At 60.0% G+C, this 113617-nt stretch carries 115 protein-coding genes, 1 other RNA gene and 2 pseudogenes (2 of these 118 cut by a window edge); 47 read left to right on the top strand and 71 right to left on the bottom strand.

Annotation, left to right across the window (positions count from 1 at the left end; genetic code table 11):
• Together M3A44_02620 and M3A44_02615 are read left to right on the top strand one after the other, a co-directional pair.
• Positions 1-109, top strand: the final stretch of a protein-coding gene (locus tag M3A44_02620; protein MEQ6340556.1) for a chemotaxis response regulator protein-glutamate methylesterase. The gene continues 953 nt to the left of window position 1, outside the view; 109 of the gene's 1062 nt are visible here — the last part of the coding sequence; its start codon lies beyond the left edge, outside the window; it ends in the stop codon at positions 107-109.
• Positions 106-1170 (top strand): diguanylate cyclase, encoded by a 1065-nt coding sequence (locus M3A44_02615; GenBank protein ID MEQ6340555.1) that lies wholly within the window; start codon positions 106-108, stop codon positions 1168-1170. The genes M3A44_02620 and M3A44_02615 overlap by 4 nt, the downstream gene beginning before the upstream one ends.
• A 10-nt stretch (positions 1171-1180) precedes the next feature.
• Here the strand turns inward: M3A44_02615 and M3A44_02610 are convergent, their stop codons facing one another.
• A complete protein-coding gene (locus M3A44_02610) occupies positions 1181-1528 on the bottom strand; it encodes a hypothetical protein (GenBank protein MEQ6340554.1) in 348 nt (115 codons plus the stop codon).
• A gap of 44 nt (positions 1529-1572) precedes the next feature.
• Between M3A44_02610 and M3A44_02605 the strand changes: the two genes are divergently transcribed.
• Both M3A44_02605 and M3A44_02600 read left to right on the top strand, forming a co-directional pair.
• Positions 1573-1749 (top strand): DUF2924 domain-containing protein, encoded by a 177-nt coding sequence (locus tag M3A44_02605; GenBank protein MEQ6340553.1) that lies wholly within the window; start codon positions 1573-1575, stop codon positions 1747-1749.
• Positions 1746-1886 (top strand): annotated as a pseudogene (locus M3A44_02600) (recombinase family protein). The gene M3A44_02605 and the pseudogene M3A44_02600 overlap by 4 nt, the downstream one beginning before the upstream one ends.
• Before the next feature lie 263 nt (positions 1887-2149).
• On the opposite strand, the gene M3A44_02595 reads toward M3A44_02600, so the two are convergent.
• The 3 genes and pseudogenes from M3A44_02595 to M3A44_02585 all read right to left on the bottom strand — a co-directional run bounded on the left by M3A44_02595 (position 2150) and on the right by M3A44_02585 (position 4667).
• Positions 2150-3199, bottom strand: a complete 1050-nt coding sequence (locus M3A44_02595) for a DUF977 family protein (protein MEQ6340552.1) — start codon at positions 3197-3199, stop codon at positions 2150-2152.
• Positions 3172-3471: a hypothetical protein gene (locus tag M3A44_02590; protein MEQ6340551.1), complete on the bottom strand. Its 300-nt coding sequence runs from the start codon at positions 3469-3471 to the stop codon at positions 3172-3174. The genes M3A44_02595 and M3A44_02590 overlap by 28 nt, the downstream gene beginning before the upstream one ends.
• A 312-nt stretch (positions 3472-3783) precedes the next feature.
• Positions 3784-4667: pseudogene (locus M3A44_02585) on the bottom strand (integrase arm-type DNA-binding domain-containing protein).
• A 480-nt stretch (positions 4668-5147) separates the two neighbouring features.
• On the opposite strand from M3A44_02585, the gene M3A44_02580 reads away from it, so the two are divergent.
• From M3A44_02580 to M3A44_02545, 8 genes are all read left to right on the top strand, one after another.
• Entirely contained in the window at positions 5148-6050 is a 903-nt protein-coding gene (locus tag M3A44_02580; GenBank protein ID MEQ6340550.1) for a WYL domain-containing protein, read from the top strand.
• A gap of 15 nt (positions 6051-6065) precedes the next feature.
• A complete protein-coding gene (locus M3A44_02575; GenBank protein MEQ6340549.1) occupies positions 6066-7817 on the top strand; it encodes a DUF262 domain-containing HNH endonuclease family protein in 1752 nt (583 codons plus the stop codon).
• 4 nt (positions 7818-7821) lie between these two features.
• Positions 7822-9387, top strand: a complete 1566-nt coding sequence (locus M3A44_02570) for a type I restriction-modification system subunit M (GenBank protein MEQ6340548.1) — start codon at positions 7822-7824, stop codon at positions 9385-9387.
• Complete coding sequence (locus M3A44_02565; protein MEQ6340547.1) at positions 9384-10730, top strand: restriction endonuclease subunit S; 1347 nt, start codon at positions 9384-9386, stop codon at positions 10728-10730. The genes M3A44_02570 and M3A44_02565 overlap by 4 nt, the downstream gene beginning before the upstream one ends.
• The gene (locus M3A44_02560; GenBank protein MEQ6340546.1) at positions 10727-12487 is read left to right on the top strand and encodes an SIR2 family protein; all 1761 of its coding nucleotides are present in this window, start codon (positions 10727-10729) and stop codon (positions 12485-12487) included. Before M3A44_02565 ends, M3A44_02560 begins: the two co-directional genes overlap by 4 nt.
• Positions 12488-12506: 19 nt before the next feature.
• Positions 12507-13253, top strand: coding sequence for an abortive infection family protein (locus M3A44_02555; protein ID MEQ6340545.1), 747 nt, complete (start codon positions 12507-12509; stop codon positions 13251-13253).
• The gene (locus M3A44_02550; GenBank protein MEQ6340544.1) at positions 13253-16396 is read left to right on the top strand and encodes a type I restriction endonuclease subunit R; all 3144 of its coding nucleotides are present in this window, start codon (positions 13253-13255) and stop codon (positions 16394-16396) included. Before M3A44_02555 ends, M3A44_02550 begins: the two co-directional genes overlap by 1 nt.
• A 96-nt stretch (positions 16397-16492) precedes the next feature.
• Complete coding sequence (locus tag M3A44_02545) at positions 16493-17383, top strand: GIY-YIG nuclease family protein (GenBank protein ID MEQ6340543.1); 891 nt, start codon at positions 16493-16495, stop codon at positions 17381-17383.
• Between the two features lie 8 nt (positions 17384-17391).
• On the opposite strand, the gene M3A44_02540 is transcribed toward M3A44_02545, so the two are convergent.
• From M3A44_02540 to M3A44_02410, 27 genes are all read right to left on the bottom strand, one after another.
• Positions 17392-17850 carry a lysozyme gene (locus tag M3A44_02540; GenBank protein MEQ6340542.1) on the bottom strand — a complete coding sequence of 153 codons (459 nt, stop codon included), beginning with the start codon at positions 17848-17850 and terminating at the stop codon, positions 17392-17394.
• Positions 17847-18323, bottom strand: coding sequence for a hypothetical protein (locus M3A44_02535; GenBank protein ID MEQ6340541.1), 477 nt, complete (start codon positions 18321-18323; stop codon positions 17847-17849). The genes M3A44_02540 and M3A44_02535 overlap by 4 nt, the downstream gene beginning before the upstream one ends.
• Positions 18320-18610 (bottom strand): DUF6127 family protein, encoded by a 291-nt coding sequence (locus tag M3A44_02530; protein MEQ6340540.1) that lies wholly within the window; start codon positions 18608-18610, stop codon positions 18320-18322. The genes M3A44_02535 and M3A44_02530 overlap by 4 nt, the downstream gene beginning before the upstream one ends.
• Before the next feature lie 76 nt (positions 18611-18686).
• A complete protein-coding gene (locus M3A44_02525; protein MEQ6340539.1) occupies positions 18687-18908 on the bottom strand; it encodes a hypothetical protein in 222 nt (73 codons plus the stop codon).
• Positions 18901-20916 (bottom strand): hypothetical protein, encoded by a 2016-nt coding sequence (locus M3A44_02520; protein MEQ6340538.1) that lies wholly within the window; start codon positions 20914-20916, stop codon positions 18901-18903. The genes M3A44_02525 and M3A44_02520 overlap by 8 nt, the downstream gene beginning before the upstream one ends.
• A 3-nt stretch (positions 20917-20919) precedes the next feature.
• Positions 20920-21315: a hypothetical protein gene (locus M3A44_02515; protein MEQ6340537.1), complete on the bottom strand. Its 396-nt coding sequence runs from the start codon at positions 21313-21315 to the stop codon at positions 20920-20922.
• Positions 21312-22397 (bottom strand): hypothetical protein, encoded by a 1086-nt coding sequence (locus M3A44_02510; GenBank protein MEQ6340536.1) that lies wholly within the window; start codon positions 22395-22397, stop codon positions 21312-21314. The genes M3A44_02515 and M3A44_02510 overlap by 4 nt, the downstream gene beginning before the upstream one ends.
• 3 nt (positions 22398-22400) lie before the next feature.
• Complete coding sequence (locus M3A44_02505) at positions 22401-23666, bottom strand: hypothetical protein (protein MEQ6340535.1); 1266 nt, start codon at positions 23664-23666, stop codon at positions 22401-22403.
• A 50-nt stretch (positions 23667-23716) separates the two neighbouring features.
• A complete protein-coding gene (locus tag M3A44_02500) occupies positions 23717-27280 on the bottom strand; it encodes a hypothetical protein (protein ID MEQ6340534.1) in 3564 nt (1187 codons plus the stop codon).
• A gap of 1 nt (position 27281) precedes the next feature.
• Positions 27282-27689 (bottom strand): hypothetical protein, encoded by a 408-nt coding sequence (locus tag M3A44_02495; GenBank protein MEQ6340533.1) that lies wholly within the window; start codon positions 27687-27689, stop codon positions 27282-27284.
• A gap of 10 nt (positions 27690-27699) precedes the next feature.
• The gene (locus M3A44_02490) at positions 27700-31743 is read right to left on the bottom strand and encodes a tape measure protein (GenBank protein ID MEQ6340532.1); all 4044 of its coding nucleotides are present in this window, start codon (positions 31741-31743) and stop codon (positions 27700-27702) included.
• Between the two features lie 17 nt (positions 31744-31760).
• Positions 31761-32405, bottom strand: coding sequence for a DUF6441 family protein (locus M3A44_02485; GenBank protein ID MEQ6340531.1), 645 nt, complete (start codon positions 32403-32405; stop codon positions 31761-31763).
• Between the two features lie 5 nt (positions 32406-32410).
• On the bottom strand, positions 32411-32593 hold the full coding sequence (locus M3A44_02480; GenBank protein MEQ6340530.1) for a hypothetical protein: 183 nt from the start codon (positions 32591-32593) through the stop codon (positions 32411-32413).
• A 17-nt stretch (positions 32594-32610) separates the two neighbouring features.
• Entirely contained in the window at positions 32611-33012 is a 402-nt protein-coding gene (locus M3A44_02475) for a hypothetical protein (protein MEQ6340529.1), read from the bottom strand.
• Positions 33013-33024: 12 nt separating this feature from the next.
• Complete coding sequence (locus M3A44_02470; GenBank protein MEQ6340528.1) at positions 33025-33777, bottom strand: hypothetical protein; 753 nt, start codon at positions 33775-33777, stop codon at positions 33025-33027.
• On the bottom strand, positions 33774-33977 hold the full coding sequence (locus M3A44_02465) for a hypothetical protein (GenBank protein ID MEQ6340527.1): 204 nt from the start codon (positions 33975-33977) through the stop codon (positions 33774-33776). The genes M3A44_02470 and M3A44_02465 overlap by 4 nt, the downstream gene beginning before the upstream one ends.
• Positions 33974-34420 carry a hypothetical protein gene (locus M3A44_02460; protein MEQ6340526.1) on the bottom strand — a complete coding sequence of 149 codons (447 nt, stop codon included), beginning with the start codon at positions 34418-34420 and terminating at the stop codon, positions 33974-33976. The genes M3A44_02465 and M3A44_02460 overlap by 4 nt, the downstream gene beginning before the upstream one ends.
• Before the next feature lie 15 nt (positions 34421-34435).
• Positions 34436-34738 (bottom strand): hypothetical protein, encoded by a 303-nt coding sequence (locus tag M3A44_02455; GenBank protein ID MEQ6340525.1) that lies wholly within the window; start codon positions 34736-34738, stop codon positions 34436-34438.
• 13 nt (positions 34739-34751) lie between these two features.
• Positions 34752-35756, bottom strand: coding sequence for a major capsid protein (locus M3A44_02450; protein MEQ6340524.1), 1005 nt, complete (start codon positions 35754-35756; stop codon positions 34752-34754).
• A 24-nt stretch (positions 35757-35780) separates the two neighbouring features.
• Entirely contained in the window at positions 35781-36161 is a 381-nt protein-coding gene (locus M3A44_02445; protein ID MEQ6340523.1) for a head decoration protein, read from the bottom strand.
• A gap of 3 nt (positions 36162-36164) precedes the next feature.
• Positions 36165-37463, bottom strand: a complete 1299-nt coding sequence (locus tag M3A44_02440; GenBank protein MEQ6340522.1) for a S49 family peptidase — start codon at positions 37461-37463, stop codon at positions 36165-36167.
• 1 nt (position 37464) lies between these two features.
• A complete protein-coding gene (locus tag M3A44_02435; GenBank protein MEQ6340521.1) occupies positions 37465-38955 on the bottom strand; it encodes a phage portal protein in 1491 nt (496 codons plus the stop codon).
• Positions 38955-39176 (bottom strand): hypothetical protein, encoded by a 222-nt coding sequence (locus M3A44_02430; protein ID MEQ6340520.1) that lies wholly within the window; start codon positions 39174-39176, stop codon positions 38955-38957. The genes M3A44_02435 and M3A44_02430 overlap by 1 nt, the downstream gene beginning before the upstream one ends.
• Positions 39176-39568 (bottom strand): hypothetical protein, encoded by a 393-nt coding sequence (locus M3A44_02425; GenBank protein ID MEQ6340519.1) that lies wholly within the window; start codon positions 39566-39568, stop codon positions 39176-39178. The genes M3A44_02430 and M3A44_02425 overlap by 1 nt, the downstream gene beginning before the upstream one ends.
• The gene (locus tag M3A44_02420; GenBank protein ID MEQ6340518.1) at positions 39568-40059 is read right to left on the bottom strand and encodes a hypothetical protein; all 492 of its coding nucleotides are present in this window, start codon (positions 40057-40059) and stop codon (positions 39568-39570) included. The genes M3A44_02425 and M3A44_02420 overlap by 1 nt, the downstream gene beginning before the upstream one ends.
• Positions 40060-40076: 17 nt before the next feature.
• On the bottom strand, positions 40077-42041 hold the full coding sequence (locus tag M3A44_02415; protein ID MEQ6340517.1) for a phage terminase large subunit family protein: 1965 nt from the start codon (positions 42039-42041) through the stop codon (positions 40077-40079).
• Between the two features lie 2 nt (positions 42042-42043).
• Entirely contained in the window at positions 42044-42571 is a 528-nt protein-coding gene (locus tag M3A44_02410; protein MEQ6340516.1) for an elements of external origin, read from the bottom strand.
• 117 nt (positions 42572-42688) lie between these two features.
• Here M3A44_02410 and M3A44_02405 point away from each other — a divergent pair, with 117 nt between their 5' ends.
• From M3A44_02405 to M3A44_02390, 4 genes are all read left to right on the top strand, one after another.
• A complete protein-coding gene (locus tag M3A44_02405) occupies positions 42689-42886 on the top strand; it encodes a hypothetical protein (GenBank protein ID MEQ6340515.1) in 198 nt (65 codons plus the stop codon).
• Between the two features lie 98 nt (positions 42887-42984).
• The gene (locus M3A44_02400) at positions 42985-43509 is read left to right on the top strand and encodes a DUF3489 domain-containing protein (protein ID MEQ6340514.1); all 525 of its coding nucleotides are present in this window, start codon (positions 42985-42987) and stop codon (positions 43507-43509) included.
• Positions 43510-43538: 29 nt separating this feature from the next.
• A complete protein-coding gene (locus M3A44_02395) occupies positions 43539-43898 on the top strand; it encodes a hypothetical protein (GenBank protein MEQ6340513.1) in 360 nt (119 codons plus the stop codon).
• 98 nt (positions 43899-43996) lie between these two features.
• Complete coding sequence (locus M3A44_02390; GenBank protein MEQ6340512.1) at positions 43997-44365, top strand: hypothetical protein; 369 nt, start codon at positions 43997-43999, stop codon at positions 44363-44365.
• On the opposite strand, the gene M3A44_02385 is transcribed toward M3A44_02390, so the two are convergent.
• From M3A44_02385 to M3A44_02300, 18 genes are all read right to left on the bottom strand, one after another.
• Positions 44329-45600 (bottom strand): site-specific DNA-methyltransferase, encoded by a 1272-nt coding sequence (locus M3A44_02385; GenBank protein ID MEQ6340511.1) that lies wholly within the window; start codon positions 45598-45600, stop codon positions 44329-44331. The two genes, M3A44_02390 and M3A44_02385, sit on opposite strands and share 37 nt — an antisense overlap.
• Positions 45597-47006, bottom strand: a complete 1410-nt coding sequence (locus M3A44_02380; protein MEQ6340510.1) for a site-specific DNA-methyltransferase — start codon at positions 47004-47006, stop codon at positions 45597-45599. The genes M3A44_02385 and M3A44_02380 overlap by 4 nt, the downstream gene beginning before the upstream one ends.
• A gap of 329 nt (positions 47007-47335) precedes the next feature.
• Complete coding sequence (locus M3A44_02375; protein ID MEQ6340509.1) at positions 47336-47746, bottom strand: DUF6362 family protein; 411 nt, start codon at positions 47744-47746, stop codon at positions 47336-47338.
• Positions 47739-47948: a hypothetical protein gene (locus M3A44_02370; protein MEQ6340508.1), complete on the bottom strand. Its 210-nt coding sequence runs from the start codon at positions 47946-47948 to the stop codon at positions 47739-47741. Before M3A44_02370 ends, M3A44_02375 begins: the two co-directional genes overlap by 8 nt.
• Position 47949: 1 nt before the next feature.
• Entirely contained in the window at positions 47950-48414 is a 465-nt protein-coding gene (locus M3A44_02365; protein MEQ6340507.1) for a hypothetical protein, read from the bottom strand.
• Positions 48415-48542: 128 nt separating this feature from the next.
• Positions 48543-50834 carry a phage/plasmid primase, P4 family gene (locus M3A44_02360; protein ID MEQ6340506.1) on the bottom strand — a complete coding sequence of 764 codons (2292 nt, stop codon included), beginning with the start codon at positions 50832-50834 and terminating at the stop codon, positions 48543-48545.
• The gene (locus M3A44_02355; protein MEQ6340505.1) at positions 50831-51085 is read right to left on the bottom strand and encodes a hypothetical protein; all 255 of its coding nucleotides are present in this window, start codon (positions 51083-51085) and stop codon (positions 50831-50833) included. Before M3A44_02355 ends, M3A44_02360 begins: the two co-directional genes overlap by 4 nt.
• Entirely contained in the window at positions 51082-51819 is a 738-nt protein-coding gene (locus M3A44_02350; protein ID MEQ6340504.1) for a PD-(D/E)XK nuclease family protein, read from the bottom strand. Before M3A44_02350 ends, M3A44_02355 begins: the two co-directional genes overlap by 4 nt.
• Entirely contained in the window at positions 51816-52316 is a 501-nt protein-coding gene (locus M3A44_02345) for a DUF6511 domain-containing protein (GenBank protein ID MEQ6340503.1), read from the bottom strand. Before M3A44_02345 ends, M3A44_02350 begins: the two co-directional genes overlap by 4 nt.
• Positions 52313-53167, bottom strand: a complete 855-nt coding sequence (locus M3A44_02340; protein MEQ6340502.1) for a P63C domain-containing protein — start codon at positions 53165-53167, stop codon at positions 52313-52315. The genes M3A44_02345 and M3A44_02340 overlap by 4 nt, the downstream gene beginning before the upstream one ends.
• Before the next feature lie 10 nt (positions 53168-53177).
• Positions 53178-53804 carry a hypothetical protein gene (locus M3A44_02335; GenBank protein MEQ6340501.1) on the bottom strand — a complete coding sequence of 209 codons (627 nt, stop codon included), beginning with the start codon at positions 53802-53804 and terminating at the stop codon, positions 53178-53180.
• Positions 53805-53809: 5 nt separating this feature from the next.
• Positions 53810-54658 carry an ATP-binding protein gene (locus M3A44_02330; GenBank protein ID MEQ6340500.1) on the bottom strand — a complete coding sequence of 283 codons (849 nt, stop codon included), beginning with the start codon at positions 54656-54658 and terminating at the stop codon, positions 53810-53812.
• Positions 54655-55137: a hypothetical protein gene (locus M3A44_02325; GenBank protein MEQ6340499.1), complete on the bottom strand. Its 483-nt coding sequence runs from the start codon at positions 55135-55137 to the stop codon at positions 54655-54657. Before M3A44_02325 ends, M3A44_02330 begins: the two co-directional genes overlap by 4 nt.
• A gap of 11 nt (positions 55138-55148) precedes the next feature.
• On the bottom strand, positions 55149-55412 hold the full coding sequence (locus M3A44_02320) for a DNA-binding protein (protein MEQ6340498.1): 264 nt from the start codon (positions 55410-55412) through the stop codon (positions 55149-55151).
• A gap of 85 nt (positions 55413-55497) precedes the next feature.
• Positions 55498-56430, bottom strand: a complete 933-nt coding sequence (locus M3A44_02315; protein ID MEQ6340497.1) for a hypothetical protein — start codon at positions 56428-56430, stop codon at positions 55498-55500.
• Between the two features lie 13 nt (positions 56431-56443).
• Positions 56444-57880 (bottom strand): hypothetical protein, encoded by a 1437-nt coding sequence (locus M3A44_02310; GenBank protein ID MEQ6340496.1) that lies wholly within the window; start codon positions 57878-57880, stop codon positions 56444-56446.
• Positions 57881-57982: 102 nt separating this feature from the next.
• On the bottom strand, positions 57983-58819 hold the full coding sequence (locus M3A44_02305) for a hypothetical protein (protein ID MEQ6340495.1): 837 nt from the start codon (positions 58817-58819) through the stop codon (positions 57983-57985).
• Positions 58820-59098: a helix-turn-helix domain-containing protein gene (locus tag M3A44_02300; GenBank protein ID MEQ6340494.1), complete on the bottom strand. Its 279-nt coding sequence runs from the start codon at positions 59096-59098 to the stop codon at positions 58820-58822. It lies immediately after the preceding gene.
• Between the two features lie 228 nt (positions 59099-59326).
• Here M3A44_02300 and M3A44_02295 point away from each other — a divergent pair, with 228 nt between their 5' ends.
• The 5 genes from M3A44_02295 to M3A44_02275 are packed head-to-tail and all read left to right on the top strand — an operon-like array spanning position 59327 to position 62196.
• Positions 59327-59518 (top strand): hypothetical protein, encoded by a 192-nt coding sequence (locus tag M3A44_02295; protein MEQ6340493.1) that lies wholly within the window; start codon positions 59327-59329, stop codon positions 59516-59518.
• Positions 59518-59970 (top strand): DUF2924 domain-containing protein, encoded by a 453-nt coding sequence (locus M3A44_02290; protein MEQ6340492.1) that lies wholly within the window; start codon positions 59518-59520, stop codon positions 59968-59970. The genes M3A44_02295 and M3A44_02290 overlap by 1 nt, the downstream gene beginning before the upstream one ends.
• Positions 59967-61355: a recombinase family protein gene (locus M3A44_02285; protein ID MEQ6340491.1), complete on the top strand. Its 1389-nt coding sequence runs from the start codon at positions 59967-59969 to the stop codon at positions 61353-61355. Before M3A44_02290 ends, M3A44_02285 begins: the two co-directional genes overlap by 4 nt.
• On the top strand, positions 61355-61726 hold the full coding sequence (locus tag M3A44_02280; GenBank protein MEQ6340490.1) for a site-specific recombinase resolvase: 372 nt from the start codon (positions 61355-61357) through the stop codon (positions 61724-61726). Before M3A44_02285 ends, M3A44_02280 begins: the two co-directional genes overlap by 1 nt.
• Complete coding sequence (locus M3A44_02275; GenBank protein ID MEQ6340489.1) at positions 61723-62196, top strand: hypothetical protein; 474 nt, start codon at positions 61723-61725, stop codon at positions 62194-62196. Before M3A44_02280 ends, M3A44_02275 begins: the two co-directional genes overlap by 4 nt.
• 166 nt (positions 62197-62362) lie before the next feature.
• Here the strand turns inward: M3A44_02275 and M3A44_02270 are convergent, their stop codons facing one another.
• The 7 genes from M3A44_02270 to M3A44_02240 form a co-directional block, all read right to left on the bottom strand.
• The gene (locus M3A44_02270; GenBank protein ID MEQ6340488.1) at positions 62363-64096 is read right to left on the bottom strand and encodes a Kef family K(+) transporter; all 1734 of its coding nucleotides are present in this window, start codon (positions 64094-64096) and stop codon (positions 62363-62365) included.
• Between the two features lie 14 nt (positions 64097-64110).
• Positions 64111-64524, bottom strand: coding sequence for a helix-turn-helix domain-containing protein (locus M3A44_02265; GenBank protein MEQ6340487.1), 414 nt, complete (start codon positions 64522-64524; stop codon positions 64111-64113).
• Between the two features lie 843 nt (positions 64525-65367).
• Positions 65368-65736: a transfer-messenger RNA gene (ssrA, locus tag M3A44_02260) on the bottom strand.
• Positions 65737-65821: 85 nt separating this feature from the next.
• Positions 65822-66307, bottom strand: coding sequence for an SsrA-binding protein SmpB (gene smpB, locus M3A44_02255; GenBank protein ID MEQ6340486.1), 486 nt, complete (start codon positions 66305-66307; stop codon positions 65822-65824).
• Between the two features lie 48 nt (positions 66308-66355).
• Positions 66356-67363 (bottom strand): NAD-dependent epimerase, encoded by a 1008-nt coding sequence (locus M3A44_02250; GenBank protein ID MEQ6340485.1) that lies wholly within the window; start codon positions 67361-67363, stop codon positions 66356-66358.
• Positions 67364-67410: 47 nt separating this feature from the next.
• Positions 67411-68688 carry a Vi polysaccharide biosynthesis UDP-N-acetylglucosamine C-6 dehydrogenase TviB gene (gene tviB, locus M3A44_02245; protein MEQ6340484.1) on the bottom strand — a complete coding sequence of 426 codons (1278 nt, stop codon included), beginning with the start codon at positions 68686-68688 and terminating at the stop codon, positions 67411-67413.
• A gap of 71 nt (positions 68689-68759) precedes the next feature.
• Complete coding sequence (locus M3A44_02240; GenBank protein MEQ6340483.1) at positions 68760-70097, bottom strand: UDP-glucose/GDP-mannose dehydrogenase family protein; 1338 nt, start codon at positions 70095-70097, stop codon at positions 68760-68762.
• A gap of 444 nt (positions 70098-70541) precedes the next feature.
• On the opposite strand from M3A44_02240, the gene M3A44_02235 reads away from it, so the two are divergent.
• From M3A44_02235 to M3A44_02185, 11 genes are all read left to right on the top strand, one after another.
• Complete coding sequence (locus M3A44_02235; GenBank protein MEQ6340482.1) at positions 70542-71912, top strand: TIGR03013 family PEP-CTERM/XrtA system glycosyltransferase; 1371 nt, start codon at positions 70542-70544, stop codon at positions 71910-71912.
• A 172-nt stretch (positions 71913-72084) separates the two neighbouring features.
• Positions 72085-74220, top strand: a complete 2136-nt coding sequence (gene prsK, locus M3A44_02230) for a PEP-CTERM system histidine kinase PrsK (protein MEQ6340481.1) — start codon at positions 72085-72087, stop codon at positions 74218-74220.
• 1 nt (position 74221) lies between these two features.
• Positions 74222-75598 carry a PEP-CTERM-box response regulator transcription factor gene (gene prsR, locus M3A44_02225; GenBank protein ID MEQ6340480.1) on the top strand — a complete coding sequence of 459 codons (1377 nt, stop codon included), beginning with the start codon at positions 74222-74224 and terminating at the stop codon, positions 75596-75598.
• Between the two features lie 85 nt (positions 75599-75683).
• Complete coding sequence (gene prsT / locus M3A44_02220) at positions 75684-78479, top strand: PEP-CTERM system TPR-repeat protein PrsT (GenBank protein MEQ6340479.1); 2796 nt, start codon at positions 75684-75686, stop codon at positions 78477-78479.
• 72 nt (positions 78480-78551) lie between these two features.
• On the top strand, positions 78552-79109 hold the full coding sequence (locus tag M3A44_02215) for a Uma2 family endonuclease (GenBank protein MEQ6340478.1): 558 nt from the start codon (positions 78552-78554) through the stop codon (positions 79107-79109).
• A gap of 110 nt (positions 79110-79219) precedes the next feature.
• Positions 79220-82033, top strand: coding sequence for a PEP-CTERM system TPR-repeat protein PrsT (gene prsT / locus M3A44_02210; GenBank protein ID MEQ6340477.1), 2814 nt, complete (start codon positions 79220-79222; stop codon positions 82031-82033).
• A gap of 9 nt (positions 82034-82042) precedes the next feature.
• A complete protein-coding gene (locus tag M3A44_02205) occupies positions 82043-83263 on the top strand; it encodes a hypothetical protein (protein MEQ6340476.1) in 1221 nt (406 codons plus the stop codon).
• Between the two features lie 46 nt (positions 83264-83309).
• A complete protein-coding gene (locus tag M3A44_02200) occupies positions 83310-83942 on the top strand; it encodes a hypothetical protein (protein MEQ6340475.1) in 633 nt (210 codons plus the stop codon).
• A 306-nt stretch (positions 83943-84248) separates the two neighbouring features.
• The gene (locus M3A44_02195) at positions 84249-84566 is read left to right on the top strand and encodes an IS66 family insertion sequence element accessory protein TnpB (protein ID MEQ6340474.1); all 318 of its coding nucleotides are present in this window, start codon (positions 84249-84251) and stop codon (positions 84564-84566) included.
• On the top strand, positions 84563-84904 hold the full coding sequence (gene tnpB / locus M3A44_02190) for an IS66 family insertion sequence element accessory protein TnpB (GenBank protein MEQ6340473.1): 342 nt from the start codon (positions 84563-84565) through the stop codon (positions 84902-84904). The genes M3A44_02195 and tnpB (M3A44_02190) overlap by 4 nt, the downstream gene beginning before the upstream one ends.
• A 151-nt stretch (positions 84905-85055) precedes the next feature.
• Positions 85056-86564 carry an IS66 family transposase gene (locus M3A44_02185; protein MEQ6340472.1) on the top strand — a complete coding sequence of 503 codons (1509 nt, stop codon included), beginning with the start codon at positions 85056-85058 and terminating at the stop codon, positions 86562-86564.
• 141 nt (positions 86565-86705) lie between these two features.
• Here M3A44_02185 and M3A44_02180 read toward each other — a convergent pair whose 3' ends face one another.
• The 3 genes from M3A44_02180 to M3A44_02170 form a co-directional block, all read right to left on the bottom strand.
• Positions 86706-87728 carry a PEP-CTERM sorting domain-containing protein gene (locus M3A44_02180; GenBank protein ID MEQ6340471.1) on the bottom strand — a complete coding sequence of 341 codons (1023 nt, stop codon included), beginning with the start codon at positions 87726-87728 and terminating at the stop codon, positions 86706-86708.
• A 562-nt stretch (positions 87729-88290) separates the two neighbouring features.
• Entirely contained in the window at positions 88291-88947 is a 657-nt protein-coding gene (locus M3A44_02175) for an acyltransferase (GenBank protein MEQ6340470.1), read from the bottom strand.
• Between the two features lie 147 nt (positions 88948-89094).
• Entirely contained in the window at positions 89095-90306 is a 1212-nt protein-coding gene (locus M3A44_02170) for a glycosyltransferase (protein ID MEQ6340469.1), read from the bottom strand.
• Between the two features lie 458 nt (positions 90307-90764).
• On the opposite strand from M3A44_02170, the gene M3A44_02165 reads away from it, so the two are divergent.
• Together M3A44_02165 and M3A44_02160 are read left to right on the top strand one after the other, a co-directional pair.
• Complete coding sequence (locus tag M3A44_02165; protein ID MEQ6340468.1) at positions 90765-91988, top strand: FtsX-like permease family protein; 1224 nt, start codon at positions 90765-90767, stop codon at positions 91986-91988.
• Between the two features lie 16 nt (positions 91989-92004).
• The gene (locus M3A44_02160; GenBank protein MEQ6340467.1) at positions 92005-93216 is read left to right on the top strand and encodes an ABC transporter permease; all 1212 of its coding nucleotides are present in this window, start codon (positions 92005-92007) and stop codon (positions 93214-93216) included.
• A 9-nt stretch (positions 93217-93225) separates the two neighbouring features.
• Here M3A44_02160 and M3A44_02155 read toward each other — a convergent pair whose 3' ends face one another.
• Positions 93226-93981, bottom strand: coding sequence for an outer membrane lipoprotein-sorting protein (locus M3A44_02155; GenBank protein MEQ6340466.1), 756 nt, complete (start codon positions 93979-93981; stop codon positions 93226-93228).
• 239 nt (positions 93982-94220) lie between these two features.
• Between M3A44_02155 and M3A44_02150 the strand changes: the two genes are divergently transcribed.
• The 3 genes from M3A44_02150 to M3A44_02140 all read left to right on the top strand — a co-directional run bounded on the left by M3A44_02150 (position 94221) and on the right by M3A44_02140 (position 97019).
• A complete protein-coding gene (locus M3A44_02150; protein ID MEQ6340465.1) occupies positions 94221-94433 on the top strand; it encodes an FHA domain-containing protein in 213 nt (70 codons plus the stop codon).
• A complete protein-coding gene (locus M3A44_02145) occupies positions 94423-95115 on the top strand; it encodes an ABC transporter ATP-binding protein (GenBank protein MEQ6340464.1) in 693 nt (230 codons plus the stop codon). The genes M3A44_02150 and M3A44_02145 overlap by 11 nt, the downstream gene beginning before the upstream one ends.
• A gap of 71 nt (positions 95116-95186) precedes the next feature.
• Complete coding sequence (locus M3A44_02140) at positions 95187-97019, top strand: outer membrane lipoprotein-sorting protein (protein ID MEQ6340463.1); 1833 nt, start codon at positions 95187-95189, stop codon at positions 97017-97019.
• A 554-nt stretch (positions 97020-97573) separates the two neighbouring features.
• On the opposite strand, the gene M3A44_02135 is transcribed toward M3A44_02140, so the two are convergent.
• Complete coding sequence (locus tag M3A44_02135) at positions 97574-97918, bottom strand: dockerin type I domain-containing protein (protein MEQ6340462.1); 345 nt, start codon at positions 97916-97918, stop codon at positions 97574-97576.
• 90 nt (positions 97919-98008) lie between these two features.
• Between M3A44_02135 and M3A44_02130 the strand changes: the two genes are divergently transcribed.
• The 3 genes from M3A44_02130 (at position 98009) to M3A44_02120 (ending at position 100244) form a co-directional block, all read left to right on the top strand.
• Positions 98009-98311, top strand: coding sequence for an IS66 family insertion sequence element accessory protein TnpB (locus M3A44_02130; GenBank protein ID MEQ6340461.1), 303 nt, complete (start codon positions 98009-98011; stop codon positions 98309-98311).
• On the top strand, positions 98278-98649 hold the full coding sequence (tnpB, locus tag M3A44_02125) for an IS66 family insertion sequence element accessory protein TnpB (protein MEQ6340460.1): 372 nt from the start codon (positions 98278-98280) through the stop codon (positions 98647-98649). Before M3A44_02130 ends, tnpB (M3A44_02125) begins: the two co-directional genes overlap by 34 nt.
• Positions 98650-98729: 80 nt before the next feature.
• Positions 98730-100244: an IS66 family transposase gene (locus tag M3A44_02120; GenBank protein MEQ6340459.1), complete on the top strand. Its 1515-nt coding sequence runs from the start codon at positions 98730-98732 to the stop codon at positions 100242-100244.
• On the opposite strand, the gene M3A44_02115 is transcribed toward M3A44_02120, so the two are convergent.
• A complete protein-coding gene (locus M3A44_02115) occupies positions 100236-101582 on the bottom strand; it encodes a hypothetical protein (GenBank protein ID MEQ6340458.1) in 1347 nt (448 codons plus the stop codon). The genes M3A44_02120 and M3A44_02115 overlap by 9 nt on opposite strands.
• Positions 101583-101912: 330 nt before the next feature.
• Between M3A44_02115 and M3A44_02110 the strand changes: the two genes are divergently transcribed.
• From M3A44_02110 to M3A44_02095, 4 genes are read left to right on the top strand one after another with little or no spacing between them, the layout of a single operon-like run.
• Positions 101913-103235 (top strand): 4Fe-4S binding protein, encoded by a 1323-nt coding sequence (locus M3A44_02110; protein MEQ6340457.1) that lies wholly within the window; start codon positions 101913-101915, stop codon positions 103233-103235.
• 1 nt (position 103236) lies between these two features.
• On the top strand, positions 103237-103650 hold the full coding sequence (locus tag M3A44_02105; GenBank protein MEQ6340456.1) for a hypothetical protein: 414 nt from the start codon (positions 103237-103239) through the stop codon (positions 103648-103650).
• A 45-nt stretch (positions 103651-103695) separates the two neighbouring features.
• On the top strand, positions 103696-103974 hold the full coding sequence (locus M3A44_02100) for a hypothetical protein (GenBank protein ID MEQ6340455.1): 279 nt from the start codon (positions 103696-103698) through the stop codon (positions 103972-103974).
• Complete coding sequence (locus M3A44_02095; GenBank protein ID MEQ6340454.1) at positions 103971-104342, top strand: hypothetical protein; 372 nt, start codon at positions 103971-103973, stop codon at positions 104340-104342. The genes M3A44_02100 and M3A44_02095 overlap by 4 nt, the downstream gene beginning before the upstream one ends.
• A 100-nt stretch (positions 104343-104442) precedes the next feature.
• On the opposite strand, the gene M3A44_02090 is transcribed toward M3A44_02095, so the two are convergent.
• The 7 genes from M3A44_02090 to M3A44_02060 form a co-directional block, all read right to left on the bottom strand.
• Positions 104443-104580 (bottom strand): hypothetical protein, encoded by a 138-nt coding sequence (locus tag M3A44_02090; GenBank protein MEQ6340453.1) that lies wholly within the window; start codon positions 104578-104580, stop codon positions 104443-104445.
• Between the two features lie 121 nt (positions 104581-104701).
• A complete protein-coding gene (locus M3A44_02085) occupies positions 104702-105223 on the bottom strand; it encodes a hypothetical protein (protein ID MEQ6340452.1) in 522 nt (173 codons plus the stop codon).
• Positions 105220-105759, bottom strand: coding sequence for a cbb3-type cytochrome c oxidase subunit I (locus tag M3A44_02080; GenBank protein MEQ6340451.1), 540 nt, complete (start codon positions 105757-105759; stop codon positions 105220-105222). The genes M3A44_02085 and M3A44_02080 overlap by 4 nt, the downstream gene beginning before the upstream one ends.
• A gap of 144 nt (positions 105760-105903) precedes the next feature.
• Positions 105904-107574 carry a gamma-glutamyltransferase gene (gene ggt / locus M3A44_02075; GenBank protein ID MEQ6340450.1) on the bottom strand — a complete coding sequence of 557 codons (1671 nt, stop codon included), beginning with the start codon at positions 107572-107574 and terminating at the stop codon, positions 105904-105906.
• A gap of 24 nt (positions 107575-107598) precedes the next feature.
• Positions 107599-107853 carry a YfhL family 4Fe-4S dicluster ferredoxin gene (locus M3A44_02070; GenBank protein MEQ6340449.1) on the bottom strand — a complete coding sequence of 85 codons (255 nt, stop codon included), beginning with the start codon at positions 107851-107853 and terminating at the stop codon, positions 107599-107601.
• Between the two features lie 58 nt (positions 107854-107911).
• Positions 107912-108391, bottom strand: coding sequence for a pantetheine-phosphate adenylyltransferase (gene coaD, locus M3A44_02065; GenBank protein MEQ6340448.1), 480 nt, complete (start codon positions 108389-108391; stop codon positions 107912-107914).
• Between the two features lie 118 nt (positions 108392-108509).
• Positions 108510-109784: a DUF4010 domain-containing protein gene (locus tag M3A44_02060; GenBank protein ID MEQ6340447.1), complete on the bottom strand. Its 1275-nt coding sequence runs from the start codon at positions 109782-109784 to the stop codon at positions 108510-108512.
• Between the two features lie 117 nt (positions 109785-109901).
• Here M3A44_02060 and surE point away from each other — a divergent pair, with 117 nt between their 5' ends.
• The 3 genes from surE (at position 109902) to M3A44_02045 (ending at position 112289) form a co-directional block, all read left to right on the top strand.
• Entirely contained in the window at positions 109902-110657 is a 756-nt protein-coding gene (gene surE / locus M3A44_02055; protein MEQ6340446.1) for a 5'/3'-nucleotidase SurE, read from the top strand.
• Positions 110654-111328, top strand: a complete 675-nt coding sequence (locus tag M3A44_02050) for a protein-L-isoaspartate(D-aspartate) O-methyltransferase (protein MEQ6340445.1) — start codon at positions 110654-110656, stop codon at positions 111326-111328. Before surE ends, M3A44_02050 begins: the two co-directional genes overlap by 4 nt.
• 133 nt (positions 111329-111461) lie before the next feature.
• The gene (locus M3A44_02045) at positions 111462-112289 is read left to right on the top strand and encodes a peptidoglycan DD-metalloendopeptidase family protein (GenBank protein MEQ6340444.1); all 828 of its coding nucleotides are present in this window, start codon (positions 111462-111464) and stop codon (positions 112287-112289) included.
• 22 nt (positions 112290-112311) lie between these two features.
• Here M3A44_02045 and M3A44_02040 read toward each other — a convergent pair whose 3' ends face one another.
• Positions 112312-113037, bottom strand: coding sequence for a sel1 repeat family protein (locus tag M3A44_02040; GenBank protein MEQ6340443.1), 726 nt, complete (start codon positions 113035-113037; stop codon positions 112312-112314).
• A 9-nt stretch (positions 113038-113046) separates the two neighbouring features.
• Positions 113047-113617, bottom strand: partial view of a signal recognition particle protein gene (gene ffh, locus M3A44_02035; GenBank protein ID MEQ6340442.1) — the 3' end only. Its footprint extends 776 nt past the window's final position; 571 of the gene's 1347 nt are visible here — the last part of the coding sequence; its start codon lies beyond the right edge, outside the window — the gene reads right to left on this strand; its stop codon occupies positions 113047-113049.

The raw sequence follows: 113617 nt of genomic DNA, 5'->3' as shown, positions 1-113617 counted from the left end.
TCTGAATGCGGCAGTGGAGGTGATGTCTATCGAGCTTATCGCGCCTGCGCTTATTAAGCGTTTTCCAACATCTGCCGATACAAGGAAGAGAGGTGTATCGTCATTATGAATGAGACACATTACAAAGCAGTGGATAACATATCGACCGAATCAGCAGTGTTTGCTCGGGTATTGTTGATTGATGATCAAGCTATTGTGGGTGAGGCGCTACGGCGCATGGTGGAAAGCGAGCCGGATATCGCGTGGCATTATTGTGCGGATCCGACAAGGGCGATGAGCGCAGCCATTGAATTTCAGCCTACCGTCATCCTGCAGGATCTGGTAATGCCGGAAATTGATGGGCTGGTGCTGCTGCGGTTTTTTCGCGCCAATCCGGTAACCAAGACTACACCGATCATTGTCTTGTCGAGCAAAGAGGACCCCAAGACCAAGAGCGAGGCGTTCAAATTGGGGGCGACCGATTATTTGGTCAAATTTCCTGATCAGATTGAAGTGATAGCCAGGATTCGCGCACACACTCGCACCTATCTTGCCCAGCAGCAGCGCGACGAAGCTTACCGTGCGTTACGCAGTATGCAAATTGAGCTGGAAATGAAAAATGCCGAATTGCAGCGTCTCTCCAGCCTGGATGGCCTAACAGGCATCGGTAACCGGCGCCGTTTCGACGAATATCTTGAGCAGGAATGGCTGCGTGCCGCACGGGATGGCAATATCCTGTCTCTGATATTGATTGATATCGATCACTTCAAGGCCTACAACGATAATTACGGTCACCAGGGCGGTGACGAGTGTCTGCGCAAAGTGGCGCAGACACTTGATGCAACGCTAAAACGCGCCGGTGATGTGGTGGCGCGTTATGGGGGGGAGGAGTTTGCGGTAGTGCTACCCGATACCGATGCCGGTGGTGCGGCTTTGATTGCCGAGAAACTGCGTGCCAGCGTGGATGCGTTGGGCTTTGCTCATGCGCATTCCAAAACGACGGATCACGTTACCATCAGTTTGGGGGTGGCGGGCATCGTACCCAGAGATGGCGGAAACCCCGCAGACTTGGTGAAAATAGCTGACGAGGCACTTTATGAGGCGAAAGAGTCGGGCCGCAACAGATTCCGCATCGCCGCAGCCCCGGTTCCTGGCCCGGTGGAGCAGGCGTCGGCCAGTCAAGTGGCATAGTCCGGCTGTGTCATAAAGTGCTGAAGGGCGCATGGTTTTGCCTTGCGCTACATCCCCTGATCACTTTGTGACACAGTAGGAATAGCGGCCTGTCGGGATTAGATCGAACGCTTCTTCCAATGCACCCCCGTTTTTCGATGCGCTGCACCGTAGCCAGTAATTCGGGGGCGGTCACGTCGGCAATTGGTCGCCCGCTAATCCACGGGAAAATACCGCGCTCCAAACGCCGAATAATGCGGTTGCCGTGATGCTCTACCCAATTGGGGGCATTTTTCGCGTACCATTCCCACACCACCACTTCAAAGCTGTTCGCCGCTCGATCCTGTTTTGCTGCTTTTTGTGCCTTGCGGTTCACCATTCCCGTAACTTGCGGGCAGCGTCGCGCCGCCCTCTGGTGAATTCATGGGGCAGACGCACCGCGTGGTGGCCATGTCCGATGGGCAATTTGAATACAACGGCAAACCCTACAACAGCCTCACGCGAATCGCTAACGAAATCTCCGGTTCACGCTGGTCAGGCCCGGCGTTCTTCGGGCTACGCGATTCGCTGAAGAAGGATCGCAAGGAGGGACGTGCATGAGTGCCGATCCCGCCAGGAAGCGCCAACGCTGCGCCGTCTATACCCGTAAATCGACCGAGGAGGGGCTGGATCAGGACTACAACTCCATTGACGCCCAGCGCGATGCGGGGCATGCCTATATCGCCAGCCAGCGCGCCTGCGAAGCGGATTCAATCGAAACGGCCACCCAGACAGCCGTTCGGCTGCGGACAATCAAGCGGTTTTTCCTCTGGTTTGGTCGCCGGAAAGACTGTTCAACCTCATATGCTTTCCGGTGCGTATTCAGTTCCGAATACGGAATCGAACCCTAGTCCGAAACCAAGATCAGCGCAGGTTATACCAGACGCCTCGGCCGCTACCATGCTGGTTCAGCGTGCCACGTTCGACCAGTGCGCGGAAATGCTGCAGTCCGAAACCAAGATCAGCGCAGGTTATACCAGACGCCTCGGCCGCTACCATGCTGGTTCAGCGTGCCACGTTCGACCAGTGCGCGGAAATGCTGCTTGAGCGTGTTGCGACTGGCCCCGGTCAGCTTGATGGCCTCACCGATGGTGACGCGGCCATGCTCGCGTGCGAATTCGATAATCTGTAGCGATAGCTTGGGCATGGATGCCAACACGAGTTTTTCACGTTCGACCTTTTTCTCCAGACGCTGCACCTGCTCGGCCAGGGAGCGCAGAAAGAACATCAGCCATGGTTGCCAATTCGGTGCATCGGTGCGGATCGTGCCCTGCGTCTGCCGCAAGGCCAGGTAGTATGCTTCCTTGCTCTGTTCGATCACGCTCTCCAATGAGCTATACGGCACATAGGCGTATCCCGCCTGCATGAGCAGCAGCGTCGTCAGTACGCGACTCAGCCGACCATTGCCGTCCTGGAATGGATGGATTTCCAGAAACACCACGATGCACAGTGCGATAACCAGTAACGGATGCAGGCGGGCCGCTTCTCGTTCCTCGTTCACCCAAGCCACCAGTTCCGTCATCAGGCGGGGCGTGTCGAAAGGCGGCGCCGTCTGGAACACGATGCCAATCTGCGCGCCGTTCTCGTCGAAAGCGGCGACGCTGTTCGAGTTCGTTTTGTAGTTGCCGCGATGCCAGGTGTCTTTTTCACTATAGCGCAGCAGGATCTGATGCAACTGCTTGATGTGGTTCTCGGTGAACGGGATGTCCTGCCAGGAGCTGAACACCAAATCCATCAGATCGGCGTAGCTGGCCACCTCCTGTTCGTCGCGAGTGGCGAAGGACTTGATCTCGAGGTTCGACAGCAGTTGCTCCACTTCCCGGTCGGACAGCTTGCTGCCCTCGATGCGGGTGGAGGAGCCGATGCTCTCGATGGTGGCCACCCACCGCAGGGCCAACAGCCGGTCAGGCGCGAGCGTGCCCAAGGCGCGCCAGGCGCCTTTGAACTCGTCGATCCCGGCGATCAGGCTCAGGATCTCCGGGGTTATCTGGAGCGTGTCAGATCGGAGCATAAACCAATAATACACCCATTTACACCCATTATCGAGACATGCTCATTGCCGCGCTTGTCCTTGGTGGTGGCCACTTGATCCAGCGGGCCGTAGCTCATGTCTACCGTGCGGCCCAGGGCGTCCTGTTCGCGGGTGACGTTGAACTGGTCGTTGTTGAAGGTGGGGGTGATGGAGACAGCACCGGTGTTGATGGCTTTGGCGGGGTTAAAGACCACGTTGCCGTCGACGTAGCCGCCGGCGTAAGCCAGGGTGGTGGTCAGCAGTATTCCCAATATAATGGCTAACCGGCAGCGGTTGAACATAACGAACTTGATGTTGGCAGTGGTCAGGCAAGTTTAGCTTTCTAATGTGACAGGAACGTTGTCATATGTGCATGTCAGGCTTCGCCCTTTCAGCTGGCGGAGGCGGTCATGGCGTTGATGTTTTTGTGGGGAGTAGTGGTTCGGATCAAAGCATGGTTTGCGGGGATGCTTCGGCGCAGGCACGGCGGCCGGAGGCGCAGAGAGGTAGCGCCTGTGTTTTGCCGGGCACAGCATAAGCCGGCTTGGGTGACCCGCGAGATCATCCGCTTAAAAGCCTTAATGCCCGCTGCCGGTCAAGGCGTGAAGCTCGCGCAGGATCATCACCGCTTGAGTAGCCAGCGGGACAATGTGCGCCGTGCCGGTCTTGGTGACGGTGTACCCGCCATTCCGCCGCCTCAAGGTCAATGTCTGCCCATTGCGCTGTGCGAAGCTCACCGGGCCGGACAAACACCAAGGGCGCAAGACGCAGCGCACACGCAACAGTGAAGGTGCCTTGATAGCCGTCGAGTGTTCGCAGTAATTCCGCCGCCTGCTTCGGTTCTGTGGTAGCCGCGAAGTGTTCGCCCTTCGCCGGGGGCAGTGCGCCGCGCAAGTCGCCGGATGGGTCGCGTATTGCCCGCCCGGTAGCCACGGCGTAGCGGAATACCTGCCCGCAGTTGCCCAGCGCCCGGTGTGCGGTTTCCAGTGCGCCACGGTCTTCAATGCGGCGCACCACGGCCAGCAATTGGGGTGCGGTCACGTCGGCAATTGGGGTGCCACCCATCCACGGGAAAATATCGCGCTCCAAGCGTCTGATAATGCGGTCGCCGTGATGCTCTACCCAATTGGGGGCGTGCTTCGCGTACCACTCCCGCGCCACCACTTCAAAGCTGTTCGCTGCCCGTTCCACTTTTGTCGCCTTCACGGCTTTGCGGTTTTCGCCGGGGTCTATGCCGTCGGCCAGTAACTTGCGGGCAGCGTCGCGCCGTCCTCTGGCATCCTTCAGGCTCACGTCGGGGTAAGTGCCCAGGGACAACAGCTTTTCCTTGTTGTCGAAGCGGTATTTCAGCCGCCACCACTTACCCCCGGCAGGGGTAACAAGCAGGGAATAAGCCGCGCCCGTCAAACAGCTTGGCAGGCTTCGCACCGGGCTTGGCATTGCGTATTGCGGTATCAGTTAGGGGCATTGGGGGTAACTCCTTTTTGAATTGTGGAGTTATCCCTAAGAGTTACCCCCACCTAAAGCCGGATGCTATTGGACAGTGTTACCCCGAAATGGACAGTAAGGCAATAAAAAACCCGCACTTAGGCGGGTTAGGTGGATGTTGCTGGATGTGTTTGGATGGGTAAATGGTGGAGCTGAGGCGACGCCACGCGGCCTATCACGGCTGCAATGGATTCCCTTGAGCACCAATCAAGGAAGATTGTAGGCTGATCCCGCCAAAAGCTGCAAATCCCATCTCGTGTAACGCGAGACTTGCGGACGCCGGTTCAATTCCCAAACACGGAATCGAACTCGACTCCCGAGGCGTAGCTACGTTCGTGTTGTTGCAGTCCAAGTTGTGGCGCATAATGTCATCAGTTTGATGATATGAACCGCCTAGCAATGGACAAACATAAAACCAATCACAGCCTTTCGGTCGTCCGTCTTGGATGAGGAGCCATCGGTGACTCAACCCCAGCGCGTCGAGAGCTTGAGCCACGCCCAGCGCGAGCGGTTGGCCTACATCGACTTCCGGCTCTACTTTTTCGGCGAAATCGGTCGGCCAGACCTGATCGACCGTTTCGGCGTGGCTCCGGCCGGGGCGACGCGCGACTTGGCGCTGTACCGGGAAGTTGCGCCGCAGAACATCACCTTTGACGGTAGCAACAAGGTCTACCGCATCGGGCAGGCGTTCTCCCCGCTGTTCGATCACGCATCGCAGCGCGTGCTGTCAGCGCTGGCTCTCGGCTTCGGCGATGGCGTGAACGGCGCAACGCAACCGCTGCTGCCGTGCGAATCTCCGACCGCCCTGAGCAACCCCAGGATGGATGTGTTGGCTCCGATCTGCCGGGCCATTTACGCCAAGCGGCCAGTCGCCATCCGCTACCACTCGATGAGCAGTGGTGAGTCCGAACGGGTCATCGTCCCGTTCGCACTTGTCGACACCGGCCTACGCTGGCACGTCCGTGCCTTTGATCGCAAGAGCGGCGAGTTCCGCGATTTCGTCGTCACGCGCATCGAAGCCCCGACCCTGCTCGACGAGGAGCCACAGACCAACGAACGGCCGGACAACGACATCCAGTGGACGCGCATCGTCGAGCTGGACTTCGTGCCGCATCCGCGCCTTGAGCGCCCCGAAATCATCAAGATGGACTACGGGATGCAGGATGGCGCGATCCGGATGCGCGTGCGCGCGGCGGTCGCGGGCTACATGCTGCTGCGCTGGAGCGTGGACTGCTCGCCTGACCATCGCCTCAAAGAGGAACAGTACCGCCTATGGCTCAGCGATCCGCTGGCGCTTTATGGCGTTGAGAACGCCAAGCTGGCTCCGGGCTACCAAGCCCCGAGCAGCCCCAAGAAACGATAGGGAAGAACAAACGCAATGGCCAAGACACTTGAAGCTCACGACAAGCTGATCCGGGAGATCTTCGAAGGCAGCTACCAGTTCGAGATTCCGGACTACCAGCGCCCCTACGCCTGGACAATCGAACAGGCCACGGAGCTGTTCGATGATCTGTACTCGGCGATGCAGGACGCGCGTATCTCGGGGGCCAGCAGCCAATACTTCCTGGGCAGCATCGTTCTGATCAAGAACGACCGGGACCCGAAGTCATCGGTGGTCGACGGCCAGCAACGCCTGTCTACGCTCACGATGCTGTTCGCCGTGTTGCGCACCGTGATGCCGGATGCGGCAGACGACATCACCGACTTCCTCTACAAAAAAGGCAAGGTCAGTCTTGGCGAGAAAAACGAGTATCGCCTGACCGCCCGCGAGGAAGATGCTGACTTCTTCCGCACCAATATCCAGGAACCGGGTGGCATCGCACAGTTAGTCGCCAGTACGGACAAGCTGAAAGACAGCCGTCTGCGTTACCGTGAAAACGCCACGCTGCTGCTCGAAAAGGCCAAGGCGCTTCCGCCTGCCGAACTGATTGCTCTGTGGAAATTCCTCGCCAACGACTGCTCGCTGGTTGTCATCTCCACGCCCGACCTCGAAGCCGCGTACCGCATCTTCTCCGTGCTCAACAACCGGGGGCTCGACCTCGCGCCTATCGACATCATCAAGGCGCAGGTGCTGGGCCTGATCCGCACCACGGCAGGCGACGTCAAGAGCCGCGCCTACGCCAAGGAATGGAGCCGGATCGAAAACTCGCTGGGCCGCGAAGCCTTCGGTGACCTGTTTGGTCACATCCGCAGCATCTACGCCAAGAAGAAGCAGAAGTACATCCTGGTCAAGGAGTTCCAGGAGCACGTCACCGAGTACAAGACCCCTATCGACCTCGTAGACAAGGTCATCAAACCCTACGCCGAGGTGTGGGACTTCGTGCGAGATGCCGACTTCGAGGCCACTGAACACGCCGAGACTATCAACGAACACCTGTCTTGGCTCAACCGCGTGGACTTCAAGGACTGGGTGCCACCAGCGCTGGTCTACTTCAAGCGCTTCCGGCAGCAACCAAAACTACTTGCAGAATTTTTCCAGTCGCTGGAACGCCTGACCTATTTCCTGCTGGTCACCAAGGTGGGCATCAACGAGCGCATCGAAACCTACGCCGCGCTTACCAAGGAAATCGAGCCGGAGACCTTCAAGGGGGATCTGGCCGCGCTCACCACGCTGGCACTGACAGACGCGCAAAAGCGCAAGTTCGTCGCGGCACTCGATGGCGACGTGTACGACGATCTGCCCAAGGCCCGGATGGCGCTGGTCTTACGCCTTGAGTCCTTGGTGCGCGCCCCCGGCGTACAGCTTCAAGATGCCGTGTCTCTAGAGCACGTTCTGCCGCAAACCCCGCCCGACGGTTCGGACTGGATCAAGTGGTTCCCGGATGAAGACGAGCGCGATGGCTGGACGCACCGTTTGGCCAATCTGGTTCCGCTAGATAGGAACAAGAACTCGTCTGCCAGCAACTACGACTTTGCCAAGAAGAAGGATGTGTACTTCAAGGGCAAGGGCACTGCGTCCCCCTTCATCCTGACGCAAGAGGTCCGGGCGGAAGCCACGTGGACGCCGGCAATGTTGGATGACCGGCAGAGGCGCCTCTTGGGTGTCCTTGAGAAGCACTGGGAACTATCCACCACCGAATCTAAGACTACCAATCAACACGCGGTCAATGTACCAACCACGCAGGGATAAGAACATGGCAACCAACGACACAAACAAGAACGGCGGCAACCTCGGCTTCGAGGCCGAGATGTTCAAGGCCGCCGACAAGCTGCGCGGCAATATGGAGCCGTCCGACTACAAACACGTCGCGCTCGGGCTAATTTTCTTGAAGTACATCTCGGATGCCTTCGAGGCGCGGCACAAGGCACTGCTGGCCGAAGACCCGCAGGCCGCCGAGGACAAAGACGAGTACCTCGCGGACAACGTGTTCTGGGTGCCCAAGGATGCACGCTGGTCGCACCTGCAGGCGAACGCCAAGCTGCCGACCATTGGCACGCTGATCGATGACGCGATGCGCGCCATCGAAAAGGACAACGAGTCGCTCAAGGGCGTGCTGCCCAAAGACTACGCCCGGCCTGCCCTCAACAAGGTGATGCTCGGCGAGCTGATCGACTTGATCTCTGGCATCGCGCTCAATGAAGAAGGCCACGCATCGCGCGACATCCTTGGCCGCGTCTACGAGTATTTTCTTGGCCAGTTCGCCGGGGCCGAGGGCAAGCGCGGTGGTGAGTTCTACACGCCGCGCTCAGTTGTGCGGGTGCTGGTGGAAATGCTGGAACCCTACCAAGGCCGCATCTATGACCCGTGCTGCGGCTCAGGCGGGATGTTTGTTCAGTCCGAAAAGTTTGTTCAGGAGCACGGCGGACGCATCGGCGACATCGCCATCTACGGCCAGGAATCGAACTACGTGACTTGGCGGCTGGCCAAGATGAACCTCGCGGTGCGCGGCATCGACTCTGACATCAGATGGAACAACGAGGGCAGCTTTCACAAGGACGAACTGCGCGACCTCAAGGCAGACTACATCCTCGCCAATCCACCGTTCAACATCTCCGACTGGGGTGGCGACCGTCTGCGGGAGGACGTGCGCTGGAAATTCGGCGCTCCACCGGTTGGCAACGCCAACTACGCGTGGTTGCAGCACATTTACCATCACCTCGCGCCCTACGGCACAGCGGGCGTAGTGCTGGCCAACGGATCGATGAGCTCCAACCAGTCCGGCGAGGGCGAGATCCGTAAGGCGATGATCGAAGCCGACGCAGTGGATTGCATGGTGGCCCTGCCCGGACAACTCTTTTACTCGACGCAGATCCCCGCCTGCCTGTGGTTCCTGGCTCGCAACAAGAACCCCGGCAAGGGTCTGCGCGACCGGCGTGGGCAAGTGCTGTTCATCGACGCCCGCAAGCTCGGCGTTTTGGTAGATCGCACCAGACGCGAACTGACGGACGAGGAAGTCCAAAAGATCGCCGATACCTACCACGCTTGGCGCGGGGAGGATGCTGCAGGCGAGTACGCCGACGTATCAGGATTCTGCAAATCCGCCTCGCTTGAAGACCTACGCAAGCATGACTACGTCCTTGCGCCGGGACGGTATGTCGGAACAGGCGGCGTCGAAAAGGATGACGAATCCTTCGAAGAACGGATGACACGACTTACGGCCGAACTCGGGGAACAGCTAGCCGATTCTGCTGTTCTCCAGACCACGATGCGAACGCAATTGAAACTCATTGGGTTCCCAATTCCGGAGAGTGACCAATGAAGCTTTCCGACCTGATTGATTTCAATCCAAAGCGCCCTCTTGAGAAGGGTGTCGTGGCTTCCTTTATCGAGATGGCAGATCTACCTGAGGGAGAAAGAGACGTTTCAGGAATCGGCAAGCGCGTTTTCAATGGTGGTGGTAGTAAATTCAGAAATGGGGACACCCTGTTCGCTCGAATTACCCCCTGCCTCGAAAACGGAAAAACCGCGAAGGTAAGCGGACTACCCGAAAACGCTGTTGGCCATGGATCGACTGAATTCATCGTCATGTCCGCGAAAGAACCAGACATCGATCAGGATTTTGTCTATTACGTGGCGCGGCACCCCGAGTTTCGAGCTTATGCCCAGACACGAATGGAAGGCACATCTGGGCGGCAGCGGGTTTCTTGGCAGGCCATCGCGGATTACGTCATTCCCGAGTTTTCAAGCTCTGAGCGAAAAGGCATTGGAAGCATTTTGTCTTCGATAGATGACCTTATCGCCACGAACCGTCGGACAAACGAAACAATGGAGAGGATGGCTCTGGCTCTTTTTAAAGCGTGGTTTGTGGACTTTGAGCCGGTGCGCGCCAAGGTGGAAGGTCGCTGGTTGCAAGGCGAATCGCTTCCCGGTATGCCAACTCACTTGTACGAATTCTTCCCCGACCAGCTCGTGGAAACTGAGTTTGGTGAGATTCCATTGGGATGGGGTTACGTCCCATTCGGCACATTACTCGACAGCACAATCGGTGGAGATTGGGGGAAAGATACCCCAGACGAAGACCACTCCAGAGCAGTATCCATCATCCGAGGAACCGATTTCCCCGCCGTCGCCTCAGGTGGTATCGGAAAAGTACCAACTCGGTTCACAACCGCAAAAAAACTCGCATCCCGTCAATTGCAGGCTGGCGATATCGTTGTGGAAATTTCCGGCGGCAGCCCTACACAGCCAACAGGTCGTTCTATATTTGTTTCCGAGGCGACCCTAAAACGATTTAGCAGTGCTCTTGTCTGCGCAAGTTTTTGTAGGCGCTTCCGCCCCAAGAGCGCAGAGCTAGGCCTGCTAGCTTTCATGCACCTGCAGAATCTTTATGCCTCGGGCGGAACTTGGGAGTATCAAAATCAAAGCACTGGTATTGCAAATTTTCAGACCACGCACTTCCTTGAATCTGAAATGGTTGCTATGCCACCAGAGAAATTACTTAGTGCTTTCACGGCGCAAGCTCAGTCATTGCTCGAAAACACGTCGAGAAATGAGAGCCTAGCGTTGGCACGGCTCCGCGACACCCTGCTGCCAAAGCTCATTTCAGGCGAGCTGCGCGTAGCGGATGCAGAGCGGCTTATTGGGGAGGTGGAGAAGGCATGATCGATCCGCTGCACTCCCTTGCTTTCTCCGTCCAGGCGAATCCTGGCGTCTATGCCGTATTGGTTGGCTCGGGCGTGTCGCGCTCCGCTCAGATTCCCACAGGTTGGGAAATCACTCTCGATTTCGTGCGCAAACTGGCCGAGGTAGCGGGCGAAACCTGCAGTACCGATCCTGCTCATTGGTATCGCGAGCGTTACGGCAAAGAGCCCGACTATTCTGATTTGCTGGATGCACTGGCCAAGACTCCAGCCGAGCGCCAGCAGTTGCTCCGTGCCTATCTGGAACCTTCCGAAGTGGAACGTGCCGATGGCCTCAAGGCACCCACCGCCGCGCACAGGGCCATTGCCAGCCTTGCCGCCAAGGGATACATCCGCATCATCATCACCACAAATTTCGACCGTCTGATGGAGACGGCCCTGGCGGATGTTGGTGTGGTGCCGACCGTTCTCAGTTCGCCGGATCAGGTGCACGGTGCGATGCCCTTGATCCACACCCGCTGCTGCGTATTCAAAGTGCATGGCGATTACCTGGACACCCGCATCCGCAACACGCCCGCCGAACTGGAGAACTACCCCAAGGAATTTGACGTTCTGTTGGATCGCATCCTCGACGAGTTTGGACTGATCGTCTGCGGCTGGTCGGCTGAATGGGATACCGCTTTGCGTGCCACTGTCGAGCGATCAGTGTCCCGCCGCTTCTCTCACTTCTGGGCCGTGCGCGGTGAGCCGGGGAACGCCGCCAAGCGACTGATTGAGCACCGACAAGGGCAGAAATTACCGATTGCAGATGCGGACAGCTTCTTTTCGGAGCTCGGACGTCTGGTTGAGGCGCTAGAACAGTTCTCGCGACCACATCCTCTCTCTACCGATGCCGCGGTTGCCAGCCTCAAGGGCTACCTCGCCGAACCCAAGCACCGCATCCGTCTAGCTGATCTGGTCGGCGGTGAGGTAGACCGGGTGCTCGACGCCACTGCGACCCCTGCATTCGCTCTGCAAGGCGGGCCAGCACCGGATACGAATACTTTTACAGCACGGGTGCGCGCGTATGAGGCTGCGTGCGAGACGCTGATAGCGATGGCCGCCGTGGGCGGCTACTGGGTGGAGGATTGGCATTGCGCCACGTGGCAGACAGCACTAACAAGGTTGGCTACACGGCGGGGAGAGGCTGGCTTCAACCTTTGGGTTGAATCGCAGCGCTATCCAGCCACCTTGCTGCTCTACACCCTGGGACTTGGTGCGGTCGAGGCTGGCGAACGGGGATTGCTGTTCATGGGGAAACTATTCGGCACCACAGTCCACCGGGAACATAAGGAGGATAAGACCGCTGTCGAACTCTTGCCCGCGTTTAGCCTGTTCGAGCGGGGCAATGAGCCTGCGAAGCTTCTCGAGGGAATGGATCGTCGGCATGCGCCGCTCAATGACTGGCTCCATGCGCTGCTGCAACCTCGATTCCGAAGCCTGATCCCATCAGAGGCCAGATTCTCGTATGGCTTCGACCGGTTGGAAGTTCTGATGGCACTGAGCTTTGCGCATCACGCCAAACGAGCTGAAGGATGGCCATATTGGGTACCGCCAGGGTGCTATGGCTATCGGAGGGATAGCCTGGAACGCATCCTCAAGGAGATGCAGTCCTCAATCGAAAATCTCGGAGATAACTCGCCCTACGTCAGAAGCGGCCTCTTTGGCCATTCGGCCGAGCAGTGCATCACGGGGATCAATGCATTTGCAGCCTGGGTGCGGGAGCTGCGATGGTTCTGAAAACCGCTAGAGGCAACGTATGACCCTCGACTGGTGCCCAGGCATCCGTGAGGCCTGCGGGCATTGGCGTGACGCGCCGATGTTGCAGCAAACCTTCGAGGCGATGGAGCGCAATCTGGAGCAGAACAACGATGCGTGCATCGACTGCGCCAAGACCGTCGTCGAGGTGGTCTGTCGCGTTGTGGTGGAGAGTTTCCACACCCAGCAAGCCCCGCTCAAGCCCACGCAGGAAACGCCCTCGCTGTCTGACTGGCTGACGGCAGCCATTCGCGCGCTCAAACTGGGCGATGTCCGTGATGACCGGTTCAAGAAGCTGGTGTCCAGCCACCACAAGTTGGCCGACGCCCTGAACGATCTGCGCAACAAGGCGGGCCCCGCCAGCCACGGCAAAGACCCGTATCTGGCGCGGTTGGCAGAGCACCACCGCCGCAGCGCGGTTCTGGCCGCAGACGCCATCGTGGCATTTCTGCATCAGGCCTATCTGGATGCGCTGCTCGACCCGATCAGTTCCCGGGAACCTTGGGAGCGATTCGCGGAAGACAACGCGCTGATCGACGCGCACGTGGGGCTGGCGGTGGACGCCGAGGATGGCGACTCGCCGACCTTACGGTTCCTGCTGCCGGGCGGTGATGAGCTGCCCATCAATATCGAAGTCAGCCGTTTGCTTTACCAACTGGATCGAGACGCCTATGTGGAGGCGCTGAACGCTTCGCGCGGAGCACCTGCACCGTTGGTAGGTCAAAGCGGAGAACAAGGAGAAGAATGATGGCGTTTTTGTCGGAGGCCGCCGTTGAGCTGGCTCTACTGGAGCAATTGCGGGGGCTGGGATACAGCATCGAGCACGAGGAAAACATTGGCCCCGATGGCCACCGCCCCGAGCGCGAAAGTCATGACGAAGTGATATTGAAAAAGCGCTTCGAGAATGCCGTGGCGTTGCTCAACCCCGGACTGCCGCTAGAGGCACGTCAGGATGCAATTCGGAAGGTGATGCAGCATGAACTGCCGTCGCTACTCGAAGAGAACCGCCGTATTCACAGGCTGATCACAGAGGGTGTCGATGTCGAGTACTACGCCGACGATGGCACCCTGACTGCGGGTAAGGTTTCGCTGATCAACTTCGAGCAGCCTGATCAGAACGACTGGTTGGCTGTGAGCCAGTTCGTGGTGATTGCTGGGCAGCACAACCGGCGGCCCGACGTAGTCGTCTTCGTGAACGGCTTGCCACTTGGTGTGATCGAGTTGAAGGCACCGGGAAGCGGTAACGCAACATTGGTCGGGGCATTCAACCAGCTACAGACCTACAAGAAGCAGATTCCGGCCCTGTTCAACCTCAATGCGCTGCTGGTGACATCGGACGGGATCACCGCCCGAGTCGGCTCACTTACCGCCGACCTTGAGCGATTCATGCCGTGGCGCACGACTGACGGCAAGGACGTTGCACCGAGGGGAGCGCCCGAACTATCTACATTGATTGAGGGCGTTTTCCATCAGCGCCGTCTGCTCGACCTGCTTTGCTACTTCACGGTGTTTGGCGAGACAGGGTCAGGACTGGCAAAGATCATCGCTGGCTACCACCAGTTCCATGCAGTGCAGCACGCCGTCAACAGCACAGTGACGGCATCGGCCCCTGGCGGAAACCAGCGTGTAGGTGTGATCTGGCACACACAGGGTTCCGGTAAAAGCCTGCTGATGGCGTTCTATGCTGGGCAGTTGGTCAAGCACCCGGCTATGGCCAACCCAACACTGGTGGTGCTGACAGACCGGAACGATCTTGACGATCAACTGTTCGCGACCTTTTCGATGTGCCGCGATTTGATTCGCCAGACACCGGTACAGGCAGACAGCCGCGAGGACTTGCAGAAGCACTTGGCACGTGCATCCGGCGGTGTGATTTTCACCACCCTGCAGAAATTTGGCGAGACCAGCCAAGCGCTGACTGATCGCCGCAACGTGATCGTGATCGCGGATGAGGCCCACCGCAGCCAATACGGCTTCAGAGCCAAGGTGGACGCGAAGACCGGCGAAATTTCTTATGGCTTCGCCAAGCACATGCGCGACGCCCTGCCCAATGCATCGTTCATTGGCTTTACAGGCACGCCCATCGAAGCCGATGACGTGAACACCCCGGCCGTTTTCGGCAACTACATCGACGTGTATGACATCAGTCGTGCCGTCGAAGACGGTGCAACCGTGCCGATCTACTACGAGTCACGGCTGGCGCGCATTGAGTTGGACGAGGACGAGAAGCCCAAGATTGATGCTGAGGTAAACGAACTCACTGAGGACGACCCGGAAGTCGAGCAGGAGCGTTTCAAGAAAAAGTGGTCAACCGTTGAAGCCTTGGTGGGCAGCGACAAGCGACTGGCATTGGTGGCGAAGGACATGGTCACCCACTTTGAGGATCGCGTGGTGGCCCTGGATGGGAAGGCGATGGTGGTTTGTATGAGCCGTCGCATCTGCGTGAAGCTGTACGACGAAATCGTGAAGCTGCGCCCGGACTGGCATAGCGCTGATGACAACGCGGGCGCAGTCAAAATCGTGATGACGGGCGCGGCAAGTGATCCGCAGGAGTGGCAACAGCATATCGGCAACAAGGCCCGGCGTGATCTGCTGGCCAAGCGCGCCCGAGATCCAAAGGACCCTCTGAGGCTCGTGATCGTGCGGGATATGTGGTTGACCGGCTTTGACGCACCGTGCATGCACACGATGTACGTGGACAAGCCGATGCAAGGCCACGGTCTGATGCAGGCGATTGCCCGAGTGAATCGGGTGTTCCGCGACAAGCCTGCAGGGTTGATCGTGGACTACATCGGCATCGCGCAGAACCTCAAGTCAGCGCTGCAGCAATATTCTAAGAACGACCAGGAGAACACCGGCGTCGATGAAGCGCAAGCGGTCGCGGTGATGATGGAAAAGTACGAGGTGGTGCGGGACATGTACCACGGCTTCGACTACACGTCGGCAATGTCCGGGACACCGCAGCAGCGCTTGGCAATGATGGCCGGGGCCATCGAGTGGATTCTCGATCTACAGCAGAAATTGGCAGAGAAGGAAAAAACAGCGGAAGGTAAGAAGAACGCACATCGCCGCTATCAGGATGCGGTTTTGTCTCTGTCCAAGGCGTTCTCACTTGCGTCGGCATCGGACGAGGCCCGCGAGATCCGAGAGGAAGTCGGTTTCTTCCAGGCGATCCGAGCGGCGCTGGTCAAGACCAGCACGGGTTCTGGTGTAACCCAGCAAGAGCGCGAATTGGCAATCCAGCAAATCGTCAGCCGTGCGGTGGTCTCGACCGAGATTGTGGACATCCTTGCTGCCGCAGGCATTAAGAGCCCGGACATCTCCATCCTGTCCGATGAATTCCTGGCTGAAGTCCAGCAGATGGAGCGCAAGAACCTCGCACTGGAGGCCTTGCGCAAACTGATCAACGACGGCATTCGCTCACGTAGCAAGTCCAACGTCGTGCAGACCAAGGCCTTCTCAGAACGGCTTGAGGATGCGGTAGCGCGTTACCACGCCAATGCGATCACGACTGCTGAGGTGCTTCAGGAGCTGATCGAGCTTGCCAAAGACATCCGGGCCGCGCGACAGCGTGGCGAAGAGCAAGGCTTGTCCGAGGATGAAATCGCCTTCTACGACGCGCTGGCCGAGAACGAGAGCGCGATTCAGATGATGGGTGACGACAAATTGAAACTCATTGCCCACGAGTTGTTGGTGAGCTTGCGTGAAAACGTCTCGGTCGACTGGGCTCACCGCGATTCAGCTCGTGCGCGGATGCGGGTGCTGGTCAAACGCATTCTGCGCAAGTACGGCTATCCGCCTGACTTACAGGACGCGGCTGTACAGACCGTTTTGCAGCAGGCAGAGGCGTTGTCGTCAAGTTGGACTGTCTCACGCGGAGGGACTGCTTGAAATGACTGATCGAGAAATTCACCTTAGAAGATGCAGCTGGTCGCCACATTTTCCGGGAGCTATCCAGCATATGTCGCCAGCGGTGGAGAGCAACTAATGCAGCCGTTTTCAATCACCCTCTTCGCGACCACCGGCGATCCGGAAGGCATACGCCATCTCGACAAGTCGAACTGGTCAGGCTACGGCGTCGTCTTTAACAGGGAGCTCTTTCACTTGTTGAAGCAGGAACCGGGCTTCTCCCAGGCCGGTATCTACATCCTTGTGGGCAATGCCGCCGAAGAGACGATCTACATCGGCGAGGCTGATCCAGTCGGCGACCGCTTGAAGAATCACGTCTCGAACAAGGAGGGATGGGTTTGGGGCGTCTACTTCTTCGACCGCAACCACAAGATCGGCAAGACGGAAGTTCAGTACCTGGAGTCGGCATTGGTTGCTCTGGCCAAGAAACACGACAGGGCCATTCTTCTGAACAAGAATAACCCGACTGCTCCGACGATGGCCCCCGCAGCAAAGGCCACGGCCCAGGCATTCCTTGCTGACATGTTGTTGATCCTGCCGATGCTTGGAATCAACGCTTTCACGCCGACCAAGCAGGACGACCCGAGCGATCAGGTACAGCCCGTCGGTTCTGAGAACGACAAGTTCGACACCATCGTTGTCCCGGCACGTGAGGAAGGGTTCAAGCAACGCTTTCTGAATGAACACTGCTGGTTTGCCGTGCGTATAAATGCGAAGCACATCTCGAAACTGAAGTTCATCGCGGCCTATCAGGTCGCCCCCGTTGCCGCCATCACCCACATCGCCGAGATCGACGCCATCGTTCCGTACAACGATACGGGCAAGTACATGATCAAGTTCAAAGGGGCGGCAACGGCAATTGTTCCGATCCCGCGCCCGGAGAGTAGCGAGGTCAATATGCAGTCGTCGCGCTACGCGCTTCGAGACAAGTTGCTGGCTGCGAAGAACCTGGATCAAGTTTGGGTATGAGTCGTGTGTCAGGCCGACAGGATGCGCGCTTCGATCTCACGGCGCGCGACTAATCCTGGGAGTACCTTGCCGCCGCCATAGACCCAGCGGCGCAATTCCTGCCCTGCAGCGGGCCAGTCCCGCTGGTTGATCCTTCTCCGCAACGTCGACGTCTGCAGCCGCCCCGCGCCAAGGTTGAAGGTGAAGTCCACGATGGCCGAGAGTCGCCCCTCAGGCTCTGTGGCCAACACCGGGCAGTAGCGCAGCGTCGCGGCGAGCGCCGTTTGTAGGTCGTGTGCCAGATAGACCTCGGCTTCCGCTTCAGTGATGGGCGGGTGCTTCGGCTCGCACAGACGGCCGTAGCCAATCGTCCAATAGCCCGCCGGACAGATGTACGGATGTGCGCGTCCAGGATCGGCCTTCGGTACGCGGTGGAACCCTTCGAAGCGCTTGGCCAGCTCGATAGCCGTTTTTGGCACCCTGGTCACGAGCGCACCCGGTCGAACACGCGTCCCAGGAACCAGAAATTCAACACCCCGGCCCACAGCGCCTGATCGGCTTCCGTCCATGCGTGCAGGATGGCCGTGCCCCAGCCAGCGCCAGCGGTCACAGCGGCCGCGAACGCTGCCGTCTTGGCTGCGCAGTACAACGCCATGAACCAGTAGGTGATGACGGGCCGAACGCTGATCGACAACGCGTCTGCCCAGCGCACACCGGTCTTCTCCCCTTGGGTGCGAACCGCCTCGCGCAGCGCATCGACGGCACCGACGTTCCAGGCGGCCTCGGCACTCGCGCCGATTTCGGCCATCCGCTGCGCGCCGCGAATTTTCTCGAACTCCAGCGCCTTGTCCTGCATCGCCAGCTCGTGGCCGCGTTCGCCCTTGCGATCCAGCCACTTGAGGATTTCGGGCGCGAGACGGAAGGCCCCGCCGAGGAGACCACCGAGTAATGTCTCGATCATTGGGGGGCTCCCATCAGCTTGAGCTTGATGACTGCGCCTGCTACCAACGCCAGCAGAAAGCCGGTGGTGATCACCTTGACCACCGTTTGCCACGCGGTGTGCTTCGCCGTGTTGAAGGCTTCCAGCAGGCCCCGCAGCTCGCGGATGTCGCTGGCAGCGTCTTCGCCATCGAGGCCCACGTCAGCCAGCGCGTGGCGAGCGCCGCGTTCGGCGACGCGCTCCAGCAGTTCTTCGAATTCGTCCTTGGGCATGGTCACCATGCCCTCTGTCACAGTCGGTGCGTTCATTTGCGTGCTCCAGAAATGCGAAACCCGCCCGATGCGTGAGCATCAGGGCGGGTCTCAGGGTTGAATCAGTTCGGTTTCAGATCTCGATGATTTCCAGCGTCAGGCTGGGGGCGATACCTTCGATGGCGTCGTCGCGGACGAACACCTTCTGGCCAAGGGCCGCAGAGCCCCGCGCCTTGATTCGGCCACCACCGGGCAATGCGACAGTGACCACGCCAGAGCCGACGTCGATCACGGTGCCCGCCTGCAGCGGCGGGTCGGGAATCAGTTGGCGAAACTGCTCGTAGAGGTTATGCATAGGCCTGCACTCCCAGCGTCTGCCAGACCTCGGGCAACCCGGCTTCCACTTGGATCGCGCGGACGATGCCCAGCCGGGTGACGCTGCCGTCCTGGTACTCCACGAACGCACCGGGCTCGATAATCCCGGTCTCGGCGAGCACCGGCAGGCGCAGGCTGACCTCAAGCTGGTGACCCGTGTCGGCCAGCACGGCTACGCCACGCTGCCGCGCGGCGGCGGCCTCGGTGATCAGCGGGTCGACGACCATCGGTGCCAGCACTTCTCCGGCAGTCCCGGCTCGGGTCACCTGCCCGAGCACGCCTACGTCCTGCCCGGAAACGAACACGCGGTTGTACGCAGGCTTTTCCAACCAGCGCAGCGACTCGCGGGTGACAGCATCGACGGGCAACACGAAGTCGGGCGTGACCGTGCTCCATTCCCACGGGGCGACCGGGTAGCGATGACGCACACGAATGGTCTGCGCTGATGGGTGCGGGATCAGGTATCCACCGGCAGCGCCAGCAATGGCGGTCAATGCGTCGATCCACGATCCCTGTTGCGCGAACGCACCGGCGGGGACGTTCCAGTCCGTCAGGCCCCAATCGACCGTCCAGCCCAGCGGGATGCCGTTGACCGCGAGCACGTCGTCCATCAACTGCCGAGCAGTGCGACCCTCGGTATTCGAAAACGTCATCACCGGCGCGTAAGGCGCGGCCAGAACGGCGTTGCACCCCCGGCCGGAAATGCGAATGCTGGCGTCACCGAAGATGCGCTCGCGGCTGATGCTCTCGGCCAGCACGCGAAACGGGGTGCCGTTGACGCTGGCCATGAGTTCGACGGGCCCGGACGCGCTGCCCGCGACCAGCGCTTCGGCTTTCGCAGGCAGCACCGCATCGAAGCCCCACGCCCAGGACGATGCATCGAGCGACAGCGAGAGGTTGAACACCGGCACCGGCGCGCCATCGGACACGCGGTACAGGGTCACGTTGTTGATCACGAAATAGATCCTCCGAACAGGAATGACCACCGGCTCACCATCCGGAGGTGGTGGGGTGACGTGGCTTTCACAAAGGAACAGCAGATGCCCATCGGTCGCGGCCAGCGCGGCAAACAGCAGGTGCGGACTGGGCGTGTAGCAAGGCTGCGGAACGGGCGGCTCGGGCACCACCCACCGGCTGATGCCCGGTGGCGGCGGCACCGCCTCCTGATACCTGCCGCGCCAGCCCTTTAGTTGCGGCCGTGCGGTCTGAAAATCGCTCCCCTGGCCGCGTACCACCAACACAGCGCTTTGCCACCGGGACAACCTCCCCGCGCGCTTGGTGCGGTCACCGTCCTGATGCCGGAACCGCGTGGCATCCCGTATCGGGCCTGCGTTCTGGAACAGACCTTGTCGGGTCGCCGCAAAACGCGTGGCGTCCTGGTGCGCGAACCACGTCGAATCCTGCAGCCGGGTCGCATCCTGGTGGCGAGCGCCTCGTTGCTCGGGCGCTGCCGCCAGCACCGGCGGCAACCTGTGCTCGATGCCTTGAGGAACACCCAAGGTGCGTCGCCAGAACGTGTCCCAGCCTGCGGGTGTCGCGGCAGCGTCCTGCTGGCCCTGCGTGGCACCGTCCTCGATTTGTCTCGCCAATTGCCAAGGGTGAGCGGTATGGCCCACCGTCGGTCGCTGCGTGCGCGAGAAGTACCTGACCTCGCCGGAGAACACGACACCGGGAAGGCTTGCGCCCGCCACGTCCAAGGGCACGCTTGGGCGCAGCAGTAACGTGCTGACAGTCAAGGCAGGTAGCTCGGCCAGCAATTCGGCCCGCGCTGGCGGGATGAACTTGATCGCCACGACCGGCAACGGCAGGCTGGCCAGCACCACGACGTCGTCGCGCGGCGCGATGTAGTTGGCCCCGAACACCAAGTTGGCGTCGGTGGCAGCCGGTTGGTCAAACAGCAGATCGACCAGCGGAGGCCCGACCACCACGCTGGCGGTGGGCGCAGGCAACGCGGCCACCAGGGTCACCTCGTTGAGAACGGCAGGCACGACCTACCCCAGGATCGCAGACACCATCCGGGCATCGCCACCCAGATAGAGATTGGTGCTGGCCAGCTTCACGTCACCGCTGCCATCGGTGCCGCTGCAGTCCAGATCCAGGGCCGTGACCTCGTTGCCGTTGACCAGCCGCGCCCAAGTGGCGATGCCGGTCGCCGTGATCAGCCCGTCTTCTTGCTGCGTCAGCGTCAAGAGTCCACCTGCAATCGTGCCTGCGGGTTTGGTCAGCCTGATCTCGACCAGCATCGCGCTGGTCGGCGTCGTGGCCGGGTTGGCGGGTCGTATCCCGCCGTAGATGCGCAGACGCGCCGGATTGCTACCGGCATCCAGGAATGCCAGGGTGCCCGCCAGTCGCGCCTCGTTGTGTTCGACAGTGATGGCAACGGTCACGGCATCATCTCCGGATGAAGGTTGTCCGCGATCACGGCGCGGTACATCTGCTTGTGGTCGTAGCTGACCACGGTGTATCTCTGGGCCGGGTCGATCAGATCGAACCGGTACGCGCCCGTGGCATCGCTCCAGGTTTCTGCCACCAGGACGCGGGTGTTCTCGCTGACCAGTTGCACTCGCCGCACCAGGGGCTGGTCGGGCTGCCCCTTCTCCTTGACGGTTCCGGCGATCACGCCGTGGCCACTGAAGTGGATGTCCTTGCGGCCATTCGGAATCGCGTGGAAGTGCCAGTCGTAGCCACCACCCCGGTTCCACAGCTCAGAGTTGGGGCTGTTCAAGCGCATCAGGTCGCAGTCGGCGTTGACGGCGATGTTGGCGGCAGGATCAGGCAGCACCGAAGTCGATCCACCGGCCAGCGGCAGCAGGTCATCGGCGGCGTTCACGCCCACGGTTGCCGGAAACGCGGGCAGACCTGACGGCGTGTCACCCGCAATCGCGTGGACGCGCGCCGTGGCCCCATACAGGAACACGCCCGGGATCAGCTTGCCCCGGTAGGCAGCATCCCCGACCTGGAATATCAGCACCCCACCGGCCTTGAACTGGATCAGACGAGCCCACGGAACGCCGTTGGCGTCGAAGGCTCCGACGATGACCTCGCATCGCAGGGTCATCCGCTGGCCGACGTTGAAGGTCGGGGCCACGTCTATAACGCCCGCGACCGGCTTCGCTCCATCGTTGACGCCGCCCGTCACTGCCGCGCCGTCGCCGAAACCACTGTTCCAGCGTGTCACGCTCCAGGCACCGTCAATATGTGCGAACCGGTAGCCCTCGGAACCGTTGCCGGTGGTCATCCACAGGCCGATGTGCTTGCGGGCGCTCGGGTCGGTCAGAAACTCAACATCCGCCTCGAACCAGAAGTCGCCGTGGGCGGTTTCGTTGAAGCGCAGGATGGACTGGCTATTGGGGGCCGAGATATCGATGGACTGCTGCACGTTGTTGTGTGCCGCGGCCATTCCGCCGAGGACTGCGGTGTAGCCGGTCGCAGGAGCCGTGGCGAAAGACTCGCTCAGCGGGTAGCTCATGGCTTACCTCCACGGGCCAGTGATGTCGAACGCGATCTGTGCGCCTTCCGTCTCCGAGCTGTACTGCGTCCTGACCAGCAGGAAGCGCTTGCCAGCCTGACCGACCACGTTGTCCACGATGGTCTGATCGCTGTAGGGCCGGTCTTGGGGCATCCACAGCATCCCGGGCAGGATGCCGCGCATATGGCCGTCCTCCTGCCGCACGTAGGTGGGCAACAGCCACAAGCTGTAGTCGGCTCCATTCGGGAACGGCATCGGGCCCCGACCGCAAATCTGCTGGCCGTTGTTGGTGTTCAGCGACGTGAGTCCGAACCGGACGGGATTGCCGAGTTGGGTGTGATTGCGCAGCAGCACCTTCCCGGTGAAGTCCAGGGACGAAACCAGCCCGTAGCCGCTGAACTGCCCTGGATAGCTCCAGTAGTTGCTCATCCCCGAGTAGTTGTCGTCGGCGGCCAGCACCGTCGCATAGTTGTCACCGGGTTTGAAGCTGATCAGATCGCCGAAGCAATAGCTGTTGCGGCCATACCAGCCGTAGCCCGCTGCATTGGTGCAGAACAGGAAGAACAGACGGTCGTCACCGATCAACACCCAGTTGCGACCTCCGCCGCCGCTGTCGCCGTTGCTTTCGTACTGGGGGCCACGTGCGTGGAACCATTTGTACCAACCCCACTGGCTAGCGGTGACCTGTTTCCAGTTCTGCGTCGGGTTGTTCGGGTCATACGGAGCCTGTGCGCCAACGATGGTGTCGATGTCGGACAGGTCTTCCACGATCCCGACGTTGGCCCACTTCGCCCACCCCGTCGTGTAGTTGGGCGTCTTGAGGCTGTTGTCGATCAGCAGGATGTTCTGCGGCGACTGTGGGTTTTTGCTGCGATAGGCGGCCTTGCTCGTCCCCGCGAACAGCTTCTCCCACCCAAGTGGAGCCACTTTGGCGCTCAGGTTAGTGGTCGTCGTCGCGGGCGACACCGGCGCTCCGGTCACCGCATAGGTGAAGGCGGTCGTGGTCGTCGACAGCACACGGAATGAACCGTTGTACTCAGGCTGCTCGGCTCCAGCGATCTCGACCACCTGAAAAGGCCGATAGGCGTGGCCGGTGGAAATGGTGGCTGTGGCGATGCCATCGGCGAAGGTCAGCGTGTCGATGGCCTTCAACGCGAAGCCGTTGACGAGGCAGGCATCAAGCATCGTCACCAGATCGCCCCAATTGTTGGCGATCTGCGGTGCGCCGGTCATGCCGCTGTTGAAGTATTTGACGGTCAGGTCGGTCATTTCATGGGTTCCTGCAAAAAGTCGGGTTCAAAGGGTGTCCACCCACGCCGTCAAGGCGTGTCAACATCCCCGCGAATCAGCAACGTGAAGTTGTCGTCGGGCACGGATTCCGGCCCCTGCTGGACGGTGCGCACCACCCAGACCGGGAACTGCGCGCCGATGGTGTTGAAGCGCAGCACGTTGCCGGTGGCCCAGCCATTGCCCCAGCCGAGCGCGGGCAGATGGAAGTACGGCACGCCGGTCGCCGGGTTGTTGGGCGCGCAATCCGCACTGGTGTTGCCCGTGGCGATCACGCCGACGTTCTCGCCGATGACTTCGAACGAGGTGCTGTTGGTCAGGCGCACGATCCAACGCTCGGTCAGTGCCCCCCGGTTCGTGACGCGGATCGGGTACTGCGTGTTGTTGAAGGTCGCTGTTGCAGAACTGCCCGACAAGGCATCCGACCACGTACCGTTCCAGGTCGACTGGTCGAACACCAGATTCACGCGGGCAAACAGGTCTCCGGCCACCAGGGCGCTGGAGACGTGACTCCCCAGCGGATATTCGTGTGTCAGGGCGCGCGTGAAACTGATCTCGCCACTGATCTGCACATCCCGTACCACGGCCATGTCCTCGATGCGGTGCTCGATGGTCACGGGCTGGCTGTAGCCCGACACGTTGATGAAGGTGACGGTGCCCGCTTCCAGATCGGTGGAGTACCCGGTGTTGATCACCGCTCCGTCGTGGCCGACGACGCGCACGCGCGACAGGCGCACCCGAGCGCAGTTGATGGTCTGGCCGTTGCTGACCGAGGTCGTGATCTTGCCGGTGTGGCCCACCACGGCGAAGCCGCCCGGGCGAAAGATCGGCACCCGCCCATCGCTGGGCAGGCGCACCGGATCGATGCCAAGCAGATCAGCGTCCAGCGGCAGATAGCTGTAGGCCACCGCGCTGTAGCGCACGCTGGATGCAGCCACCGGCTCGGGCCGGAAGATCTTGCCGTCCGTGCCCACCCGGTCGGCGGCGTACCAAGGCTGGCTCTCGTTCCCAGCCGCCGTGACCATCGTTCCGAAGCGCACGCGCACCAGACCGGTTTCGTAGTCGACGCTGCCGCTGATGCCGGTTGCCTCGATCTTGCCGTCAATCCCGGCCGTCACGCTTTGCGTGCCACCAACCGCGCGGGCGTACTGGATCGACAGCGACCCCGGACGCAGCGGTGCTGCGCCGGTGCGGAACACAAACTCGCTGGAGATGTTCTCGCCGACCGTGGTCACGCAACTGGCGCGTTGAATCGCGTTGTTCGTGCCCGCCGTCCAGGACGTCAGCGCTACGTCCCCTGACAAGTAGTTGATCGTGCCGCGCGTGACCCAGCCGCTGGTCGTGAATTCGCGCAACGTGCCCTGGCCGTTGTCGCCCCACGGCTGCGCTCCACTGATGGATAGAAGCACCGTGCCCGTCACCACCTGGGCATTCACACCCGGCACCAACTTGAAGGCCGGGAGGAACTGGAAGGTCTCGGACTGGTTGCTGGTCGAGCCCGCGCTGTTGTAGCGCAGCTTGACGTAGCCGGACTCGTCGTTGGGGTACAGCGATGGCGCATCAACGTAGGAGATGCCACCGTAGTTCAACCGCCACCGACCCGTGCCGTTGATGGCGACTGCCGTGTAGACCGGGCGCGGGATACGGATCGAGACATCCGGATTGAATGTCACCTGACCGGTTGCGTAGTTGACGGTGCCAATAGAGATCCCGTTCAGCACTACGCCGCCGTTCCCGTCATCTCGGGCGATCTGGGTGGGGTCGCGCCAGATCGAAACGGCGATGCCCATCTCCTGCAATTGAGCGAAGGTGTACGCGCCGAGAACCGCCTCGTCGGTGAACGTGTTCCACTCGACTTCGAGCGAGCCCGGTTCGATGGCTCCGAGGGTCGCGGTGACTGGCAGCGTCCCCGCGCCATTGCGGGAGGGGTGAGCGAACGAGTCCTCCTGCTTCGGGCCTGCGACGTAGCTCACAGTGAGTTGCGTGCCCACCGCTGGCAGCACATTGGGCGCGAAGTCCACGCGGTTCTGCGCCACGCTCAGACTGCCCGTGGCGGCACCCGACAGCACGCCCGACGTGGCCGCCGTTGCCGTCTTGGTGCCGCCGTACTCCCAGGACACGGTGAGCGACCCGGGTTGCACCGCCGTCCCTGCAGGTGGGTTCAATGCCAGGCTCTGGGCGGCCTTCAGGGTGGTGGATGGCTGCTGCGTCTCCTGCGTCGGCACATTCCAGGTCAGCACGAGCGAACTGCCTACGTCGGGCAACGCACCCAGCGTGACCACGAAGGCTCCGGTATTCCTGTTGAAGGTGCCCGCGCCGTAGCTGGCGTCCAGGCCCTTGAGCGAGCCGTTGCCACTGTCGGAAAGCACATACCAGCGCCCTTGGGCCATGTAGCTGATGGACAGCGTTCCGGGCTGCGGCACCGGGTTGACCGTGCCCACGTAGGACTGGCTGCGCGACTCGGGCGTGACCGGGATCTCCGAGCTTTGCGGAGCACGCAGAATCTGCGCGGCGGGCGTGTAGGTGATGGCCTTCGCGTTCGACATCGTCCCCGAGTTCAGGGTCAGGATGCCGTTGGCGTAGTCGATGGTTCCGACCGTCCCGCTGGCGGTCTTGAGCAGGCCTGCGTCGTCAAATATCGTGATGCCGTCCGTGCCGATGGTCAGTGACCCCGGCAAGCAACCGCCCGGCAGATTGAATTTGATGCTGGTCGTCCAAGCGTGGCTGGCCGTGTAGCTCACCGCGACGGCCCCTGGTACTGGCAGTCCTGCTGCCGCATACGGCGGCACGAAGGAAATGGGCGTCTCGGTCTGCGCGCTCGGCACCAACTGCGTGTAGATCGAGGTGCCCTTAATCGTGAAGTCGCCGACGGCGGCGGCCTGCGTCAGCGGTACTACCCCGACGTAGGTTCCGGCGTCCGCCACGACCGTGTCGCGCGTCTTGGTGCTATTCGCGGCGCGAGTGAACGTGCGACTTGCGGGCGAGCCGGTGAAGTCGTAGCGCAGGGCGTCGCTGATGTCGACCGTGACGATGCTGGCCTTGTAGTCCTTGTCGCCGTCGTAAGTGAAGGTGCGCTCGACAACGGACACCGAGGTGGCGCGGATGTACTGCTCTTTCTGAGTGCCCAGCCCCTCGTTCTCGATCAAGACCAAGGTCTGGCCGACATTGGGAACGGTGTCGGTGGTGCGCTGGAAAAGCTGAATCACCCGCTGACCGGCGATGTGGTTCTCGAACAGGTAGCCAGCCCACTCCGGGCCCTTGTTGAGGTAGGCCTCGATGCGGACTTGCGCCTGCTCGCGGGTGTCGAAGGTCTTCTCGGTGCTGAACAGCGTGACGCTGACGCGCGCATCCTGCGGCGGCTCTGCCACGATCACGTTGGCACCGAAGTAGGTGTCGGTGTCGTCGGTCTGCACCGACACGAAGGACTTGCGCAGGTTGACCCGACCCCCGGCGCGATCCAGCTCGGAGATGTCAGGAAAGATGGCGTTCGAGACGCCATCGGCAATGGTGTTGCCCGTGGGCGCGCCACCGCCCTCGGGCACATCCGCCATCACGGCGGACTTCAGCAGTTTCACGTCGCCGGATTGGATCGGCATTTCAAATCTCCAGGAATCGAAGGGTCATGCGATAGAAGTCAGTAGCGGCACGGGCCGGGATGCCCAGCACGGGCTCAGCTTCGATGGCCGTTTCCGCGTGGCGGAATGCCACGGTGAACGAGCGGCCATCGGCGAAGGTCAGGCCGAATCGGCCGGTAGCGCTGCCGACTGGAAGCGCGGCCCAGGCCCGCAGTTGCTCGACCGTGGCCCGCGTCACCCAAGCCATGTCGGGTGCGCCCACCAGCGTGATGGGGCGACCGGCTTGCCGGGTGGCAGACTGGATCAGCAAGGCTCCGGTGATGAGGTAAGACGTGGTCGCCACAGCTGGCGACCACGCGTGCTCGTCGCTCCACAGCAAGTCATCGGGCAATGGCAAAGCCACCCCGGTTTCGAGGTTCGTCAGTTGCATAGGGAAACCTTCAGGCAGTGCGGGCGCGAGCAGCGTCCAGCAGTTGCAGCAGACGAGACTCGTCTCGTGCGTCGACGGTGGCGTTGACCTTCTGCTGTCCCGAGGACAGTTCCACGCGTACCGTGCGGCTGGGTCCAGCATCGGTGGCCAACACCGGACGGGCCAGCCGCGACCCGCTGGGTTGCACCAGCCCGCCCGTGGCAAAGCCCTGAACGCCCGCAAGCGCACGCCCGGCCAGGGCTTGCGCCGGGGCCGACAGGTTGTTGATCGCTTCGAAAAAGCCAGCCCCGTAGCGGGACACGGCATCCTTGTTCACGACGAACTCGCCCGGCGTGAGCATCGCCGGGACGGTATCGGACTTGGCCATGCCGCCGCGCCGGTAGAACTCGCCCTGGTTCTGCTCCATGTAGTCGATCAGCTCGCGATCCAGGTCTTTGCCCCAGAGCAGTGGTTGGGCCATCGCCTGCCGCCACGTCTGCTTGATGCGCTCCAGGTTCTGGCGCTCGTTGCCGGTGAGCGTTTTACGACTGATGAAGTCTTCCAGCGCGCGCCGATCCTGCTGGGCCTGCTTGCCGTAGCTCTCCATCGTCTTGCTGCGCATATCCAGACTGACCGAGGCACCGTAGTTCCACTGGAGCCAATTGGTGTACTCGTTCATCCCCTGCAGGCCGAGGTCGATCATCTTCATAGCCTCGACTGCCTCCCGGTTCTTTTTCGGGACTATCGGCTTGCCATCGGGATCGGTGCCTTGAGATCGACCGTTGCCAAAGCCCTGCACGCGACCACCGACAGCGAATCGGGCGACACCGTTGGCCAGCCGTGAGAGCGCACCGCCGCCGTACTTCTGCACCGCCGCCTTGCGAATCACGAAGGCCCCAGCTTCCAAGGTGCGCGGCACGGTGTCGTGGTGGCCAGAGCCGGGAACCGATCCACCGCTCATTCGGGGAAAGGCCGGGGCAACAGCGCCGCCGTCAGCGAAGCGGCGCACGCCAGCGCCCACCAAACCGCCAGTCGCGTTTGCCTCTACCTTGCGCACATAGATCGTGTGCGTGCTCGAGGTGTTGGCCCCGTTGAGACTCATGATTTCCGAGCGGGCTGCGTCGGCATTGGTGCTGACCTGATGCCGGGACTCGGTCTGGATGCGGTCTAGCGCCTTGATCATCCCTTCGACGTTGGTGATCGCGGCCTGCGCCTTCTCGGTCGCCACCTTCAGTTCGAACTGCGAGTTCTGGTCGGCGTAGGTCTTGAGCTTGTCCAGCGCCTCCTTGGCCTTGGACACGTCGGCATCGACCGGGAGTGTCTTGCCCTCTTTCAGCAGTTGCTCGTACTGCTGCAGCTTTTTCTCGGCCTCCTGCAAGTCGGCCTGAATTTTGAGCAGGTACTCTTTTTCTGCCAGGGCCTTGTCCAGATCGGCGATGGCTTTGTCGAAGCGGGTCGTATCGGCGTCCAGCGTGACCTTCAGACCGTCTTTCAACTTGTCCGTGATCTGGTCGATCTGGTTTTCGGTCTGCGTGAGGGTCTGCTGGATTTGGTCGCGCGCTGTCAATGCTGACTGTGCGGCCGTCTGGTGCGCCTTGGCTTCGGCATCCAGGGTCTTGTTGAGGATTTCCTCTGACTCGCGGATGCGCTGGATGGCCTGATTGACACCATCCTTGCCTTGCGCAATCTGGGTGTCCGCATCCTTGGTCTTCTGGGCCAGTTCGGCGCGCAACGCGTCTGCTTGGCGCATCAGGGCTTCGGCTTGCGCGTATTCCTGCTTGCGATAGGCATCGCGTGACTGCGATTCGAGCTGGGTGACCTGCGAAACCGCCTGTTCGGACTGCTTGCGGGCATCTTCGCCGCGCTTGGCCTCGCTGGTTTGCGAGCTGGCCACCTGCGAGGCCAGATCCATCGCTTTCTGGGCGAGTTGCCGAGCCTGCTCGAACTCGCCATTGGCCAGCGCCTCGCGCGCCTTCCCCTGGTACTCGGCGATCTGACGCTTGCGGTCTTCTGTCGCCTCGAAGTCGGTCATGCCCTGGCGACGGATGTCGCGGACACGTTCCTCCGTCGTCATTGAGAGCTGGCGCTTCTCCTCCTCGATGCGCTTGATCTCAGTCAGATGCCGGTTGGCCTCAGCGTTGAGCGCATCAATGTGCTGCCGGTACTCGGCCAGCGCCTGCGTCATCGTCTGGCGCTTGGTGGCCAGGATGTCGTTTTCGACCCGCTGGACGTTGGCGCGGCGCTCTTCTTCCGTCTGACCCTGGCGGCGGGCCGACTCGATCCGCGCCTTGGACTCATCGTCAATGAGCTTCAGCGTGTCTGTCGTGGACTGCCGCCGCAACGTGGTCTGCTGCGTGAGGGCTTCCGTCAGCAACTGCGTCGACTTGGTGATCAGCGCCGCTTCGGACTGCTTGGATGTCTCCAGCGCCGACTGTTCCTGATGGTAGCGCGCCTTGACCGCTTCGATCTGGCGCAGCAGGTTGGCCTCGACGATGGACGTCAGGCCCTTGTAGGCCTCGGCCATTTTGGCGGTGGCGTCGTTGACCGTCTGATTGGCCTTGCCGACGGCCTGCTCGACCTCACCGAGGCGGGATTTCAGCTTCTCCAGGGCACTGTGGACGGCCTCGACGCCGCGCCCGACCGCCTCCTGCGTGCCCTGACGCACGGCTTCGAGCCGCTTGGCGATTTCCTCCGCAGCCGTCGCGGCGGTATTCATCGCGCCCTTGGCAGCATCCGCCCCCTTGGTCGCGTCGGCGTACATCTGCGCGAAGATCTGGTTCATCTCCGCGAGACGGGCCTCGTGGCGCTGGGTCGCCTCGGCAATCGTGTCCGAGGTGAAGATGGCGGCGAATGCCTCCCAGCGGTAGCGCAACTGCTCGACCGCCTTGACCAGCATCTCGACCATGAAGATGCCCGCCTTGCGGACGATCTCGAACTTCTCCGACAGCCACGTGCCGATCTCCCAGCCGACCAGGAAGGCACCCAGCACGGCGAATGCCGTCTTGAGCAAGCCGACGCTGGCCACGGCGGCCGACACCGACAGGTTGGCCGTCGTCCACGCCGCAGCGGTGGCACTGGCGGCCGTGACGGCCGCCGCACCGGCGGTCTGCCACGCGGTGATGAGCGCCGGGATCAGGCGGTAGATCAGCACCGCGAGCCCAACTTCGGCGATCCGCTTGAGCCATTGCATCACCGTATCGAGGTTGCTGGCCAGGAAGGTCAGCGCCTCGGCCAGCTTCTTGGTCAGGCCCGTCGATTCATCGACCCGGTTGATCCACTGCCCGAAGGCATTGCGCAGGCGCTCGAAGGCCTGGCTCACGGTCTGCGGCAGTTGGGCGTACTCGCTGGCCAGCTTGTCCTTCTGGCTCATCAGCGCGTTGACCACCACATCAGCAGTCAGGCGGCCTTCCTCAGCCAGCTTACGCAACCGCCCGATGGGCACGTTCAAACCATCGGCCAGGGCCTGCGCCAGACGGGGGCTGTTTTCGACGACGGAGTTGAATTCCTCGCCCCGCAGCACACCGGAGGCGAGCGCCTGCCCGAATTGCAGCAGGGACGACTGCGCCTCAGAGGCCGATGCGCCCGACAGGCGCAGTGCCTGCGAAATGCTCTCGGTGATCGTGAGCGCGTCCTTCTGCTCGCCACCCAGCATCCGAACAGCCTGCTGGAGCTTGCCGTACAGCGTGGCCGTTTCCTGAATCGGCACACCGATGCGCTGGGCGATGTCGAACAGGGCCGATTGCGCGGTCGTGAATTCACGCTGTCCCGCCGTCGCCAACTTCAGGCGCGCGGACATCATGTTCCAGGCATCGGCGATCTGGACGATCTCCTGCACCTTTCCTGCCGCCCAGCTGATCGATAGGAAGGCCAGCAATTGCGTCTTGGCCGTCGCCACCTGATCGCCGAAGGCCGACATCCCGGCCTTGACCTCGGCCATTCCGGCGGCAGCCTTGGCTCCGGCGGTCTTGGCGGTGGTCGACAGCTCACCGAGACTGCGCTCGGCCGACGTGATGGCGCGTTTGAGCCCCTCGTCGGCCCCTTCGAGCGCGACGAGGATGGAAATTCGCTTGGCCATAAGTTTTTCTCAGCCCTTCAATCCACCGTGCTGATCTGCTTCTCGACCGCCGCCGCCAGACGCGGGATGCGACCAGCGACCAGCCTCTCGACGTCGATACGCTTCTTAAGCACGACCTTGGGCACCAGGACGGCAATCGGGATGTCCGCGCCGCGCTTGAGGCGCTTGATGCCCTCTGCCTTGCGGTAGCGGCGCTTGAAGCCCGCCAGTGGCCGGTCGTGCTCTTTGATGTTTTCGGCCATCAGGACGATGTTTCCCTTCGCGTTCTTGATGAAATAGGCATTGCCGCCGCGCATCAGCTCGGCCACCTGCGCCTTGAAGCGCTTGCGGCCCACCCGACCATTCAGTGGAATCAACATCCGCCCGGCAATCTGGCCGCCGGTCTCGTGCATCCCCGACCACGGAATGCGCGAGCCCACGTAGAGTGCAGGCAGTCGGCTCGGGTTTTTGTCCAGCACCTTGGCGGTAAAGCCCTTGAGAAAGGACTTCTTGACGACGGCCATCTGGCTTGCGACGTGACTGCGCACGTCCTGCTTGAGTTCGACCGCTTCGCTGGCAATCGCCCGCGACACCGCTTTCTTGACCTTGTTGCGGAACTCGCCGCCCCACCGGCGCAACTGCGCCTGGGCTGCGGCGCTATCGATCTGGACGGAAATGCGCATGGTCGTCAGGCACGGTCGGCGGCCTTGTCGGTGAGTCGGTCGAGGGTTTGGTCAAGGTGACGGGCGTCGCCGCGCGTGCCGATGGCAATCACTGACAGCAGCCGTGCATCGCGGGCCGCATCGGTGCGCGCCGTCGCTGCGACGAAGCCGAGCACCTGCGCCAACGTGTAGTCGAGGATGTCGGGCAAGCGGTGCCCGTGCTCGATCAGGTGCTGGACGGCATCGAACCAGCCGCCGCTTTCACGATGGGCGGCAGCTTCACTTGGCCGAACAGCCCGTCGAGCTTCGGGATCACCGTCCGGGTAAAAAAATCAGCGTTCACCTCGATCACCTTGGCCGCTAGCAGGATTGCCTCGTCGGCAGCCAGCTCATCGACCCACGCCCGAGGCTTGCCGACGGCAATGGCGATGGCCGACAGCAGGTCGTCGCCGCGCTCGCCGAACAACGCCAGCCAGTCGATGTTGGAGGCAGTGAGCTGCTGCATCACCGGCGAGATCGCTCGCAGAAAACCGGGCATCTGCCCGACCTTCAGCGGTTTGATGGCCAGCGGCTCACCGTCGATCACCAGTTCGACCGCCTGCGGAATCAGGGTGTCCAAGTCACTCATGGCTCACTCCGATCAGAGTTGCACGATGCGGCCGAACTGGCCCAACACCGCGTCGAAGGGCTTGGTGGTGTCGGCCAGCAACGAGCCTTCCAGCTCGAACTTGTTGTACTCGTCCGAGATGAAAGAGATTTCCTTCAGCGGATCGAAGGCCACGCGGTAGAGCTCGACCAGCACCTTGGCATTGCCCTGGGCCGTGTTGATGCCTTCGAGCCGCAGGAAACGCTCCGGCAGTGCCTGCGTGAAGATGCCGATCTCGGTGGCCACACCGTAGGCGTAACTGGCCTTGAACGGCGCAGTGAAGCCGGTGGTATCCAGAAACTGGAGGGCCCCGAAGTCGGGATCAGCCGTGTAGTTCGTGCCCAAGGCCAGGGTCGCGGGCGTGCCAGCCGAATCCGTCACGACCAAGGACGACACCTTCGGGTGGGCCAGGAAGTAGCGGTCGCCCGCAATCGGGGTGGCACCGCCCACAGGTTCGGCCGTGACCGTGCCCGGCGTGCCGACGACGTGGTTGCCGTAGAGGGCCAGCGCCAGGTTCTCCTTGGTGAATTCCTCGATGGTGAGGTTCACGGTGGCGGACTTCTGCTTGACCATCCGGTGATCCAGCGAGCGCTGGCCGGTTTGGCTTTCGTAGTGCTCCAGCACATCGGTCTTGAGGGAGAGCTTCAGCTCGGCGACGTTGCCGGGCGAGCGCACTTCGATGGGAAGGCCGTCGATGTCGCGCTTGCCGAGGAATACGCGGCCTTGAAAACTGGCATAGGTGCTCATTGCTTGGGTTCCTTGCGTTGGAGGGGTTTGGGTTCGGGAATGGGTTCAGCGGTTGGGGCGGTCGGCTCCGGGGTGGCGATACCGTGCGCGATCAGCCAGTCGGCGAAAGTCGCATCGATCTCGACCCGTTCACCGACGCCATACGCCTTGCCCGCGTGGGTGTGCGGGCGCGTCAAAACGAGGTGGGTCATAGGTGTCATCCAAGGGTTGAAAGGTCATTGGCCAGCGTCCGGTACGTGATGCGATAGCGCGCAGGGAGCGCCACGGCCACCGCATCGGCGTCCTCGACTTCCCACTCGCATTCCTGCTCCCGGATGCCGAGCGCCAAGCCACCGAGATTCCCGTCCGCCATCAAGGCGGCGTGGACGGCGGTAAGCAGGCGGTCGGCCTCGGTTTCGGGAGACGCGGGTGGAACGGCCCGAGCCAGAGCCACGACGCGAACGGTCAGTTCGCGTGTGACGCGGTCGTTGGCGCGCTCGGTGATGGACTCCGACTCGGGAAACACCGCGAGCGCCGGGCAAAGTTCGCGGCTGATGGCCACCGTGGGCGACCGGTGCAGCGTGGCCCCGAGCCCTTCGACTGCAGGACGGGCAGCCGCCATCACCGCCAGCAGAATCCGCTCGCGGATCGAGTTGTCAGCCATTGGCGAATCTCCCGTTCAGAGCCGGGTGAGCTTGGCGCGGATTTCGGAGCCGTCGCCCACAGCCCGGATGTCTCGCACCTGGAAGGTCGTTCCACCGATCTCGACCACCTCGCGCGCAGCGAGCCCCACGAGCGCGGTGGCCGGGTAGGTCATCACGTACTCGGTGCTCAGGGTCAGTCCGTCGAGTACGGTGTCGTCAGGGGCCGCGAAGCCGACCTGATGGGTCTGCAGCGCGGTGCCGTCTGTGGGTTGCCAGCGGCATTCCCGCAAGAATCCGACGTTGGCGGCGGCCTCGTAGATCGCATCAACGACATTCATCGCTGCAACCCCATCAACCTACCGTGAGCTTGACCAGCACGCCCGGGCGGTGGCACATCGGCAGCGGGTTGGCCTGCGTGTGCAAATCGGTGCCGCGATCGAACTTGCGCGGCTCCTGCTTGGCGTAGAGGACCTGACCCAGCGTGTTGGCGGTCTCGTTGAAGTCGGCCGGCGCGAAGTAGGTGCTGAAGGTGTCCACGGTTCCGAGCGGAAACGCATGGGCCTCGCCTGCCGCGATGAAACGACGGGTCGTGCCGTTGGCGTCCGTCGCCTGGCCACGGTATTCCTCGAACGTGACGCCGCCGAAGGTGAAGCCTGCGCGCATGTCGTTGATCAACACCGCGCCCTGCTGCCAGTAGGTGAACGCCTCCTTGACCTTCGGGTGGTCGGTCAGTGCGTCGTAGAACTCCGGCGAGCACAGGCAATGAATGCCTGTCATGAACTCACCCTTGAGGTTGTCCTCCAGGTGGCGCAGGACGTCGGCGCACTTCTTCTTGACGTTCGCGTTGGCATTGGCCAGATCGAAGCTGACCGCCGCCGGGGTGATGTCGAACTCGTCGTAGAGGTCGTAGATCACCGAGCCGTCGGCGTCCAAGATCACGCCCTTCAAGGCACCCATGCGAAGGTGCTCCAGGGTGATGGCGTGCTTGTTGCGCATGGTCTCGAGGTGGCGTGCCATCACACCCGCGACGGACTCCATCTCGGTTTCAGATCCGAACGACCGGATGCCCTGGACTTCCTCGGGCAGTACCACGTCGTCATGCGGGATGTGCGGAATCACGAAAGAGCGGACCTTGCGCTTGCCTCGGGTGCCGACAGTGCCCGGGGCACCGGGCGGCAGCGTGGGCAGGAGATTGAGTACGCCGTTCTGCTCTTCAACGATCACTTGGCGCGTACGCACCGGCTTGACCGGAAAGAGGTTCAGCGCCTCCATTCGACCGTAGCGGTTGGGAATGATGTTGATGGCGGAGGTCAAAGCCGCCATCGAAAAGGCCGGAGTGTTGAACGGGTTGTTCATGGGTGATTTCCTTGTGTAGATCGATCAGGCGGACTGGCGGATGAGAATGCCGCGCGCTTCGAGTGCGGCGGTTGCAGCCGCCTTTTGCTCGGCAGTGATGCCAGTCGGCCAAACGACGGCATGGGTGGCGACCACGGCGTGACGCGCGAGCAGCAAGGCGTCATCGCGCTCGATCAGGGTGGCGTTGCACGCACCCAGCAAGATGCCTGCGGGAAGATCCGCACCGTCGGTCGCGTTGGGATCAAAGCGCTTGACCTTGCCAGTCGCCGTGACGCGGCCCACCACGGCGCCAAGCTCCAGGTTTTGACCGGACTCCACGGTGACCTGGTCACGCGAATAGTTGAGGCTGTCCTCTTCGTACTTGATGAGGTCGCCGAGATTGAGGGGTTCGTTCAGAGCGGGCATGGATCAGTCCTTTCCAGTGAGTTTCTTGACGGCTTTCATGAGGGGGTTCTGCTCGGGCGATGCAGCCTTTGCAGCAGCGTCCGGGTGGATCACGGAGGAGATCTCCGGGCTCTCGGCGCGCGATGCCAACAGCGATCGGCGCACTTGGGCTTCGCTTGCACCTTCAGCGAGGAACGCTGCTGTACGCTGCGGCTGACCTGCCAGTTGGCAGAGCTCGGCGATAGCCACTGCATCTGCGCGAGCCGTCTTGGTTGCGGCATTGACGGCTTCCTCGAGTGCAGTACCATGGTCTTTCGCGACCTCCGGCACTGCGGGAGTGGCAGCGGGCGAGTCCGTGGAAACCGGGGTTGCCGGATCAGTGCTGGTGCCAGGGTCTTCTGCGTTCATGTGAACTTCCTTTCTGTGGGGCTTGGAGGTTGGAGTTGCGGAAATGGACGAACTCTGGGTCGCCGCATTCCGCACACGACGAGCCGAAACGGAACTGGCAAGAAAAGTGGTGAAATCACTCACGGCAGCGTCAAAGCCGCCCGTGACATCTGCCAGGCCCGCCGCCACCGCATCGGGGCCGAAGTACAGGCCGGCCTGGGTCGACCGCACGAAGCGCGACTCCAGTCCCCGCATCGCAGCGACGTGGTCGACAAAGATTCCGTAGAGACGGTCCACCTCGGCTTGAAGGCGTGCGGAGGCTTCCTTGTCGAGTGGCTGGTGCGGCGAGAAGTCGTTCTTCTGATCACCCGCGGTGATCGCCGTGTAGCGGTAGCCCGCCTGCGCATCCCGAGCGGACTGGTCGACGTGCATGGCGATGACACCGATCGAACCCATGCCGCCGGTCTGTGTGACGTAGACGCGAGATGCTGCGCACGCGATGGCATAGGCCGCCGAATACGCGGAGTCGGAGGCGATCGCCCAGACAGGCTTCACGGCATCGGCTGCGCGGACTCGATGAGCGAGTTCGAACACACCGCCTGCCTCGCCGCCAGGTGAATCGACGTCGAGCAAAATGCCCGACACGGCGGGATCAGCGACTGCCGCATTGAGCATCGAACCCAGCTCGGAGTACGACGCCAGACCAGACGCCGCATCCAGGCCAAGCACGCGGCGCACCAGCGTTCCGTAGACCGGGATCACGGCGATCCCAGTGGGCGCGCTTGACTGATTGCGGGTGACCGGGGTCGGTAGCGCCGACTGGGGTTCGGGCCAGTGAATGCGCTCGCCCAGCACCGACAGGATGATGTCCAGTTTCGAGCGCGCAACGAGGAGCGGCGTCCCGTACAAACGGGACGCCAAGTGAGGCAACTGCATGTCAGTTTCCTTGGGGAGGTGGGTCGGAGGGAACCGCTGCTGCCGGAGTCGGCAGTTCATGACGCGGGTCCGAGTCAAAGACGAGTCCAAGCCCGTCCGCTCTCGCGTTGTCTGCTGCAATCTCCCGGTCGACGTCCTCGGCGTCGTACCCATTGGCAGAGATGGCCTCGGATCGGGACATCAGACCGGAGCGAATCGCGGCCTTCATCGCATCGGCTTCCTTCAGCGGATCGACCCACTGCCAGCCCTGGGGAATCCACTTGACGGCTTGGTAGGTCCGGCGCTTGGCCACGCCACCACGGGCAAAGCCAGGCAACGAGAGCGCGCCTTCCAGAACGGCCTGGGTCATCCACGCTTGCCAGATCGGGCGGCACAACTGATGAACGATGACGCCGTGCTGCAAGGATTCGACCCGACGCCGAAACTCAAGCAGTCCAGCCCGGATCGAGGAATAGTTGACCTGGGTGAGATCACCAGTGAGTTGTTCGTAAGTCACGCCCATGGCCGCCGCCACAGCGCGGAATTGCATACGCAAGAACTCGGAGTAGGACCCACCAACATCGGCAGGCTGGGAGAACTTGATGTCCTCGCCCGGCTCCAGGATCTGCATGGTTCCGGGCTCAAGGCCCGCGAGTGCCACGCCGGTAGCGTCGGCCAAGCCTTCTCCGAGCAGACTGTCTTCAGGCGCGAGGCGCGTCACGAAACCGGCGAACATGGCAGCGGTCTTCTTGCGAACCAGTTCAGCGTCGTCGTACTGATCGAGCTCGTTGAGCTTGACCAACGCCCGTGCTAGCCAGGGCTCGCCCCTGATCTGACCCGGGCGCATCGGACGAAAAAGATGCATGACCTCGGAAGCGTCCACGCGCACCGTGGCCAGTCCACCATCGCCGGACATCGGCGCCAGCATTCCGTCCTCCGGATGCGAACGGTAAAGGTGATACGCCACGCGCCGGCCCAATCGGTCGAACTCGATACCAGCACGAATGACGTTGCCGTTGTCCGCCGTGATGTTCAGGGTGACGGGCAAATGCTCTGCCTCCAGCACCTGGATCTGCAAAGCCACCGGCAGACCGTCTTCGAGTCGGCGGTAGCGCAATCGCACGATGGCTTCACCGCCTTCGAGCATCGCGCGGCATGCCAATGCCTGCAGACCGTAGAAGTCCGTGAGCCCGGCCGCATCTGCCTCCAACGCCCAGTCACGCCACAAGGTTTGGATTGCTTCACGCTGTTCAGCAGCCTTCACCATCGACTGCGGCTTGATCCCAGTCCCGATGGCGTTGGCCACATACGATTCCAGGGCGGCGTTGGCCCAGGCGTTGCGGCGTACCAAGTCACGGCTCTTGGCACGCAACTCGGACTGGGTATGGAGCAGCGCACCAACCGCGCCCGGGTTTCCCACCATCCAGGCCAGAGATCGACGGCCACCGCCGATGCCGTCATACGTAGGACTGGCGCCGAACAGCTTGCGGCGGATGTTTTGAAATAGGCGCATCAGAATCCCTTGCCTGTGGTGAGCCGGACCTGTCGCGCTGTGGGGGGAATGAGTCCAGTAGCGGCGGCCTGTTCCAAAATTCCGCGCTTGACCTCGCGAATTGCAGCCTTCAGTTCATCGACCGAGCGGTACTCGACGGTCTTGTCGCTGAAGCTGACGCGGTGTTCGCCCTTGGCGAGCGCGGTCTCCAATGCCTGGAGTTGGGCTTCTGTGTAGGCCATTAGCGGTACACCACGAGGTTGATTTCAGAGGAGTCGTCAAATGAGGCCGCAGCCGTCGCACAGGAGATGTCGACGTACTGCGCGGTCTTGAGGTCGGAGCTGGCACGCACAAGGGCCACACGCTGCTGGCCGGTGTTGGTGCTGCTGCGAGCGAGTGCCGTCCAGCAGTAATTCGCATCCGGCATCGCTACCGCGAAATGCACGCGGTACCGGCCCGCCGCCGTGCGCACCACGCTGGCGACGTTGTGCGCGCTGGCGATCACGACCTGACCGCCCACGTAGCCGAAGCTGACCCACACCCGGGCAATGCCGGGATGCGTGGCGTCGATCTTGGTTTTGACCTCGAAGCCGATGCGCGCCGCCAAAGCGGCAATGCTGGAAGCGAGGCTCATCAGGCCAGCGCGCCGTCAAAGATCACGACGAAATCGGTGTCGGTGTTGCCGACATCGCTGACCGCGACCGCCCCGATGTTGGTGCGGGCCTGCAGCTGCTCGGCGACCGTCAAGGTCTGCGCCGCGTCGAAGCGGACACGGAGATTGACCGCAGCCAGAATCGCATCCAGACCGCTGGTGCCGTTCTGCAGCGCCTGCTGGATTTCCACCAGGGTGTCGTAGGCGGCGTCTGCACCACCCAGAATATCGGCCTTGAGCGCGTCCAGCAGCGACACGATCTTGTTCGACGAGTAGGTGCTGGTGGTGGCGATCTGGTTGTCGTCGATGGCCATCGCGGACAAAACCGCCGCCTTGAGCTCGTTGATGGCGGCGACCAGACTCGACTTGTCGTTGGTGGACAGGCTGGCCAGACTGCCTGCCGTCGCACGGACGTCGTTGAACTCCTGAGCAACCCGGATGACCAGGCTCTCGATACGGGTGGCAAGACTCATGAAAACTCCTCTGAAAATCAGGACAACCAGCGGCTTTTGATGACGCGCCGCCGTGGTGGGGTTGCAGAAACAGAGAGGCCACCTCGTTGGGTGGCCTCGTCTGGGTCGAATGCTTGAATCGGCGGTGGCTCATCCGGTGGCCGCTCCATCCCGAGTTGGCGCTCCAGTTCGCGCCAGTGGCGTTCCTCGAAACGATCAAGGCCCGCCGCCGATGCGGCAGCCCGGGCGTACACGTAGCAATCGAGCGCTTCATTGCGCTCGCGCATCTTTTGCCACTCGCGCACCGGGAAGCCGTTGCGGTCACGGCGGGTAATCAACTGCTCGGCGCAGAGCTGCTGGATGAACTCTGCGTCGATCTTGGGCAGATGGACGAACCCCGTCGGGTAGAGGATGGTCACGCCGTCCTCGCTGACGTCCGCGCCCTTGCGCAGGTTGTTGTAGAACTCCAGCTTGGCGATGCCAACCGCCACCGTGAAAACCTTGATGCCCCGGCGCAGCTTCTTGCCGCCCTGCGAAACATCGATGGCCGTCGGCGTGCCGATCAGGGCCGCGCCGCGCGGCACCCCCTTGACCGGCATCACGCGCGGGTCGCGGCAGGCACGCACGAAGGCGTAGGCCTCCTGCGTCGCAAAGCCGGTGTCCAGGGCGAAACGGGCCAGCGGCATCACCGCGCCCGAGGCGTGTGTCCAGTTTTCGGCAAGCAACTCGGCGAGTCGCTTCCACACGGCGTCTCGGGCGGTGTCGCCCATCAGCACGCGGTGTTCGACCAGCCAGGACTCCTTGCCGCGCCCGAAGGCCCAGATGGACGCCTCGATGCGATCCTTCTGCACGTCGGCAGCGCCCACCAGGAGCAATCCGCCCGGTGGCACCGTACCGATCCGGTAGTCCTCGCGGCGTTCGACCAGCCTTTGCCAGTCGGGTGCTTCGCCTTCCTCGACCCAGGTTTCACCCAGTTCGGTGTTCTTGAAGGTCTTGATGGCAGCCGCCGAACCCGATTCCTTGTTGACAGAGCTTTCCCACGCTGCGGCAATGTCGCGCCAACCGCGCCAGCCAACCGGGCTGTAAAGCGACGACAGGTGAAACCCCGCTGTCTTGCCCGTGCCGTCGCTGATCATCGCGCGCCACTCACCGTGCTCCAGCATCCAGGTCTTGTGGTGCTCGGCAATTGGCTCATCGCAGGACTCGCAGATGTAGGACGCCGTGTCCGGTTGTCCCTTCTCCCAGCGCAACTGTTCGAAGCGCAGCCACTGGCGATGCGAGCAATGCGGGCACGGCACGAAGTAGCGGCGCTGATCACTGGCTTCGTACTCGCGTTCGATGGCGCTCGCCCCCGAGATCGTCGGCGTCGACACGATGAAGATCTTGCGCCGGGCGAAAGTTCGCGTGCGCGCCTCGGCCAGCGAGATCGCATCACCTTCACCCTCGACGTCCAATGGATAGCCGTCTACCTCGTCGAGGAACAAATACCGAACCGGCATCGAGCGCAGTCCGACCGCGCTGTTTGCACCGGTCATCACCAGGACGCCACCCCGGAACTCCTTGGCCAGAATGGTGTTGCCCGAGTCGCGTGACCGTGCTGGCGAGATCAACTCGCTCAGTGCCGCCGACTCCTCGATCAACGGATCGATCCGCTGCTTGGAATTGCGCTTGGCCATATCCACCGTCGGCCATACCGCCATCATCGGCCCCGGCGCGTGGTGGATCACATAGCCAATCCAGTTCGAGCCCATTTCAGTCGCACCGAGCTGTGCGGCCTTCATGAACACCACGCGCTCGACCGGCGAGGTAGGCGACAGGCAGTCCATGATGGCCTTCAGGTACGGCGTGCGGCTGGTGCGCCAGCGACCGGGCTCGGCCGAGGCCTTGCTGGACAGCATCCTGTGCCGATCCGACCATTCGGACACCGAGAGCAGAGGATCAGGTGTGAGCCCTTCACGCCACGCGCGCTCGATTTCGGCAGCGCCTTCGTATTCAACATCCAGCATCAGTCCACCCGGGGCCGCAGTTCGCCCAGTTCCTGCAGGTGCTCACGTACCGCCGCCTCCAGGGCGACGTGCATCGTGTGCGGATCAATATTGAGCTTGGCCGCCATCTGCGCCGAGATGCGCGCGGGCCAGTTCAGCCACGCATCGCGCTCGGAGCGCGCCAGCTTGAAAACATGGGCGATGGCCTGCGGCCGATCCACCAACTCGCCCTTCAGTCGGGCCAGACGCACCTTGTTGGTCTGCGCCTTGACCACCTCGTTGACCGTCCGCGCCTGAAGCAGCGACGCACCACCAGCAGGTAGAGCTGCAGGCCCGTCGCCGCCACCCTCTGGCACGACGACCTTTGCGACCTTGGCCCGCGTACCGGACTTCGGCACATCGGAGTTGCGAGCCCACTCGCGATCAGCACGGTCGGCATCAATGGTGCCGTCAGCCTCCGGCGTGATCCGACCTGCGCGAATTGCCTTGTGAACAGCGGTGTCAGTCACACCACGGTGACGGGCGTAAGCGCGAATCGAAATGCCCATTTTGAGAACCGGTTACCCCTTCAATCATTTTTTCGACATCCACTCGAAATCAGCTTGGCTTCTCTCTGGAACAGCGCGTTCATACGGACGTCATCAACACCATCAAAGGAAGCAGCAATGAGCAAGTTCGAACAACTCCTGACCCAGATCGCACAAAACAAGCTGGGGATCGAAACCCTGGAAACCCGCAAGTCAGACAGCCTCGACTTCCACGACGTGGCGGTCTGGTGCCTGCGCGACGCCCTGGAGGCCGCGTTCAACGCAGGCGTCGAACAAGGCCGCAAGGCGGCGAAGTCGGACAAGGCCAACAGCTGATCAAGAACCTTCGAAGCCAAGCAGAAAACGCTTGGCTTCACTCCCGAACAGCGCGTTCATCACGTCACCCCATCAACCCCTTGCACAAGGAGAAGCAAATGACCACCACCCAACTGACCCCGGCCCAGCACGCGATCCTGGCTTACGCCCTCGAACACACCGACGGCAAGATCGACTGGTTCCCCGACAACATCAAAGGCGGCGCACGCAAGAAGGTGCTCGACGGCCTGTTCAACCGCGCGCTGATCACCTCCGACGGCACCCACTGGTTCGTCGCCGCCGAGGGCTACGACGCGATGGGGCGCGCCCGGCCAACGCCTGCGCCAGTGGCCGCAGACCCTGAACTCGACGCAGCCGTGACGGCAGCCGAGGCCGCGTGGGCGCAAGAAAAGGCGGCCGCCAAACCTCGCACCCGCGAGAACAGCAAGCAGGCCAGTGTGATCCAGATGCTGCAGCGCCCCGAAGGGGCAACGGTGCAGCAGATCTGCGAGACCACCGGCTGGCAGGCGCACACGGTGCGCGGCACCTTTGCCGGTGCCTTCAAGAAGAAGCTCGGGCTGACCATCGTCTCGGACAAGGCCCAGGGCAGCGAGAGGGTCTACCGGATCGCCGCAGAAGCCTGATCGCAACGCCAACACCCAGGAGAACATTCATGAGCACCATGACCATCACCATCGAACGCACCCCGCGCACCCTGCAGTTTGGCGACACCACCTTCCAGGTCGAGGAGTTGAGCGTCCGATTGCCGTTTGCCCGCAAGCCTGCCGACTTGGACGAAGTTGGCGGCCAGGGTCAGACCAAGGTCTATGTCACCGAGACCAAGGAACTGACCGTCGACGAGTTCGATGCCTTTGCCCGCAGCCTGTTGGTATCGCGCGACTGGCTGCGCGGCAAAGGTGGCGGCACCGGCGACGGCTATCTTTGCGTCGAGGTCACCGCACCGGGTCGCCCCTACCTTTACGTGAATCCAGAGGGCGGCGACTACGCCCGGTACGTGGCCCGTCTCGGGTAATCGAAATTGATTGAGAAAGAGGCCAAGAACAGCTTGGCTTCTCAATCGAACAGCGCGTTACTACGGGTGTCGCAACGATCAACCCCAAGGAGCCAGAGATGAACATCAACCAGCAAATGCCCGCCACCCAGAACGATGCCTGGGGCTTTTGGGGCACGATGAACGAACACGCCAGCACCGCGTGGCCCCTGGCGATGACCGCCATCTCCGACGCTACCGGTCAGCCCCTCGAATCAGTCCGGTTCTTCCTCGACAGCCGCCACGGACGCCACTTTGCCGACGAGGTACAAAACGGGCTGTACCGGGGTCAGCCCCTTGCAGATGCCATCAACGCCGCCACCCGGCAGTGGATGGGCTGGACGATTGGCCGCCAGACCAGCAAGGAATATGGCATCCCGCGCGGTTTGCCCTACCTGACGGGCTTTGTGATTCACTGCGAGATCGCCGAGGAGTCGCTCGCCGCCTGATCATCGAACAGCGCGCCATCCGAATCGCGGGTGGCTTGCTTGCCAGTCCATTCCTGCCAGCGGCGCACGATCACGTCCACATACTTAGGGTCGAGTTCGATCAGCCGTGCCAGCCGCCCTGACTTTTCGGCGGCGATCAGCGTCGTGCCGGAGCCCCCGAACGGGTCGAGCACCGCGTTGCCCGGTCGGCTCGAATTGCGGATCGCGCGCTCGACCAACTCCACCGGCTTCATCGTCGGATGCAGGTCGTTCTTCTGCGGCTTCTTGATGTTCCAGACGTCGCCCTGGTCGCGGTCGCCGCACCAGTGACGCTGCGCGCCCTCGGGCCATCCGTACAGGATCGGCTCGTACTGGCGCTGGTAGTCGGCCCGACCCAGCGTAAAGGTGTTCTTGGCCCAGATGATGAACGTCGACCACTTGCCACCGGCGGCGCGGAATGCGGCCTGCAGTACATCCAGTTCGCTGGACGACATCGCCACGTAGATCCCGCCCCGGCAATGCGCGATGGTCGGCGTCAGCGCCGCCAAAAGGAAGTCGTAGAAGCCGTCGCCGAGGTTGTCGTTCAGGATCGCGCGGTCCTTGCCACGCATCTTGTCCTTGGCGCTGTTGGCGTAATTCACGTTGTACGGCGGGTCGGTGAAGACCATATCCACCGGCTCGCCATCAAGAACTCGGTCGTAGCTCTCAGCCACGGTGGAGTCGCCACACAGCAGACGGTGGCCGCCGAGCAGCCAGACATCGCCTGGACGCGAAACCGGAGTCTCGCTGACCTCGGGTACCGCATCGTCATCGGTTTCGCCTTCGCCATCCGGCTCGTCGCCCGCCATCAATTCGGCCAGCGCATCTGCATCAAAGCCGGTCAGCGACACGTCGAAGTTGTCGTCCTGCAGTGATGCGATCTCGATGCGCAGCATCGCGTCGTCCCAGCCCGCGTTCTCGGCGATGCGGTTGTCCGCGATCACCAGTGCTCGGCGCTGGGTCGAACTCAGATGATCGAGCACCACCACCGGCACCACCGCCAGCCCAAGCTTCTGCGCAGCAGCAAGCCGTCCGTGACCGGCGACGATCACGCCATCGCTGCCCGCCAGGATCGGATTGGTGAATCCGAACTCGGCAATTGACGCGGCGATCTGCGCCACCTGATCGTCCGAGTGAGTACGCGCGTTGCGGGCATAGGGCAGCAGCTTGGCAGTCGGCCACTGTTCGATCTTGTCGGCAAACCAGGAGGCGGTCATTGCTCTACCTCCGTGGTGGCCTGACGTTCATTGACCACCTCGTCGAAGGACTGGCCTGTGGCCAGCAGCGTGACGGGCACGCCGGGGTGGTTCTGCTGGAAGCGCATGATGGCGACGTCCACGTACTCCGGCGCGATCTCCACGCAGCGGCACACACGACCCGTGCGCTGCGCGGCCAGCATCGTGGTACCGCTGCCGCCAAAAGGTTCGAACACGATGTCGCCTGCGTCCGTATAGGCCTCGATCACGAACTCGGGCAACGCCACCGGGAACACAGCCGGGTGGTCGATGTCCTGACCAATCTTGCCCTTGTGCCGCATCACGCGAATCACCGAGTCGGGAATCCGGGTGTCCTGTGTCGGCTGGCCCTTGTGCGTCCAGCCGCCGACCTCGCCGTCCTTACCACGCATGGCCGTGGACGACCCGTCTGCGCGCAGGTGCGACTCCTGGCCCGCGTGCTTGCAGGGCACGATCTTGTTGGGTTTGCGACTGGCGCGGTTGAAGTGAAAGACGAACTCGAAACTCGGGGCGAAGCGACCGGCCCAGTCCCCGGGCATCCCTGGCCCTTGATCCCAGACGTACCAAGCGAAACGCCGCCAGCCCTGCGTGCGCATCCAGCCCAGCCACGCATCCCAATACGGGATGACTTCGTTGTCTCGATGGATCAGCCCGAGGTTGACCAGCACCTGCCCGTCGTCGGCCATTGGCACCTTGGCGAACACACCGCGCATCAGGCCATCCCAATCGGTGATGCCGCCGGAGGTGTAGTCGCGCTGGTTGCCGTAAGGCGGTGAGGTGAAGCACAGCCGGGCCGCATCGCCCTGCATCAGCTTGGCGACTGCTGTCGGGTCGGTGGCATCGCCACAGATCAGACGGTGGGAGCCGATGGCCCAGACATCGCCGGTGCGGGACACCGGCACCACAGGGGCATCCGGCACATCGTCACCAGCGTCTGGCTCGTCGGCATCTGCCTGCTGGTCGGCGTCATCGGTTTCCACCTCGTCAGCGAGCAAGGCCTCGATCTCTGCATCCTCGAAACCGGTCAACGCAAGGTCGTACCCGGCCTCGGACAGCTCGGCCATTTCCAGCGCCAGCATCTCCTCGTTCCAACCGGCGTCGAGCGCCAGCCGGTTGTCAGAGATGACGTAGGCACGCTTCTGCGTGGGCGAGAGGTGCGCCAGTTCTATGACCGGCACCTGATCCAGCCCGAGCTTGCGCGCGGCGGCCAGACGACCGTGGCCCGCAATGATCCCGTTGTCGCCGTCCACCAGAACCGGATTCGTCCAGCCGTACTCGACGATGCTGGCGGCGATCTTGGCCACCTGCTCATCCGTGTGCGTGCGTGGATTACGGGCATAGGGGATCAGCGCCTCGACGTTGCGGTACTCGACGTTGAGCGTGTTCAGAATCGGTTCCTCAAAAAGAAAGCCCGCCGACGGAAAACCGTGGGCGGGCTCGTGATGGGTGCGGACTGGTGCGGGTGCAAACTGCAAACCCTGCAAACCCTGCAAACCTTGGTTTGCAGTCGGACGCTAGGCGAATGCCGCGCTCGCGCCCCCCGCATTGCGATTTGGGAAGGAAGGACCCCTTTTGCCTGGGCCCATCGCCTCAACCGTCACCGCTGTCCAGAAGATAGCCGAAATACTACCCCCGACCGGGCTGTTTTGTTGCAGGGCTGCCGGGCCTCGAAACGGACAAGCAAGGCAAAGAAAGGACAAACGCGGCAAGCGTTACCCTAAATTGCCCACGTTTTTGGAAGCATCCGCACGCCTTCGTTGTTGAGGTTCGCGGTCACGACCTCCATTGCCCGCTGCCAGCGCCGCCACGCAGTGGTACGGTCGCAGGCAAAGCGGATGGTGATGTCCCTCCAGCCGTAGCGCTTGGCCCGCATCCACACAAGGTGGCGCTGCTCGACCTCCAGCCACTGCACCCAGCGCATCGTCTCCAGCATCCGGTCGATGGCCTCGGGGCTTGGTGGGAAGGGGCGATACACCTTCTCGTCAGCAGCAAAGGCTTCCCACTCCTTGCGGACGAAGGCAGGCCAGCAGTTGAAGTAGCCCTGCACACGTACAGGGGGCAAGCGTCGTCCGGTGGCGGCAGCCTCCACGAAGCGTGCTGCCACGTCGTCAGTTGTCCACTCAGCCATGACGTGTCCCTCCCGGCCCGTACAGGCGTTCACCGATGCGTCGCACGATCTCGCGCTCGATGAAGTCCAGACGGTTGTCGGACGCGTTGACCACCAGGATGTGTTGGTCACGCCATCCACGTTCCTTGATGGCATCCAGATCCGTGGCTTGCGGCTGCAGCCGACCAAGGGAGCAGCGGTATTGGGGTGTCGGAACCTTCACTTCACACCTCCTGCGTATCGATGGCCCAGTGCAGCAGGGCCAGTGCGTCGGCCTCGTTGTCATCGACTGGGGTGTGACCACGTTCGCGGACGGACGTGATCATTTCGTCCTTGCCCGCATTGCCTTTGCCGGTCGCGTGCTTCTTGATCGTGCCGACCGGAACGCCCTGGTACGGAATGTTGTGATGCTCACACCACGCGGTCAGGTGTCCCATGAAGCCGCCGTAGGCGTGCGCTGCGTCCACTCCCGCGTGTCGCCGAACTTCCTCGAAGAACACCGCGTTGATGTGATTGCTGGTCGAGAGCAGTTCGTTGAGCCAGCGCTTGAATCGAAGGAAGCGCATTCCGCCGCCTTCGAATCGCTGCGGCTTGAAGTACTCCATGCCGCTGGTGATGGTGCCGTCCAGGTGCTGCAGGGCCCACCCGGTGTGTGTGCCCAGATCAAGGGCCAGGATTGTCGTGTTCATCGTATGTACTCCGTGTTGGGTGGGCGAGTGACGGATGCGACGGTTTGTCAGGACAACGCCCCTTACGTGCGCGCACGTGTAGCGCGTCAATCAGGAAACCCGTCAAATCTGTCACTCGACCGGATTGATCAGTCATCGCGGTAGGGGTAGGCGTGGCTGTACGGCTTGGGCCTGAGGGCGATGCCCGCGATGGCGCGAGCCCCTCCGGTCAGCCGACACTTGTCGAACTTGCGAGTCGCCATCAGCTCCGAGAAGCGTTTGACCGAGCCCACGTACTCGCCAGCGCGCTCGGCCCATTCACGCCAATCGGCGAACAGTTCGGAGACACCTTCGCGGTGCGACTTGGCCAGCAGACAGCGTTCTTCGATCCACTGCCCGAGCGCATCTTCTGCCTCGAAATACTCCTCGGTCGCCGACACCACGCTGGCGGGCGGCTTCAAGCCCTGGCTTTGCCAGCGGCTGCAGCCCTCGACGGCCCACGCCAAAATCGCATCGCGTTCCTTGAGCAGCTTCTCGGTCAGCCTGCCGTCGCGGCGCTCGGGCGGGATCGTCACCGTGAATGGGATCAGGTGCAGTCGACGCTTCATCGCCTCGTCGACGTTGCGGATCGACGGCTTGTGATTGCCCGCGATCACCAACTTGAACTGCGGCAGGTACTCGAAGAAGTCCTGGCGCATGAAGCGCGCGGACACCTTGTCGCCACCGGTGATGGCCTTGACCTTGGACTCGTTCCAGCGCCGCCCTTGCTCCGTTTCGATGGATGACACGAATCGTGCACCGCGCAGCCCGGCGAGATCGGTGGGGTGTCGGTCATTGCGCGCCTCCATGAAAGTGTCCATCGGGGCGTTGGCCGCGTAGTCGCCCAGGATGGTGGTTAGCACGTTGACGAACACCGACTTGCCGTTCGCGCCCGTGCCGTACAGGAAGAACAGCGCGTGCTCGCTGGTGACGCCCGTCAGGCAGTAGCCAACCATCAGTTGCAGGTAGGCCATCAGATCGACATCGCCGCCGGTGACGTCTGTCAGGAACCCTCGCCACGTTGGGCAGGCACTGTCCGGATTGCCCTGCGGAGTAGCCGTGGTCACCTTGGTCATTCGGTCGTCCCGCCGGTGCGGGCGCATCCGGCCGGTGCGTAGATCGACCACGCCACCGGGGGTATTCAGCGCCCACACATCGGCGTCCCATTCCTCTGCGGTGGAAGCGTGCTTCGGGTCAGAGCGCGCGATCTTTTCAACCGACGAAATCGTGGCGGAACTGGCCAGCTTGCCCTTGAGCCTCGGCGTGTCCGCTTTCAGCGAGGCGTTGCGGCAAATGCCCCTGGAAAGATGCGACACGTAGAGCACCTGATCGGGATTCCAGCGCACACCCGTCCAGACCAGCCACTTGCCCCACAGGGCACAGTAGCGCCAGTCTTCGCCATAGCGGCGGGTGAAAGCGCTGGACAGGCCATCCTCGGTCGTCCAATCAATGCCCGTCAGCAAGTCTGGCGAAGGCGCTTCCTCCACCGAGCGCATCACCGGCATCCGCTCGCCGACGGCCAGAAAGCCACCGACATCGAAACCTTCGGGAATGGCATCTGCAGCGTCCCACCCCTCCGGCTTGTCGTCGGGTGGCATGAGGATGGCGACCGAGGTCGCGCCTGCCTGCAAGATCGCCTGCGACGCGCGGTCGGCGTAGTCCCACCCTGGCGCATCGCGGTCGGGCCAGATCAGCACCGTCTTGCCAGCCAGTGGCGACCAGTCGGTCTTGTCGACCGGGGCATTGGCACCGTGCATGGCGGTGGTGGCCACCACGCCGCTGGCGATCAAGGCCTGCGCGCACTTCTCGCCCTCGACCAGGACGACGTGACTGGCCGCACCGATGCCCGGCTGGTTGAACAGCGGGCGCGGCTCAGGCGGGGCCATCTTGCGGCGCTTCGCGTCCCACGGTCGGAATTCCTTCTTGCCTCCCGGTGGGTCATAGCGGTAGACGACGGCGATCAGCTTGCCACCGGCATCGAAGTAGTCCCACTTCGCCGTGGCCGGGCCGAGGTCGTCTACAGGCGCTTCCTTCTTCGCCTTGCGCACTGGCACCGACCGCGACCGCCCGAGCAGATCGGCAGCTTCATCCAGCACGCGAGGGAAATCGGTGTGGACGTTCGCACCGAGATAGGCCGCGATCAGGGCGAAGATGTCGCCGCCATCGCCGGTGGCACGATCCGTCCACAGACCGGCCTTCTCACCTTCCAGCACCACCTCGAGGCTGTCACCTGGACTGCCGAGGATGTCGCCGATCAGGAACTTGCCACGGCGCTTCTTGCCAGCCGGAAACATCGTGGTCAGCACCGACTCCAGACGCGCAAGCAAGTCGGCGCGAATCTCGTCTCGTTCAGATTCCCTGTTGTGCTCCGCAGGTTGGGTGGTGTCGTTGAAGTCGATCATTCGGCTCCCTCGACAGGTGCGTCCGCATCATGGGAATCACGGCCCTGAACGGCGGTGGTACGCGTGGCCCACGCAGAGAGTTCGGACAGCCGGTAGCGGACCAGACCACCCATCAGGTAGTGCGGAATCCGGTACTTGGTGCGCATCGCGTGGTCGGCGAACCAGTAGTACGGCAGGCGCAACGCGGCGGCCGCCTGCTTGGCATCGATCATCGGCTCGATGCCGGTGGCCGGGGTGTTGTTGTCGGTCATGCTTGTGTTCTCCAGCAGCGGTCTTGCCACGCGCACATCCGGCACTCGAAGTGGGTCGGGTCATTGAAGGCGCGCGGCAGGAGATCTCCCGCTTCGGTCGCCGTGATGACCTTCACCGCCCGATCAGACATTCGCTGGGCCAGGGCTGCGTCAAAGGGCACGGCCTCGGTGTAGATCTCCATCGTGTCGGCGTTGAGCGCCGTGAAGATCGCCGGGTGCTCGTGCAGTTCGAGATAGGCTTGGTAGATCGCCACTTGCGCGGCGTATACGGGCTTGGCCACGGCGAGCCGGTTCTTCTCCAGCTCGCGCCAGGACTTCATGCCGAGGCACTTGTTTTCCCAGAGCGCCGGGTAGGCAAAGCCCTCCGGGCCATCGACGATGACGCCGTCGATGTGGCCCTGCAGACGGCCATCAGCCACGGAGAAGCCAAACTGCTCGCCATCGGCCCTGCGGGTACGCAATTCGAAACCGGCGTCGCGCAGCCACGCGACCATGCAGTCCTCCATGACGTGGCCGCGCTCGAAGATGCGCAGCATCCGGCCCGGGGTGTCCCGGCCGTGATCGACGGGAGCCTTGGCGTACTCAAACTGCAGCGCACGCTCGCAGGCAGCGCCCAACCGCGAGGCACCAAGGTACTGGCGCTCGGACTGCTGGGCTCGCGCCCGCTGCATCCCGGCGTCGACCAGCGCAGTGATCTGGCCCGAGATGCTCGAAGTGGAGTTGAAGTCCATCATGGCTTCTTCCCCTTCGGTTCTTCCCAAGGCAGGTCGTCGTCCAGATCCGCGAACGGATTGGCCGCACTCGGTGTCATGGGGTCGGGCGTTGGCGTCATGCCGCGCACGGGCGGGTACTTGCTCGCCTCGTGGTGCTCAACCATCGCCTCGGTATAGCAAGTGACGATGGCGTCGATCACCTGCAGCGCCTCGGCTTCGGAGTAGTTGCCCAGCGGTTTGGTGAAGCCGATCTCGCCTGCCGCCTCGCCGAAGGACTTGAGGCACTTGCGTATCGCGGCCAGCTCGATATCAGAGGGATCGATCATGGCGACCCCCTTGATGTCGGTCCGACCATCCTTGGCGCGCAGCCAGTTGCCGTACATCGCGTGGAACGCGGATTGGCAGCGCTGCGAGCAGAACACCCAGTCGATGGGGTAGCGCCGGGGATCGCCGATACCGTGTCGGTTGTCGGTGTGACCGAATCCCCGGGCCTGTCGTTTGCAGACCCAGCATTTCACGCCCCCTCCTCAAAGTCTTCGGCCAGCAGCGCCAGCTGCAGCGCGCCGCCAGCGAAGGCCGCTTCACAGCGGCGGTCGAAGTCGCGGTAGCAGGTCGAGCTGCGCGCAATGGCGGTGACCGCGTGAATCTGCGTTTCCAGACGGGCGAGGCCCTGATCGGACAGCCACTGGTGGTGCTTCTGCGAGATGCCCTTGCGGGCGCGAATCTCGTCGATCAGCGTGGCGGGCAGCACCGGGCCGTAGACCCAGCGCTGCGTGATCTGACCGACAACGTGGGGCGGGTTTTGGTCGTGGCCCTGGTACTTCCAGCCGAACAGCCGGTAGAGGGCGCGGTAGTAGTCCGGGTGGAAGCGGCGCTCCCACGAAGAGCACGACTGGCGCAGCAGCTTGGAGATCAGTTCCTGCAGCGCGTCAGGCGCGCGGTGGTACTGGTAGCCCGTCGCCTCGTCGATCAGCGCGACCTCGCCGGTGGTGGCCAGCGCGCGCATGATCTTCATGCAATTGGGCACGATGCCCTGGCGGGCCTTGTGCAGCGTGCCGTTGATGGCCGCGCTGACCACCGCCGACGCGACGTCGGCAATGATCCCGGCCGGGAAGAACTGCGCCTGCCGACCTGACGGCAACAGAATCGGCTCACGAGTTTTCTCCAATGCCGACAAGGACTTAGGAGCGAAGTCGGCAAGAAACCGGGCAAATCGGCCACCCTTGTGCGTCTCGTGGAAACCCAGCAGCTTGGCCAGTTGGCGACGAACGTAGCCACGCTCGCCGCCCTTGAGGACGACGGCCTCGCATTGCAGATCGCCGAAGCGCACGACGCCGTAGTGACTGGCAGTGAGGACGGATGCATTCATAGCCGTCTCCTCACTGAGCCCAGGACGGTTTGCCCGTCACTGGTGCGCGTTGCGGGGTGGGCGCGGAATAGGCCGGGGCCGCCTGCGCGGGAGCGCCGGAGTTGCCACCGCCCGGACTGCCCTTCGTCGGCACACCTTTCAACTTGGCGTAGTCGGGGTGGTCGGGCTCGACTGCCAGCTTCACCACGTTGCGGTCTTGACCCTTGGCGTCCTTCTCGATGTCGACGCGCGCCAAGAACTCCAGACCGTCCAGTTCGGCGAAGCCATTGATGCGGCGCGCGGCGGCGGCCTGTGGGCTGTTGTCTTGCGGGTGGACGTTGCGGGCGCTGTTGAGCGCGGCCCGGATGAAGCTGCGCCCCATCTGGCCCCAGGTCGGGCCTTTCTTGGAGAGCAGGCCGACGTTGCTCCACATCTTGCGCTTGGCATGATCGCCAGCGGTGACCACAAACTCGGCGGCCAGATAGATGGAACCGGTCTCGAACGATTCGGTGGCGTAGCCGCCACCCCAGCCTTGCTCGGGGTCGTCATAGCCACCCGGCTTGATGGTCATTCGCACCGGCACGACGGTGCCCTTGGGGATCAGATCGAAGCCGGATTGCTGAGAGTCGGCGTCGTTGAAGTCATTCCATGCGGTCATTGCGATTACTCCTGAGATTCGATGTGTGCGGGGTTGGCGGCGCTGGCTAGCGCGGGGACAGCGCCCGCGCACTTGGCGATCAGCGCGCCGAGATGCGGCGGCTCCAGCAGGTCGAGACGACCGCTGCGGTCTTTGGCCGGGAAGCCGTAGGGATTGACGGTGTGCGTGATGAAGGCGCGGTAGGAACTGCCGTCCTCGGCCTTGATCTCGGCCAGCGTCACGACCTCATCGACGATGCCGGGCAGCTCCAGGCTGGTCTTGCTGCCTTCGATCTGCGGGACGAACACCTTGCGATTGAAGTCATCCAGTCGCTCATCGAGGATCGCCACGAACACAACGTTCTTGCCACGGGCGTGCTGCAGGTGGGTCAACGCGCCGATCATTTCCTGGCCGAGCAGCCCGTAGGCCGCGCGCAGATCGGGCTTGCCGGAACGATCACTGACCGCCCCGGGCTGCGTCTTGCACCACGCAAAGCACTGGCGAGACAGTTGCGTGATCGAGTCAAGGAAGAAGGTCTGGTAGCGACCGAGCTGCGTCGCATCGCCAAACTTCTCGATGACGTGGTCGTAGTGCGCCTGCGAGAACGCGCTCTCCGGCGGCAGCGACTTGTCCGGGCCCGCAAGGAACACGAAGAAGTCGCGGCTCTCGGGCCAGGACGCCGGGCGGATGGTGTCGCCCGGCCAGTCGGCGACCGCCAAGTCGCCTGCCTCGATGTCAAGGAACAGTGTGGTGGCGGGGTCGAGGTCTTTGAGCCGAGACGTCTTGCCGATGCCGGACTTGCCCAGCATCAGCAGCTTCACGCCCTTGCGCTCGGCCATCCGCTCGACGGCGGACACGATGGGTAGCCGCTTCATGCCTCACCCCCATCGGTGCTCAGGGTGAAGGACGGCTTGCCGGAATCGACCGTGCGGGCGGCCGCGAATTGCTGCTGCAATGCAGGCGGCCAGTTGATGTACCGGGACTCGGACACTGAGAGCTTGACGTCGAGGTAGCCCTCGACCTTCTCGCCTGAGGCCACGATGCGCTCGGCGATTTCGCCCAACTGTTTCTGGTTCCAGCTGACCTTTTTGGGCAGCTCGAACTTGATGTGCAGCGGGCCGTCGCTGATGTGGGCGGTACCAAAGTCACGGCCTGATTCACGCAGTGCGACACGGGCCTGCTCGCCGTAGCACTGTTCCAGCGCCGCATCGAACTTGGTGCGAGCCTTCTTTAGCCAGTCGATGGCAGCATCAAGGTTCTTGTCGACCTCGCACTTCTGCTCGGGCGGCAGCGCGGCCAGTTGGCTCACAGACATCTCAGCGATGTCGACGGGGAAGATGGTCAGATCGCTCATGGCCGTCCTCCTCACTGGTACGCACGAGTGAAGCTCGAGTAGCGCGAGACGCGGCGCTCGAAGGCTTCGATTTCGTGCAGGAGGTAGGTGACCCGGCGACCGAGCTTGCAGTAGATGGGGCCGAGCTGCTCTTGACGCCAGCGGCGCAGCGTCTTGACGGAGAGCCCCCAGCGGATGGCGAGCTCGTTTTCGTCGAGTGCGATGCAGGTTGCACCGCCGGGATTCATCCGGCGGGGATTCCGACCGGATTCGATTGATGGAACTTGGGTTTGCATTTCGATGTGCCTCCTAGATGAAATGGGCACATCGAAGTCTCCGCACGGGTTTATGGCCCGTGTCTGGTTTGATTTATGGGCGCGTTTATGGGTTGCGTCGCAGGCGGTATTTGCCGCGCTTGACCAATGCGATCACGTCCTCGCGCTCAGCCTTTCCGCCGAAGGCGTCATCGAACGACTGGTAGCCGGTATTGGCGATCCTGTTGACCTCGGCCCAGGAAACTTCGGGCGCGTTCTTTCCGTCGGCACTCCACATCTGCTTGACGATCTTGGCCCGCTCCGCAGACAGCTCGCGTGATTCGGAGAAGTGCGGCAACTTCAAACGATTGCCTTGGAAGAACTGCTCTGGCTCCGGCGCACCGGTGGGGGTGATGAAGCCACGCAGCACCCTGTCGAATGCGCTCGCGTCGAAAACGTCCTGACCGTCGTCCACGCGAACGAACTCGTCCAGACCGCGCATGACATGGTCGCGGGGCAGCTCAACTGGATCTCGCTGATGCCGCAACACGATGCCGCCACGCGGCCAGATCGGATCACTCAAAACCGAGGTCATCGCGGCAACAGGAGCACGCTCCCACGCTCGGGCAACGAACACCGGGGCGAAGTCGTGGGTGCCCGCGATTCGCACTTCCCCGAGGTGCCACAGGTGGCCCGGCACGCGATGTCGGCGGTCGGAACGCTGTCGATCTTCGATGCCGATCAAGGACGCCAAGTCGGCGAGCCACGCATCCACCTGGAGGGCGTACAACGCGATGTCGGGAAGGGGTCGCTCAACTGTTCGTGATCGCTGCTGCGGGCTGCGGTACCGGTAAACCGCCGCATCCTGATCGATCTCAACCTCGACTTCCTGCTCCGAATCCCGGACGGGGACCATCACATGGCTGAGGTAGTCCTCTTCCGTGACCCATCGTCGTTGCAGGAACGTTGGTCTGCATCGTCCGAGCGCCGCCGCCATGACGCGGTACTCAACCCGGGGCAGCCGCTCCAGCACTGCCAGAAAGCTCAGATGCGCCGACATTGCGGTAGCGCCTTCAGAACTCACGGAGCACCCCAATTCGCGTGAGCTGTTCCAGAACGCGCTTGCGGTCATCTTCGGTCTTGCTCTTGTCGTTCAGACCGTTCGGCGACGTGATTTGGACGGCGACGTTGTGGGCCTTGCGGTGCGGCTGTTTGGCCATCCTGAATACCAACTTCACCTGCGCCAGCGTGTATTCCGTCAAGTCGTCGATGCCATAGTCGTCATAGGCGACCTGATAAATCTGCCGGGTGTCGCGCCGATCCTTGCCGATCAGCATCGTGCTCGACAGATGCTGGATCAGCTCACGTCCGTTGGCCGCGTCGGTGGTTTGCTGCTCGAACGGCCGCGCCACCTTGATCTGCAAGATCGAAATCTTTTCGATGCCCGCCACTCGCTCCTGCTCGATGCGCTTGAGCATCGCCGGTGTCGAGAATCCGAACAGGTCGAATTCGCGCATCGGCATGTCGTTGATCTCCCCGTCGCACGCCAAGACGATATCGCGGAAGATGGTCGCCAGTTCACGGCGCACCTCACGGTCTTCGCAGAACACGCCGAGCGCACCGGTGCCGGGCTCCCACGAAAAGCTGGCCGACATCGCTGCAGGTTCTTCGTGCTCGACCACCTCGCCGTTGGCAACCTGCCGGAAGTGCGCCGTCGACCCGTTGAAGGTTGCAGTCAGGGTGTGCAGGAGCACGGGCGTGACCTCGTCAGAGTCCTTGCCGCCGCAGCGGTCGGCATGCGCGAGATCACGGCGCGTGAACTGCTCGATGATGATTTGGTCGGGAGCCACTTGCGGGAACAGCGCCGAAATGCGCCCGCGCAATACACCCTCAACGTCGGCATCAATGCTCGGCACCACGCCCTTCGGGCCGAGGTAGTGGCTGGAGTAGTTCTCGCTCTTCCATTGCCGATGCATCACTTGCACGCGCTCGGCATTGTCGAAGCGCTGATCGCGAGTGGCACCGGTCTCCGGAAAGTCCTGCAGCAGGCAGAGAAACAGGGCCCGGCTGTAGCGATCACTCGGCGCGGCCATGATCGCTGCGTCATTGATGTCCTCGTCGTCAAGGAGAGACTGGACGGCCTGCGCACCGTACTCGTCATCGAGCAGCACCACGCGCTCGGCCGCCCGCTCGATGTGCTGCTGCACGTCCGAGCCGAGCTTGGCGACGGCGTGGAACATCGCCTTGCGCGACTGCACCGCGAGGATGCCTTTGGCCACGTCTGTCAGCGCCGCCACTTCCGGCAGCGACGTGGCGCTGGCGCGCTCGACCAGGAGCAAGGCGAGGCCGGGTCGCTTGGCCTTGCGAACCAGGGTCACGAAGTGCTCCATACACGGCAGAATTTCCGGGCCATCGTCCGATTGGCGGGATCGCGCCTGCTTCGCGGACTGCTGCGGCGCGGCGGTCGGCTGGTTGTGTTCTTGAGCGATGATTTGTTCGTCCGCTGGCATAGGCAATTTCCTTTTCTAAACGAAGTGCGCGATTGCGCGAGTGGTTAACTGGGCGGGTCAAAAAAAGCCGACACGCAGTCGGCGGCGGGACGAAGGCTTTGATCAGAAGATCTTGGCCCCCGGCTTGAGAAGGCCATAGCGCTCCATCCGCACCTGGATGAACCGCCGGTTGACGCCGAAGCGCTTGGCCACGGCCTTCTGCAAACATTCGATATCGCCATCAGCCGTCAGGTGAAGGCAGGTGCCGGGCAAATCGGGATCAAGCGACGGGCTGCGGTGGATCGTCACACCGTGTTTCGGAGCCAACTCTTCGACCGCCAGATTCAGGCGTTGGCGCGGCACCAGCAACGACCCCATGAACTCGTTGGCACGCAGCTCGGCGAAGTATTCTTCCTTGGTGGTGTGGCCCGGAATCGCCAGGGAGGGCGTCGCAGCCGCCTCGGCGACGGGCGTGACTTTCGCCAAGTGCTCGACGTCGCGTGTGGTCGTGCGGTAGGCGCGCCGCGCCGCGTCGCTGGGTTCATCGAACAGACCCGGCCCCTTGCTGGCATCGACGATCCATCCTGGCGCATCGAAAATGGCGTGGCTGAGTTCGTGGCCGAGGGTGCTCAGTACCAGTTCCTCGCTGGCGTTCACGCCAACCGGCGACACCGACACCATCGCCGTGTCCGGCACGCCGGGGTCGTACTCACAGATGCCCAGAACAGGGTTGCCGCATTCGTCATGCACAACATTCCCGGTGCCGACGAACAGGTCGAAGACCACGCCGTTGATCTTCAGGCCGGAGATGGCGCTCAGGGTGGCGAGCGGGATGGCATCGGCAGCCGCATCCACCAGTTGCTGGCGGGCCAAAACGGCGATGCCCTCAATCTCGGAATTCTTGATGTAGCTGGGGCGTTTTCGGTCGCAATGCCGGTAGCCAAGAGTCAACACCGGCATTCACTTGTCCCCCGTCGCTTGCTTGCGATACATCCGTACCAGGCCCCCCACGTCGTCGCGCATGTCTGGCGGAAGGCGGCTGGCCTCAACAAAGGCGTCGTCGACATTCTCGCCAAGGATTTCTGCCGCCTTGCGGATCAGCTCGTCCTTAGGTGGCTTCTCGATGTCGCGCTCTATGCGCGACCAGTAGGCAGGCGAGATGTCCAGCTGCCGGGCGAAGTCATTCATCTGAATGCCCTTCGCCTCCCTCTTCTGTCTGATGTAGGCACCAAATGCCATGTCGTGACCCAATTGCGTGATTAGTTAATTGACGCCATCGTATCGAGCAGATCGGGACCTGTCAACCGTTTCGTTAACGCGCAATCAGGTTTACCTGCCAGACAAGCGCCGCTGGCCTGCCGGGGCTTCGTGGCCGCGCCACCGGATGAGCGCGATTACCCGGAATTGCCATCCGCTTCGGAACATCGCGCACATCATCTGAGACGGTTGCAATTCCTCGGAGCCGTCATGAAGAACCTCGAACTCGCATCTCCCTCGGAGATGTCCGCCAGCGCCCGCGCTGGCGAAATCACCGCCATCCTTGCGGCCGCCATCGTCCGCACCGTCGTCGCAGAAGCGCCAAAACAGAGAGAAGTTGGCCTTGGCTTCCTGCCCGACCAGCGCGTTCATACAACCCCCTATCAACAGGAGAAGTTGTGATGAACGAGAAACAAGCATCCGTCGCCGCGCGGATCGCGGAGCTGTCGAGCCTGCCCATCGCCGAGTTGTGGCCAGTGTGGGATCGGTACTTCAGCAGCCGCCCCATCAACCCGAACCGCGTATTCATTGAGTCGCGCATCGCCTACAAGATGCAGGAGGAAGCCTTCGGCGGTCTGGCGCACAACACGCGCCAGCGCTTGGAGGCCATCGGTGCCAAGCATTCCAAGATCAAGCTACGGGCTCGCCCGCGCGACACCAACTTCGCGCCCGGCACCGTGCTGCTGCGCGAATGGGGCGACCGCGAGCACAAGGTGGCGGTCACCGCCGAAGGTCTGTTCGAGTACGAGGGCAGCACCTTCAAGAGCCTGACAGCCGTGGCCCGGCAGATCACCGGCACGCACTGGTCGGGGCCACTGTTCTTCGGCCTGACCGGCAAGGCAGGTGCGCAATGAGCGACGCCACCCAAATCGCCTCTCCCAAGGCGCGCAAACGCTGCGCCGTCTACTGCCGGGTGTCGTCGGACGAGCGCCTTGACCAGGAGTTCAACTCCATCGACGCGCAGAAGGAGGCTGGCCACGCCTACGTCGCCAGCCAACGCGCAGAAGGATGGATTCCGGTGGCCGACGACTACGACGACCCCGGCTTCTCCGGCGGCAACACGGATCGTCCCGGGCTAAAACGCCTGATGGCCGACATTGAGCGCGGCCAGATCGACATCGTGGTGGTCTACAAGATCGACCGCCTGACGCGCAGCCTCGCCGACTTCTCCAAGATGGTCGAAGTGTTTGAGCGCCAAGGCGTGTCGTTCGTGTCGGTCACGCAGCAGTTCAACACCACCACCTCGATGGGGCGGTTGATGCTCAACGTGCTGCTGTCCTTCGCCCAGTTCGAGCGCGAGGTCACCGGCGAGCGCATCCGCGACAAGATCGCCGCCAGCAAGCGCAAAGGGATGTGGATGGGTGGCGTGCCGCCGCTCGGCTTCGACGTCGAGAACCGTCTGCTGGTCATCAACGACGCGGAGGCGGCGGTGGTGCGGCGAATCTTTGAGGAGATGCTGACCATCGGCTCGCCCACCCAGATTGCCGCCAACCTGACGCTGGATGGCATCACGACCAAGGCGTGGACGACACAGGACGGCCAGACGCGGGCGGGCACGCGCATCGACAAGAAGTATCTGCACAAGCTGCTGCGCAACCGCATCTACCTCGGGGAGTTGTCGCACAAGGGCAGTTGGTACCCGGGCGTGCATCAAGCCATCATCGATCCCGGTCTGTGGGGCCGGGTTCACGAGGTGCTGGCCAAGGACGGTCACACCCGGTCGGTGGAAACCAAGATCAGGTCGCGCACCGACGCCTTGCTGCGCGGCCTGCTGTACGCACCCTCAGGCGAGCGGATGTACCCGACCTACTCGCGCAAGAACGGGCGCAAATACCACTACTACGTGTCCAAGTCGGAAGCGAGGTTCGGCGCGCCGGGCAAGAGCTACGAGCGCCTGCCTGCGCTGGAGATCGAGGGGGCGGTGGTGGCCCAGATCCGCACGGTGCTGACCAGCCCGGAGACCGTAGCGTCGGTGGTGCGGCACATCCAACGCAACGGGGCCCAGATCGACGAGGCCACCACCGTGATGGCGATGGGACGGCTCAACAACGTCTGGGATCAACTGTTCCCGGTCGAGCGCCACCGCATCGCCAATCTGATGATCGAGCGCATCGACCTCGTCCACGCGGGCGAGGTGCAGGGGATCAAGGTGAAGTGGCGTGAGGTGGGTTGGAACGCGCTGATCGCGGAGTTCGCCCCGGACAGCATCGGTGCCGAACTGCTGGAGGTCGAAGCCTGATGGACGAGTCGATGGAAACCTTTGTGCCCCTGACGTTTCGCCGCCGGGGCGTCCAACGCGTGGCTGCCGACGAGCGCAGCGTCCACGACGTGACCCTGCTCGACGGTGTGGCACGGGCCTTTTACTGGCAGCACCTGCTGGACACCGGCGCGATGCAGAGCGGTTCGGCCATCGCCCGCGCCGAGAAGCTGCACCACTCGGTGGTCAACGAACTGCTGCGCCTGACCCTGCTGGCCCCCGACATCATTGAGCAGTTCATCGCGGGCAAGCAGCCACGGCGGCTGACGCTGATGTGGTTTCAGCGAAACCGCCTGACGGTCGACTGGCACGCCCAGCGCCAGCTCATGGCCACCTTCGAGGAGGACGTATGAGCAAGAAGCATCGCGGCCACGCCAAGGGCGACCCAGTGACGTATCAGACGCCGCTGCCTGCTGGCGGCGTGCAGATGGAAACTTTCCTGCCTTGGACGCTGGTGCGCCGGGGTTTGAAGAAGCAGGTCATCACGCCGCTGGACGCGCCGCAGGAATTTCTGTCCGAGGCCACCCGGGAGCGGGAAGCCCGGTCGGCCGCGCAGGACACCGCGTTGATGCGGGCGCTCGGACTGGCACACCACTGGCAACGCCTGCTGGATGAGCAGCGGGCTGCGTCGGTGGCGGAGATCGCCGAGGCCGAAGGCATGGACGTGACACAGGTGCGCCGGGTCATGCGGCTGACGCTCCTGGCCCCGGAGGTCGTGGAACGGCTGGTGGGCTCGCCCGATGCCGTGCTGGAGAAGGTGATGCGCCGCCCCTGGCCCAACGCCTGGGGCGACCAGATGCGCGTGCTCGCGTCACCCGGGTGAGCGCGTCGCACACAGCGCCAGCAACCGCCTGCGGGCGGTTTTTTGTGGCCGCTCGGCGCGATTACTTAGAGAACCAAACAACGCGATCGAACGGCTGAGCTGCAGCCGATCTGGCCCGTCAAAGTGAACCTGGAACTCGTTCGAGCTTCGACCGACCTGCTCATGATCAAGAAGGACGAGCCGCTCCTGCTTCCGCTATGTTCTCGGAATTTCGTTGGCGGCCGACTGTATCCAGAGCGAAACTGACCATCGCTCGCGCCAGCTCGTGCTCGCCCACGAACACCTTGCCAGCCCCGTCACGCTCGAGCAGGTCAGCTTCTTCTGCGTTGTGGCTGCGCACGATGACTTCCACGGAAGGGTTCAGTGTCCGCGCAGTCTCGACCATCGTGCGGACTTGAACGGTCTCCGGGGTGGCAATGACTAGGGCCCGTGCCTCACGGATATGCGCCTGGACGAGCACTAGTGGGTCTGTGGCGTCTCCCCACACTGCTGCCCCGCCACCCTGCCGGTGAGATTCGACGAACTCCCGGTTGGACTCGACAACCACGTAGGGCACACCCTCGGCAGCCAGGTCACGGCCGATTTGCTTGCCGACGCGTCCCCAACCGACCAGCACGATGTGCCCGGCAAGGTACTTGGCCTCCGTCGTCATCGGCAACTCCGCTAACGGATTCGCGGATGCATCCAGTTTCGAGGCGAACTTGGTGTGGCGATGTAGCCAGCGCTCCGTCGGGCCTACCAGGCTGAACATGACGGGATTGAGGGCAATCGAAATCAGGGCTGCCGCGAGAATGAGGTCGTTGCCTTCTTTCGGCAGAAGCCCAAGCGCCATACCCAAGCCGGCCAGGATAAAAGAAAACTCCCCCACCTGCGCCAGACTGGCAGCAACGATGGCCGCAGTCCGCACTGGGTAGCGAAGGAGCAGCACGACCGCAAACGCTGCCAGCGTCTTGCCGACAAGAACGATTGCTACCGTGGCGAGAACATGCAACGGTTCCTCCAGTATCACGGCCGGGTCGAACAGCATGCCTACCGAGACGAAGAATAGGACCGCGAAGGCGTCCTGCAGCGGGAGCGTGTCTTCGGCAGCCCGTGCACTGAACTGCGACTCGCGAAGAACCATACCCGCGAAGAAGGCCCCCAAGGCGAACGACACCCCAAAAATAGCCGAGGAGCCGTAGGCAATACTGACGGCGGCTGCGATGACGCACAACGTGAACAGTTCGCGGGAGCCGGTCTTGGTCACCTGCCAAAGCAGCCACGGGAATAGGCGCCGGCCTACGATAAGCATGAAGGCGATGAAGCCTCCGACCTGGGCTAGCGTGATGAAGATGGTCATCCCCATGCTGCGGGCGCCTTCGGTGGCCTTGCCACCCAGTGAAGGGGCTAGCGCTGGCAACAGCACTAAGACCAGAACCATGGCCAGGTCTTCCACCACCAGCCAACCAACGGCTATCCGCCCATCTCCCGAGTCGACCAAGCCGCGACTTTCGAGCGCTTTGAGCAAGACCACGGTACTCGCCACCGAAAGTGAGATGCCGAAGACGATCGCTGCACCCAGGCTCCAGCCCCAGAAAGTCGCGACACCTGCGCCAAGGGCGGTGGCCACGGCCATCTGCACTACAGCACCCGGGAGGGCGATCTTCCGGACGGCCATCAGGTCGTCAACGGAAAAGTGCAAGCCGACTCCGAACATGAGGAGCATCACCCCTACTTCCGCGAGCTGCGATGCAATTTGCGCGTCCGCTACGAACCCTGGGGTCGCGGGCCCAATTGCGATGCCAGCAAGCAGGTAGCCAACTAGAGCGGGCAGCTTCAGGCGGACCGCGATGAAACCCAAAATTAGCGCTAGGCCGAAGCCCGCCGCGAGGGTTGTGATGAGCGAGATGTCGTGGTGCATCTTCTGGTTCTTTGTCAGATGTTTGTATTGGTGAGGCCGTTGCCGTGCGCCTTCTTGTATTCATCGACCGCTGACTGCCGTATTCGGCGGTGCCCACCTTCGGAGCGATGCACCTCTCCCAGCTTTCCTTGGTTGCAGAGCATTGACACATAGGGCCGGCTCATGCCGAGCTGCTGAGCGGCTTCAGCCGTTGTGAGAAGCGGCTCGCCGTCTGAGGCGTGCTTCTCCTTGCCAGGCACCTTTGTTGCCTCGATGTTGGCAAGTGCAGTGATGAAGTCCATGCGAGTGCGAGTGCCCGCGGGCGAATCGTCTGTCAGCACTGTTGCCACTCCGTAGGCCGCTATCTCAGACAGGCTCTGGCACAAATGGCTGACCAAGATCTCTGGTGTCTCATCAACGCCCACGACGCGGAACTCACGGCCGGCCATGCGAAGAAGTGCGCCACCTCGCCCCTTTGCTTCCACCTCTAGGTGGTTCGCAAGAGCTCTCTCAAGTCCAAGCATGAGCGCCGGAAGTGCTGGGATCTGCCTCATAGTTTCATTCTTTTCGTTTCATCTCAAATCATATCATAATAATCGAAAGTAAAGACTCTTCATCTGGGAGAGTCCCAGAACAAGCCTAGGACGCGCAAACGCAACCGTTCCCGCTAGACCGCTCATGACCAAGAAGAACAAGCCGTGGGCTCCTGCCGGACATCATCTGCGTCCGCATTCCCCGTGTCGACGTCGCTCTGGAGGTCGAGGATCTGCGGCGGGAGGAAGAATCTGATTCGTAGGAATGCCGACAGCTCGGTCGCCCTGCGTTGGCCATTGGCTATCAAAACGAAGAATCTCGACGCTCCGAGCCGCAAAATGCTCGTTAGAGAGGCCAATAAAGCGGCGAAATGTCGATCGCCCGCATTTTCCCAACCCGAAGCTCATCGTTGGACGATGTTCTCCCTCTGAAGAAGCCTGCGGATAGCGGTTGGCTTCTCTAACCAAGGTGGAACCGGTTTGGTTCTGTAAGTAGTCCCGCCGCTTGGCACTCGGTCGCCACCGCTACAGGAGTTGCCAACCACAACCGACCGCCTCTAAACCCGCGCCAGCAAAGGAAATGGCCTCGAGAACGCTCGCGTGGCCACCAGAGAAAACGGAGAACAGAGAGGCGTCAGCGGGGGCGAAAACGTCGCCTTTGCAGGGGTGGCGCTCGCGAGGCCATGCCCGGAAACCGCGCCAACACTGGGGGAACGGGCAAAAAAAATCCCAACCGATGAGGGTTGGGATTTAGGGTATTGGTGGAGGCGGCGGGAATCGAACCCGCGTCCGTAAGCACTCTGCCGTTGGTTCTACATGCGTAGCCTGTCATTTATTTAACCGTATTCCACCCGACAGGCAGGGGAGATATACGGCGGGTCCAGTTAGGTTTTAGTGGATTGGCCCTGGACGAGCCGTTCCACGATCTTGTGAGGGTCGACCCCTGAGTGCCCTTGCGGGCTCTGGACGCACAAGCACGGCTCCAGTCAGAGGCTAGCCGTGATTAAGCGGCTAGGGCGTAGTTGTCGTCGTTGGCAACTATATTGCGTGCAGTTGGATTTACGAGGTACTCTGCCCCTCGGCATGCCCCTAAGGTTTTGCAACCCACGTCGAAACCAGGTCGCCCCCGTTTGGAAACTGTTAAGTAAGACAGTATAACGCTCTGAAAAGTTCCGTGCTTCTTTATTTATGCCGGAAACTTGTCAGAACTTGCTTAGCGTTTTTCGCTCTTGAACAACTGCTGCTTCTCGCGCTGCCAGTCACGGTCTTTCTCGGTGGCGCGTTTGTCGTGCTCTTTCTTACCTTTGGCCAGGCCGATCTCGACCTTGGCGCGCCCGCGCTTCCAGTACATTGCCAATGGCACGAGGGTATATCCCTTGCGTTCCACCGCGCCGATCAGCTTGCTTAGCTCTGCGTGGTGCAGCAGCAGCTTGCGGGTGCGCAGCGGGTCGGGATGGATATGGGTGGATGCGGTGAGCAGTGGCGAGATGTGGGCGCCGAACAGCCAGGCCTCGCCATCCTTGATGAGGACATAACTTTCCTTGATCTGCACCCGCCCGGCGCGCAGGCTTTTTACTTCCCAGCCTTCCAGAACCAACCCCGCCTCGAAACGCTCTTCGATGAAGTAGTCGTGACGGGCGGTTTTGTTGAGAGAGATGGTGCTGCTGCCATCGTCGGATTTTGATGTGTGTTTGGACATGCGCTTTTTATGGTTGATCCCGGAAGCGGTCAACTGCCGCTTCCGGGATTATACCTTGTAATACTCTTTATACCATGCCACAAACTGTGCAATGCCCTTTTCAATTGGGGTGGCGGGCTTGAAGCCCACGTCACGCATCAAATCATCGACATCCGCATAGGTGGCGGGCACGTCGCCGTTTTGCAGCGGCAGCAGGTTTTTCTGCGCTTTTTTGCCCAGACAATCTTCCAGTATTTCAATAAAGCGCAGTAACTCTATCGGTTGATTGTTGCCTATGTTGTAGAGCTTGTAGGGGGCGTAACTGGTGGCGGAATCCGGGGTGTCGCCCGTCCATTGCGGGTTGGGTTCAGACACCTTGTCGAGCACGCGTATCACGCCTTCGACGATATCGTCGATGAAGGTGAAGTCGCGGCGGTGATTGCCGTAGTTGAAAACATCAATCGGCTTTCCGGCCAGGATGCTTTTGGTAAACATGAACAGCGCCATGTCCGGGCGCCCCCATGGGCCGTAGACAGTAAAGAAGCGCAGACCGGTGGTTGGGACCTTATACAGATGGCTATAGGTGTGAGCCATCAGCTCGTTGGCCTTTTTGCTGGCCGCGTACAGGCTCACCGGATGGTCTACGTTGTCATGCACGGAAAACGGCATCTTGGTGTTGGCGCCATATACCGAGCTGCTGGAGGCATACACCAGGTGCTCGACGTTGTGGTGGCGGCAGCCCTCCAGGATGTTGAGAAAGCCTACCAGATTGCTGTCTACATAGGCGTGCGGATTGGTGATCGAATACCGTACTCCCGCCTGGGCAGCGAGATTTACCACGCGCTCAGGTTTGTATTTGGCGAACGCCTCTTCAATAGCAGCACGGTCTTCGAGGCTGGCGCGCACATCAGTGAATTTAGGGTGCGGCAAGGTCCGCGCCAAACGCGCCTGCTTCAGATTGACGTCATAATAGTCGTTGAGGTTGTCGACGCCGATGACTTCATCGCCGCGTGCCAATAGCCGCAATGCCAGCGCGGAGCCGATAAAACCGGCGGTTCCGGTGATTAAGACTTTCACTTGTTTTCTTGTTCCTGTGTGTAGAGTGGATTAGCGGGGCGTACTACCTACAATCTGCCATCCACCTGGTCGGCAGGCAGAATATACTTCACATCGAACAGTATCGCATCCGGTTTGCCCAGCGCGCGAATTTTCTCTACGCCCATTTCGCGGAACTGGTGATGGGCCACCGCGAGGATAATCGCATCATACTTGCCGGGTTCGAGTGTCGTGACTGGCGTGATGCCATATTCGTGCACGGCCTCGGCGGGATTGATCCACGGGTCGTAGACATCGACATTGGCCGAGTAGCTTTGCAGCTCGTTGATGATGTCGGTCACTTTGGTATTGCGCAGGTCCGGGCAGTTCTCCTTGAAGGTCAGCCCCAGCACCAGCACATTGGAATTGGCGACATGGACGCGGCGCTGGATCATCATCTTGATCACGCGCTGCGCCACATAGGGACCCATGCCATCGTTGATGCGGCGTCCGGCGAGGATGACTTCGGGCAGGTAGCCGATTTCCTGAGCCTTATGGGTCAAATAGTAGGGATCTACGCCGATGCAGTGGCCGCCTACCAATCCGGGGCGGAACGGCAGGAAATTCCATTTGGTGCCCGCCGCCTCCAGCACCTCCAGCGTGTCGATACCGAGCCGGTTGAAGATCAGGGCCAGCTCATTGATCAGGGCGATATTCACATCGCGCTGGGTATTTTCGATAACCTTGGCGGCCTCGGCGACACGGATGCTGCTCGCTTTATGGGTGCCCGCCGTGATGATGCGTTTGTAGAGGCTATCCACAAAATCAGCCACATCGGGCGTGGAGCCGGAGGTGACCTTGAGGATGTTGACGACACGATGCTGCTTGTCGCCAGGGTTGATGCGTTCCGGGCTATAACCAGCAAAGAAGTCCTGGTTGTATTTCAGGCCGGAAAGGGCTTCCATGATCGGCACGCATACTTCTTCGGTGGCGCCCGGGTAGACTGTCGATTCAAAGATCGTGATGTCACCCTTTTTGAGCAGTTTTCCTAGGGTCTGGCTGGCCTTGACGAGCGGGGTGAGGTCAGGACGCTTGTGTTCGTCGACGGGCGTGGGCACGGTGACGATATAGACATTGCAAGCCGCCAGGTCGGACGGGTTGGTGGTGTAGCTGAGCTGGCTGGCCTGCGCCAGCTCATGGGAGTCTACTTCCAGTGAGCTATCCTTGCCCGCCCTGAGCTCGGCAATGCGCGCCGGATTGATGTCCAGCCCTACCGTTGGGAATTGTTTACCGAACTCCACTGCGAGCGGCAGTCCGACATAGCCCAGGCCGATCATGCCAATTTTTGTCTGGTTCAGGTCAGGCATGTGATTTTCCTCGGATCTTTTTTGAATGAATTTCATGTGGTGCGTGGGAGGCACCCTACGTTCTGGTTTGATTACGACTGAATGCTTGCGCCGCGCCCAATTGCGTAATAGGTAAATCCCTCTTTGGCCAGCATCTGCGGATCGTAAAGATTACGCCCATCGAAGATTAGCGGCTGCTTGAGCGTAATCTTAATCTTGCTGAAATCCGGGCTGCGGAATGACTTCCACTCGGTAACCAATACCAGCGCATCGGCACCTTCCAGCGCGGTGGCAGGTGATGTGCAGAGCACAAGATCAGGGCGATCGCCATAGATGCGGCGCGCTTCGTCCATAGCTTCCGGGTCATGGGCCTGAACGCGCGCGCCATGCGCCCACAAGGCTTCCATGAGCGTGCGGCTGGAGGCGGCGCGCATGTCGTCGGTGTTGGGCTTGAAGGCTAGACCCCACAGCGCAAAGGTACGGCCCTTTAGATCGCCGTTAAAGTGCTTCTCGATTTTCTGGAACAGCACTTCCTTCTGGCGGTGGTTCACCGCCTCCACGGCACGCAGCAGCTCGGCCTGATAACCGACTTGCGTGGCGGTGCGCTCCAGCGCCTGCACGTCCTTGGGGAAGCACGAGCCGCCATAACCGCAGCCGGGATAAATGAAATGATAGCCGATGCGCGGATCGGAACCGATACCGATACGCACCTGTTCGATATCCGCGCCCAGGCGTTCGGCGATATTTGCCAGTTCGTTCATGAAACTGATTTTTGTCGCCAGCATGGCGTTGGCTGCATACTTGGTCAGCTCCGCCGAGCGGATGTCCATCACCACCAGGCGCTCGTGACTGCGATTGAACGGTGCATACAAGGCGCGTAGCAGCTCCGTGGTGCGAGGATTGTCCGTGCCGATGACGATGCGGTCCGGTTTCATGAAATCGTCCACCGCCGCGCCTTCTTTCAGGAATTCGGGGTTGGAGACGACATCGAATTCGACATTCTGGCCGCGCGCCGCCAGAGCACTTTGCAGGGTGCCGCGTACCCTGTCCGCCGTCCCAACGGGAACAGTGGATTTGTTCACCACAACCCGGTAGCTATCCATGTGTTCGCCGATGCTTTTGGCGACCGCCAGCACGTATTGCATATCTGCGGAGCCGTCTTCGTCGGGCGGCGTGCCGACGGCAATGAACTGGAACAGGCCGTGCGCCACACCCGCAGCAATATCGGTAGTGAAGGCCAGGCGGCCCGCCTGGGCGTTGCTGTTGACCATGGCTTCCAGGCCAGGCTCGTAAATGGGCAGCTTGCCTTGTTTGAGCATATCGATCTTGCGCGCATCGATATCGACGCACAATACGTCATTACCGACGTCCGCCAGGCAGGCGCCGGTGACAAGACCAACGTAGCCAGATCCGAAGATAGTGATTTTCATGGTATTATGCCAATAGTTTGGGTTGCTGGGGCGCTACGATACCAAAGTAAAAGGCCGCCGTCATTTGCAAAACTGCATCAGACTTAATCTTACAGGGACTGTAAATTTCAGCTTACAGTCCGATATCATATACACATTATAATCTACGCGGGATTATATACCCTGTAAGGGCGGCGCGCAGCCACCGTGAAGGCATTGCGCCCCATTGTCCCCTTTACGGGGATTTACGGGCGGGACAAGTGGCGCGACGCGAGGAGGTTTGCGCCATAACGCTTCAGTCGAAAAATTGAAGTTAAGAAAATGTAGCGTGGCACATACTTAAAGAGCCAATGCACAGAAAAAGCCATGGATGGACTCCATCATGAGTCCTCTTTGAAACACCAAGCCCATTTTTTGAATCTGGATTGATGCACGGCGCCTATGGTCCGACTATTTAGACATTACGTGCCCCATACATTCTTGCTGCTTGGGGTATTCGAGGCTGCGATCCTGATATTCTCTATCTATGTCGGCGCATCACTGCGTGTTGGCGTCGAGGGCGGGACACTTGGCGATATGCAACCGCTCATGCCCAAGGCGCTGCTGTTTGCCTTCGTCATGGTGTGTGTGATGACAGCAGTGGGCCTGTATAAGGCCAATCTCCGCGATGGCATGGTGGGGATGCTGCTGCGGATCGGCATCAGCATCCTGCTTGGCGTGGGGGTGATGAGTCTGGTTTTCTACATCTTTCCCTCCCTGTTTCTGGGGCGCGGCGCATTCGGCCTGTCGTTTGCCGTTGCGTTAATGGGCATCATCCTCGCCCGCATAACGTTTTTTAAAATTGTTGACCAGGATGCGCTGCAACGGCGCATCCTGGTGTTGGGCTCGGGCAAGCGCGCAGGACAAATCTCCCGGCAATTGCGCAGAAAGGTTGATCGGCGAGGGTTCGCGATCCTGGGTTATGTGCATATCCCGGGTGAACACAGCGTGATCGATGCGCAACATATGCTTCACCTCGATGTACCACTGCTGGAATATTGCGACCAGCATCAGATCGATGAAATCGTTGTCGCCGTCGAGGATCGGCGCAAGGGATTCCCGGTGCATGAGCTGTTGGATTGCAAGATGAGCGGCATCGAGGTTGCGGATATGCTGACTTTCTTCGAGCGCCAGACGGGCAAGATCCGACTGGATCTTCTGCACCCGAGCTGGTTGATTTTCTCCGATGGTTTCCTTACCAACTCTGTTCGTGAGTTTAACAAGCGGGTTTTTGACGTAATGGCCAGCGTGCTGATCCTGGCGTTGACATGGCCCATCATGATTCTGACCATCATTGCAATCCTGATGGAAAGCCGTGGCTGTGGACCGGTTCTTTATCGTCAGGTGCGAGTGGGTCAGAACTGGGAGTTGATCGAGGTCCTGAAGTTCCGCAGCATGTGTGTGGATGCGGAGAAGGACGGCCCGCAATGGGCAGGCAAGAATGACAGCCGGATCACGCGAGTTGGCGCTTTTATCCGCAAGACACGCATTGATGAACTGCCGCAATTGCTGGGTGTGCTGAAGGGTGACATGAGCTTTGTTGGCCCCCGTCCGGAGCGCCCGGTATTCGTCGAGCAACTGTCCCAGTCGATCCCCTATTACGCCGAGCGTCACCGTGTCAAACCGGGCATCACTGGCTGGGCGCAGATCCGTTATGCTTACGGCTCATCGGAAGAAGACGCTGTTGAAAAGCTGCAATATGATTTGTATTACGTAAAAAATCACAGTCTGTTTCTGGATCTGATGATCCTGTTCCAGACTGTCGAGGTGATTCTCTGGGGCAGAGGCGCCCGTTAATTGTACTGTGTCACAAAGCGATCAAGGGATGCAGTGCAAGGCAAAATCGGGCGAAAAAGCGGAGTTTACATGTAGTCTGCCGCTTCCCGGCCCCGCATGTTGAGTCCGATTTTAACGCCGCAATGCGCCCTTCAGTGCTTTGTGACACAGTACAATTAGCGGAGTATCCACAATGCTCAATATCGGTGTGCTCAGCTACACCGCCGCCGCACTGATGTTTCTGGTGCTGTCGCTATTGCTGCTGACCAGTTGGCGCGGTCGGCTGCAGGGCGCATTGCTGGTCTTCGCGTCCCTGTTTACAGTGGCATGGGCGGCCATGGCGGCCTGGCACGCCGAGCTGGATTACCCGCCCTCCCTGACGCTTCCGGCAGTGGAGATAGCGCGCAACGCCGTTTGGTTTGCATTCCTGGTCAGATTGTTATATCCCGCACAGCAGGCCGGCCCGATGCCCTTGCGGCTGCGCTGGCTCGCAGCAGGGCTGGCGGGGCTGAGTTTGGCTCTCCTGTCAATGGTCATCTACCCGTCATTGACCGGCTTTTCCAGTGATGTGGATCTGCGCATGTTCGGCCACGTCCTGCTGGCCGTGGCCGGGCTAGGCTTGGTTGAACAGGTGCTCCGCAACACACCTGCCGAGCAGCGCTGGGCCATCAAGTTTCTCAGCATGGGTGTCGGCGGCATGTTTGCCTATGATTTTTTCCTGTACTCGGACGCGCTGCTTTTCAAGCAGATCGACGCGCACCTGTGGGATGCGAGGGGCATGATTACGGCACTGGCCGTGCCGCTGATCGCCGTCTCGGCGGCGCGCAATCCGCAGTGGTCGCTGGATGTGGCGGTCTCGCGCGGGTTCGTCTTCCACACGGCCGCGCTAATGGGGGCAGGGATCTATCTGCTGGTCATGGCGGCTGCCGGCTATTACATCCGCATCTATGGTGGAAATTGGGGCGTGGTGGGCCAGGCGATTTTTCTGTTTGGCTCGGCAGTGGTGTTGCTGGCGATAGTTTCTTCTGGTCAGGTGCGCGCCCGCTGGAAGGTGCTACTCAACAAGCATTTTTTCAGTCACAAATACGATTACCGTGAGGAATGGCTGCGGTTTATCCGCACCTTATCCAATGGTGAACCAGGCCAACAGCAGTCAGCGGCAACCCAGGAACAGGCCATCCGGGCGCTGGCACAAATAGTCGACAGCCCAGCAGGCATACTGTGGTGGCGAAGCAAGACTGCCGGTGACACCTTTGCTCACTTTGCACCCTTGGCACGCTGGAACATGCCTTCAAGCGCAGGCGCCAGTGAGCCTGTGGAGGGTTCACTGGCACGCTTCTTGGAAGCGCGCCAGTGGATCATTGATCTGGGCGAATACGCACATCGCCCCGAATCCCACGAGGGACTGGTGATACCGCAATGGTTGCGTGACCTGCCTCAAAGCTGGCTGGTGGTGCCGCTGATTCTGGATCAGCAGCTATGTGGCTTCATGATGCTGGCGCAGCCGCGCGCCGCGCGGCAGATCAACTGGGAAGACCGCGACCTGCTCAAGACCGCAGGCTATCAGGCAGCCAGCTTTCTTTGTCAACTGGAATCTGCTCAGCGCCTTTCGGAATCGCGCCAGTTCGAGGCCTTCAACCGGCTTTCCGCGTTTGTTGTACATGACCTCAAGAATCTGGTGGCGCAGCTTTCACTGGTGGTATCGAATGCGCAAAAACACAAACATAACCCGGCATTCATGGAAGATGCGATAAATACGGTGGAGCATGCGGCGGCAAAGATGAACCGGATGCTTGCCCAGTTGCGCGCAGGAAATCTCCAGGCGCATACTGCAATCAAGTTTGACCTTGACACACTATTGCGCGAAGTCATTGAGGCGCGGACACACTCCAAGCCTGCGCCATCGCTGGAAATAGCCGAAACGGGTTTGCGCGTACTGGCAGATCGCGACCGTCTTGCCGCCGTTTTCGGCCATATCGTACAGAATGCGCAGGAGGCAACCCCCGCAGATGGCTATGTGCGGGTACGGCTGAAACGTGAGGGTGCCCAGGCCATCCTGGAAGTGGAGGACAGCGGCCATGGCATGGATGCCGAGTTCATCCGCAAGCGCCTCTTCCAGCCGTTTGAAACCACCAAAGGCAATATGGGCATGGGTATCGGTGTCTATCAGAGCCTCGAACTGGTGCGTGAATTAGGTGGTGATATCGAAGTTGTCAGCCAGCCGGGCGAGGGCAGTCTGTTCCGTATCATGCTCCCTTTGCCGTTTTTCCGGCAGGAAGATGCGCAACTCGAACAATTAGAAAAAAAAGCCGTACAAGGGAGGGTATAACATGAGTCCGTCAAGCAAGACATTGTTGATAGTCGAGGATGATCCAGGCTTGCAAAGCCAGTTGCGCTGGTGTTTTGATAGCTTCGAAGTGGTGACCGCAGGCGACCGCGAAAACGCCCTGGCGCAGGTGCGCCATCATGAACCGGCAGTGGTGACTCTGGATTTGGGCTTGCCTCCCGACCCCGGCGGCGCCAGTGAAGGACTGGCGACGCTCAGGGACATCCTCGTCATCGCGCCGGGTACCAAGGTCATTATGGTCACCGGCAATGATGATCGAGAAAACGCCGTGCGGGCGATAGGGTTGGGAGCGTATGACTTTTATCAAAAACCCATCGACCCAGAGATCCTCTCGCTGATTGTAAACCGCGCCTTTTCTTTGCACAGCCTGGAAGAGGAAAACCGCCAGTTGGTGGCCGCGCAGCAACAGAAAAATTCGCCATTGCAAGGCATACTCGCCTCTAGCCCCCAGATGCTCAAGGCGTGTTCCACAGTGGAAAAGGTCGCGCCCACCAATGTCACTGTGCTGATACTGGGGGAAAGCGGCACCGGCAAGGAACTGCTTGCCCGTGCCCTGCATGAACTCAGCCCTCGTGTTATGCAGCGCTTTGTCGCCATCAACTGTGCCGCGATACCCGAAGCCCTGCTTGAAAGTGAGCTGTTTGGTTACGAAAAAGGCGCCTTCACCGGCGCCACAAAACAAGTAAAAGGAAAGGTCGAGTATGCCGAAGGAGGGACGCTGTTCCTCGATGAGGTGGGCGATCTACCCATGTCGTTACAGGCTAAATTGCTGCGATTTTTGCAGGAACGGGTGATTGAGCGGATCGGCGGGCGCGGAGAAATCGCGGTAGATGTGCGCGTGGTATGCGCAACGCACCAGGACGTTCCGGTGCTGGTGCGCGCGGGGAAATTCCGCGAGGACTTGTATTATCGGATCAGTGAGCTGACCATCACCATCCCCCCCCTGAGGGAACGGGACGGGGATGCCGTGCTGTTGGCGCATGCCTTTGTAGATAAATTCAGCCGCCAGCAAGGAAAACCGCAGCGCACCTTGAGCAAAGAAGCACTGGCAGCAATCGAGGCTTACCATTGGCCCGGCAATATCCGGGAATTGGAAAACCGCATCAAGCGCGCGGTGATCATGAGTGAAGGCGTTCAGATCGGCGTGGAAGATCTTGAGCTGACACCCCCCGCCACCTCGAATAATGAGGAACCGATCATACTCAACTTACGCGAGGCGCGCGACAACGCCGAACGCCAGGCATTGCAGCGGGCGCTGCGCTGGTTTGATGGAAATGTCTCGCATGCAGCGGAAATACTCGGCGTTAGCCGCCCGACATTGTATGATTTGATGAATAAATACCAGATAAAACTAAAGTAGCGGAAAACCGCTGTTAACCGCCCCATATATTTGGGCAACCTGCACATAATTATGGCGCGCTACATAGATAGACAGAGATAATATCATGAAAAAGCACAACAAAAAACGGAAAAGCGCGATTGTTTTGGGGCTGGCATTGATCGCGATGGGGAATCACCCAGCATATGCCGACGATAGCCAAAAACTGATTGGAGAAGCCCAAAGCTATCTGCAAAAAGGCGACACCAAGGCCGCAGTTATCCAGCTCAAAAATGCCCTCCAGCAAAATCCTGACAATAAAGAAGCGCGCTTCATGCTGGGAGAGGTTTACCTGAAACAGGGTGATGGCGCTTCCGCCGCGAAGGAGCTAAAACGCGCCAAAGACCTCGGCATGGCGGACGACAAGGTTCTCATCCCACTGGGCAAGTCCTACCTGCTGCAGGGGCGCTACGAAGCCGTTCTGGATGAAATCAAACCGCCTGCCGGGGCCTCGGCGGATATCAAGGCCGGCATCGCAGCCCTCCAGGGGCATGCCCAGCTCGCCTTGGGCAAGGCGGCACAAGGCAAGGAAAAGTACAATGAAGCACTGCAAAACCACGCCGATTTTCCAGATGCTCTGCTAGGGCTGGCCCGCATTGCTGCTGCTGTGGATAAAGATACGGCAGGTGCGAGCGGCCTTGTAGACCGGGCACTCAAGGCCGATCCGCAAAACATCGACGCGTGGCTGATGAAGGGCGATCTGCAAAGGACCGCCGGCCACCATGCCGAGTCCTTGCAAAGCTTTCAGAAGGTGCTACAGCTTGATTCGAACAATCTTTCCGCCTACTTGGGTCGTGCCATTGAACAAATCGCATTAGGCAAGCCCACCGAAGCGAAGAAGGACATCGACACGGTACGCAAACGCGCGCCCAATCACCCGCTCGCCAATTATCTGGCCGCGGCCATGGCATTCCAGGAAAAGAACCTCACCGCTGCCCAGGATTATCTCCAGCAGGTGCTGAAGATAGCGCCGGGGCATCTGCCCAGCCTGCTGCTCATGGGTAACATCCATTACGCCCAGAACCAATTCGAGCAGGCAGAGGATGAGTTGTCGCGCTATGTGAAAGCGCTGCCCGGCAATGTTGCCGCCCGCAAACTGCTCGCCGCTACCCTGATGAAGCTCAAGCGCCCGCAGGATGCAGTCAAGGCACTCGAACCTGCTCTCAAGGACAACGCCAAAGACCCGCAATTACTGGCCCTGCTGGGCAGTGCCTATTCACAGGGCGGCGATCTGAACAAAGGCACCGATTACCTCGAACAGGCCGCCAAGCTCGCGCCCAATGCCGCAGCGATACGCACCCAATTGGCCGTAGGGCATCTCGCGGCGGGTGAGACCGAACTGGCCGTCAAGGAACTGGAATCCGTCGTCGACCTGGGCAAGGAACCCATGCAGGCGGATGTCCTGCTGGTGCTTGCCCACCTACAGAAAAAGAACTTCGACAAGGCCCTTGCCGTCGCCCAGAATATGGCCAGGAAAGACACCAATAACCCCGTGCCCTATAACCTGATGGGCGCCGCCTACCTGGGCAAAAAAGACTTGGCCTCAGCGCACAAACAATTCGAGCAAGCCATAAAGATTCAGCCCAAATTCAGTCCGGCCCAAATGAATCTGGCGCAGATCGACCTGCAACAGGGCAAACCCCAGCAGGCCGAACAGCGTTACAAGGATATCCTCAAATATGACGACAAAAATGTCGGCGCCATGGTGGCGCTGGCCGGCCTGTCGGCACGCGCGGGCAAAGAGAAAGAGGCCTTTGGCTGGCTGGAAAAGGCCAGGGAAAAGAACCCCAAGGCATTGGAGCCTGCCCTGCTGCTGATTAATGCTTATCTGCAACAGAACCAACCCCTCAAGGCCTTGAGCATCGCGCGCGATGTCCAGGATGAGCATGCCGACAATCCGATTGCCCTGCAAGCCCTGGCTCAGGCGCAACTGGCAGCGGGCGAAACCAGCAGCGCCCTGTCCAGCTACCGCAAGCTCACCGAGAAGCTGCCCAAATCACCCCAGGCTCAGTACCTGCTCGCACAGGCCCAAATGAAGTCGAAAGACTCCAAGGCCGCCGCCGCCAGCCTGAACAAGGCACTCAAAGTGGATCCCAATTTCCTGCCCGCCTCCGTGGCCTTGGCTGAGCTGGAACTCCAGGATAACCGCCCTCAAGAAGCCCTGGGCATCGCACGGCAGATCCAGAAACAACAAGACAAATCCCCGGCAGGGTACGAGTTGGAAGGCAATATCCACATGCGCACCCGTGCCTATGCCGATGCCGCCAAGGCCTATGCCACCGCCTACCAGCGCGGCAAGAGTGGAGGGATGGCGGTGAAGATGTCCGGTGCCCGCAAGCAAGCCGGCGATAGCGCCGGAGCCTATCAGGCGCTGATCCAATGGCTCGCCGAGCACCCCGATGACGCCGGTGCGCGCACCGTGCTGGCCAGCACCTACCAGTCGGACGGCAAACGCAAAGAGGCCATAGAGCATTATCAGAAGGTGCTTACGACGCAGCCTAAAAATGCCGCCGTGCTCAACAACCTCGGCTGGGTCTATTATGAGCAGGGCGATCCGCGCGCCCTGGAATACGCCGAAAAGGCTTACAATCTGGCAAAAGACCAGCCTGCCATTATGGACACCTTCGGCTGGATCCTGGTACAGCAGGGGCAGGTAAAGCGCGGTCTGGAGCTGCTTCAGTCCGCCACAGCCAAATCTCCTGAATCACCGGATATCCGTTATCATCTGGCCGTGGCACTGGATAAATCAGGCCGCCGCCAGGATGCGCGCAAGGAACTGGAACGGCTGCTTGAGCGCAACAGCGACTTTAGCGAAGCGGCAGCGGCAAAGTCACTGCTGAATCGCCTCAAATCAGGAGGTTAAGCTGTAATTTGCCCTCCCATCGCCTTGTGGCTATGATATTCCCACTAAATTGACCTCATGAGGTAGTCGAGCATGACTCTGCACGCCCATTTATCACCCCTGAGCATCGCTGATTATCTGGAAGGCGAACTGCGCAGCCAGGTGCGCCACGAATACGTGGCGGGGCGCGTATTTGCCATGGCGGGTGCCAGCGAGACGCATAATCTGATCGCCGGAAACCTTTATACGGTATTACGCGCCCACCTGCGGGGTGGGGGCTACCGCACCTTTATGTCCGACATGAAGGTGCGTGTGGAAAAGATGCAAGCATTTTATTATCCCGATGTGCTGGTAACATGCGATCCTGATGATATCGAGCAATACCATAAATCCCGGCCCTGCCTCATTATTGAAGTCCTCTCACCCGCCACAGAGACTATTGACCGGCGCGAGAAACTGCTTGCTTATCAGGTGCTGGATAGTCTCAAAGAATATGTGCTGGTGACCCAGGATCGCATGCAAGTCGAGGTCTACCGTCGAGACGGTGCGGACGGATGGTGGGTGGATACCTATACCGGTGGCGAAGGGGTTCATCTGGAGTCAGTGGGCCTCACGCTGTCAATAGCTTCCGTGTACGAGGACGTGCTGTAGATTGGAACCCCTATCTCATGCGTGGTATCCGTGCCATTTTCCTGGAAATAGATGATCGCCTCAAAACTGGCAAGAAGTAAGTTGCCACAATAACCGTAGAGGGGAGCAAGATGAAGTTGGAATTTTTTGGCAATCTGCGCGCCTGCGCGCTAGCCGCAGTACTCGTGGCACCCACCCTTACGAGTTGTGATAGTGTTGGGAATTTGACCCCACAGCAGCATGTACAACGGGCTAAGGACTTCCAGGACAAAGGGGATCTGGGATCAAGCATTATCGAGCTCAAGAGCGCGTTGCAGCAAAGCCCGGACAATGCCGAAGCACGCCTGCTTCTAGGGGAAAATTATGTCAAGGCGCATCAGGGGAAGGAGGCGGAAAAAGAGTTGCTGCAGGCGCAGAAACTCGGTGTGGCGCGCTCGGCCGTACTGCCCACGCTGATCAAGGCTATCCTGCTCCAGGGAGACCTGGATAGGGTGCTGGCAGAAAGCGGCAAACTGACGCCTGATATGTCCAAAGCGGGGCAGGCTACCATCCTCGGCCTGCGAGGGCAGGCTTTTATCGCCAAAGGACAGCTCGATCTGGCGCAACAGGCGCTGGAACAGGCCCTGCAAATCAAGTCCGATTCACTTCCGGCATTGATTGGCATGATCGCCCTGCATGGCTACCAGCGTCACTATGATGTCGCCCGGCCATGGGCAGAAAAAGCCTTGAATGCAGATTCGACCTCTGCCGACGCCTGGAGCGCACTGGGAGACCTGGAAATGGCCCAAGGGCGGTTAACCGAGGCGGAAAAAGCCTACGGCAGCGCCATCAAACACAGGGCTACCCCGTATCTCGAGCAGGCCAAACGGGCACAGGTACGCATCCAGCTCAAAAAATTCCCGGAGGCCACAGCCGACATCAAGGCCTTGCAAGAAGCGGGGTTAAAAGACCATCCCTATGTGAATTACATTGCCGGGCTAAATTATTTTGCCCAAAAAAAATATCAGGATGCGGTAACGGCATTCGAAGCCAGCAACGCGGTTGACCCCTCCTTCCTGTCCAACAAAATATACCTGGCCACCACCCATCTCATGCTCGGCAACACCGAGCAGGCGCTTACTCATGCGCAAAAGATTTCTGCGGTCGCGCCCCGCTCCAGGGCGGCTAAAAACCTGCTTGGCAGCATTCTGATCAGCCGTGCCGAATACGACGACGCGAAAGACATCCTGCAAAAAACCCTGGCCAATTCCCCCAATGACCCCCAGGCGCTGGGCATGATGTCCACCGTCGCCATGCTTGAAGGCGATACAGCAAAAGGGCTGGAATACGCCAAAAAACTCGCCGCGCTGGAACCCGACTCAAAACAGGCCCAGGACATGCTCATGATGGCGAAACTGATGGCCGGTGAGGCGCTCGACCAGACCATCAGCCAGGCTGGCAAGCAGGCCGCCACTGCCAGCGACGCTTATACCCAGGAACTCATGCTGGCGCTCGCCAGCTTCCGCGACAGCAAACTCAAGGAAGCCCTCGAACGCGCCAAAGCTATGCATGCCCGTTACCCGGATAAAGTTGACCCGCCCAAACTGATGGCCGCAGTTTATCTCGCCGCAGCTCAGTGGGAGCAAGGCAAGGCTGAGCTGGAAAAAGTCCTCAAGCTCCAGCCCAATGAACCCTCCGCTACCCGCAATCTCGCCAAGGTAGAGGCCCTGCAAGGCAACTATCAGCGGGCGAAAACCCTGCTACAGCCACTGCTGAAAAACCAGCCCGGCGACACCGAGGCCACACAGCTCCTGGCTGACGCCGAGTCCCGGCTGGGCAATTCTGCTGCCGCCCTCGAAATGCTGGAACAGGCGGCGAAAAGCAAACCCGGCGACCTAGCGATTCGCAGCAAACTCGCTGCGGAATATCTGCAAACGGGACGTGCGGATAAAGTGCTAGAAATCACTCGCGGCCTGGCGGATGCCCAGTTTCGCCAGCAACCGGCGCTGCTGGAACTGCGCGGCAAAGCCCTGCTGTTGAGTGGAGATGGCGCATCCTCTGCCAGCACATTCGAGAAGTGGACGAAAATTGCCCCCAACTCCGCCCTCGCCCATTTTTATTACGCCAATGCCTTGGCCGGCCGCGGTGATACCGCCCGCGCCCGCAAGGAGCTGGAGCAGGCGATCAAGCTCGGTCCGCGTTACCTGCCCGCCCGCGTGGGTGAAATCAAGATGCGCGTACAGTTCAACGAACTGGACCAGGCTAAAAAAGCGCTCGCCAAGCTCAGGCAGGATTTTGGCGACCGGGCCGAAGTGCTGGGCATCGAGGGCTGGTTTGCGCTGGGCACCGGTGATCTCCCCGCCGCCGAACAAAAACTTGCCGCAGCCCTCAAGAAAGCCCCGGGCTCGGAACTGGTTATTCTCACCAGCCGAGCGCAGTGGGGGCAGAAAAAGCAGGAGCCTGCCCTCAAAACCATGCGCGACTGGCTAAAGGATCACCCCAATGATGTGCCGGTCCATATGCAACTGGCTGGCGCTTACCTCGACATGGGGCGTGAAACCGACTCTCTGGCTACCTATGGCCAAGTCGTCAAACTCGCGCCCAAGCATGTGCCGGCGCTCAATAACCTGGCCTGGCTGAATCGTGACAAAGCGCCCCAAAAGGCCATGGAATACGCCCAGCAGGCTTACCAACTGGCCCCCAAGGATCCCTATGTGCTTGACACCCTGGGGATGCTGACGCTTAAAAATGGTGATCTAAGCCGGGCTGCCAGCCTATTGCGTGACGCTGCCAAGCTTGTTCCGGAGGATGCACAAGTCCAGCTTCATCTTGGAAGCGTCCTGCTTCAACAGAAACAATTGGCCGAGGCAAGAAAGGTGCTCGATGCAATAGTCAAGAAGGCGCCCGGGTCGCCGACCGCGAAAGAGGCCACAACCCTTTTGGGAACCTTTGCTAGTGTTAAGTAATAAATACCCATGAAAATCCTAGCGCTTTCTAACTCTCACGCACTTGCTCACGTCTCACGTCAATTGGAAGTCTCCAAGGCCTTGCGGCGACGCGGGCATGATGTGATATTAGGCGGCCATGGCAAGTATCTCCAAGTCGCAAAAATGGATGGCTTTTCAATTCGGGAGCTGCCATACGTATCGATCGAACGGGTTATTCGTACCATCCGCTCGCAGAGGTTGTGGGAACTCTATCCGGAGTTGGAGCTCGCCGCTTTCATCGAAGCCGAACTTGCATTGTACGATGAGGTCAACCCCGATCTGATACTGCTGGATAACCGGGTGACGGGCCGCACTTCAGCCGAAAAGGCCGGGCTGAAGACGGTAGCGGTTCTCAACGTCCATATGAGCAATTATCGGCGGATACCCTTCTTTAGCCCAGCCAATCTGCCCGGAATGGCCAATATGCCTGGGCTGGCAGCGCTGGAGAGGTTCGAGAACGCAATCGAATTCTGGGTCTATGACCGCCTAGTCATGGGTGGTCTGAACAATATCCGGCGCAAGCTCGGACTCAAACGACTTTACGCATACGAGCATGAGGAGGGCGACATCAGCCTGCTGGCCGACATCCCTCAGTTCAACCCAGTATCCCGTTTGCCTTCACATGCTCGTTTTATTGGCCCCCTCACTTGGCATAACAGCCTTCCGGAACCCGCCTGTCTGACGCGACTGCAGGCAGATAAACCCACTGTCTACCTGGCCCTAGGCAGCGATAGTCTGGAAGAACTGGTGGAGCACCTGGGCTGCCTAGCCAGTGAGGGCATCCAGATTGTGGTCGCCACGGGAGGTGCCCAGATCTCTGGGGATCTAGCCGTGCCAGACGGGGTTTTTTTGGAAACCTACGTCAATACAGACAAGTTGCTCCCCCACTGCAACCTCGTCTGCTGCCATGGCGGCAACGGTACCCTGTACCAGGCGCTTTCCTACGGTTTGCCAGCCATTGTAGTGGCGACCCACGAAGAACAGTATTACGGTGGCAAACGTATCCAGCGGCTCGGACTGGGCCGCACCATGACGCTTAAGGCCCTGAAGCGTGAAGGGATGGGCAGCTTAGTTGCGATGGTTCGTCAGACGCTGAGATCGCCCGTTTATCGAGCCAATGCACAAGCCTTCTCGGCCCACTTCAAGGGGTGGAACGGCGCCGAGTTGGCAGCCGACGAAATTGAAAGATTGATGCAGGCCGGTCAATGAGCATCGCCTTGCGCGGGCGCCAGACACAATTGGAGTGAAATATCAAATGCTACTTTCAGCCACGAGCATGACACTGATTCTTTTCGGAGACGCATTATTCCTTTGGGGTTGCCTCAGCTTGGGAATATCCGAGCCGTTTCTGGTATTCATTCTGCTACTAATAGCCCATATCACGCTTTGTGTTCTGGCGACCCGTTTGTTGATGCTGTTCTTTCCTATCATCGAGGGGGAATTCCCCGTAAAAAGCCCAGAGGTTGCGCGCTGGCAAGCGCAGGCGGTCGTCGCCCTGCTTGGCTGCATCTACCTTGAGCCCTTCGTTCCGTTCTTTCTTAAGCCATCTTGGTACCGCCTTTTTGGCGCAAAAATAGGCAAGGGCGTGAATATTGGCGGCAAGCTCGTGGACTGCTCCCTGACTGAGTTGAAATCAGGGTCAGGGGTTGGGCACGATGCCTTGGTGTTGGGCCACTGGACGGCTGGAGACCGATGCAGGATTGGCAGGGTTGTCGTCGGCGAAAATGCCATGATCGGCGCCAGGAGTTTGGTTTTTCCTGGGGCAAAAATTGGCGAAGGGGCAACGATTGGTGCCATGTCCTTGCTCACTTCCAATCAAGAAGTCCCACCCAGCGAGATTTGGGTCGGCATCCCGGCTAAGAAGTTTGAAAAAAATAAATCGATCTAATCTTGTGCTGGCCAAGAGATGTGTCTTCACAGTGGGAAGAGGTCGAGCGATTAGGGACTCACAGCCCCTGGCTTTGGGCCGGAGACAACTGCTGTGGGTTCGCGTTAAGTGCAGCGACGAGTGGTTGCCGACACAGCGCCTCGGCCCAAATCTACGGCTGACAGCGGGCCAAGCACGCGGAGGATAATCTTGTCCGGATTGCCGCACACTTCGTGGCTCGCCCCCTTAATGGTAAGCGTCCAGCCGTCCCACCTGTTTTTATAGTTACCCTTGCGCCACCCTGTGGTTTTCACAGGAGAGCGGCACATGAATATGAAATCGTTGGAGGCAAGTCGCCACTACTGGCAGCAGCACGTCGCGGCCTGGCGGTGTAGTGGCCTGAAGCAGATTGATTATTGCAGGCAGCATGGACTGGTGCCGAAGCAGCTTCGCTACCGGATCGCCAAAGACCGTCGAAACGACGTTTGCGTGAGCGGCACGGATGCGGTCACGCTGGTGCCCGTGCAGATCGAGGAGGTCAACGGTGCTGGGTTGGTGTTGCAGAACGCGGGGGGGTGGCAGCTCACGCTGCCGTCCGGTGTTTCGGCAAGCTGGCTGGCAACCTTGCTGCGGGGCTTGTCATGATTGCGCAGCCGCATACGATCTGGGTGGCGGTCGCGCCGATGGACATGCGGGTGGGCATCGATGGTCTGTCGCTGCGGGTGCAGCAGGCGCTGGGCAAGGCCCCCTGCGATGGCTCGGCCTATGTGTTTCGTAACCGTCGCGGTGATCGGCTCAAGGTGTTGCTGTGGGATGGCAATGGCGTGTGGTTGTGCCAGCGCCGGTTGCATCGGGGGCGCTTCGTCTGGCCGCAGGCGGACAGTCCGGTCTGGTCATTGGAACTTGCCCAATGGCAGTGGCTGATTGCTGGTGTCGACTGGCAGCGGATGTCGGCCCAACCGGCGGCCGACTGGCGTTTGTGACGATTGAAGCCGCCATGAAAAATGGTGAATAAAAACCTGTATTTATGCGGCTTTCTGCGGTGTTTCATGGTATAATTTTGTCATGAAAAACGTTGCCGAAGCAGCCCTGCAAGACGCTCCTGTCGCTCTCAAAAACTGGGCTGTGCTGGCGATGCAGCAGCTCGACGAAAAGAGTAACAAAGTACAACAGTTAAGCGATCAACTGTCACTGCGCGACCAGCAGCTCAAACACGCCGACCTCAAAATCCAGGCCCTGACCTTCGAACTCGCCTACTACAAGCGCATTCGCTTTGCCAACAAGAGCGAACAATTCTCCTTGGAGCAGCGCGAGTTGTTCGAGGAAAGCTGGAATACCGACACCAGTGCGCTGGAAGCCGAAGTGGAACAGCTGGCATCTACCCAGCAACCCAAGCGCGAACGCGCCGGTCGCCAGCCGTTGCCGAATCATCTCCCGCGTATCGAGCACCGGCATGAACCTGAGGGTTGCACCTGCGGCCAGTGCGGCAAGGATCTGGCCAAGATCGGCGAAGACATCAGCGAGCAACTGGATGTCGAGCCCGCCCGCTTCTTCGTGCATCGCCACATTCGTCCGCAGTATGCTTGCCGTGCTTGTGAGACCGTCAGTGCGGCGCCGATTCCGCCGGCGGTCATCGACGGCGGCATGGCGGCGCCGGGCTTGCTCACCTGGGTGATGGTCAGCAAATTCATGGATCACCTGCCTCTCTACCGGCTGGAGCAGATCGCGGCCCGCAGTGGGGTTACCCTGTCACGCTCCACCTTGGCCGAATGGGTAGGTCGCATTGGCGTGGCACTCCAGCCGCTGGCCGACCGGCTGGCTGAGATACTCCGCCAGCGCACCGTCTTGCACGCCGACGAGACCCCGGTGCAGCAACTCGACCCCGGACGGGGAAAAACGCTACGCGCCTTCCTCTGGGCCTACCGAAGTTGCGATCTCGAACAGGGAGACCCCCTCGTCCTCTTCGACTACCAGGCCGACCGGCGCGGCAAACATGCCAGGAACTTCCTGCAAGGCTGGAAGGGTGCCCTTATGGTCGATGATTATGCCGGCTACAAAGGCCTGTTCGCCCACGCCGTGGTGGAACTGGCGTGCCTGGCCCATGCGCGGCGGAAATTCTACGATCTGCATGCCGCCCATCAGAGCCCGATTGCGGCCGAGGCATTGAAGCGCATTGCCGGACTCTACGCCATCGAAGATCAGGGCAAGACCCTGGGCATCGAAGATCGTCATGCATTACGCCAGCAACACGCCAAGCCGAAGCTGGACGAATTCCATGCCTGGCTCCAGCGCACACGGCTCACCACCGCCACGGGTAGCGGCACCGCCAAGGCCATCGACTACAGCCTCAAACGCTGGGATGCAATCAAGCGCTACCTCGGGGATGGCCGTTACCCCATCGATAACAACCCGGTGGAAAATGCTATCCGTCCTATTGCGCTTGGTAAAAAGAATTGGCTGTTCACCGGCAGTGAACGCGCGGGCCGCCGCGCCGCCGCCATCCAGAGCCTGTTCGCAACGGCGAAACTCAACGGCATCGAGCCGGCGGCCTGGCTGAAGGATACGCTGGAGAAACTGCCGACCTGGCCTAACAGCCGCATTGATGAGCTGCTGCCATTGCGGTCTGTACAGGCATCAGACTGAGCTGTACAGGTGGAGCGGCTGGACGCTTACCCTTAATGGGCTGCGGTCTCACATCTAATCCACCCTACTCCCAAAAAGAAAAGGGCGCGACTCGCGCCACGCCCTTTGCATTTCCCAGTCTAACAATCAGACGATAGGATCTTACCCACGCAGCTTCCGGCGACCTGCGGCTACCATGCCAAGCAGGCCGATGCCCAAGAGCGCCAACATGCCAGGCTCAGGAACACGGCGGATAGAATTTGACGTCAAAGCGTTAAAGGCCAGCGTATATGTGCCACTGCTCAAGCCAAGAATGTTTATGCCAAAATCAGTAAAGCCAGCGCCCAGACTATGAGCTACGTCATTAGGATTGGCGGAAACACTCAAATTACGATTCAAGTCCTGAGTGTCACCACCTACTGCATCCTCTGTACACGTGACACCCGCCAGCCCTGCGTCAACCGAGCAGTCGTTTGCTGCTGTCCCCTGCGGTGACCATGTGACCGAATCGCCACTGAGGCTGGTCAGACTGAAGCTAGCATTGATATTGGCCTGCGCATTGCCATTATTGAAGAGTAGATCATTGATTACCGTTCTCAGGTAGGGATCGGCCTCAAAATCAAGTTTCAAGCCACCCGACCCAGCAAGAGTAAACGTCATGGTGAAGCCAGTATTTGACGTAATTTCAGCGTTTGAGTTTGCGGAACCATTGCCCTGGAGTTCGGATTCAGCAATTTGCTGGATATGAGTAGGGAGAAAATTGGTAAGTTCCGCCTGATAAATCACGGAATCCGAATTGGAATACTGGTTAGCACTCACACCCCACAGGGAAAAATCATTGTTGCCACGGATAGGTGCGCCAACATTCGCCGCGCCGGGGTCAAGAACTGGTGCGGTGCCGCAGTTATTGCTGGAGATGGTTCCTCCGCAGTTGCCGCTAAGCAAACCATTGCCGCCGGTTCCGACGATGGCGCTCACGCCATTGAGAGTCGCGGTATTGGTGGCCGTGAACTGGAAGCTGGTAACGGGTTGTGGGGCAGGTAAGCCACCATCAGTGATTACGACTGAAAGGCCCTGCAAGTTCAGACTGGAGCCAGCATACACGCTCGCCGTAGCTTGACCAGCTACTCCCATCGCTAGTGCGGCCGTTACGGCTGCCGCTAGAACCGATTGTTTGATATTCATGCTCATCCCCTTGCGGATTAATTAAATTACTTTCCAGCGCTAAAGACTGGTTACCCGATCTTAAAGTTACCTATCGATCTTCGTACCTAATGATAAGCAATACATGTGCCATTTATATATTTTATAATACAAACAATAAGTTAAGAATCATGAATGGTTTTTGGCCATGTGCCAAGCTCAAAATTGTAAAATTCTTCGACAATTATTGGGATGGTTTTGGTGGGTGAAGAAGGGAAATGTGGCTTGCTGATTGGTGATATTTTCATATAATTATCAGCATAAACAATATGTTAAATAGTTATTTTGTTTTTACCATGAGCCAAACTTAAGGCTGTAAAATTTTCCGACAGTTATTTGGAGGGGCAATGGAAAACGTGGTTTGTTGGTTCGGCGCTTATAAAGTTTGGATTGCCGCGCTACGCTCGCAATGGCGGGGAAAGCGAGTAAATACGCGACTCTTAGAGCCGGGGGTGTCCTGTAAAGCCGGGTTCAGGCGTTTGCCCGCGAGGGTTTGGGGTATCGATAATCGAGTGTAAAGTTTTCCGACGCGGCGCGTTGCATGCTATCTGAGGCGCTTTGCCGGCACGCCGCCCCAGACTTCATTCGGGCCGATCTGGGTGTCTTTGAGTACCACGGCGCCCGCCGAGACAATGGCGCCATCGCCGATGCTGACGCCGGGCATGATGACGGCGGTGGCGCCGATGGTGACATTGTCACCGACCCGGATGCGGGAAAGCGCGAAGTGCCGGCCCTCGATGGCGTGACAAAACAGCACGGCATCATGGCCGATGATGCAGTTGGCTCCGAACTCGGTGAGCGGCGGGTCGAGGATAGCGCCAACACTGTAAGTGTTTTCGCCCATGCGCGACCCCAGCGCCTGATACACCAGCCGCATCAGCGGCGCCGGCAGGAAGTGGGTGCGAATCAGGCTGTTGAAAATCATCAGGTAGAATAGGCTGTTGACCTGGGCTGCGAATTCCTCCCGCGTACCCTCGGCCAGTTCACCCTCTTTGAGCGGCATGAGGCGCAGAAACAGCCGGTACACGGCAAAGGCGTAGAGGTAAATGAACACGACTGCGCCCCCCACCACGCTGACGCCGCGAAAATCGCCCAGCGGCAATGCGCCCAGCAGTCCGTAGGCGGTGGCGATGCCAAACACTAGAATGCTGCCGAATAGCAAAAAAAACAGCGTGATTTGTGGTGGGGTAATTTTACGCATGACTTTCCTCCTGTTTGAGCCTGGTTAACCCCAATGCTGTTCACTTAAGCCGTTCGTGGTGAGCCTGTCGAACCATGAATGGCTAGTTTTTCGCCCTTCGACAAGCTCAGGGCGAACGGTTTTTTCTTTAAGTGAACAGTATTGGGGCTAACCCAAAATTTCCGAAACGAATGCCCGAAAGCGTTGCCCGGCATCCACTTGCCTGAACCGCTCGCCCGCCTGCCCGGCCGCCTGGGCGTAGGCGGGGGTTTCAAGCAGGACACGGACGGCTTCTTTCAGTTGGGCGGGGCGGACACGTGCTGCCCGCAGGGATAGGCCTGCACCCAGGCGTTCGATGGCGCTCATGTTCAACAGTTGATCCATATTAGAGCAAATTCCGAGGATGGGCGCCCCAGAGGCCAGGGCCTGGTAGGTGGTCAGGCTACCGCCATTGCAGATGACCAGGCTTGCGCGCCGAGCCGCGATATCCAGCGGCAGGTAGTCGGCCACGAAGGCATTGGCGGGTACGTCTGGCAGGTCAATTTTGCCTGCGGTGGCGGCTATCACGGTGATCTGCAGTTCAGACAAGGCGGATAAGGCCATCGGCAACAAGTCGGCCCGGCCCGAGCTGCCCAAGGTCAGCAATACCACGGGTTTGTCTGTCGGCAGGCGGCCCCACCAGTCCGGCAGGGGCGCGCAGGCGGACCAGAGCGGCGGGCCAAGGTGGCGGTGGTTGGCGGGCAACGGCCGCGTGGGCACCAATTCGGGCACATCGGCATAGAGGGTGTAATCGCCCCAGGTATAGGCGGTTCTCAAATCATGCCCCAGAGTAGGTAGCTCGTAGCGCCGGCGCAGCTGATTGAGCGGGCGGGCGTGCAGGGCGAAGGCGATGGGTCTTACCGCATTGAACAGCTTTTGCGCCAGACGGACGCCCAGAATACGGGTCATAGGCAAATCGGGCACAGGATAGGCGATGTCGGCATAGGGACTCCAGTAGGCATTGACCACGGCGGCATAGGGAATCCCCGCAAGGGGCGCGCTGACCGCCAGCGACAAGCGGAAGTCGCCGACAATGAGGTCAGGCTTGACGTGGTTAATCAGTGCGAGATCGTCTTCGACATAGCGGGTGAGCGTCTCAACATCGTACAGCGGCTTGCCCTGGGCGAGGGCATGCGCGAATTCGGCGGAGGGGATGGATCGAATGGGATGAAACGCACCGCCAAAAGGCTTTTCCAGGTCGGCGTAGCGGGGATCGGAGGCAACAACGATTTCATACGCAGACGGGTCGAGCGCCTTCGCCAGTGTTGCAATCCGCGCGAAATGGGCCAGCGTGACTGCTTCGGCAACCAGAAGGATGACCGGCTTGTTTCGGGTTTGCATTAGGGAATCTTTAATAATTGGGCACCTCTAATAATTCGTCATTCCCGCGAAGGCGGGAATCCAGCGGTTAAAAAATTCAGTAAATCAGCAACATCTGGATTCCCGCCTTCGCGGGAATGACGGGATCACGATTTTATAGAGGTACTCATTACACTCACGCCCAGGAAAGTAGCGCCATAACAGAGTTATATCGTATCATGGCTCATGCAATGAACACGCGGGGGATCTTACCGATGTGGGGCATCGCAAATATAACCCGACTGTCAATGTGAGGAGCGAAGCAGCGTTTAGTGTAGGGCGTCAACAAGCGAAGCGCATTGGCCGAATGGGAGATGGATGCATCCGGTTTACGCCTTCGGCTAATGAGTCCTACCGGCTCGCTACGGCTCTCATAATGACGCTATTCCGGCAATTGATGGATTGTGCCCAGTTGAAAATCCCGCCGCATTTGAAATGCCATGACTAACCTACTGATCGCCGCGCGCAACCTTGCACGCAATCGGCGGCGGGCGATGGTGGCCTTGTTTACGGTGGCCGCCGGTGTTATCGCGCTGGTGCTCGCCGACGGTTTCAGCCAGTGGATTTTCTGGGCCATGCGCGAAGGCACCATCCAGTCCCAATTGGGCCACATTCAGGTCATGCGCCCGGGATACCTCAACGCGGGCGCTGCCAATCCTTACGCTTACATATTACCGGAGCGCTTGCCGCAGCGCAGCGCGATCGAGTCTACGCCCGGCATCAAGGTGGTGGCGCCGCGACTGGCGGTAACCGGACTCATTAGCCACGGTGAGACGACAGTATCGTTTGTGGCGGATGGCGTCGATCCGCGTAAGGAGGCGCAGCTGAGTAAGGCGTTTCGCATCATGGATGGTCACGATCTTTCCAGTCTGGCTGCCGGGGAGGTAATACTGGGGCATGGCTTGGCGCGCAATCTCGGTGTGAGCCAGGGTGCCACCATAGCACTTCTGGCAACCACTTCGGGGGGGGGCATCAACGCCGTCGAGGCGAAAGTCGCCGGGATATTTACCACCGCCAATCAAGCCTACGACGATGCCGCCCTGCGTCTGCCCCTCGGCTTGGCGCAGTCACTGCTGCGCGTTGACGGTGCCCACGCCTGGCTGGTGCTGCTGGAGGAAACCGAGCAAACGGATCATTTTCTGGAACAGTTCCGCGCCCGCTTCCCCACATCGGCGAATAAGCTGGAGTTCGTGCCCTGGTACCAGCAGGCAGATTTCTACAACAAGACGGTTGCGCTGTTTTCGCAGCAGATGAACGTGCTGCGACTGATTATTGGCTGCATTATCGTGCTCAGCATTTCCAATATGCTGGTGATGAATGTGCTCGAGCGTACCGGCGAGATCGGCACGCTGCTGGCCATCGGTTTCAAACGCAAAAAAATTCTTCGCCTGTTTGCCATTGAGGGGCTTTTGCTCGGGCTGGTCGGTGCATCGCTGGGGCTAGCCGTCGGGTATGGGCTGGCAGAATTGATCTCCGCGATCGGTATCCCCATGCCGCCGCCCCCCGGAATGACAGAGGGTTATACAGGCAAAATTCGGGTCACATTGAGCGTGGTGATGAATGCGTTTCTGATCGCGTTCATCACCACCGCGCTGGCGGGTTTGTATCCGGCATGGAAAGCCTCGCGCCTGCAAATCATCAACGCGTTGCGTCACAACATCTGAAAACTGCGAAAGCCATATGTTCAAACTCGCCTTCCGCAACATTTTCCGCCAGCGTCTGCGCACCGCGCTGACGCTGGCGGCAATCATCACCGGGGTGATCGCTATCATCATCAGCGGCGGTTTTGTCGAAGATGTGTTTGTGCAGTTGCGCGAGGCGACAATCCACTCGCGTGTCGGGCATGTGCAGATTTTACGGAGCGGTTACATCGAATACGGTCGGCGCGAGCCGTCGCGTTACATGATCGAGCAGCCGAAGGACGTGCTGGACATAGTGCAGTCTATTCCGCATGTGCAGGCCGTAATGACCCGCGTTAATTTTTCCGGGCTGGCCAACAATGGCCGTGCCGATTTACCCATCATCGGCGAAGGCATTGAGCCGGGCAAGGAAGCGCGACTGGGAACCGCCACAATTATAGTGGCCGGCCGCCCGTTGCGGGACGGGGATGCATTCGGTGCGGTGATCGGGGAAGGTGTTGCCGCCGCCCTGCACCTGCGCCCCGGCAGCTTCGTGACCTTGATGGTGAATACGCAGGAAGGTGCGCTGAACACACTTGAGTATGAAGTCGTCGGTGTATTCCGCACTTTCTCCAAGGAGTACGATGATCGAGCCGTACGTATTTCGTTGTCATCCGCCCAGGAATTGCTGTTTACCCGGTCGGTACATAGCGCTGTCGTGTTGTTGGACGACACCGCCGCCACCGACGCTGTGACAGCAATCATCAAATCCAAGCTGGAGCCGCTCGGCTATGCCGTGAAGCCCTGGCATGAGCTGGCCGATTTTTATCAAAAGACCGAGGCACTGTACCGGCGCCAGTTCGGGGCGCTGCAGGCCATCATTCTTGTCATGCTGGTTTTGAGCGTGGCCAGCACCATCAATATGGTGATCTATGAACGCACCGGCGAGTTCGGGACCTTGCTCGCACTGGGGCTGCGCCGGCGCCAAATCTTCAAGCTCGTACTGCTCGAAAACGCCCTGCTGGGCTTGCTCGGCAGCCTGCTCGGCGTGGTCATAGGAGTCGCGCTTGCGGGCATAATATCGGGCATTGGCATTCCCATGCCGCCGCCGCCCGGCTCGAACGCCGGCTACACCGCTTCAATTCTATTGGTGCCGTGGGTGCTTGTGGTGGCGACCCTGACTGGGGCGCTGGCGGCGGTTATGGCTGCCGTGCTGCCGGCTCGCCGCGCCTCACGCCTGCCAGTGGTGGACGCGCTGCGCCACAATATTTGAAATGCCGCTTCAGTCACTGAGCTTCTTCAGGTAATCCTTGGCGAACATCTTGTCCGGCAGATCGCGCATGACCATGTCGCGGTATTCAAGTACCGAACGGCGGCCGGGACGCAGGGTATCTTCTATTACCAGCCGGGTCGGGCGGGTTTCCCCGCCCATTGTACGAAACTCCTGGTAGTGGCCGGTTTTCAGCAAGCGGCCTGACAGCGCGTAGAATTCGGCTTTATAGGGCTGGCTGTTTTTTGCATTCACCCAGTAGATCACCTGACGATAAGTGACGCCGCTATCGACGGCATCCAGTTGTAAAACGTGATAGGACACACCGTCTATTTTCTCTGTCCGCAGGAGTTTAGGTTCGTAATCACCCACGAAATTGGCGCGAGCCAAATCGCCATTAGCAACTTGGCCGGTCAGTTTCTGCGAGAGCGGCAAACGAATTGGCTGTGACAGGTTGGGCATGAAAGCCCACAGGTCGCGATCCCGCATCAGCAGAATCTGACCGCGGTCAACTGCTGGCGCCGTCGTCTGCACCAGGGTTTGGGTGTTGCCTTTGGAGAGTATTCGGTAAGCACGCACGTCTTCAGAGGAGCCGGGTTCGGTTGTCGTGATGGTTATGTCAACCTGGAAGCCCTCGTCAGGGAAGCGGATACGGTCTGCACGCATCAGCATTTCACGCGCAGAAAGATCGCTACCTGTGTTGTCGGTAGCCAGTGCCGGCCTAAATGCCGACAACAACACGACAGCGAAGATTGTCCAGAAAGGCATCAGCCGATAGCGCTTAATGTGATTGCGACGTGTATGATCTGGGGCAGCGCTATCGTCATGACAATTAACCCGAAAAACGCTGCTTGCAGATCGTGGATAAGATGGAGTCATAGCCATAAGTGGTGTCCTGTCGGCCCAAAACGAATAAATCAAGATTATCGGATATTACAAGGTTATCGGATACAATATAATGAACTTAAATGGGTTATGTGCATACACGGTTGGCCTTAATATTGACCGTGACCCGGAGCGCGAGTACAACTGCCAGATCAGGGGGTTGGCGCGAGCATGCCCGCATTACTTTGGTCGACGGCCTCTATTTTCTGGAAGATTTGATGCGCAGGAATGATGTCTTGCTGAACGGAGAGAAAACCCAAAGTGCCCAAATGAAAAGTGGTGACAAGCTCACCATGCAATGTTTTCAGCTGGAGTTTGTTGCCGATGAAGAATGAATCTGCGGAGGCGATAGTCGAGGCTCGAGCAGTCGGCAAAGAATATGCCCTCGGAAAACAAACCGTTACGGCATTGTTCAACGTTTCACTCATGATCAATAAAGGTGAATTCATGGCGCTGGCAGGGCCGTCGGGGAGCGGCAAATCGACTCTGCTCAATCTGATCGGCTGTATTGACACTCCGACCTCGGGGCGCATCCTGATCGAAGGGCAGGACATCAGCGGCAAGACTCCCGATGAGCTGGCCGACCTGCGACTAAACACTCTGGGCTTTGTTTTCCAGACCTTCAATCTGCTGCCGGTATTATCGGCTTGGGAAAATGTCGAATATCCCTTGTTGCAACAGCGTGATGTAGACAAGAAAACGCGGCAGGAACGCGTGCAGCATTATCTGAATGTTGTTGGCCTGGAGCGCTATGCGCATCACCGCCCCAATGAGCTGAGCGGCGGTCAGCGCCAGCGAGTGGCTATCGCGCGCGCCCTCGCCACTCGTCCAAGCATTGTCCTGGCAGACGAACCGACCGCTAACCTTGATCACAATACCGGCGAAGGCATTCTTAGGCTGATGAAAGATCTCAACCAGAAAGAAGGCACGACCTTTATTTTCTCCACACACGATGCGCGAGTCATGGATATGGCCGACCGGGTGATTAAACTGGCTGATGGCCAGATAATCGTATAGGGAGAACTCCGTGGAAGAGCATTCCCCCGTCCAACAGACGGCTAGGTCGGCTGTCACGGGTGCTCGGAACTTTGTGGAAATATAATTACAAATATTTGCGCGATGAAACCTGTGAAGGCCAGCCCTGCTTTGAGCGGGAGCGCTATCTGGCCAACAAATATTCCGGTTACAAGCGCCAAGTGGTATGGATGGACAAGGCCACGTGTCACCCATGGAAAATCGATTATTATGGCCGCAAGGACAGTTTGCTGAAAGCGCCGACTATCAAAGGCTATAAAAAATACCTTAACAAGAGACAGTCTCAAGCGCGCGCGTTGACAATGAACTACCTACACACGAGTTTTCGCTGGGGTAAAGCCCGCCTCTTCTTAATGAGCGCCGCCGCACTATTTTTGTGCGGCAACGGGGGGTTACCACTGTCTGCCATTGCTGGGGAAGACCGCAAGCCGCTGCCTCTTCCCGAAGCAGGTCGCAGGTCACTGTCTCTTCCCGGGGAAGACCGCAAGCCGCTGCCCCTTCCCGAAGAGGGCCGCAGGTCGCTGTCCCTTCCTCGGGAAGACCGCAAGCCGTTGTCTCTTCCCGAGGCCGGAGAACGTGCGCCGCTGACATTGCCCAGTATTAGAGGGAGAGAACGGTTTCTTTCATCGACGGTGAAACCGAAGCCGTCACCGTCACCGTCACCGTCACCTTCTGAGTCGCGCCTGACCGGTTTTTATCAAAATGATCTGGCTTATGCCTATGTCGACAACAATCACTGGTCCAGATTCAACAACATGCTCGACCTTGCTACTCAGGGCAACACGGCAGGCGGGGTGGCGTGGAAGTTGGGAGGGCGCGTCAATTATGACCCGATCTACGACCTCACTGACTACTACCCCCAAGCGGTGCGCAAAGACCAGCGTTTCGAGGCCATGATCCGTGAGGCCTATGCAGATTTTTCTGCTGGCGGCTGGGATTTCCGTTTGGGCCGACAGCATATCATTTGGGGCGAAATGGTCGGGTTGTTTTTTGCCGACGTGGTGTCGGCCAAGGATATGCGCCAGCTTGTGCTGCCGGACTTCGACATTATCCGCATCCCGCAATGGGCAGCACGGACTGAGTATTTTCAGGGTGATTTTCACGCCGAAGGGGTATGGATTCCCTACATGACTTACGACAACATCGGCAAGCCCGGAGCCGAGTTCTACCCGTTCAATCCGCCCGCCATCCCCGGTTTTCAAACGGTCATTGCCCCAGAAAAAAAGCCCACTAGCCTGGATGATATGGCTTACGGTACACGCTTGTCCTACATTAAGGGCGGCTGGGATGTCTCGAGTTTTTATTATACCGCCAACGACCCATCGGCGGCATTTTCGCGCCAGATTGCGCTGCTGACCACCCCCACCATCACCTACCAGCCCATCCACAAGCGCATCCACCAGATAGGCGCTACACTTGGCAAGGATCTGGGGCCGATGGTGCTTAAGGCCGAAGCGATTTATACCAAGGACAAGCTGTTCAATACGACCAACGCGGCTGATGCGGATGGTCTGGTCAAGCAGGATATGCTGGATTACATCGTCGGGTTGGAGTGGAGCTTCCCGCAGGAAACCCGCTTCAACATGCAGCTCTTTCAGCGCTGGTTTCCCAACCACGACGCAGGCATTGTGCCCGGCAAAACCGAGAGCGGAATATCGCTGCTTCTCAGTAGCCAGGCTCTACACCCCAAGCTCGAACCCAAAATGCTGCTGGTCAGGAGCCTGAACCGCGGCGACTGGTCAGCCCAGCTCAAACTCACCTGGAAACTGGATGGCAACTGGCGGCTTGCAACGGGTGCCGATTTTTTTGAAGGGCCTCCAACCAGCCTGTTCGGACAGTTCAACACAAGAGACCGGGTTTATACCGAAGTGCGCTACAGTTTTTGAGGGATCGCGGGTAAAACCTACCTCAATTGTCGTTTAGTTAGGCCTGCGGCCGCAGGCCTAACAGCCTGCCTGGCTTCTTCGATTAATAAAATCTCAAAAAAACCAACAAATTACAATGGAAAATGTTGTGTTATTACACTTTATAATCAATAAGTTGAATATAATTTCATGAGCCGCTTCAAGCCAATCAAACGTGACATGAACTATCTGTCCCCGCCCTCGATGAACGACTGGCTGCCAGAACATCACTTGGCGCGATTTGTTTTGAGCTTGTCGAGTAACTGGACTTGAAAGCGCCTACGGTATCCCAAAAGTATCAACCCATCGATATCAGAGGGTCATATCAAAATAAGATACCCATCTTTTCCATTCCCTAACAATTCATCTCGCCGCCGTAAAACAAAGATCCGCGCTCCTTATCAAAATTGCTCGTCAAGCATTAAAGAAATGGCCTGACCCTTGGGCTTATGGATTTTCATGCATTAACCGGCCGATCATATGATCGGCCGGTTTCTCCGGTTAAGGTGTGGTTCTCAGTGAGAGAACATTGCGGGTCAATTCAACCCCGACGGACCCGGCGGTAGACCGAACAACTTCTTGAACGTACCCAGGTCGAGGGAATTTACCCTGCGGTCGCCATTGAAATCAGCGGCATCCTTAAGGTCATCATTGGCAGTTGAGGTCGGCCCGAAGGCCCGCTTAAACAGCCCCAGATCGAGCGAGTTGGTCATGTTGTCATTGTTCAGGTCGCCATCGCAGATGTTGCCATATCCGTCACCGTCGCTGTCGAGCTGGTCCGGGTTAGGAATCTTTAAGCAATTATCGGCATAGTCAGGCACCCCGTCGGAGTCGCTGTCCGCCTGCGCACCGAACGGCGTGAACCCACTCGATGCAGTCATCAGTTTGTCCGTCCGTAAGCGGCCAGCCGTCCCACCTGTAGTTTTCCGCGAAGCCCGTGCACTCTTGCTGCTTTTTCGGAGGGACTCCAGATGGCGAAGAGGCATGGGCAGGAATTCTGGCGAGAGCATCTTGAAGCCTGGCGTCGAAGTGATCTGACGCAGAGTGAATACTGTGCGAACCAAGGGTTGGGTGAGAAGGCGTTTTATCGCTGGCGGCGCAAGGAGAGGGAAGCCGTTGCATCGGCAAAGTCATCCCTCACCTTGGTGCCGGTCAGCGTGGGTGCACCGGTAACGGGGAACGTCGTACGGCTCCACAGTCCGGGCGGCTGGAGAATCGAGTTGCCGGCGGACGGGGCTCCATGGCTGGCCGACCTGTTGCGGCAACTGCCATGATCCCCACGCCCGCACAAGTCTGGCTGGTGGTCGAACCGATCGATATGCGTGCCGGCATCGATGGCCTCTCCCAGCGGGTACAAAACACGCTCGGCCGGTCCCCTTGCGACGGCACGGCCTACGCCTTCCGCAACCGACGCCAGAACCGCCTCAAGCTCCTGATCTGGGATGGCACCGGCGTCTGGCTCTGCCAGCGTCGCCTGCATCGTGGTCACTTTATCTGGCCGACATCGGACGCCACCACCTTCGCCCTCACGCCAGCACAATGGGACTGGCTGACCGCCGGTGTCGACTGGCAAAGACTCTCGGCGCCACCGCCGTCACAGTGGCAAGTGTGAGCGCGTTATTTTAGTGAATAAACAGCCTAAAACCCTTGCCGTTACTGGCTTGCGGAGCATGCCAGTGGTAAAATACAGGCATGGATTTAGCCGCCGAACTCGCCCAATTCAAGCCCGATCCCGCCTTGGCGGAATGGATAGGCAAGCTGCTCGAAAGAACCCAAAAAGATGCGCTCAAAATCCAAGCCCTGACCTTCGATCTCGCCTACTACAAGCGCATTCGCTTTGCCAGCAAGAGCGAACAGTTCTCCTTGGAGCAGCGCGAGCTGTTCGAGGAAAGCTGGAATACCGACACCAGCGCGCTGGAAGCCGAAGTGGAACAGCTGGCATCTACCCGGCAACCCAAGCGCGAACGCGCCGGTCGCCAGCCGTTGCCGGATCATCTCCCGCGCATCGAGCACCGGCATGAGCCGGAATCGTGCACCTGCGGCCAGTGCGGCAAGGATCTGGTCAAGATCGGCGAAGACATCAGCGAGCAACTGGATGTCGAGCCCGCCCGCTTCTTCGTGCATCGCCACATTCGTCCGCAGTATGCTTGCCGTGCTTGTGAGACCGTCAGTGCGGCGCCGATTCCGCCGGCGGTCATCGACGGCGGCATGGCGGCGCCGGGCTTGCTCACCTGGGTGATGGTCAGCAAATTCATGGATCACCTGCCTCTCTACCGGCTGGAGCAGATCGCGGCCCGCAGTGGGGTTACCCTGTCACGCTCCACCTTGGCCGAATGGGTAGGTCGCATTGGCGTGGCACTCCAGCCGCTGGCCGACCGGCTGGCCGAGAGACTCCGCCAGCGCACCGTCTTGCACGCCGACGAGACCCCGGTGCAGCAACTCGACCCCGGACGGGGAAAAACGCTACGCGCCTTCCTCTGGGCCTACCGAAGTTGCGATCTCGAACAGGGAGACCCCCTCGTCCTCTTCGACTACCAGACCGACCGGCGCGGCAAACATGCCAGGAACTTCCTGCAAGACTGGAAGGGTGCCCTTATGGTCGATGATTATGCCGGCTACAAAGGCCTGTTCGCCCACGCCGTGGTGGAACTGGCGTGCCTGGCCCATGCGCGGCGGAAATTCTACGATCTGCATGCCGCCCATCAGAGCCCGATTGCGGCCGAGGCATTGAAGCGCATTGCCGGACTCTACGCCATCGAAGATCAGGGCAAGACCCTGGGCATCGAAGATCGTCATGCATTACGCCAGCAACACGCCAAGCCGAAGCTGGACGAATTCCATGCCTGGCTCCAGCGCACACGGCTCACCACCGCCACGGGTAGCGGCACCGCCAAGGCCATCGACTACAGCCTCAAACGCTGGGATGCAATCAAGCGCTACCTCGGGGATGGCTGTTACCCCATCGATAACAACCCGGTGGAAAATGCTATCCGTCCTATTGCGCTTGGTAAAAAGAATTGGCTGTTCACCGGCAGTGAACGCGCGGGCCGCCGCGCCGCCGCCATCCAGAGCCTGTTCGCCACGGCGAAACTCAACGGCATCGAGCCGGCTGCCTGGCTGAAGGATACGCTGGAGAAACTGCCGACCTGGCCTAACAGCCGCATTGATGAGTTGTTGCCGTTGCGGTCTGTACAGGCATCAGACTGAGCTGTACAGGTGGAGCGGCTGGACGCATACGTCCGTCCCTGCAAACAGACAGCTGAATTGCTGGGCCTGCAACTTCGGGTCGCGGAGTTCGCCGCTGAATCTGCCATCACGTCCTACAAATACCGTGATGCTAACCGGAAGAATCTGCCGCTTGCCATCGATTCCAATCACCTGAACAAACAGTCCCTGGCCAGTGGGATAATAATCACCAATACCCTCCAGCGTGCCTGCGAAGGTAATCAACCCGTTGCTATTCTTGTCACCGGTGCACCGTAACCGCGTGCGATTAAGCACACGCGAATCCACCTGCACACCACCGAGGGGTTTGTACTCGGGATGAACATCCTTCGGATTCATGTTATTCACCAGCATATTTAAGTACGATGCGGACACGTCGGTGAAGAAGCGCTTGCCGACTGGCTGAGGCGTAGCGCCGGACCGAATAATGATAGGCAGGTCGACAACCTGGGCAGGTGCCAGCTCGATGGTTTTCTTGCCGCCATTCAAGTCCACCTTCCAGTCATCCGGGACGTCTGTCTTATAGGTAAGATAGAAGGTTTTTTTCTGCACAAAATCATCGTTGTGCAAACGAATGACATCCTTGAACTTCGGCACACCCGGGCCAGTTGACGGTGCCTGGAAGTAAGATATGTTCTCTTGTTCGCGATCACCATCCTGGTTGCCTAGCACCAGCTCTCCTGCCACGGCGGGCATCTTCACCCGCACACAGGTATGGAAGGCAAAAGTGCCCGCTGCGATTTGCGCAGGGGTCAACGCGAAGTTTGGCGTCCATTCCACATAGACGTCGACGGTGCCCCCGGCTGGAATGGAGGCGAGCGCAGGAAACTGTGCCGAGCTGACGCTGCCAATGGGCGCCCAACCACTCGCTCCGGCGATGCCGAGTCCGGGTGGGTCAGTAATCTCCCAGTTGACCACCACGTTGGTCGCCGCCTGAGTGCCGACGTTCCGAACACGGGCATAAAGCCGGTTGACCTGTCCGACCGCAGGGTCGTCACCATTCCCCACCGGGACAGTGCCGCCAGCAAGATCCGACCACATGCCATAACGATAGGTACCGTAGCCGTTGACGGGGCTGTCGACCCAGATATCCGTTGTTTCCCAGGTATTGCCCGGTGGAGAGGTCCAGGGATTGAGCATGATGTCGGGCTGTAGCGCTTGATCATTGCAGCGCGCCGTGACGGTGTAGTTGTCATCGTCTATTTTCTTTATGGCAACTGTGATGCCATCGCCGCTAAAAGTATCACCACCGTGCCACAGCGCATTACGATTACAACTTCCTGTGCAGCCTGGCGTCTGGTTGCGGCCGATTACTTGCACCACCGGTTCACAAGCTTCGGTGTCAGCGAGCCAATCGCATCATTAAGGTCCGGCAACAGTTCATTTTGAACTGTCCACCAGCGAATTCTGGAAGTCCTATCGTTTTTGTGCCATGATTTATCGTGGTCTCCTGAGTTGTTTTGGGTGTTTACAAGATAACCATTATTGTACTCTTTGTGACGCCTCTTTTTTATTTAAATCAAATATTTAAACGTTATTTGATGCGTTTTTTTAACTCCGAAACCTTAGTGTATAAGTCTATCTCTTGAGTCGAATGAGTTGATGTGTCAGCATTGGTGAGCCGATTATTGGATAATGTGGTATCGATTGATGAGCGCCAACGAAGCCCTGCGTAAGATTCCTGTTGTGGTTCAACCCTCTTTTTCCAAGCCTATGATTGTTAAGGGTTTGGAGTGGAAGCGCCGTGCGATGCAGGTGGGCACGATTATCTTTTTGATTTTAGCCCCCATTCTGGGGATATTCCGGATTGATACCAGTTCCGGATTTGTGGTGCTAGGCCGTCAGATCTGGTTCTCCGATTTCTTTATTGTGTTTGGTTTCTGGCTGGCGCTGGCCTGCGCTCTGGTGATGTTTTACTCGACCATGGGCACGGCGTTTTGTGGCTGGGTATGCCCGCAAAATACCCTTTCTGCGTGGGCCAATAAACTGACTTTCAAATACCTGGGTAAGCGGGCCACGGTGGATTGGGATGGCCGCGAAAATGCGCGGGTTTCGTCGGGCAAAAACAAGCTGAAGAACTGGCTGATGCTCGGTGCGAAGCTGCTGATGGCATCCATGGTGGCGGCGCTGGTTCCCATGCTTTATTTTTATCCGCCGGATGTGGTTTGGTCCTTCGTTACGCTGCGCAATGATCCGCGCGTGATCGGCTCTCTGTACCTGATATATTCGGTTTTTGTCTTGCTGGCATTGGGCAATCTGGCGGTGATGCGCTATTACATCTGCCGTTACACCTGTGTTTACCGAATCTGGCAGTTTTTGTTTAAAACCCGGCAGACGCTGCACGTGGTATACGATCAATCTCGTTCTGACGAGTGCGCCAAATGCAATTTTTGTGTTACCACCTGTCCGGTCGATATTGATCCCCGCAATACGCTGGTCTTTGATAGCTGTACCAACTGTGGCGAGTGCATCAGCGCCTGTGATTCGCTCCATAACAAGCACGGGGCTTCGGGGCTATTGAATTTCGAATTTGGCGAGCGCAAAGCTGTAGCGGGCGGCGCCGTTTCCAATTCAAACCTGGCTTCGCTGGCGCAACGCGCGGGCTGGGCGGCGCCAGCATTCACGCTGGGTGTTTTGATGGTGGCCTGGGGGCTGTGGAACTACCAGCCGTATAGCTTCTCCGTATACCGCTCCGATGTGCTTCAGAGCGCCCAGGTTCAGGAATACCGGATTAATATTGCGCATAAGATTTATGAGCGTGGCGCAGTGAACGTAAGCGTCGAGGGCCTGCCTAAAGAGATGTACAGCCTGGCAGCCACACATGCCGAATTCACGACTGCCGAGCGTAAGGATATTATTTTGAATATCAGCAAGGCCATGCCATCAGGGATACATCCATTTGTGGTGCATGCCCGGTCCGCAGATGGTTGGCAGGAAAGTTTCCGTGTACACCATTTTGCCGGGAGGAGTTGAGATGAGCGATGCAAGCAAAGAAAAGAAGGCCCCGCCGTCGGCGGTGAAAGAGGCGGAATGGGGGGAGCAGCCAGAAAATCAGTACGGCTATGCCAGCGAGGCCGAGCGCCTGAATAAACGCGGACTGGAAGACTGGGAGATGGTGGAGAACATCTCCGAGTCCCAGCACAATATTCCTTACTGGTTTATAGCTATTTTTCTCGCCCTGTTGCTGGTTGCAATTGGGTTGAATTTTCCCTTCTGGGGAGATCGCCCCGGCTATGAGCGTGACTGGTTTAACTGGGGCTTGCCGTTGGCGGTAGTTTATACCTCAATAGCGATCGCTGTTATTTACTGGCTGGTTGATTATCGCCACATCCGTAGCGCCAAAAAGGCGGAGCGAGAGAAAAATTCAAAAACACCAAAGCAGGATTGATGGCTGGAAATGAGTAGAACAATAAAAGTTGGATTCCTTGGGGTGATGTTGGTTTTGGCAGTGGGATGTTCGTCGAAACAATCGGGCACCGCTTCTTTAAGTGCGTATCCTGATCCTCAGTCTACCGGCGCGAAAATGTTTAAAGCGCGCTGCGCGGAATGTCACGTGCCGCCGCAGCCCTCCAGCCGCAAAGTGAATGAATGGCCAAATATCGTGGGCAGGATGCAGCATAATCTGGTAATGCGCGGCTCTGCACCGCTTACTGATGAGGAGCAACGGGAAATTTTGGGATATCTGCAAAAATACGCGGCGGGCCAGTCATGAAAATGATACTGCTGGGCCTGCTAAGTTTGGCGCTGGCTGCGTGCGCGAATCAGGATGCTCCGGTCATTCCGCCACAAATGTCGGATGATGTGCAGATCAGCGTCGAACCCAGGCCGGAAATTCCCATCGTAGGCATGAACGAATTTCTGGTGACGGCAACCCGTAAGCCCAGCAGGCCAGCGTTTGATCTGATCGTGTCCGTACGAATGAGCGAAAGCGATGTCTGGCGGCAGGCCATTCAGGATGGCCATGTGGGGGTCTACCGTAGGGCGCTCATGGTTGACGATCCCGCAACCCAGGCGGTATTTGTGCGGATTGAGCAGAAAGGTAAAACGAGGGAGCTGCGTTTTCCGCTAAAAGTGAAGTAGATCGTGCGGTTGTCTGATTTCTATCCGCGACGCAACAATTTGTGCTGCGGAGAGTTGCCCTGCGGGGGCTTTGCTGGAACCCACAGGGCGGAAGGCTGTATTACTTTTTGTTTTTTTCGTTAAGATCCGGCCTGTACATATCAGTTTTGTAAACCTGATAGGTTAGCAGCCCTATCAATACAGTGACGATGGCGCCCATGGTGCCGACCATGTAAGTTAGAATCTCAGGCATAGACATCAAATTTCTCCCATAAACGCCGTAGTTGATTTTTTTAAGATGGCACCCCCGCTCGCAAGGGGGCCGCTAGTCCTTTGCTATCTTGCATCAATTGATAGTGCTTGGGCAAGAGGTCTGCACGTTAATTTTTTCCTCCGCTTTTGATGCGTTTTTGCAGTGTCGGACTCTCGGCATAGCGGCGCAATAACAGGGTTTTATGTCCGCCGCGTTGTTCGTAGCAGCGAGTGCAGGTGAGATAGCACAGATATAACTCTTTGGGAGTGCGGCCTTTATCGAGCAGGTCGATTTGCATTTCATGCACGGGCCGGCGAATGGTGCCGACGTCACCGGGGTGTAGCCGTGCCCTGAGTTGGAAGGGGCTGGGCAAATATTCGATGCGGCGGGAGGGGGAGTCGTTGTTTTCCAGCAGCCGGATGAGCCTGCCGCGAAAAGCCCCGGTGGCCATCATCACGAAGCCGGGCCAGCGTTCCTTTACTTCCAATTGCTGAATTTCCTCGCGCTGTTTGTGCATATAGAGGTCGTACGACAGCGGCATGTGCGCCACCATGGGGACGGGCAGCGCATGTACACATTGCCCGCCAAGATCAATGTCTTGCTCGTGCCAGTCTGGATAATTTTCCGGGCAACCGCATTCCAGTGTCATGGTTTGCTCTTGAAAACCTGTCTGGCGGTGAGAAAGATGTTGGTGAAATAGACCCAGAAACCGATACCCATGATGGTGGCCGCGACGCCGATGGTCGGCTTGTAATAACGGTGTACTTCCGGCAGCGCGTCGGGGTTGGTGAGCAGGACGTTGCCCTCGATGATGCCGAAGGTCACCAGCGTCAGGTAAAAACAACTCTGGCCAATGCTCGTCCACCAGAAGGTGTGTTCAACCAGGCGGCGCGAATAGAGCGGCTGCCCGGAAATGGTGGGAAACAGGTAATAGGTGCCTGCCATGAGGAACAGGATAACCCCGCCGACGATGTTCATGTGTGCATGGGCCAGCGGGTCTATCATGTGGCCCGGGCCGCTATGCGGCGTGCCAACCGACTCCAGCCAGGCGCGCACAGGAGGCTGAATCTGGATCACGCCATGCACCGTTCCGATGAACAGGAATACGGCCGACATGAGCAAAAATTTGAGCAGGTAACGGTGTTCTGGCTTGCCGATTACTGTGTCCGACTGATTGGAAGGCATTATGGTAAGGATCCCGTTATGTTGTTGTGATGCCGGTTTGTTTGGGATGTGCGAGGCTTAGCACCTATCCGCCAAGTTTGACGCCAAGCAAGCGAGAAAGTTTAGCGAAACCCGGATTGTCCTGCAAGGCAAGTGGCATCGCGGTCAACGCACTTGTGCCTTGCCTCCGCCGCGTGGGTCGCTTGCCGCCAGCACTTTGCCGAGTTTGCGATCCCACAATATGGCTTGCATGTTGCCATAGGGGCTGTCGAGTTGCTTGAGAGTATGGCCCAATTTTTCCAGCGCGGCGGCTTGATCGGTGTCGAAGGTGCCGGGTTCGTGTTGCACCACGTCGGGCAGGAACTGGTGGTGGAAGCGTTTCAGGCTGACCCATGAGGCGGGTTCGTTGCCGTTTGCTGCGTCAAGCGTGGCGAGTAGCACCATGGAAATGATGCGGCTCCCGCCGGGGGTGCCGAGGATGGCGACGCCGCGTTCATTTTCTAGAAAAGTGGGGGACATGCTCGACAAGGGACGCTTGCCGGGGGCGATGGCGTTGGCTTCGCCGCCTACTAGGCCGTACATATTGGGCGCGCCGGGCTTGGTGGAAAAGTCATCCATCTCGTCGTTGAGCAGCACGCCGGTGCCGGGGGGTACGAAGGCGGAGCCGAACGGGAAATTGATGGAGAGTGTCGCGGCGACGCGGTTGCCGTGGCGGTCCAGTACCGAGAAGTGGGTGGTGTCATTGCCGGCATTAAGGGTGGCTTCGCCGGGCAGGGCATTGCTGGGCGTGGCTTTGTCCGGGCGTATCGAGGCACGCAGTCCGTCAGCATAGAGTGGATGGGTGAGGCGCCGTAGCGGGACGGTGACGTAGTCTGGGTCTCCCAGATATATCGCGCGATCACGGTAGGCGCGGCGCATAGCCTCAATGATCAGGTGATCGAGGGTGACGGGGTCGAGGCGGTTCAGATCATAGCCTGCCAGGATATTCAGCATGGTAATCAGCGCCACGCCGCCCGAGGAGGGTGGGGCGGCGGAAGTAATACGCAGGCCGCGGTACTTGCCGGTGACGGGCTTGCGTTCGACCACGCGGTAGCTGGCGAGGTCTTGCCGCGTCCAGATGCCGCCCGCTTCGCGCACGCCGTTGACCAGTTTTTCGGCGACGGGGCCGTCATAAAAGCCCGCTGCGCCGTGTTTGGCGATGGCCTCCAGGGTGGCGGCCAGATCCGGTTGCTTAATGACATGAGCGGCGGGTGGCGCATCGTTTTCGTGGAGGAATGTGCGGGCAGCTGCGTCCGATTTGCGCAGCGCGCCGAGGCGGAATTGCGCCATGCGCCGGTAGGATTCGCTGATGGCAAAGCCGTTCCGTGCCAGACGGATGGCGGGCGCAAGCGTTTTGCTCAGCGGCAGGCGGCCGTATTTTTGCGCCAGATGCGCCATGGCGGCGGGCACGCCTGGGATGGCTGCGGCGAGGGGGCCGTCTACGGAGAGGCCGGGAATGGTTTCGCCTGTGTTGTTCAGATACATGTCGCGGTGGGCTGCGTGTGGGGCGCGTTCGCGGCCGTCGATCATTACTTCGCGGCGATCCCTGGCGCGGTGCAGCAGCCAGAAGCCGCCACCGCCCAAGCCGGAGCCGGTGGGTTCCACGACGGCCAGTGTGGCGGTGATGGCGACGGCAGCATCAAAGGCGTTGCCGCCCAGCGCGAGGATTTCATGACCCGCGCCAGTGGCCAGTGGGTGGGCGGAGGCGATGGCGGCCGCGGGTGGCGTGGCGGCCTGAAGTGGCGTCAGCCAAGCACTGACGATAATAACGATGAGAAAAGGCCAGCGTTGCAGCATGGTGTGCCGCCTTAACATGGGTAGTTATCCGGCTTTTTTCGTCAGCCCGAGATATTTGGCGTACAACTCATCACGGCTCTCAACGTGGCCGGGATCCTTGGGGATGCAATCCACCGGGCAGACTTCCACGCACTGGGGGGTGTCGTAATGGCCGACGCATTCAGTACACAGCTTGGGGTCGATCACATAGATCTCTTCCCCTTGGGAGATTGCCCCGTTTGGGCACTCAGGCTCGCAGACGTCGCAGTTGATGCACTCGTCGGTAATCAGCAGGGCCATAACTTTAGCAACACCTCATTGTGGGATACGCCACGCGCATCTTACATTTGCCGGGATTTTAACGCATTCTCGCGCGCAGCGCAGCCCTGACATCTTCATGCACAAATTCGCTGACATCGCCATCCAGCCGGGCAATTTCCCGCACCAGACTAGAGGAGATATAGCTGTATTGCTCGGCGGGCATGAGAAACATGGTTTCGATGCCGGGCGCCAGCTTGCGGTTCATGCCTGCCAACTGGAATTCATATTCGAAATCGGACACCGCACGCAGGCCACGCAAAATGACTTGCGCGCCACGCGCTCTGACATAGTTGACCAGCAGCGAGTCAAACCCACAGACTTCAACATTATCGATGCCGGACAACACGGTTCGTGCCATCGCTACGCGCTCTTCCAGTGAAAAAGCGGGGGTCTTGCTGGTATGAGCGGCCACTGCCACGATCACATGATCAAACAGACGCGCGGCGCGGTGCACCAGGTCGTTGTGGCCATTCGTAATCGGATCGAAGGTTCCAGGATAGATCGCGGTAATGTTCATGCGTGTGTCGGTATCCTTTGGCTTGAGAGACTCTCGATGTATCTCTCTGACTTGCATGGGAAAAGGATACAGTTTCGGTGTTGAACGGTAAAGCGATTTTGGGTGAGCCAGCCTCTCTTTACATGGCCCGCCATGCCATCATCAGTACGGTGCTGATAGCCACCAGTTCAATGCCCATGACGGTGACCAATCCGGCGACGGCTTGCAGGGCAACAGGGCGCGTTGCGGAGCCCCAGACCAGGCCGGCTTTGACGAGGAGGTTGCTCACTGTGGCCATGGCAATGCCCAACACTGCGACGGCGGTGGGTATGCTGTTTGAAGCGTTTAACTGTGACAGCGCAAGGGTGACGGCGTCGACCTCGAAGAGGCCGGATACTAAAGCAAGGGTATAGAGGCCGATGGGGCCGAAACTGTTGAATGCCAATTGTGCCAGGGCGAAGATCAGGCCGTAAAGCGCACCAAATTGGATCACGGTGGAAAGTTCCAGTGGGTTGCTAAAGGAGACATCCGTATCCGCTGTTTTTTTGGCCATCCCTGCCGGTGTTTTTGAGGTGTTGCGCCATACCAGCCATAGGCCGGTCAGCAATGCGGGCAGCAACAGCACAGCGGTGATCGGTAGCAGGGCAGGTTGTACGGCGGCTATTTCCACCATCTGACGCATAAACATGACCATGGCGGCGAGTATAATGCCGCCTGCCAGGCAGGGTGCGAGTTGAGGGCGGTGGTGGCTCAGGCGCGCAAAGGCCAGCGTTACGGCAATCGAACTGACCAGCCCGCCAAGCACGGCGACAACGAGCAGGCCGCGCTGCGGCCCAAAGCCCTGTATGACGAAATAACCGATGCAGGCGATACCAGATACCAGTACCATCATCGACCAGACCTGGCGCGGGTTGATGTTTAGTTCGGTAAAGCCTTGGTCGGGCAGGATGAGATAGACGATCAGCGCCAACAGGATGAATTTTGCGATGGTGGCCTTGTCAGCCGTCTCGCCACGTTCGGTTTTTTTAGCGGCCAATATGAGTGTGGCGATAATCGCAATCACCAGTGGCGCCACCCATTCTCCAGTGGCAACCAGCCCGCCCAGCAGCCAGCAGAGCAGCGTGGCTGCTTCTTTGGCGATACCAGTGGCGCCTGTCATCATGCTGCTGCGTACAAATGCGGCAGTTACCAGCAGGCCTATTACGGCCAGGCCGGTCAGGAATATCGGCTGATTTGGCCACCAGTGGGCGCTAACGAAGCCGCCAATGGCTATCAGCGGCAGTGCAACGATGCCGCTGATGTGTCTGGTGTTGTTGTGGGGTGGGGTTTCCTGTTCGAGTCCGATCAGCAGTCCGGTGATCAGTGCGATAATCAGCGGGATGAACCATTCGGGAAAAAATTCCAGTGTGATCATAGAAAGGTGAACGTTCCCGGTGTGAGAATCCGTGCGATTCGAGTATAGTTTGCGAGTTTAAAACATATCGCTGTCTTGCGTATTATAAAATTTGCCAAAAACCGCTGGGGGCAGGTAATGAGAATTCTGTTAAGTAACGACGATGGCTATCTTGCTCCCGGCCTGATCTGTCTGGCGGAAGTGCTGCAGGAGATTGCGGAAGTTACTGTAATCGCGCCGGACCGGGATCGCAGTGGTGCCAGCAATTCGCTGACGCTGTCACGGCCGATCCGCGCCACGCTTGCTGAGCGCGGCTTTTTACGCGTCGACGGTACGCCGACCGATTGCGTGCATCTGGCGATTACCGGCCTGCTGGAGCATGAACCTGACATGGTGATTTCGGGCATCAATGCCGGAGCCAATCTCGGCGATGACGTGATTTATTCCGGCACCGTGGCCGCCGCGATGGAAGGGCGTTTTCTGGGATTCCCGGCGCTGGCCGTATCGTTGGCCGGGCATGACTTGCGACACTATGAAACGGCAGCCAGGGTCGTAAAAGAATTGCTGGGCCGCTTGCAGCATGATCCGTTACCGGCGGACACTATTCTTAATGTGAACGTGCCTGATGTGCCGTGGGATCAGCTTGAAGGCTTCGAGGCGACGCGCCTGGGGCACCGGCATAAATCCGAGCCGGTAATCAGGGCCACCGATCCTCGGGGGCGCGAGGTTTTCTGGGTAGGCCCTGCCGGTCCTGAACAGGACGCCGGGCCGGGCACGGATTTTCATGCCATCAAAAACCGCCGCGTCTCGATCACGCCCATCCAGGTGGATCTGACGCGCTATGCTGCGCTGGATACCGTGGCGAGTTGGCTGGAAGGGTTGAATAAGGTATGAAATCGCATCACCGCGGCATCGGCATGACATCGCAGCGTACCCGCGAGCGGCTGATCAATCGTCTGCAAGAGGAGGGTATCCGCAGCACGGCGGTTCTGGATGCAATCCGCAGCACCCCCCGTCATATCTTCGTTGACGAGGCTTTGGCCAGCCGCGCCTACGAAGACACTGCCCTGCCTATTGGGCATGGTCAGACCATTTCCCAGCCCTACATGGTGGCGCGTATGACCGAAGTCCTGCTCAACGGCGGCAAACTTGATAAAGTCCTGGAGGTCGGCACGGGCTCCGGTTATCAGGCGGCGATTCTTGCCCAATTGGTGGGGCAGGTATACAGCGTAGAGCGGATTGATGCGCTGCTGAAGCTGGCGCGCCAGCATTTCATGGAACTTGGCCTGCGCAATATTCGTCTCAAACACTGTGATGGAAAGCTGGGCTGGCCGGAGTACGCACCCTATGACGGGATCATTGTCACCGCCGCACCCTCGGACGTGCCCACTGCGCTGCTGGAGCAGCTCGCCGTGGGAGGGCGGCTCATCATCCCGGTCGGCGCCTCGGGGCGCAGTCAGACGCTGCTGTCGATTACCCGCACGGCGGAGGGCTATCAGCAAGAGACCCTGGAGACCGTCAGCTTTGTGCCGCTGCTTTCAGGGAGAGATCAGGCGCATTTTTAACCCAGATTGTCCATTATCCCCACAACCGTTCGCCCTGAGCCTGTCGAAGGGCCGTTCATGGTTCGACAAGCTCACCACGAACGGCGTTGTGCGCTTTATTTTGCCTAATGGACAATCTGGGTTTAAAGCAGCGATGTTGTGCAAGCGCGCGAGAATCATCGGCATCCTGATCTTGGCATGGCTGGTAACCGCGTGCGGCAACCACGTCTATCACAGGGTCAAGCAGGGGGATACCCTGTACTCCATCGGCTGGCAGTATGGCTATGATTATCGGCAAGTGGCCGAGTGGAATAACATCAGGTCGCCCTATGCGATTCACGATGGCCAGTGGCTGCGTGTCGCTCCTTCCCGCGACGGCGCGCCAGTCAGCGAGCTTTCATCCGCGAGCGCCCCTGCTGCGGGTCCTGCGCCTGTGGTGGAGGCGCGGGCAAGCCGAGGGGTGGTTTCGTCCCAAAATCCATCCGTGTCGAGCACCGTCGTAACTACCGCAGCTATCCCGGTGGCCCCGGAACTCAAGGCAACTCCTTTAACCTCGCCGCCCGTTAATCCCGTTGCGGCCGCCCCCCAATCCAGAACATTCGACCCGCTGAGGTGGTTATGGCCAACCCAGGGTGCCGTGCTGAGCACATTTTTCGGTAATGCGCCGGGAAAAAAAGGCCTGGATATCGGCGGGCGACACGGCCAGCCTGTTCTGGCTGCGGCGCCAGGGCGCGTGGTGTATGGTGGCAGCGGACTGGTCGGCTATGGCAATATGGTGATCATCAAGCATGATGACAATTATTTAACTGCCTATGCCCATAACAATAAGCTGCACGTCCGGGAAGGCGATCAGGTGACCGCGGGGCAGCGTATCGCCGACATGGGGAAAAGCGGGACGGAGAGGGTGATGCTGCACTTTGAAATGCGCTTCCAGGGAAAGCCGGTGGACCCGCTACGTTACTTGCCCAAATCCTTGCCTTGATAGTGGAGTTGGCCCTACGGTTCTACTGCCCACTTTTCACGTGTAATCCTAAGCCCGGCTTCCGGGCAGTCAGCCATTCCCCAACCAAGCGCTGGCCCTGCGCGACCTGGGGCGGGTTCATCCGGGCTATCAGCCCGTCGTGGGCAGCAGTTGCCCTTATGGCAACCGCAGCGTTGTCAAATGGCTTTGGAAGGTTGTTGCTGAAGTAGGCTGCCAAGGTGTACCACTTGAGGGCCACTACCGGGTCAGGCGCTACGCCGTTTCCATGTTCGAAAAAGCTACCAAGCGCATAATGCGCCGCTGCCATGCCTTGCTCCGCAGCATCACGCATTAAGCGCATTGATCGGGTGTAGTTTTGTGGCACACCATCTCCCTTGTGATACATCCAGCCAAGATGGTACATGGACGGCCCATAGCCTCGCTGAGCAGCTAGCGTAAACCATTGGACAGACTGAGCCTCATTCTTCGTGACGCCCCAGCCATGGGCATAAAGGATGCCAAGGGTGTGCTGTGCTCTCGGGTGACCGCGCTCGGCCGCTTTCTGTAACCACTGCGCAGCCTTCGTGTGGTTCTGGGCAAAACCCACTGTCCAACCGTGGAAGTTGCCGGAGTAGTAGGCGTAACCCAGCTCGAACTGCGCCTTGTCATGCCATATCCCTAGAGCAGTGACGGCCAATATGACCACAGCACCAAGAGCTGGCGCCAGCAGCCTGATGCCGCTGATGCGAAATGTCTGGTGTGCAGCCATCATCCCTGATTAAAAAGGCAGTCGCCCTTTCATCCCGCGCATCAGTTTGGCGATGCCGCCGCCCTTGGACATCTGCTTCATCATCCGCTGCATCTGATCGAACTGCTTGAGCAGGCGGTTGACATCCTGCACCTGGACGCCAGACCCGGCGGCGATGCGGCGCTTGCGTGAGCCTTTGATGACGTCAGGGGCGCGGCGCTCCTGGCGGGTCATCGAGTTGATGATCGCCTCCATGCGCACCACCTCTTTGTCGTTGACCTGATCCTTGACCTTTTGTGGCACGTTGGACATGCCCGGCAGCTTGTCCATCAAGCTCGCCATGCCGCCCATTTTGCGCATTTGCTGCATCTGGTCGCGGAAATCCTCCAGGTCAAAGCCCTTGCCTTTTTTGAGTTTGCCCGCGAGTTTTTCCGCCTGGTCACGGTCGATGCTTCGTTCGACCTCTTCCACCAGACTCAATACATCGCCCATGCCGAGGATGCGTGAGGCGACGCGGTCAGGGTGGAATGGCTCCAGCGCCGCAGTCTTTTCGCCGACGCCGAGGAATTTGATGGGCTTGCCGGTAACGTGCCGGATTGAC

The organism is Gammaproteobacteria bacterium, assembly GCA_040183005.1.
Taxonomy (GTDB): Bacteria; Pseudomonadota; Gammaproteobacteria.
This window is presented reverse-complemented; position numbering and strand designations above follow the sequence as displayed.

Excerpts from the sequence above, each read along its gene's own strand:
- M3A44_02615 (MEQ6340555.1), top strand. The coding sequence starts at position 106 with ATGAATGAGACACATTACAAAGCAGTGGATAACATATCGACCGAATCA.
- M3A44_02610 (MEQ6340554.1), bottom strand. The coding sequence starts at position 1,528 with ATGGTGAACCGCAAGGCACAAAAAGCAGCAAAACAGGATCGAGCGGCG.
- M3A44_02605 (MEQ6340553.1), top strand. The coding sequence starts at position 1,573 with ATGGGGCAGACGCACCGCGTGGTGGCCATGTCCGATGGGCAATTTGAA.
- M3A44_02595 (MEQ6340552.1), bottom strand. The coding sequence starts at position 3,199 with ATGCTCCGATCTGACACGCTCCAGATAACCCCGGAGATCCTGAGCCTG.
- M3A44_02575 (MEQ6340549.1), top strand. The coding sequence starts at position 6,066 with ATGGCCAAGACACTTGAAGCTCACGACAAGCTGATCCGGGAGATCTTC.
- M3A44_02570 (MEQ6340548.1), top strand. The coding sequence starts at position 7,822 with ATGGCAACCAACGACACAAACAAGAACGGCGGCAACCTCGGCTTCGAG.
- M3A44_02565 (MEQ6340547.1), top strand. The coding sequence starts at position 9,384 with ATGAAGCTTTCCGACCTGATTGATTTCAATCCAAAGCGCCCTCTTGAG.
- M3A44_02560 (MEQ6340546.1), top strand. The coding sequence starts at position 10,727 with ATGATCGATCCGCTGCACTCCCTTGCTTTCTCCGTCCAGGCGAATCCT.
- M3A44_02555 (MEQ6340545.1), top strand. The coding sequence starts at position 12,507 with ATGACCCTCGACTGGTGCCCAGGCATCCGTGAGGCCTGCGGGCATTGG.
- M3A44_02550 (MEQ6340544.1), top strand. The coding sequence starts at position 13,253 with ATGGCGTTTTTGTCGGAGGCCGCCGTTGAGCTGGCTCTACTGGAGCAA.
- M3A44_02545 (MEQ6340543.1), top strand. The coding sequence starts at position 16,493 with ATGCAGCCGTTTTCAATCACCCTCTTCGCGACCACCGGCGATCCGGAA.
- M3A44_02535 (MEQ6340541.1), bottom strand. The coding sequence starts at position 18,323 with ATGATCGAGACATTACTCGGTGGTCTCCTCGGCGGGGCCTTCCGTCTC.
- M3A44_02530 (MEQ6340540.1), bottom strand. The coding sequence starts at position 18,610 with ATGAACGCACCGACTGTGACAGAGGGCATGGTGACCATGCCCAAGGAC.
- M3A44_02525 (MEQ6340539.1), bottom strand. The coding sequence starts at position 18,908 with ATGCATAACCTCTACGAGCAGTTTCGCCAACTGATTCCCGACCCGCCG.
- M3A44_02510 (MEQ6340536.1), bottom strand. The coding sequence starts at position 22,397 with ATGAGCTACCCGCTGAGCGAGTCTTTCGCCACGGCTCCTGCGACCGGC.
- M3A44_02505 (MEQ6340535.1), bottom strand. The coding sequence starts at position 23,666 with ATGACCGACCTGACCGTCAAATACTTCAACAGCGGCATGACCGGCGCA.
- M3A44_02500 (MEQ6340534.1), bottom strand. The coding sequence starts at position 27,280 with ATGCCGATCCAATCCGGCGACGTGAAACTGCTGAAGTCCGCCGTGATG.
- M3A44_02495 (MEQ6340533.1), bottom strand. The coding sequence starts at position 27,689 with ATGCAACTGACGAACCTCGAAACCGGGGTGGCTTTGCCATTGCCCGAT.
- M3A44_02490 (MEQ6340532.1), bottom strand. The coding sequence starts at position 31,743 with ATGGCCAAGCGAATTTCCATCCTCGTCGCGCTCGAAGGGGCCGACGAG.
- M3A44_02485 (MEQ6340531.1), bottom strand. The coding sequence starts at position 32,405 with ATGCGCATTTCCGTCCAGATCGATAGCGCCGCAGCCCAGGCGCAGTTG.
- M3A44_02475 (MEQ6340529.1), bottom strand. The coding sequence starts at position 33,012 with ATGAGTGACTTGGACACCCTGATTCCGCAGGCGGTCGAACTGGTGATC.
- M3A44_02470 (MEQ6340528.1), bottom strand. The coding sequence starts at position 33,777 with ATGAGCACCTATGCCAGTTTTCAAGGCCGCGTATTCCTCGGCAAGCGC.
- M3A44_02465 (MEQ6340527.1), bottom strand. The coding sequence starts at position 33,977 with ATGACACCTATGACCCACCTCGTTTTGACGCGCCCGCACACCCACGCG.
- M3A44_02460 (MEQ6340526.1), bottom strand. The coding sequence starts at position 34,420 with ATGGCTGACAACTCGATCCGCGAGCGGATTCTGCTGGCGGTGATGGCG.
- M3A44_02455 (MEQ6340525.1), bottom strand. The coding sequence starts at position 34,738 with ATGAATGTCGTTGATGCGATCTACGAGGCCGCCGCCAACGTCGGATTC.
- M3A44_02450 (MEQ6340524.1), bottom strand. The coding sequence starts at position 35,756 with ATGAACAACCCGTTCAACACTCCGGCCTTTTCGATGGCGGCTTTGACC.
- M3A44_02445 (MEQ6340523.1), bottom strand. The coding sequence starts at position 36,161 with ATGCCCGCTCTGAACGAACCCCTCAATCTCGGCGACCTCATCAAGTAC.
- M3A44_02440 (MEQ6340522.1), bottom strand. The coding sequence starts at position 37,463 with ATGCAGTTGCCTCACTTGGCGTCCCGTTTGTACGGGACGCCGCTCCTC.
- M3A44_02435 (MEQ6340521.1), bottom strand. The coding sequence starts at position 38,955 with ATGCGCCTATTTCAAAACATCCGCCGCAAGCTGTTCGGCGCCAGTCCT.
- M3A44_02430 (MEQ6340520.1), bottom strand. The coding sequence starts at position 39,176 with ATGGCCTACACAGAAGCCCAACTCCAGGCATTGGAGACCGCGCTCGCC.
- M3A44_02425 (MEQ6340519.1), bottom strand. The coding sequence starts at position 39,568 with ATGAGCCTCGCTTCCAGCATTGCCGCTTTGGCGGCGCGCATCGGCTTC.
- M3A44_02420 (MEQ6340518.1), bottom strand. The coding sequence starts at position 40,059 with ATGAGTCTTGCCACCCGTATCGAGAGCCTGGTCATCCGGGTTGCTCAG.
- M3A44_02410 (MEQ6340516.1), bottom strand. The coding sequence starts at position 42,571 with ATGGGCATTTCGATTCGCGCTTACGCCCGTCACCGTGGTGTGACTGAC.
- M3A44_02405 (MEQ6340515.1), top strand. The coding sequence starts at position 42,689 with ATGAGCAAGTTCGAACAACTCCTGACCCAGATCGCACAAAACAAGCTG.
- M3A44_02400 (MEQ6340514.1), top strand. The coding sequence starts at position 42,985 with ATGACCACCACCCAACTGACCCCGGCCCAGCACGCGATCCTGGCTTAC.
- M3A44_02395 (MEQ6340513.1), top strand. The coding sequence starts at position 43,539 with ATGAGCACCATGACCATCACCATCGAACGCACCCCGCGCACCCTGCAG.
- M3A44_02390 (MEQ6340512.1), top strand. The coding sequence starts at position 43,997 with ATGAACATCAACCAGCAAATGCCCGCCACCCAGAACGATGCCTGGGGC.
- M3A44_02385 (MEQ6340511.1), bottom strand. The coding sequence starts at position 45,600 with ATGACCGCCTCCTGGTTTGCCGACAAGATCGAACAGTGGCCGACTGCC.
- M3A44_02375 (MEQ6340509.1), bottom strand. The coding sequence starts at position 47,746 with ATGGCTGAGTGGACAACTGACGACGTGGCAGCACGCTTCGTGGAGGCT.
- M3A44_02365 (MEQ6340507.1), bottom strand. The coding sequence starts at position 48,414 with ATGAACACGACAATCCTGGCCCTTGATCTGGGCACACACACCGGGTGG.
- M3A44_02360 (MEQ6340506.1), bottom strand. The coding sequence starts at position 50,834 with ATGATCGACTTCAACGACACCACCCAACCTGCGGAGCACAACAGGGAA.
- M3A44_02355 (MEQ6340505.1), bottom strand. The coding sequence starts at position 51,085 with ATGACCGACAACAACACCCCGGCCACCGGCATCGAGCCGATGATCGAT.
- M3A44_02350 (MEQ6340504.1), bottom strand. The coding sequence starts at position 51,819 with ATGATGGACTTCAACTCCACTTCGAGCATCTCGGGCCAGATCACTGCG.
- M3A44_02340 (MEQ6340502.1), bottom strand. The coding sequence starts at position 53,167 with ATGAATGCATCCGTCCTCACTGCCAGTCACTACGGCGTCGTGCGCTTC.
- M3A44_02335 (MEQ6340501.1), bottom strand. The coding sequence starts at position 53,804 with ATGACCGCATGGAATGACTTCAACGACGCCGACTCTCAGCAATCCGGC.
- M3A44_02330 (MEQ6340500.1), bottom strand. The coding sequence starts at position 54,658 with ATGAAGCGGCTACCCATCGTGTCCGCCGTCGAGCGGATGGCCGAGCGC.
- M3A44_02325 (MEQ6340499.1), bottom strand. The coding sequence starts at position 55,137 with ATGAGCGATCTGACCATCTTCCCCGTCGACATCGCTGAGATGTCTGTG.
- M3A44_02320 (MEQ6340498.1), bottom strand. The coding sequence starts at position 55,412 with ATGCAAACCCAAGTTCCATCAATCGAATCCGGTCGGAATCCCCGCCGG.
- M3A44_02315 (MEQ6340497.1), bottom strand. The coding sequence starts at position 56,430 with ATGTCGGCGCATCTGAGCTTTCTGGCAGTGCTGGAGCGGCTGCCCCGG.
- M3A44_02310 (MEQ6340496.1), bottom strand. The coding sequence starts at position 57,880 with ATGCCAGCGGACGAACAAATCATCGCTCAAGAACACAACCAGCCGACC.
- M3A44_02305 (MEQ6340495.1), bottom strand. The coding sequence starts at position 58,819 with ATGCCGGTGTTGACTCTTGGCTACCGGCATTGCGACCGAAAACGCCCC.
- M3A44_02300 (MEQ6340494.1), bottom strand. The coding sequence starts at position 59,098 with ATGGCATTTGGTGCCTACATCAGACAGAAGAGGGAGGCGAAGGGCATT.
- M3A44_02295 (MEQ6340493.1), top strand. The coding sequence starts at position 59,327 with ATGAAGAACCTCGAACTCGCATCTCCCTCGGAGATGTCCGCCAGCGCC.
- M3A44_02290 (MEQ6340492.1), top strand. The coding sequence starts at position 59,518 with ATGAACGAGAAACAAGCATCCGTCGCCGCGCGGATCGCGGAGCTGTCG.
- M3A44_02285 (MEQ6340491.1), top strand. The coding sequence starts at position 59,967 with ATGAGCGACGCCACCCAAATCGCCTCTCCCAAGGCGCGCAAACGCTGC.
- M3A44_02280 (MEQ6340490.1), top strand. The coding sequence starts at position 61,355 with ATGGACGAGTCGATGGAAACCTTTGTGCCCCTGACGTTTCGCCGCCGG.
- M3A44_02275 (MEQ6340489.1), top strand. The coding sequence starts at position 61,723 with ATGAGCAAGAAGCATCGCGGCCACGCCAAGGGCGACCCAGTGACGTAT.
- M3A44_02270 (MEQ6340488.1), bottom strand. The coding sequence starts at position 64,096 with ATGCACCACGACATCTCGCTCATCACAACCCTCGCGGCGGGCTTCGGC.
- M3A44_02265 (MEQ6340487.1), bottom strand. The coding sequence starts at position 64,524 with ATGGCCGGCCGTGAGTTCCGCGTCGTGGGCGTTGATGAGACACCAGAG.
- smpB (MEQ6340486.1), bottom strand. The coding sequence starts at position 66,307 with ATGTCCAAACACACATCAAAATCCGACGATGGCAGCAGCACCATCTCT.
- tviB (MEQ6340484.1), bottom strand. The coding sequence starts at position 68,688 with ATGCCTGACCTGAACCAGACAAAAATTGGCATGATCGGCCTGGGCTAT.
- M3A44_02240 (MEQ6340483.1), bottom strand. The coding sequence starts at position 70,097 with ATGAAAATCACTATCTTCGGATCTGGCTACGTTGGTCTTGTCACCGGC.
- prsK (MEQ6340481.1), top strand. The coding sequence starts at position 72,085 with ATGCTCAATATCGGTGTGCTCAGCTACACCGCCGCCGCACTGATGTTT.
- prsR (MEQ6340480.1), top strand. The coding sequence starts at position 74,222 with ATGAGTCCGTCAAGCAAGACATTGTTGATAGTCGAGGATGATCCAGGC.
- prsT (MEQ6340479.1), top strand. The coding sequence starts at position 75,684 with ATGAAAAAGCACAACAAAAAACGGAAAAGCGCGATTGTTTTGGGGCTG.
- M3A44_02215 (MEQ6340478.1), top strand. The coding sequence starts at position 78,552 with ATGACTCTGCACGCCCATTTATCACCCCTGAGCATCGCTGATTATCTG.
- prsT (MEQ6340477.1), top strand. The coding sequence starts at position 79,220 with ATGAAGTTGGAATTTTTTGGCAATCTGCGCGCCTGCGCGCTAGCCGCA.
- M3A44_02205 (MEQ6340476.1), top strand. The coding sequence starts at position 82,043 with ATGAAAATCCTAGCGCTTTCTAACTCTCACGCACTTGCTCACGTCTCA.
- M3A44_02200 (MEQ6340475.1), top strand. The coding sequence starts at position 83,310 with ATGCTACTTTCAGCCACGAGCATGACACTGATTCTTTTCGGAGACGCA.
- M3A44_02195 (MEQ6340474.1), top strand. The coding sequence starts at position 84,249 with ATGAATATGAAATCGTTGGAGGCAAGTCGCCACTACTGGCAGCAGCAC.
- tnpB (MEQ6340473.1), top strand. The coding sequence starts at position 84,563 with ATGATTGCGCAGCCGCATACGATCTGGGTGGCGGTCGCGCCGATGGAC.
- M3A44_02185 (MEQ6340472.1), top strand. The coding sequence starts at position 85,056 with ATGCAGCAGCTCGACGAAAAGAGTAACAAAGTACAACAGTTAAGCGAT.
- M3A44_02180 (MEQ6340471.1), bottom strand. The coding sequence starts at position 87,728 with ATGAATATCAAACAATCGGTTCTAGCGGCAGCCGTAACGGCCGCACTA.
- M3A44_02175 (MEQ6340470.1), bottom strand. The coding sequence starts at position 88,947 with ATGCGTAAAATTACCCCACCACAAATCACGCTGTTTTTTTTGCTATTC.
- M3A44_02170 (MEQ6340469.1), bottom strand. The coding sequence starts at position 90,306 with ATGCAAACCCGAAACAAGCCGGTCATCCTTCTGGTTGCCGAAGCAGTC.
- M3A44_02165 (MEQ6340468.1), top strand. The coding sequence starts at position 90,765 with ATGACTAACCTACTGATCGCCGCGCGCAACCTTGCACGCAATCGGCGG.
- M3A44_02160 (MEQ6340467.1), top strand. The coding sequence starts at position 92,005 with ATGTTCAAACTCGCCTTCCGCAACATTTTCCGCCAGCGTCTGCGCACC.
- M3A44_02155 (MEQ6340466.1), bottom strand. The coding sequence starts at position 93,981 with ATGCCTTTCTGGACAATCTTCGCTGTCGTGTTGTTGTCGGCATTTAGG.
- M3A44_02145 (MEQ6340464.1), top strand. The coding sequence starts at position 94,423 with ATGAAGAATGAATCTGCGGAGGCGATAGTCGAGGCTCGAGCAGTCGGC.
- M3A44_02135 (MEQ6340462.1), bottom strand. The coding sequence starts at position 97,918 with ATGACTGCATCGAGTGGGTTCACGCCGTTCGGTGCGCAGGCGGACAGC.
- M3A44_02130 (MEQ6340461.1), top strand. The coding sequence starts at position 98,009 with ATGGCGAAGAGGCATGGGCAGGAATTCTGGCGAGAGCATCTTGAAGCC.
- tnpB (MEQ6340460.1), top strand. The coding sequence starts at position 98,278 with ATGGCTGGCCGACCTGTTGCGGCAACTGCCATGATCCCCACGCCCGCA.
- M3A44_02120 (MEQ6340459.1), top strand. The coding sequence starts at position 98,730 with ATGGATTTAGCCGCCGAACTCGCCCAATTCAAGCCCGATCCCGCCTTG.
- M3A44_02110 (MEQ6340457.1), top strand. The coding sequence starts at position 101,913 with ATGAGCGCCAACGAAGCCCTGCGTAAGATTCCTGTTGTGGTTCAACCC.
- M3A44_02105 (MEQ6340456.1), top strand. The coding sequence starts at position 103,237 with ATGAGCGATGCAAGCAAAGAAAAGAAGGCCCCGCCGTCGGCGGTGAAA.
- M3A44_02100 (MEQ6340455.1), top strand. The coding sequence starts at position 103,696 with ATGTTGGTTTTGGCAGTGGGATGTTCGTCGAAACAATCGGGCACCGCT.
- M3A44_02095 (MEQ6340454.1), top strand. The coding sequence starts at position 103,971 with ATGAAAATGATACTGCTGGGCCTGCTAAGTTTGGCGCTGGCTGCGTGC.
- M3A44_02090 (MEQ6340453.1), bottom strand. The coding sequence starts at position 104,580 with ATGTCTATGCCTGAGATTCTAACTTACATGGTCGGCACCATGGGCGCC.
- M3A44_02085 (MEQ6340452.1), bottom strand. The coding sequence starts at position 105,223 with ATGACACTGGAATGCGGTTGCCCGGAAAATTATCCAGACTGGCACGAG.
- M3A44_02080 (MEQ6340451.1), bottom strand. The coding sequence starts at position 105,759 with ATGCCTTCCAATCAGTCGGACACAGTAATCGGCAAGCCAGAACACCGT.
- ggt (MEQ6340450.1), bottom strand. The coding sequence starts at position 107,574 with ATGCTGCAACGCTGGCCTTTTCTCATCGTTATTATCGTCAGTGCTTGG.
- M3A44_02070 (MEQ6340449.1), bottom strand. The coding sequence starts at position 107,853 with ATGGCCCTGCTGATTACCGACGAGTGCATCAACTGCGACGTCTGCGAG.
- coaD (MEQ6340448.1), bottom strand. The coding sequence starts at position 108,391 with ATGAACATTACCGCGATCTATCCTGGAACCTTCGATCCGATTACGAAT.
- M3A44_02060 (MEQ6340447.1), bottom strand. The coding sequence starts at position 109,784 with ATGATCACACTGGAATTTTTTCCCGAATGGTTCATCCCGCTGATTATC.
- surE (MEQ6340446.1), top strand. The coding sequence starts at position 109,902 with ATGAGAATTCTGTTAAGTAACGACGATGGCTATCTTGCTCCCGGCCTG.
- M3A44_02050 (MEQ6340445.1), top strand. The coding sequence starts at position 110,654 with ATGAAATCGCATCACCGCGGCATCGGCATGACATCGCAGCGTACCCGC.
- M3A44_02045 (MEQ6340444.1), top strand. The coding sequence starts at position 111,462 with ATGTTGTGCAAGCGCGCGAGAATCATCGGCATCCTGATCTTGGCATGG.
- M3A44_02040 (MEQ6340443.1), bottom strand. The coding sequence starts at position 113,037 with ATGGCTGCACACCAGACATTTCGCATCAGCGGCATCAGGCTGCTGGCG.